Origin of the sequence: Methyloceanibacter stevinii (genome assembly GCF_001723355.1) — a bacterium.
GTDB lineage: Bacteria > Pseudomonadota > Alphaproteobacteria > Rhizobiales > Methyloligellaceae > Methyloceanibacter > Methyloceanibacter stevinii.
Map to the genome: position 1 here is coordinate 401,338 of NZ_LPWE01000013.1, position 113,144 is coordinate 514,481.

Below are 113,144 nucleotides of genomic sequence, written 5' to 3' on the forward strand. Positions count from 1 at the left end.
CTTTTACGCGCTATCGCCTAGCGGCTGCTTGAGCGCGTCTTTGTTTGCGCTACCGGCCTAGCGGCCTACTTGAGCGCGGGAATGACAACCGAGAAGGCAAGCCAAAGCGCCTCGCTGCGTGGAAACACACCGAGCCCGCAAAAGTCTCGCTACGTCTCAAACTCAAACCCGCGAAGCGGGACTTGCGGGGCGCTGGTCGGCCGCCGTCCGTTTTTGTTTGTTGGGCAGCCTTCCGGCGCCCCGCATGGCACATCGAAATCGCTTCACGAGAAGCGAAGCAACCCCTGTGCGCCGCGGCGATATTGCAGCCCCCATCTCCGCTTATCTCCTGCCGTTCGGTATGAACCCTTCGAAGGAGGGCAAGCCCGCATGGTGGGGCCTTGGATGACTACGCCCAAGGCGGGAGGTAAGGGACCCCTGAGGCCGTTCCGTTACGCATGATGCGGGCGTCCGGGCCTTCTCTCATCCAGCCCATCTTTACCGCACCTTCCTCAGGCGCCGCGTCCCCCGCCCCGAGAGCAGACGGTCTGCAGCTCGCGTCCTCACGAACGAGGGATGGCACTATCGTAGCTCAGGTTTTGGGGAGGGGGATAGGGTTGGGGCGCTTCGGTAGTAATCCGACGCGTATGGACCGAGCCAGCAGCCACTAAATCGATGGAAGCCGTTTCGGAGTATGAATTTGACGTAATGCTTGATAGAGCTGCTTTGCGTTTGCCAGCCTTTTTGGCGTTGCTTTAATTGGCTTACGCACGGTGGTTTCTGACCACGGGTCGGCAAAGTTTTTGGTCGCGAGGTAAGCAGCCGTAGCAGCAAGCTCTAGCTCAACGGCGTCTGCATCTACGATCTGCTCCGCGATTTTGGCACGCACTTTAGTAGCGCTGGCCTTTGATTTGCCAGTGCTCGTGAAAACAGAATAGTAGCCATCCCAGGAGCTGGGTTTCTCTTTTTCATCTATCAGGCCGAGTAGACTGGCGTCCTGCATCGCGTCGGTTAGCTCGTCGCTATAAGGGCCGAAGTTATGGTACGTGAAAGAGAATCCTTCACCGACACCTGCAAGCTCGAAAACATAGGCGATCTTCTGCAAGCGGGTTCGCCCGACAATCTTTCCCCCCGCATCTCTAACAATATCGACGGCCTTTTCAGCTTCGGATTTCTGGCTAAGCTTTTGGGGCACTGTCAATCTCTCTAGCTATGACCTTTTTAATAAAGGTACGCGATTCTCTGTCATCTTTGGGCACATAAAGGCGAAACAACTGGAAAGGCTCTATGGCCCGCACGACCTTTGATCGATCGCCGAGGTCGACTAACTCGTCCGAACCAAGCCTTATCCGAATCTGATTGAGTGGCCCTTTTGATTCTTGAAGGGGTTTGTAGGGATCACGCTTGTCCTGGTCGACGAGAATCCTCGGCGTTTCCCCAGCTTGTTTGGAAAGCCATTGCCTCACGCGTTCTCGGATGTTGGCGCACATGCGGTCGACCATCTTCCCATCCTCGTCAGCCCTCTTTCCCTTGTTCTTCGCCTTCTCCCGAAGCGCGTGCTTAATCTCCTCCCGAACATCAATGGCTTTGTAAAAGGCGCGATCGCGCAGTCGACTAGCCAACTCAGAGACCGATCTGTCCTTCGCTTCAGCCATTGAAGCTAGGGCGCCGGAAATCACGACGTCGTCGAGGCGAAGGACGGATTCCAGGTCGTCAGGGTTTCTTGCAAACTGCACTAGGGGATGGCCACCGTAAGGCCCGTAAGTCTGACGGATTCATCCTTGCTCAGCTTAACTACTCGGCACAGAAGTTCTGTAAACAGCTTCTCTGCGCCGCGCGTGGTCTTGTGCAAATAGACTGTGGGGTAGAGTTGGAAGAGACCCAAAACATAGGCTTCCGCCGCGAAGATCGCTTTAGGGCCTAGAACAAATGTCTCAACTGGGCCGAGGTTTTCTTCGTCAACACCAGATGGCACCTCCCCCACCTCGATGTTGGCAAGAAGCAACTCAAAATCTATGGCACCCTGCTGTGTGCCCGTCATTAAGCGGTCGCGCTGCATGTAGTCCAGGCGATCAGCATCAAACTGGCTTGAGACCACAGCGCTGTAAATATTACCCGGGCCCTCTGCCTTAATGATGCGGGCGACGTCGTCAGAGAAACCGCTTCCCAATTCGTTTAGCCTGTCTGCGACCTCGCTATCCATAATAATGGCGTCGCTGACCTCTTCATGGTCCGCCAATCTCAGATCTAGTCGGCGCCCCACTTCCTCAAATGCGTGGCTAAATGGACCATGCCCTAAGTCATGTACCAGCGCCGCTGCAATCGCTTGATGCGCGCGTGTCTCCAAATAACGGCTTTGGCCCAAGTGCTCCTTAATAATCCGCATCAGCTTACGAGCCACGTGAAAGACGCCAAGACTGTGGGCAAACCGCGAGTGCGTGGCACCTGGATAGACAAACTCCGAAAAGCCTAACTGCTTTACGCGGCGCAATCGTTGAAAGGGCCGAGTTTGTATGACGCGCCACATGACATGCTCGAACTCGTTAGCCTGAAACGTGATCAGATTGTGCAGAGGGTCTCGGATTCGCTGTGCTTCAAAAGTCATTGTTCACGATTTGTTCTGTTTGTCAAGACAATCCACTCTGGATTGTTGACCTAGCTGGCACAACCCCAGTCCAACATCGAGCTTAACGCGTCACTCCGCAGCCTCGGCCTTCTTCCGTGGGCTGCGCTTAGCGGGTGACTTCGATGCCTTGCCGCTAGTGGCCTTCGCAGGTGCCTTCGACGCGCCAGAGCCTGAGCCGCCGGAAGCTCCCCGTCGCCCCAACAGCTCCTTCAGATACTGCCCCGTATAGCTGTCCTTGACGGCCGCCACTTCTTCGGGCGTGCCGGTGGCGACCACGTGTCCGCCGCCGTCGCCGCCTTCGGGGCCGAGGTCGATGATGTGGTCCGCCGTCTTGATCACTTCGAGATTGTGCTCGATGACGATCACGGTGTTGCCTTGGTCGACCAGCTCGTGCAGCACTTCGAGCAGCTTCGCCACGTCGTGGAAGTGCAGCCCCGTCGTGGGCTCGTCGAGAATATACAGTGTACGGCCCGTCGCGCGCTTGGACAGCTCCTTGGAGAGCTTGATGCGCTGGGCCTCGCCGCCCGACAGCGTCGTCGCCTGCTGGCCCACATGGATATAGCCGAGGCCGACCCGGGCGAGGGTGAGGAGCTTGTCGCGCACGGACGGCACCGCCTTGAACAGCTCGGCCGCCTCGTCCACGGTCATGTCCAGCACGTCGGCGATGGACTTGCCCTTGAACTTGATCTCCAGCGTCTCGCGGTCGTAGCGCTTGCCCTTGCACACATCGCAGGTGACGTAGATATCGGGCAGGAAGTGCATCTCGATCTTGATGACGCCGTCGCCCTGGCAGGCTTCGCAGCGCCCGCCTTTCACGTTGAAGGAGAAGCGCCCCGGCTTGTAGCCGCGCGTCTTCGCCTCGGGCAGCTCGGCGAACCATTCGCGGATGGGCGTGAAGGCGCCCGTATAGGTGGCGGGGTTGGAGCGCGGCGTGCGGCCGATCGGGCTCTGGTCGATGTCGATGACCTTGTCGAGATGTTCGAGGCCGACGATCTCGTCGTACTCGCCGGGGAGCTCGCGCGCATTGTTCAGCTTGCGGGCGACCGCGCGGTAGAGCGTCTCGATGAGGAAGGTGGACTTGCCGCCGCCCGAGACGCCCGTCACGCAGGTGAAGAGGCCGAGCGGCATGTCGACGTCGATGTCCTTGAGATTGTTCTCGCGCGCGCTTGATTTGAGGCTGCGGCCGCGTTTGGGCTTGCGGCGGTTCTTCGGCAGTTCGATCTGCTTCAGCCCCACGAGGTACTGGCCCGTGAGACTGTCCGGGGACTGCATGATCTGTTTGGGCGTGCCTTCGGCCACGACCTTGCCGCCAGCGCGCGCGCCGGGGCCCATGTCGACCACGTGGTCCGATTCCAGGATCGCGTCTTCGTCGTGCTCCACCACGATCACCGAGTTGCCGAGATCGCGCAGGTGCTTCAGCGTGTCGAGCAGGCGGGCATTGTCGCGCTGGTGCAGGCCAATAGAAGGCTCGTCCAGCACGTAGAGCACGCCGGTGAGGCCGGAACCGATCTGGGAGGCGAGACGGATGCGCTGGCTCTCGCCGCCGGAGAGGGTGCCGGAGGCGCGGGCGAGCGTCAGGTACTCCAGACCGACATCGTCGAGGAACTTCAGCCGCTCGCGGATCTCTTTGAGGATGCGCTCGGCGATCTCGTTCTGCTTGTCCGTGAGCTCGCCGGGGAGGTTATCGAACCACTCCTTGGCGTCCCGGATCGACATGTCGGTGACTTCGCCGATGTGGTGCCCGGCGATCTTCACCGCGAGCGCCTGCGGCTTGAGGCGGTAGCCGAGACAGGCTTCGCAGGGCTGGTCGGACTGATAGCGCTCCAGCTCCTCGCGCACCCAGTTGGATTCGGTCTCGCGCCAGCGCCGCTCGATATTGGTGATGACCCCTTCGAACGGCTTCTCGGTCTGGTAGCGCCGCACGCCGTCGTCATAGACGAACGTGACCTCGTCGATAGAGCCGTAGAGCACGATCTCGCGGAAGTCCTCGGGCAGGTCCTTCCACGGCTTCGTCATGGGCTGCTTGTAGTGCTTGGCCACGGCCTCCAGCGTCTGCTGATAGTAGGGCGAGGTGGCCGACGTGCGCGTCCAGGGCGCGATGGCGCCGCGGTTCAGCGACAGCGCATCGTTCGGCACCACCAGCTCCGGCTCGAAGAACAGCTCCGTGCCGAGCCCGTCGCATTCGGGGCAGGCGCCGTAGGGGTTGTTGAACGAGAACAGCCGCGGCTCGATCTCCTCGATGGTGAAGCCCGAGACGGGGCAGGCGAACTTGGCCGAGAAGATGATGCGCTTGTCCTCGCCGGGCCCGCGCTCGTCGGCGAACTCGGCGATGGCGATGCCGTCGGAGAGCGACAACGCGGTCTCCAGCGAGTCCGCCAGCCGCGCGGACATGTCGGACCGCACCACGACCCGGTCCACCACCACGTCGATATCGTGCTTCAGCTTCTTGTCGAGCTTCGGCGCTTCGGAGATCTCGTGGAACTGATTGTCGATCTTGACCCGCTGGAAGCCTTTCTTCTGCAGCTCCGCCAGCTCCTTGCGGTATTCGCCCTTGCGGCCGCGCGCGATCGGCGCCAGCAGATACAGCCGCGTGCCTTCCGGAAGGTCTAGGACCCGGTCCACCATCTGGCTCACGGTCTGGCTTTCGATGGGCAGGCCCGTCGCCGGCGAATAGGGGGATGCGACCCGCGCCCAGAGCAGGCGCATATAGTCGTAGATCTCCGTCACCGTGCCCACGGTCGAGCGCGGGTTCTTGGAGGTGGTCTTCTGCTCGATGGAGATGGCGGGAGACAGGCCCTCGATATGGTCCACGTCCGGCTTCTGCATCATGTCCAGGAACTGGCGTGCGTAGGCCGAAAGGCTCTCCACATAGCGCCGCTGCCCCTCGGCATAGATCGTGTCGAAGGCCAGCGAGGACTTGCCGGAGCCGGAAAGGCCCGTAATCACCACTAGTTTTTCGCGCGGCAGGTCGAGAGACACGTTCTTGAGATTGTGTTCCCGGGCGCCGCGAATGGAGATGGATTTTGCCGTCATACTGCGAGGTAATGTCGGGGGATGCGGCCCCTCGCGCAAGGCATAAGAGGCCGCAGGCGGCCGTTGTTGGGGCCATTTTTCATCAGGACAGCAGTGCCAGCTTCTTGAGGCGCGAGCGGATCGCGCCCGGCTTGCGCCCCAGGATCTCGGCGATCGCGGTCGGGCTTTCCCCCACATGGTGCAGGCGGCGCAGTTCCTGCTCTTCCGCCTCGGTCCAGGGGGCATAGGCCTTGCCGTGGGTTTGGCGCAGCGCGGCGACGTCGTAGCTCTTCCCGGCCGCATCGGCGGCGGCGGCTCCGCTCGCTTCCATGAAGGCCTGCTGCCGCAGGTCGAGTTCCTTCGGGCCAAGCCGCTTCAGGGCCTCGAGCGCGTCTTCCGAAGCGCTGCGGAACTCGGCATCCTTCTCGATAGCCTGTGGGTGAACCTGCAGCGCGCGCTCGTTAAGCCCCAGCAGTTGCAGGCCTTTGAGACTGCGCAGACGGGAGAGGGCCACATAGCCCTGGCCGAACTCGAAGGCCTTCGAGAGATCGATCACGGCGGCATCCAGCGACATGCCCTGGCTCTTGTGCACGGTGATCGCCCATGCCAGCCGCAACGGATGCTGGGTGATGCTCGCGCGTTCCGAGCCACCTTCCTCGATCTTCCAGGTCACGGGCTCGGCGACGATGCGTTTGCCGCTCTTGGTGCGCACGACCGGCGCGCCGGTTTCGGCATCGAAGTCTTCTACCAGCCCCAGCGTGCCGTTGACGTAGCGTCCGGCCGGATCGTTCTTGGTGAACATCACCACGGCCCCGAGTTTCAGGGCCAGCATCTCCGGCGACAGGCAGCCCCGCTTGAGGGCGTCGATGGCGAATTGAGCGCCTTTGCCGGTCATGGGGAAGATGTGCGGCTCGCCGTCCAGCTTGGCGAGCTGCTGCCGGTTGATGTCGTCGACGGCGGCATTGTGGGTGAAGAGCCGCGTGCGGGTAGGGGGCAGCGTATCGTGCGCCACGACGCGCGCGGCCAGACGCTCGCGGTGAACCTCGGTGCAGGCGTTGGCGCGGATGGCATCGAGAAGATCGAGGAAGGGCCGGTCCTCCTGGCGATGCTGTTCCGACAGATAGCAGACGGTGGGATCGAGATCGCGCCAGGCGGCGGAGCCATGGGCGAAACTTGCGTCCGAGTCCTCGTCGTCACCGCCGAATTGCAGCATGCCGTCGTCGGACTGCCGGCGCACGACGGGCGGCAACTGAAAGAAGTCTCCGACAAGCACCACTTGGAGGCCGCCGAACGGCGCGTTCGTCGCCCGCACATGGCGGCAGACCGTGTCCGCCAAGGTCAAGGTCCGGGCGGGCAGCATCGACACTTCGTCGATAACGAGGACCTTGGTCTTCTCGATGCGTCCCGCAAGGCGACGGTTACCGGCGATCGTGTCCAGGTCGCGCCGGGTGAGGGCGCTTTTGACGCCGACGCCGCTCCAGGCATGGATGGTGACCCCATGGCCGTGCGTGGCGGCGATTCCCGTCGAGGCCGTGTAGGCATACGGGATGCCCGCCTCGGCCAGGTCCTCCAGGTAGCGGTTCACCGTGTGGGTTTTGCCGCTGCCGGGCCGACCCGTCAGGAAGACGCTGGCGCCAGTCTTGAGCAGCTCCAGTGCCTCGTCTTGCGTCATGACTGTCTCCTATCGCGCGCACTCTCCGAACCGGAGACGGCGGAGAATGGGCTATACGCAATCAAACGACATCACGATCCGATTCGCGAGCGCTGACAAAATCCATGACCATAACCCGCACCCAATATCTCCTTGCCGCCGGTCTGATCGTGGCGACGGCACTCGCGCTTTACGTCATGGGCCATCCATGGATCTGCAAATGCGGGACGGTGAAGCTGTGGCACTTTCAGGTGGTGAGCTCGGAGAACTCCCAGCACATCATCGACTGGTACACGCCCTCGCATGTCATCCACGGCTTCCTGTTTTACCTGCTGTTCTGGCTGATCGCGCCGCGCGCCTCTGTCGGCACGCGGCTGCTGCTCGCCATCGGCGTGGAAGCGGCCTGGGAGATCATCGAGAACACGGACTATGTGATCGACCGCTATCGCGAGGCCACGGTCGCGCTCGACTATTACGGCGACAGCGTTCTCAACTCGGTGAGCGACATCCTGTTCATGGTCTTAGGCTTCGTGCTCGCGAGCAGGCTGCCGGTGTGGCTTACCGTGACGATCGGCATCGCCTTCGAGCTCTTCACCGGGATCATGATCCGCGACGGTCTCGCCCTCAACGTGCTGATGCTGTTGTGGCCCAGCGAAACCGTGCTGCAGTGGCAGAACAGCCGCTAGAGCGGAACCCGGATCCCGAACACCATGATCAGGATGAGCCAGACATAGGCGATCACGGTCGGGTAGAACGTCACGCCAAAGCCGAAGGCCCGCAAGTACGGGTTCTTGTGGTAGCCGACCCAGAACAGGATTCGGCCCAACACGAACAGCCCCGTCAGGATCGGAAGCGTGCGCGCCTCCTCGATGGGGCAGTACATCGCAAGGCCCGCATTGGCGATGAAGTAGGCGGTGAACTGCTCGAACGTGTTCAGGATGAACTTGGTGTTGATCTCGACCGGGGAGTTCGGCTTCGGCGTTGAGCCGACGAACATGGAGGGGTCGAGCCGCTGCGCGGCAACAATACAAATGCCCAGGACGCCGGGAAGGATCGCCACCACCGCATCCTTGATGACGAGAGCCAGACGGTCGGCAATACCCCACGCCTCGGGAGTCCAATCCCAAAACGTCTTGCCGGCGGCGAAGACCGCCGCTGAAAACAGCCAGTTACCAACCAGCGTGGCGATGAAGGGCCACTGCATGGCGGTGAAGCCGAAATATTTGACCCGTGGGTCGCGCCGCTTGCCCTTACGGCGCGTGGATGTCTGTCCCTGGCGGACCTGCCGCTGCATCGTTCTTGCTTTTCCTGGATCTGGGGCAGTCGTCCTCGGAGGATGGAGCGTGCTGCCGAAATATTCTCTGTCGTTTTGTTAGCCATAGGGCGCACGCCAAGGAATAACAAGAGGGCAACATGGTAGACGGACGAGAACAAAACGGGTACATTCTGGCTGCGTTGCCATCATCCCCCAGGTTGTGGACAGGGGGGACAGGCTGGCGATGCGTTCTGGCACGCGGGTGTCCTTGCGCCTATCGTGCCGGATTGGCCGTCGTGGGCTCGAAGCTCGCGCGGACCTTGATTATTTCAGCGGCTCGTATGCGGGGAGGTCGGAAGCATGGCCGGATCGGTCAACAAAGTTATTCTCATCGGAAACCTCGGTGCCGACCCCGAAGTGCGCCATACCCAGGACGGGCGCCCGATCGTCAACCTGCGTCTGGCGACCACCGACAGCTGGCGGGACAAGAATTCGGGCGAGCGCCGCGAGAAAACCGAATGGCATCGGGTGGTGATTTTCTCCGAAGGGCTTGCGCGGGTGGCCGAGCAGTATCTGCGCAAAGGCTCGAAGGTCTATGTCGAGGGCGCGCTACAGACCCGCAAATGGGAAGATCAGTCAGGCCAGGAGCGCTACACCACCGAGGTCGTGCTGCAGGGCTTCAATTCGACGCTGACCATGCTCGACGGACGCCAGCAGGGCGGGGGCATGAGCGAGAGCGGCGGCGGCGGTGATTTCGGCCGCACCAAACCTCTCAGCGGCGGCGGGTCGTTCAACAAGGAACTGGACGACGAGATCCCATTCTAGGACGCCTTAGGACCGCACCCCAGGCGCTTCTTCCAAATTCAACGACTCCAGTTGCCGTGGCGCGGGTCGCCGCGTGACGTAAGCCACGACGGCGCCGCGATCACGATCATCCGGTCTATTCGGCGGAGGACGACTCTACGCCGGATACGTACTTGGAGCTGAACGTCTTTTCGCCGAGACGATCCAGCAGGCTCAGCTGCAGCTCGAGCCAACTCTTGTGGCCTTCCTCGTCTAGGAGGATTTTCTCGAACAGCGTGCGCGTTCCGACATCGGCCTGCTCGGACGCCTGCATCGCGGCATGGGTGTAGAAAGCGATCGCTTCCTCTTCGTCGGCGAGGTCGGCCTTGAACATGGCCTCGAGCGAGGACGCCTTGACCGGCTTCTTGTAGAACTCGAGCTCCGGTTCGCCGTTCAGGAACATGATGCGGTTCATGTATTCGTTGGAATGGCCCAGCTCTTCCGTCATCTCCTCACGCATCTGCGCGGCCAGCTTGTCGAGCCCCCAGTCATCCAGCGTATGGGCGTGAAGCTGGTACTGGTGCATGGCCGACAGCTCCATCGACAGCGCCTTCTGAAGGTTCTTCATCGTCGTCTCGTTGCTCATAGTCTCGTCTTCCTTCTGGTGAGGGTCTCGATCGAGGCGCCATAGTCTCAGGCGCCAGTTTCTGGAAGGTCAATTTCCGAAGGATCAAGACCGGATGAGAATCATGCCTTGGTTGGTGCCAAGCAAACCACATCCTTCAAATGGGACCTTGATCCAGGTCTTCAATGCGACAGGCGGGCGCGCTTTCTTGCCCGGAAAAGGGGTGCGGAAAGCCACCCGGCAAGGAGGCAATTCAGACCTCCATGGTCCAATTTGAGCCTTTATGAACGGTTGCCGGCGCGGCCCAGAATCGCCCTTCCGAAGCGCCGAAACCGCCCACTCTGTTTGCCGCACCGAGGGCTTTGGCAAGTATCTGTATTTTAAGGCTAAAATCCTGCCTATAAGAGACCGTTCGCGGTTGCAGAATCGTAGCGAAATCAGCTATAGAAACAGCTTCTCGAATGCATCCTAAGAACCCCGCGCCGCTCAAGCGTCGGCGCGCTTGGGAGTGTGTTCTTCGACCGATTTTAGAAGGCATTTCCGTCCTTGGCTGACGAAGAAGACGAAGGCGTCGAGGAACCGTCCTCCTCCGATATCCGACCGGTTTCGCTCATCGATGAGATGAAGCGCTCCTATCTCGATTACGCCATGAGCGTGATCGTGTCGCGTGCGCTGCCCGATGCGCGTGACGGCCTGAAGCCCGTGCACCGGCGCATCCTGTATTCGATGCGCGAGAACAACTACACCCCGGACCGGCCGTACAACAAATGCGCGCGCGTGACCGGCGACACGATGGGTAAGTACCATCCGCACGGCAACCAGGCGATCTACGACGCGCTGGTGCGGCTCGCGCAGGACTTCTCCATGCGGCTGCCGCTGCTCGACGGGCAGGGGAACTTCGGCTCCGTCGACGGCGATCCGCCCGCGGCCGAGCGTTACACCGAGGTGCGGCTCGCCAAGCCCGCCATGGCGTTGCTCGACGACCTCGAGAACGACACGGTCGACTTTCAGGCCAACTACGACGGGCGCGAGCAGGAGCCGGTCGTCCTGCCGGCCAAGTTCCCGAATCTGCTCGTCAACGGCGCCGGCGGCATCGCCGTCGGCATGGCGACGAATATTCCGCCGCACAATCTCACCGAGGTTTGCGACGCCTGTATCGCCTATTTGGACAACCCGGCCATCGAGATCGACGAACTCATCGAAATCGTTCCGGGTCCGGACTTTCCGACCGGCGGCCTTATTCTCGGGCGCCAGGGTATACGCTCGGCTTATCACAAGGGCCGCGGCTCTGTGATCATGCGCGGTCGCGTGCATGTGGAAGAGGTTCGCAAGGACCGCGAAGCGCTGATCGTCACCGAGATTCCTTATCAGGTGAACAAGGCGTCGATGGTCGAGAAGATCGCTGAGCTCGTCCGCGACAAGAAGATCGAAGGCATTTCCGACATTCGCGACGAGAGCGACCGTCAGGGGATGCGGGTGGTCATCGAGCTGAAGCGCGAGGCCATGGCCGATGTGGTGCGCAATCAGCTCTACCGGTTCTCGCCGCTGCAGAGCACGTTCGGCTGCAACATGGTGGCGCTGAATGGCGGCCGTCCCGAGGTCCTCAATCTCAAGGACTTGATCCTGGCTTTCACCGACTTCCGCGAGGAGGTCGTCGGCCGGCGCATCAAGCATCAGCTCAAGAAGGCGCGCGAACGCGCCCATGTGCTCGTCGGGCTCGCGATTGCCGTTGCGAATATCGACGAGGTTATCGCGCTGATCCGCAAGGCGCCCGATCCGGCCACGGCGCGCGCGCAGTTGATGGAACGGGATTGGCCGGCCAAGGACGTCGCGCCGCTCGTGGAGCTGATCGCCGATCCCCGCCACAAGGTTTCCGAGCAAGGCACCTACAAGCTTTCCGAAGAGCAGGCGAAGGCCATTCTCGATCTCCGGCTGCAGCGCCTGACCGCGCTCGGTCGCGACGAGATCGGCGATGAACTGAAGGGACTTGGCGCCCAGATCGCCGACTATCTGGAGATCCTGCGGTCGCGGTCCCGGATCGTCGACATCGTCAAGGGCGAACTGAACGCGCTCAAGGAGCAGTTCGGCACGCCGCGGCGGACCGAGATCACCGAGATGATGGGCGAGGTCGAGGACGAGGACCTCATTCAGCGCGAGGACATGGTCGTGACCGTGTCCCACAAGGGCTACATCAAGCGCGTGCCGCTCACCGCGTATCGCTCGCAGCGCCGGGGCGGGAAGGGACGTGCCGGCATGGCGACGCGCGACGAGGATTTCGTCAGCCGTCTGTTTGTTGCCAACACGCACACGCCTGTCCTGTTCTTCTCTTCGCGCGGCATGGTCTACAAGATGAAGGTCTGGCGGTTGCCGCAAGCGGCGCCTCAGGCGCGCGGCAAGGCCCTCATCAATCTGCTGCCGCTCGGCAAGGACGAGATCATCACCACGATCCTGCCGCTCCCCGAGGACGAGGCGTCCTGGGAGAAGCTCGACGTAATGTTCGCCACCAACGATGGCGGGGTTCGCCGCAACAAGCTCTCCGACTTCATCGAGGTCCGCCAGAACGGCAAGATCGCCATGAAGCTGGAGGAGGGCGACCACATTGTCGGCGTCGAGGTCTGCAACGAACGGCAGGACGTGCTGCTGACGTCAGCCGACGGCCAAGCCATTCGCTTCCCCGTGACCGACGTTCGCGTGTTCAAGGGCCGGCAATCGTCCGGTGTCCGGGGCATCAATCTCGGCAAGGGCGACGAAGTCATCTCCATGGCTATACTGACCCATGTGGACGCGGATGCGGCCGAGCGTGCCGCCTATGTCCGCCAGGCCAACATGGTCCGCCGCGGCGGCGAGCAGGAGCCCGACATGGAACAAGAGGCCGAAGGCGCCGAAACCGTGGCGATCAGTCCCGAGCGCTACGCCGAACTCAGCGCCCATGAGCAGATGGTGCTGACGATCTCGGAGAACGGCTACGGCAAGCGCTCCAGCGCCTACGAGTTCCGGGTGTCGGGCAGGGGCGGAAAGGGCATCATCGGCATGATCGTGAACGAGCGGAACGGCAAGCTCGTTGCGTCGTTCCCGGCCGATGACAGCGACCAGCTCATGCTCGTGACCGATCGGGGCCAGTTGATCCGCGTGCCCGTGGACGGCATTTCAGTCGTCGGCCGGTCGACCCAAGGGGTCATCATCTTCGATACGGCCGCGGACGAGCGTGTCGTTTCCGTCGAGCACATTCCCGACGAAGCCGGTAATGGCGACGAAAGCGGGGATGACGATGCAGATGTGCCACTCGATCCCGACGGCGGAGAGACGAGCTAAGGATTCGGCCCTGACCGGTTAGGCCTTCGGGCTGGACCGGTTAAGGCCTCGGCCCGCTCATATTCGGTCGCCGCGCGGACATCAGCGACTCCGATGCCGGTGACAGGGCGGCTAGAGCCGTCAAATCCTTGACGAATACGGTATGACGATCCGGCTGGGACAACAGGCCTTCGTTGCGCAGCCGCGACATGATCCGTGACAGCGTATCGGCGTTGAGCCCCAGATACTCGGCCACCTCGCCGCGGCTCAGCGGCAACTCGAAGACGACACGCCCCTCGGAAGCCGGAACCCCGATTTGGGTCGCGAGTTCGATCAGGAACGTGACCAGCCGCTGCGTGCTGTCGAGTTGGCCCACCGCCGCGAGATGAATGGCCTGGCGTGCCGATTGACGGGCCACGGCCATGTCGAAATAGGCGCGCGCGCCGGCATTCGTGTCCAGTAGCCTGGAGAAGGCGTCATAACGGTATCGCAGCACCTCCCCGGCAGTCAGTGAGACCAGATTGGCTCCGGGTCCCGGCGGAGCGAAGGCCGAGCGGAACACGTCACCGGGATAGAGCAGGGTGACCCCCTGACGGAGATTGTCAGCAAGGGTTAGCCGGAAGAGCAAAGTCGCCATACGGACGACGAAAACGGTTTCTTCGCCGCCGAGCGTCAGCGGGAGCGCTTGTCCGGGCCTCGTATGGACGAGGGTGCCGTGCTCGGCAAGCTCGGCCGGCAGCGTCGCTTGCCAGTCCGCGCTGGGCCCGGCGTCTACCGGCGAGAGAGGGGCGGCCATTATCAAACTGTCTGTTGTCACGTGAATACCCTGCGCGGCAGTGCGTACACCGCCGGTTGTCGATCCACTCATGACAAGAACACGCGAATCGGACCTTGACGCCGATCAAGCCCCCGGGGCCTGCGGCACTAGGCCCTGAGCACCGCTCGCAGGCAACGTCTTGACTAGGATCAAGAAAAACTGTGTCGCCGTTGCAACAGATGTGTCCGGAGCCGACAATCGCTGACCTTAATCAGGCAACAGGGCTGATCCATCCTGGCGTGTCCCCGGGAACCGTCACATGAAAAGAGGGAACAAACGCGATGGGGCCGCGAGCGGTCACCGCAATGACTGGGGGACGTTATGAAAAATATCCTGAGCACGCTGGCGGCAGGCCTCGCCCTTGCCGTGTTACTCGCCGCGGCGCCGAAACCGGCTCTGGCTGGCGACAACCATGGTGACCTGATGATCCGTGGCGTGGTGACCGGCGTATTGCCGGATACAGATGCCACTGTGAAATTGAACGGCTCGCGCATTCCGGGTGCTGGCGCTGACGTGAGCGACGAGGTCATCCCGGCGATGACCATCTCCTACTTCTTCACCGACAACATCGCCGTCGAGCTGTTCTGCTGCTTCGCGAAGCACAGCATCGACGCGACGGGCAGCATCGCCGCCCTGGGTGAGATCGGCGATACCTGGATCTTCCCGCCGGCCCTCACGGCGCAGTACCACTTCAATCCCGACGGCACCTTCAAGCCGTATGTCGGCGTTGGCATGCAGTACATCGCCTTCTTCGACGAGGACAGCAAGCTGGGCCCGGGCACGAGCTCGGCAATCGACGATGGCCTCGGTTTCACCCTTCAGGCCGGTCTGGACGTTGCCGTCGGCAATGGCTGGTACCTCAATGCCGACGTGAAGAAGACCTGGCTCAACACCAACGCACGTTGGGGCGGCACGGGCGTCACGGCCGATGTCGACCTCGATCCGCTGATCGTCTCGGCCGGCTTCGGCTATCGCTTCAATCTCAGCGATTTGCTGGGCGGCCACGACACCACGGCGCCTACGGCGACCTGAAATAGTCGCACTACCCAGCGACTGACGAGTTTTGGGGCCCGGTGGAAACACCGGGCCTTTTTTGCGTCCGCTCCCCGGATCGCGCTGCGGCCTTGCCGACACGCCCCCGGCACGGCTAGAAGGGGCCGCATGGGGTCACGGCGACCCCCAGCCCCAACGAAAGCTGCGCACAGACAAGAGGAGCGCCAACGTCATGCGCGTCGGTTTCTATCCTGGGAGTTTCGATCCCGTCACCCTGGGGCATGTGGATATCGTGCGCCGCGCGGCGCACCTCATCGACCGCTTGGTGATCGCCATTGGCGGGCATCACAGCAAGGGGCCTTTTTTCACGGCCGACGAACGCGTAACGCTCGCCCGGGAGTCCCTTGCGCCAGTGGCACGCGAACTTGGCATCGAGCTCGAAGTCATGGTCTATGACGGGCTGACAGTCGAGGCGGCCAGAAGCGTCGGCGCCACGGTCGTGTTTCGCGGTCTGCGCGACGCGGGCGACTTCGACTACGAAATGCAGATGGCGGGGATGAATGCGGCCCTTGCGCCGGACATCGAAACCGTCTTCCTTGCCGCATCGCCGGGGACACGCCATATCGCGGCCAGTCTTGTCCGTCAGATTGCCGCAATGGGTGGCGATGTCTCACCTTTCGTTCCGGAGCCGGTCAATTTGGCGCTAGGGCGCAAACTTGCACCTTAATCTTCAGAGACCTACAAACGAGGAAACCCCATGACCATCAGGACCGTCGTCCTCTTCGCGGCAACCCTGCTGTTTTCAGCTACAATGGCCCAGGCCCCGTCATCGGCGGCAAGTCTCGGAAATCCGGCATCGCTAAAAGAGCGCGCGCCGAACAGCTACAAGGCGAAGTTCGTGACCTCCAAGGGCACCTTCGTCATTCAGGTGACCCGCGACTGGGCACCACACGGCGCGATCGGTTCTACAACTTGGTGAAAGCCGGCTTCTACAACGATGCGCGCTTCTTCCGCGTGATCGACGGCTTCATGGTCCAGTTCGGCATTAGCGGAAACCCCGACGTTTCCGCCGCCTGGAGCAACGCGAACATCCCCGACGATCCGGTCCGGGAATCCAACGCGCGCGGCACGGTGACGTTTGCTACGGCAGGCCCGAACACGCGCACCACCCAGGTCTTCATCAATTTCAACAACAACGCCGGGCTCAACGGTCAGGGCTTCGCGCCGTTCGGGAAAATAATCTCCGGCATGGATGTGGTCGATTCCCTCTACAAGGGTTACGGCGAGGGCGCCCCACGCGGCAACGGTCCGAACCAGGCGCTGATCAAGGCGCAAGGGAACGCCTATCTCGTCACGCAGTTTCCCAAGCTCGACTACATCCAGAAGGCGACCATCGAGTAGACGGTCCGGCACCCCCCGAAGCGAAACGACAAACATGAAGGAGCCCGACACGTGGCCAATCCCGAAGACACACTCATCATCGAGACGAGCAAAGGCAATGTCGTGGTCGAAATGCGTCCCGACCTTGCGCCCAATCACGTCGCCCGCATCAAGGAACTCGCCCGGCAGGGATTCTACGATGGCGTTCCGTTTCACCGGGTGATCGAAGGCTTCATGGCTCAGACCGGCGATCCGACCGGAACCGGTGCAGGCGGTTCGGGTCAGAAGCTCGCCGCCGAGTTCAACGCCGAACCCCATACCCGCGGCGCCGTGTCGATGGCGCGGGCCCAGTCGCCGGATTCGGCGGACAGCCAGTTCTTCATCTGCTTCGACGACGCCACCTTCCTCGACCGCAAATATACGGTCTGGGGCCGCGTGATCGAAGGCATGGAGAACGTCGATCAGATCAACCGGGGCGAGCCGCCGGCAAGCCCGGACAAGATCGTGTCGGCCAAGATCGCCGCCGACGCGCCGGATGACCGGCGGGCACAACGGCAAGTCCAAGGAATCCGCGGCAATGTCCGGTACTGCAATGTTGCTGACGCTGGTGGCCCTGGCGACCGGCGCCATGATCGCGATGCAAGCTCCGATCAACGCGGAGCTTGCCGCGCGCTTGGGCATCCGCTCTCGGCTGCGCTCTGGTCGTTTTGCGTCGGCACCGTGGCGCTCGCCGTGGTCGTGTTGCTCTTCGCACGTGGAAGCACCGATCTTGGCGCGCTGCGGTCCATGCCGCTGTATATGTTGATCGGCGGCGGGCTCCTTGGCGCCGTGTATGTGCTGGTCAATTTGGTCGTGGCGCCGAAGATCGGCATTGCCGCGCTCATGGCCCTGTCGATTGCCGGCCAATTGGCGGCGGCGCTACTGCTCGACCGGTTCGGTCTTTTCGATCTTGCTCAACGGGAACTCAGCGTTGGGCGCGTGTCGGGGGTGGTGCTGGTGCTGGTCGGCGCGCTCATGGTTCGAATGCTCTAGCCCCGACGGGGAGTCCTTGCGAACAGACCTTTTCGATTTTGAACTACCCGATGGGCTGATCGCGCTGCGCCCGGTGCATCCGCGCGACGCTGCGCGACTGCTCGTCGTGCACCCGGGCGACCCCGACATCCTGGCCGACAAGGTCATGGCCGATCTGCCCCTCTTGCTCGAGCCGGGCGACGCGCTCGTCTTCAACGACACCCGTGTGATTCCGGCGGCGCTTCAGGGCGTGCGGACGCGCGGCTATGCGACCGCCCAGATTTCCGCCAACCTCATCGAGAAGCTGGACGATCACCGCTGGAACGCGCTGGCGAAACCGGGCAAGCGGCTCGAGCCCGGCGACCGCATTCAGTTCGGTAAGGATAGCAATGCCTGCGCCGACGGCAGCCTGATCGCCACGGTCGAGGCCAAAGGGCAGGAAGGCATGGTGACGTTGGCGTTCGACCTGAGCGGCCCAGCGCTCCACGATGCGATCGAGGCGCAGGGCGCCATGCCGCTGCCGCCTTATATCGCCGCGCGGCGGGCGCCGGACGACCAGGATCGCACGGACTACCAAACCACGTTCGCACGCGAGGAGGGGGCGGTGGCCGCGCCCACGGCCGGATTGCACTTCACCCGCAAACTGCTCCAAACGCTCGACGAGCTCGGCATCGTCATCTATTTCGTGACGTTGCATGTGGGGCCCGGCACGTTTCTGCCGGTCCGTGCCGAGGATACGGACGACCACCGCATGCATGCGGAGTATGGCGAGGTGTCGACCGAAACGGCGTTCGCGTTGAATGCGGTCAAATCGCGCGGCAACAAGGTGGTCGCCGTCGGAACGACGAGCTTGCGGCTGCTCGAAAGTGCCTCCGACGAGTTCGCTACGCTGAAGCCGTTCCACGGCGAGACGGACATCTTCATCACGCCCGGCTATCGCCTGCGCTTCGTCGACCGTCTCTTGACCAACTTCCATCTGCCTAAATCGACGCTGTTCATGCTCGTCAGCGCCTTCAGCGGACTCGAGACGATGAAACTGGCTTATGGCCACGCGATCTCCGAGGGCTATCGCTTCTACTCCTACGGCGATGCGTGCCTGCTGACTCCGAAAGACCCGGTGTGACGGTCCCCTTTTCGTTTGCGCTGAAGGCGAAGGACGCGGGCGCCCGCACCGGCGTCATTGAGACTCAGCGCGGTGAGATCCGCACCCCCGCCTTCATGCCGGTCGGAACGCAGGCGACGGTCAAAGCCATGTTCATCGAGGACGTGGCCGCCGCGGGCGCGGACATCATTCTCGGCAACACCTACCACTTGATGCTGCGCCCCGGCGCGGAACGCATCGCCAAGCTCGGCGGGCTCCACAGCTTCATGCATTGGGACAAGCCAATCCTCACCGACAGCGGCGGCTATCAGGTCATGTCCCTCGCAAAGCTCCGCAAGATCACCGAGGAGGGCGTTACCTTCAATTCGCACCTGGATGGAGCGCCCGTCTTCCTCACGCCGGAGCGCGCTGTCGAAGTGCAGTGCCTGCTCGGCGCCGATATCCAGATGGCGCTCGACGAATGCACGCCGTTTCCTTGCAGCCGCGAGGAGGCACGCGTGTCGCTCGACCTGTCTATGCGCTGGGCCGAGCGCTCGAAGGCAGCTTTCGAGACGATGAGCGCGCCGGGCCAGGCCCTGTTCGGAATCGTCCAGGGCAGCATCTTTCCAGACATGCGGGAGGACTCGGCCAGGACGCTCGTCGAGATCGGGTTTCCCGGCTATGCGGTCGGCGGCCTTGCGGTGGGCGAAGGTCAGCAGGCCATGTTCGACACGCTGGACGCGACGACACCGTATCTGCCCGAGGACAAGCCGCGCTATCTCATGGGCGTCGGCACGCCGCTCGACATTCTCGGCGCGGTCGCGCGGGGAATAGACATGTTCGACTGCGTGATGCCGACCCGCTCGGGGCGTCATGGCCAGGCTTTCACCTGGGGCGGGCGTCTCAATCTGCGGAACGCGCAGTACGCTGAGGATCTGACCCCGCTCGATGCGGACAGTGCCTGTCCGGCCGCGCAGTACAGCCGCGCCTATCTCCACCATCTCGTGAAGGCAGGCGAGATGCTGGGCGCCATGCTGATGAGCTACGCCAACATCCAGTTCTACCAAGAGCTCATGGCTGGCGCGCGCGCCGCCATCGCGAACGGCACGTTCGCCGACTTCGCCGACGACATCCGCCGCCGTTACGCGAAGGCGGAAGGGACGGACTAGCCGCTATTGCGGCGGCTCGAACTCGGCGCCGGCGGAACGCGCCGCGCCGCGTTTGCGCTCACGGTCCTCGGCGATGCGCTCCCGCGCCAGGAGGTAGAGCCCGGCAAGGATGACGATGGCCGCGCCGGCAATGGTCCACCATGTCGGGACGTGGTCGAAAATGACGAAGCCGAAGGCGGACATCCAAATGAGGCCGAGATAGATATACGGCGCCAGCACGTTCGCGGGTGCAAGCCGGTGCGCCAGGATGATGATCCAATGGCCGAGGCCGCCCCAGAATCCGAGCGAGGCAAACAGCAGCCAAACCCACCACTGGTCCGGCCACTGCCAATACAGGAGGCCCGGCGGCGTCATGATCAGCACGCCCACGAGCGGCGTGTAGGTCTGGGTGACCGCCGGCGGGTCGTAGGCCGCGAGGTAACGGGTTGCGATATTGAACAGCGCATAGCCGAACGTCGCGCCGAGCGTGAACAGCATGGCCCAATGCACGTCGCCGATGCCCGGGTGCATCACCACCAGCACGCCAATAAATCCGGCGAAGATGGCGGAGGCGCGGTGCCACCCGACCCACTCGCCGAGCAAGGGCCCGGACAATGCGGCGACGAGGAGCGGCATCAGGAAGAAAATCGCGATGTTCTGATCGAGCTGGAGATATTTCAGCGCGATGAAGTTCAGCGCCGTCGTCACGATCATCAGACAGGATCGGACGACTTGACGCGGGCTTCGCCGATCGCAACGAGGCCGCAGCGCGAACGGCCAAAGGAACACGGCGCTGAACACGACGTGCCAGACAAAACGCATCCAAACCACCTGCGCGACCGGGAGCTTATGCGTGTCGGTCAGATATTTGGCGGTCGTGTCGAGCGCCGCGATGCACAGCGTGGCGAGCACCATGAGCCCGATCGCCTTGACCACTTGGTTCTGATAGGGATTTGAGACGAGGCGAGGCGCCATGATGTTCCGTGTTTCCGCGCCTTCACCGTTGGCGCCGTGTTTCGATACGCTGTCCTGTTTCGGCGAGCTGTCTCGTCGACGACTTCTCTTGCACCATTCCTTGCCAAAGAGCTATCTGCCGATAAAACAAGTGGCCCGGACCAGATGGAGGAACCCCGTGGCGGACATACGCGCGATCATTGCGATTGGACAGAGAGGTCAGCTCGGCCTGAACGGCGCGTTGCCCTGGGAAGGCAACAAGGACCGGGAGTATGTCGCCGATGTGGCCCGCTTCTTCGATGTGACGCGCGGTCACGTGGTCATCGCCGGTCCCACGACCATCTCCGCCTTCCCGGAATACGCCTATGAGGACCGCACCATTGTTGAGATTCGCTCCATCCACCATCCGGAGGAGGTGTTCGGGTGGTTTCCGGACCGCGTGGTCTATGTGGGTGGCGGCCCCCCGGTTTGGGACGTCTATGCGCCTTACATCCGTCATTGGGACATCAATAGGCTCTCCTATGATGGAGAGGCCGACAGATGGTTCGATCCGGCCTGGCTGGTCGCGACGCCGGACGACGCCTAGGCGCGCCCCGCGATAGACGGCCTGCCCAAAATTGCCGCCTTTCGCCGCTACTGCGCAGGTGAGGGTTTTTGCAGGTTCAGGCTTCGTCCTAGAATGAGCAAAGACAGGTAGGGGCCGCCCGATGTGGGCCGGCAGGTCTGAGAGCAACAGAACGGGCCGGTCATTGTGTTCGCGAGGGAGACGACTATCGCTGCCACGGAACCAGAGTTTACCGCCGAACAGATCGGTTGGCGGTTCACGCTCGGCGCAGTCATTCTCGTCGGCGCCTATGTCGCGTGGCCGATCATCCCATTGGTCATGGCCACGGACCTTGACCCGGGCGTCAGGGCCGGGATCTCCGGTGTTCTCGGCGCAACGCCCTTTGTGTCGAAATTCGTCGCCATCGCCATCATGGGCCGCCCGGCCTACTACTTCCTGAAGCGCAAGGTCTATAAACGCCTTCGCCGCCGCTTCGCAGGCGCGCCGGCGAAATAGAGCGCACACGGAAAGCTCAGCCTACGTCGCGCGTCGCAACGTGCGCCTCGAAAACAAGATCAAATTGGCATCACCGTTGGTTGAACGGCTGTGTGCTTTCACTGTCGCCAAGTTGAGTTTTCAGTGAACGGTGATCGGTGCTCTGGTTCCCGTGCGAGGCACTCCTGCCTTGCACGAAAACTAGGAGAGACCCCCATGAAGAAGACACTGATCATTGCGACTGCGCTTGCGGCCTTCGCCACCCCCGCTCTGGCGATGGGCCCGTTCTATGTCATGTTCGACAACACGACGAAGAAGTGCGTCATGAGCCGCACGGCCCCGACCGACACCGCGAAATTCGCGATGATGGGCGAGTACAAGACCGAGGCCGACGCCAAGATGGCCATGCATGGCATGACGAAGTGTAAGTAAGTGTCATGCATACGGTTGCCGCTCACGCGCGGCACCGGAATAAGCTTTGGCTGCACAGCCGCTCTCGATTGTCGGGGGCGGCTGTGTTGCTTTGCGGAGCAGGTGAGGGCGCTCACTCCAAGGAGGTGCCCAAACGCCAAAAAACCCGGCTGGGCGGACCCAGCCGGGTTTTGGCAATTGCCGGAGAGATAGGCGAACGCGCTATCTCATCGTCAATGTCGTTTAGCCAAGCTTCAAGGGCTCGACAACAACGGCCTTCTCGTGATGGCCGAAGCAGCCGCCGAGGCCGATCGTGGCAGAGATAATGATGGCAGTAGCAATAAGCAGACGCATTGGTTGGTCCCCCGTTTCTGTCTGTCGATTCTGAGGATGACTATATCGGCGTTTGCCCGGAAATGCTGTGATGTTTTGGCCACGGTATGGCGCAAAGTGATACAGGGCGGCGGGCGCGACTCCGGCGATTTTGGCCATTTTCGCCCTGAATCCGGGCGTTTCACGACATACGCCGACCGGCAAGAGGACTGCCGTGCCCCGGCAAGAGTACCGTGCGTGTGAGGCGCGTCCATGCACGCAGGCCTAGTAGAGGGGCAGCTCATGAGCCTGCGACTCTTCTGAACCGCGTCCGCCATAGGCTGCGCCTCTCGACTAGAGCCGGAACGGCCAGAGCATGAGCCCAAGCAGCCAGAGAATGATCTCGAAAGCCTTGATGATCGCGACGACTACGTCCGAGGCGAACCACCAAATCACGATGATCGCGGTTCCCACGACGAGCGCGGACATGAGCCAGACCCCGATGTGCCTCTGCAGCGTATCGATCAAGGATTTGCCGTCGGCCATGGCAACGATGCTCTGTGAGGAAAAGGCGTACAGGGAAGCAGGCAGCAAGACAGCCGACCCCCGCGCCGGCATCCTAGTGTACCAGAAGAGCCCTAGCGTCACTTCGTGACGTTGGCACGGCAGCCTCGTCATCCTCGCAGTGTTGCCCGCAGTCTTGCCCCGGTCGAGGCTGATGACGCTGGGACGCTAATTGAGAGGCTTGCCGCTGTTGAGCGGGCCCCCATATCCTGACTGGGGCTCAGGAGAGGTGACACATGTTCGCAAGTTATATCCTCGTTGCGCTGGTCTGGGCAGTGGTTGTCGCTGCCGTCCAACCACCGCTCATCGTCGGCGCGCTGCTCGTCGCAATACCGGTGATCGTAATCGGCTGCCTGCTGGGCGGACCGTCGAAGGCAAAGGGCGCTTCTTAGCCTCGTTGTCGCGTGACAAGTGATTCCTCCGAGGCGTGTCGCCTGCCCGGTCACGGGGCGCTGTGCCCCCTGGAGACGCGGCTAGTAGTCGCCCATCCCGCACTTCAAGAGGCGGCGGAGCGCGGCGTGGCCGTCCTTGCATTGAAGGACGTACCATTCCCAGACGACCTTCATTGCCTCGAGGTGAGGGAGCATGTCGTCGGGGATCACCAGATCGGCGACGCGCTTGCCGTCCACGACAGCAACCAAGCGTGCCTCGGTTCCGTTCTGCTCCCACTTGAACGTCCTGCGTTCGACCAGGCCGTCCGTTGGTGCGTCGTCCTTGAGGATTCCCATACGGCAACGGTTTCGTTGAGTTGCAAGAAGACTCAAGAATAACGCCTAGGTTGTGGTGCGTCACCTCCGGTTGCGAGGTGGACCATCGCCCGGCGCCCTGTCGCGGCCTTGCCGCCGAATACCGGCAAATCCATCCGCCGATCCCATCGCGTCGGCAGACGCGACAGGAGACGATTCTCGCTATTTGAGGTGGGGGATTGGATGCGGAGGGAAATTCGACCGCCTGGGCCATTGGAAGTTTTGGTGAGCGCGCAGGGACTCGAACCCTGGACCCTCTGATTAAAAGTCAGATGCTCTACCGGCTGAGCTACGCGCTCTCACCAAGCCGTCCATATGGAGCGGGAGGTAGGGCGAGGTCAACACGCTAGGCCACCGTTTGCCCGATTCTTTCGCCGCAGGGGCCCGGCTGCTGCTGCCGGGGTCGCGACCAAGAACGCGAAATTAGCCTGTTCAGCGGCCCTCACCATTCAGTATGGTCCCGTCCGGCCCAGCCGGGCCCAATCACCAGAACGTAGGGTGCGGGGGGAAAGTTATGAGCACAGAGGTGAAGCGTGGCTCTCCGTGGCGATATTGGCCGCGGCTGCTGCTGATCATTCCGTTCGCTCTCGTGGCCTGGGTTCCCCTCTACAACCGGATCGAACCCACGCTGCTGGGGATCCCGTTTTTCTATTGGTACCAGCTCGCCGCCATCATCGTGGGCGCCCTGGTGGTGATGGCCGTCTATTACCTCGATCGGCGCGAGACGTTCGCGGCGGAGCGGGCCGATCAGAAGACGAAATCCGGTGAGGACGCGGGACGGGGAGGGCGCCCGTGAATTTCGACCTCACCGCGACGATCGTATTTGTCGTCCTGTTCGTGTTCGTCACTTGGGTCGGCTTCATCGCCGCGCGTTGGCGCAAAGCGGATCTCGATCAGCTCCATGAGTGGGGGCTCGGCGGGCGCCGCTTCGGCACGATCGTGACGTGGTTCCTCTTAGGGGGCGACCTCTACACGGCGTACACCTTCATCGCGGTGCCCGCGCTTGTATTCGGCGTCGGCGCGATGGGCTTCTTCGCCGTGCCCTATACGATCATGATCTATCCGATCCTGTTCCTTGTGTTCCCGCGTCTTTGGGTCATCGCCAGGAGGGAAGGGCATGTGACGGCGGCGGACTATATCCGCTTCCGCTTCAACTCGCGCTTGCTGGCGCTGGCGGTCGCACGGGGCTCGTCGCGACTATGCCCTATATCGCGCTGCAGCTCGTCGGCATGGAAGTGGTCGGCGCGCTCGGCTTCGACACACGGCTTTGCCGGGCACATCCCGCTCATTATCGCCTTCATCATCCTGGCCGCCTTTACCTATACGAGCGGCTTGCGCGCGCCAGCGCTGATCGCCGTGGTGAAGGACATGCTCATCTTCGTCACGATCTTTGCGGCGATCGTGATCATCCCGGCTAAGCTCGGCGGCTACGGCGCGATCTTCGACGCCGTCCCGCAAGCCAAGCTGACCCTGACGCCGCCGACCGGTAACTCGCTCGGCAATTTCAGCGCCTACGTGACGCTGGCGCTCGGGTCGGCTCTGGCGCTGTTCCTCTATCCGCATTCGATGACGGGGATCTTGAGCGCCTCGAGCGGCCGGGTCATTCGGCGCAATGCCGCTGCGCTGTCGGCCTATTCCTTCATTCTGGGCTTGATCGCACTGCTCGGATACATGGCGATCGCGGCCGGGGTCGATAAGAACCCGCTACATGCGGCCGGCTTCGAACGCTACGGCGCAAACTTCGCCGTGCCGGCGCTCTTTCTCGACATGTTCCCGAGCTGGTTCGTGGGCGTCGCCTTCGCCGCCGTGGCCATCGGTGCACTCGTGCCGGCGGCGATTATGTCCATCGCTTGCGCCAACCTGTTCACGCGCAATCTCTATAAGGAGTATTGGCGGCCGAACTGCAGCGACGCGGAGGAGGCGCGTGTCGCCAAGATCGTGTCGCTCGTTGTGAAGGTGGGCGCGGTCGTCTTTATCCTGGCGATCCCCCACAGCTATGCGATCCAGTTGCAGCTCCTCGGCGGCATCTGGATCATTCAGCTTCTGCCGCCGATCCTGCTCGGGCTGTTTACGCGGGGCTTCAACGCGCACGCGCTGCTGCTCGGCTGGGCAGCCGGAACCGCAGTCGGGACGTATATGGCCGCCAGCCGCGGCTTCGTGTCGTCAATCTATCCGTTCGAGGTGCTGGGACTCACGGTCCCCGGCTATGCGGCGCTCTATTCGGTCATCGTGAACCTTCTCGTGGCCGTGGTGTTAAGTCCCGTGCTGGATCGCCTTTGGCCGCAGGCCGAACCGCTCGACCGGAACCCGATTCGCCGATAGGCTTCGTCCAGCTGTCTTCCCGCCACCGGGCGGGAAGTGAGCCTGCGATAGGGAGGGATCGTCATGGCACAACACAATCCGCAGAGCCGCGGCTACTTGCTTATCGTCCTGGCGGCGATTGTGGTCTGCTTCGTGATTGCGCAACTCATACTCGGCGGCGGCGAGAGCGACACCCATACCGCGACGGAAGCCTCGGGAGGCCACCAGATGGAGGCGGCCGACCCAGGGCACACGGACACGATGTCCGAGGAAGAGGTGCCGCCCCGAATGGAGATGGGCGGCGCGGAGATGGATGACGGCGTATCGCCACCGGATGAAATGCAGGAGGACAGCACCCTCGACGCGCGGCCGGAGGCAATCCGTAGCGCGGCGCAAAGCCTTTGCGCGAAGCCAGGGATCGAGGCGGGATTTTCGGTGTGAAGCCCGGTTCTCGGGGCCAAAAAAAGGAAGAGCCCCGGCGCGGGGAGTGCCGAGGCTCGTACGCATTACACAGAACGCACTACCTGCCCAGACCGAACTCTACTGGGCAGGGGGAGCATGGCGAGTTCCTATGGCAGTTCTATGACGATTCGTTGTCAGTTAGTTTAATAACCACAGCCATTTGCGCCTGAGTTCTCAACCCGTTTGATGACGCTCAATTAGGGCCGGAAAGGCTGTCGGATGGCCTCTCGCGGGCGTCTGCGTGCGGCCACGCGCGAGGTGGCTTGTGCCATCCGGTGACGCATGCAAAATGCGCGTTGCGCATCTAAAAAGCTTCGCGAGGACAGTGATATGCGGTGGCGCGGCCAACGGCAGAGCGAGAACGTTGAAGACCGGCGCGGAAGTGGCGGTGGGATCTTCCGGTTCCCATTTCCAGGCCGCGGCGGGATGCGCGTGCCGTCCAGCGGCGGCGGCGGTGGAAAAGGCGGCGGCATCGGCCTCCTCGGCATTCTGATTATCCTCGGTCTCGTGCTGTTCTTCGGCTTTGATCCCGGCTCCCTCATGCAAGGGTCCGGACCGACCGGCGGAAGCGGATCGGGATTCCCCGATATTCGTTTGCCGCAGCAACCCCGGACCACCAACCTTCCGGCGCCCGGCACGCAGGGCCAAATCACGAGGCCCCAGTCCTCGAGCGAAGACGATCTCAAGAGCTTCGTCTCGGTCGTTCTCGCGACCACCGAGGACGTTTGGAACAATGTCTTCAACCAGCTCGGCGGGAGATATAGAGAACCCCGGCTGGTCTTGTTCGACGGCTCCGTACGCTCTGCCTGCGGCACGGGCATGTCGGCAATGGGACCCTTCTACTGCCCGGCCGATGAGAAGGTATACATCGATCTCGAATTCTACCGTGAACTGAAGAATCGGTTCCGTGCGCCCGGCGACTTTGCTCAGGCATATGTGATCGCCCATGAGGTTGGGCATCACGTTCAGAAGGTGTTGGGGATCGCCGACAAGGTCGAGGCGGCGAAGCGGCGAATGGGCCGCAGGGGCGGCAATGCGCTGCAGGTCCGCATGGAGCTGCAAGCCGATTGCTTCGCCGGCGTTTGGGCCCACCAAATGCAGTCAGACAAGGGTCTTATCGAGCCGGGCGATATCGACGAGGCCCTACAAGCGGCCAGCGCCATCGGCGATGATCGCATCCAGCGCCAGACCCAAGGTTACGTCGTTCCGGATTCGTTCACACATGGCTCCTCGGAACAACGAGTGCGATGGTTTCGCCGCGGATTCCAGAGCGGACAGCTTCAAGCCTGCGATACGTTCAATACTGATCAACTATAGCACGAGGTCTGACGAGACATATCGTGCTTAGTGTGGTGCGTTGCCCCGCGAGTCAGCGTAGGCTGTATTTGCGGAATGGGGTCAATGAGGTGCGGTCTCTTGACTGTCCCAATAATCAATAAGCGGGGGGCCAGTTGGGTATATCCCGGTGGTTTGTGGCCGCAGCGTTCTTCGCTGTCTCGGCCCATGTCTGTAGCGTTGCAGGCGCGTCGGACGATGAGGTTGTTCTTGGCACCACGGTGCCGCTGACAGGGGCCCACAGGCGCGGCGGCGCCGATACCAAAAATGGATACGAACTTGCCATCCGCCAGGTGAACGGCCGGGGCGGGGTCGTGGTGAACGGAAAGCGCTATCGCCTCAAGGCGCGCTACTACGACGACAAGTCCGATCCGTTGCAGGCGCAGGAACTGATCGACCGGCTGATTCACACAGACGGCGTGAAGTTCATCCTGGGCCCGTACCATGCCGGGCAGAATCGTGCCGTACTGACGACGATTGAGCGCAATCGTGTCCCCATGGTCGACGCGCATTCGGTCGCGAGGGGGCAGGGAACCCGCAGCAGAAGCCGCGGTTATTCTTTCGCCGTCGCCGCGACGCCGGACCAGTACTTCACACCGGCCCTCGAATTCGCTGCGGCTTTTGCCGCCAAGTTCGGTAAAGCCGCGAACGATCTGCGGATCGCCATGGCGACCGAGGACGATTCGTTCTCACGCGAAGTACGCGTCGGCATCCTGTCCGATGTTCGGCGACTCGGGATTGCATGCGTCATCGACGACCAATTGCCCGAGAACTTCGAGAGCATGCCCGCGACGCTGGATAAGGTGAAGAAGCTCAAGCCGGACATCTTCTTGGTATCGGGGCACGACGAGACAGCCATGACGGCGGTCAGCGAAATCGAGAAAGCAGGCGCAAGCGTGCCGATGGTTGCGGTGACCCATTGCCAAACCGCGCGGCTCGCACAGCAGGGCGATCGCTCCTCGAACTTCGTTTTTTGCCCGGTGCAATGGGATCGTGCGGCGAAGCACGAGGGTGCGCTGTTCGGGACGAGCGAGGAATTCGCACGCGTGTACGAGAAGGCCTACGACCATGAGCCGACGTCAGTTGCGGCGCAGGCCGCGGCTGCGGTCTATGTCTTTGCCGATGCATTCAACCGTGCACAGAGCTTCGAACCCGAGGAGGTGCGTGACGCCATCTCGGCCACGGACCTCGATACGTTTTTCGGACACATCAAGTTCGACTCGCAGGGCACGAACAGTGAAAAGTCTTTGATGCTGACCCAAATCATCGATGGTGATTATGTGCTCATCGCACCGCATGCCTGGGCGGAGCAAGAGCCGGTACTTACGAAACCGGCGGTCACCGAACAGGCGCCATAAGCGCCTGGCCGCGAAATCTCGCAGGACCTAGTAGAACCCTAGAGGGCGTCTCCGGCGTAGACGGTCGCCGCGCAGGGCCGGTCCGCCCGCTTGAACAGCGAGCAGGCACCCTCGGCATCCTGGGCATTGGCGAACGGCCCGGCGATCAGACGCCAGCCATTGTCCGGACCGCGAACGCGCCGGGGCTGCAGCCCCGCGACCAGCGCCGCATGCTTCGTGAGATATTCGCGCCATAGCGGGCGTAGCTCGTCGCGTTTGGCCACGCTGCCGATTTCGATGCCGTAGCGCGTGGAGCCGTCATTGGCGGCCGGCGGTAAGGCGACCGGATCCAAGGCCGCGACATCAGTGCGCTCCTCGACGACCTGAGTTTGCGCCGGTGCAGCAGGTGGGGCTGCGGCCGCGACAGGAGGCGCCGGGGGCGGTGGCGCGGGTTCAGCAGGTTTCGGGGGCGCAGGAGCCGCGGCGACGGCAGGCTTCGGAGGCTCGGGCGTGGCCATGGCAGGCTTTGGTGGCTCCGGCGGCGCGGCTGCAGCAACTGGCGGTGGCGGAGCCGGTTTCGGCGTCTCAGCGCCTTTGGCGCCGGAGCGGGCTTCGGCGCGGCCTGTGCCGCAGGTGCCGGCGGCGCGGCTGTAACGGCTGATGCTTTCGGGAGCGGCTCCAGCTTAGGCATCGCGCGGGGCGGCGACGTGGAGACGGAATTGGAGGGCGGCAGTTTCGCCGCTGGTCCAATGAAGCTTTCGATTGGCCGCAGTCGCTTGTCCAAGGTCGCCAAATGCTGTGAAAGCGTTTGCAGATTGGCGTCGATGACGCCCAATTGTTCCGCTGACAGACCTGCTTGGGCGGCCGGCGCGGAGGCGGCGGGCGCAGAGGACGCAGGCGCGGCCATCTGGGGCGTCCGGCTGACAGCCGGTGCGGCGCCGGTGAAAAGCGTGAACAGGTAATATGCGGAGAGGCCGCCAAGGGCGATCCATAGTACGGAGACTACGGTCCGGACCGTACCGGACGTGCCAACACGCCGTCGTGCCATGGGAAATCTCCTCTCGCCGCGTCCGCGGCGCTTGCCGCCGGACGCATCCCCTCAAATCGTTGAGCCGAAGCTGCAAATCGGAGATTACCCGCTTCATTCCACGGGTCAATTTTTCCCGTACCGTAACCCTCTCATGACAAGAATTGGAGTTCAGTGCGGTGGCCCTGAGCGCTGCTATGGACTAGATAGGGCGCGGTTTCTGAAAAACTCAGGGGGTTGCCGGTCCGGGCTCCCGAAAGCGCATAGGATTTACGAAGTCAGATGACACAGGCTCTCGCCGTCGTCCTTGCTGCGGGCAAGGGCACCCGCATGAAGTCGGATCTGCCCAAGGTCCTCCATCGCCTGGCCGGCGCGCCCATGCTCGCGCATGTGCTCGGAGCCGCTGCCTCGGCTGGCGTCAAGCGCGCGGCTCTCGTGATCGGCCCGGGCATGGAGGCCGTGGGTGAGGCGGGATTGTCCGTTGTGCCCGAGGCGCAAGTGTTCGTGCAGGCTGACCAGATGGGCACCGCCGATGCGGTGAAGTCGGCCGCGCCGGCCTATGAGGGCGCGGACGGTCCGGTGCTGGTTCTTTACGGCGACACGCCGCTCCTGCGGCCCGAAACGCTGAAGGCTGTCCTGGGCGAACTGGAAGCGGGCGCCGATCTCGTCGTCATCGGTTTCGAGGCGGCCGATCCTACCGGCTATGGCCGTCTGCTCTTCGACGACAAAAGCCGGCTTGCGGGGATCCGCGAGGAGAAGGATGCCACCGCCGCCGAGCGTGCGCTGACGCTCTGCAACTCGGGCATCATGGCCTTCCGGTCGGGCAAGACGCTGTCGGGCCTGATCGCGCGCATCGGCAACGACAACGCCAAGGGCGAGTACTATCTCACCGACGCGGTCGGGCTGGCGTATCAAGACGGACTGCAGACGCGTGTGGTCCTGTCGAACGGCGAGGAGGTTCTCGGCGTCAACTCGCGGTCGGAACTGGCGGTTGCCGAAGCGCTGATCCAGCGGCGGCTGCGCGCCGCGGCCATGGAGCAGGGCGCGACCCTGATTGCTCCGGAGACCGTCTTCTTCAGCTACGACACCGTCATCGGCCGCGATGTGCTGATCGAGCCCAATGTGATCTTCGGACTGGGGGTCGCGATCGAAGACGGCGCAACCATCAAAGGTTTCTGTCACTTCGAACAGGCGCGGATCGGCGCGAACGTGACCATCGGACCGTACGCGCGGTTAAGGCCGGGTGCCGATCTGGCGCCAGGGGCCCATGTGGGCAATTTCGTCGAGATCAAGAATGCGCACATCGCCGAAGGCGCGAAGGTCAATCACCTCACCTATATCGGCGATGCCACCGTGGGGGCGAAGGCGAATATCGGCGCCGGAACCATTACCTGTAACTATGACGGCTTCGCTAAGCACAAGACGGAGATCGGTGCCGGCGCCTTCATCGGATCGAACAGCTCGCTCGTGGCGCCGGTCAAGATCGGCGACGGCGCCTATGTCGGATCCGGCAGCGTGATCTCGAAGGACGTTCCCGACGACGCGTTGGCGGTCACGCGGGCAAAGCAGGAAGAACGCGCCGGCTGGGCTGCGAAGGTTCGGGAGCGGCGGAGCCGGGACAAGTCCAAATAGGGCAGGTCCGATACACTGCACTGCGCAACACGCAATAAAGCGATACAGCTCGTGAGTTGCGATGATGCCGGTGCCTAGCTAGCAACACTTAAGACCCGAAAAACACATGACGTATGGCAAGACGATAAGGGAGTAGAGGACGATGTGCGGAATTGTTGGCGTCCTCGGTAAAGGGCCCGTCGCCGAGCTGCTGGTCGATGCGCTGAAGCGCCTCGAATACCGCGGCTACGATTCGACGGGCGTTGCGACCGTGGGCGCGCGCGACATCGAACGGCGGCGCGCCGAAGGCAAGCTGCGCAACCTCGAGGCGCTCCTGTCGGTGGAGCCGCTGGCGGGCAATGCCGGCATCGGCCATACCCGTTGGGCCACGCACGGGAAACCGAGCGAGTCCAACGCCCATCCGCATATGACCGACGATGTAGCGGTGGTCCACAACGGCATCATCGAGAATTTCCGCGAACTGAAAGCCGAACTCCAGGGCGAAGGCGCCGCCTTTACGTCCGATACGGACACGGAAGTGATCGCGCATCTCATCACGCGTGAGCTGCGCGATGGGAAGGACCCCATCGCTGCCGTCCATAAGGTGCTGTCCCACCTTCAAGGCGCGTTCGCGCTCGCGATGATCTTCAAAGGCTACGACGACCTCATGGTCGCCGCCCGGCAGGGGAGCCCGCTCGCCATCGGCTATGGCGACGGCGAGATGTACGTCGGCTCCGATGCGATCGCGCTGGCGCCGTTCACCGACAACATCGCCTATCTGGAGGACGGCGACTGGGCCGTTATCACGCGTGAAGGCGTGACCATTCACGGGCGCGACGGAGCCGTGGTCGACCGCAGCGTCGTGAAATCCAGCGGCGCCGGGCTCGTGGTGGACAAGGGCAATTTCCGCCACTTCATGGCCAAGGAGATTCACGAACAGCCGGAAGTCGTCGGCCATACCCTGGCGCACTATCTGGACCTTGCGTCCAATCAGGTCGCGCTGCCGGACCTTCCGTTCGACTTCGCCAATATCAACCGGCTGTCCCTATCGGCGTGCGGCACGGCGTTCTATGCGTGCCTCGTCGCGAAGTACTGGTTCGAACGTTGGGCGAAGCTGCCGGTCGATGTGGATATCGCCTCGGAGTTCCGTTACCGCGAGATCGCGATGGATCCAGGCGGCGCGGCGCTGTTCGTGTCCCAGTCGGGCGAGACGGCCGACACCTTGGCCTCGCTCCGCTATTGCCGGGAGCAGAACCAGCATGTCCTGTCCGTGGTCAACGTGCGCGAGTCCTCGATTGCGCGCGAATCGGACGGCGTGTTGCCGACACTCGGCGGCCCCGAGATCGGCGTGGCCTCGACGAAGGCGTTCACCTGTCAGCTCACCGTGCTGGCGTGTTTGGCGATCGCCGCGGGCAAGGCGCGGGGCACGATCGGTCCCGAGCTCGAGGCCGAACTCGTGGAAGCCCTGGTGGAGGTTCCCCGGCACATGGCGGAAATTCTTCGCGATGAGTCACCCTACGAGGAACTGGCCCACAGCCTGTCGAAGGCGCGGGACGTACTCTATCTCGGCCGGGGCACGAGCTATCCGATCGCGCTCGAGGGTGCGCTCAAGCTCAAAGAAATTTCCTATATCCACGCCGAAGGTTACGCCGCCGGAGAGCTCAAGCACGGCCCCATCGCCCTGATCGACGAGAGCGTGCCGGTCATCGTGATAGCCCCGCGGGACGAGCTTTTCGACAAGACCGTCTCCAACATGCAGGAAGTTGCGGCCCGGGAGGGCAAGATCGTCCTCGTCAGCGACGCCGACCCCGCCAGCGTCGGCTGCGCGGTACAGACCACCTTGGCGGTCCCGACCGTTCACCCTTTCGTTTCGCCTTTGGTCTATGCTGTTCCGGTTCAGTTGATCGCTTATTACACGGCGGTCTTCATGGGAACCGATGTGGATCAGCCTCGAAATCTCGCAAAGTCAGTTACGGTCGAGTAGACTCTAGCCTCGGATTTGCCTGATTTCTTTGATTGAGCAAGGGCATGGCGGATATTCAGGACACCGTCCGGCCGCGGAATTTGTGCAGCGTCGGACACCTCTTGCGACTTATCTCCGGAAGGCTTGCCCCTGGGTTGGGGGTGGCGCTCGGGGTGACATGCGCTGTGGCCGTGCTGCCGGCACCCGCCTTCTCCCAGGACATCGGCTTAAGGCGCGGCGAGGCCTCGTTGACCGCAGGTCAATTCACCGACGCGGCACGGCAGCTTTCGGCGACGGTCAACGATCCGGACGCCACCATCAATCAAGTGTCCAGAGCCCTCTATCTGCGCGGCATCGCCTACCGGCGGGCCGGCTATCCGGGGCAGGCCGCAGCCGATCTCGGGGCGGCTCTGTGGCTCGGACTGCCGTCCTCCGACAAGGCGCGCGCGTACGTGAACAAAGGCCTTGCCTACCAGGCGGCCGGGATGGAGAGCCAGGGCGCGTCCGCGATGGCGCAGGCCCGGCGTTACTCCAGTGCCAGCACCGTGCAGAAGCTCATCTCCCAGGACGGCGGCGTCGGTCCCGTGGCGAGTGGGGGGGTTGCAAGCTTCATCCCCAGCGTTCCCAGCGTGCCTAGCCCAGGCGAGGTGTGGGAAAAGGTGGTCCCGAGTTTCGGCGCGCCGAAGACGGCGGCCCAGCCCGAAGGCGAAGCGGCCCCGGCTGAGAACACCAGCGTTTGGGACAAGATCGTCCCGAGCTTCGGGTCCCCCAATGCAGCAACACAGAGCGCAACGGCGCCGGCAGGCGAGGGCGCTTCGGCCGCCGCTCCCCAGGCGGCCCCGACCTCGGGCTGGGATGCCTCGGTGAGCGAAGGATCGGGCGGGAATGCCGTCTCGCGTTGGTGGGGCTCGGTGGCGGGCGGCGGTGCGCCTGCCGCGCAGACAGCGCCGGCCCCGGCGGCCCCAAGTGCGCCTGCCGCGAACACGACGACGGCCAAGCGGTCTTCAACGGCATCGTCCGCAGCGGCACAGCCTCAGGCGGCCCCGACCGCGGGCTGGGATGCCTCGGTGAGCGAAGGCGAGGGCGGAAGCGGGGTAAAGAAATGGTGGAATTCGGTCACAGGCAGCGGTCAATAGACGCGAAAGGCGCGCATTCTCTTCGATCCATAGACAGGTTATGACTTTCGTCCCACTAAGCGCCTTCAGTTCCCTCTTTTTGGATTTTTCCCGAAACCACACCCCACGATGACCAATCCCGACGACAAGAATACGGACCAAAACCCGAGCACCACGATCCCGATTTTCCGGGGCTCGACGACGAGGACGATCACAGCCTATTCGGCGCGCTCGAGCCGACCTCGTCGCATTTCCTAGCGCGGCTCCGCGGCTACTTCCTCACAGGCCTCATCATCGTCGGGCCCGTGGCGATCACCATCTATGTGGTGTGGTGGTTCATCAACCTGGTCGACGGCTGGGTGAAGCCGCTCATTCCGAACTCCTACCTGCCGGACAACTTCCTGCCCTTCAACGTGCCGGGTGTCGGCCTAGTCTTCGGCATCGTCGGGCTAATGCTCATCGGTGCGCTGGCCGCGAACCTGTTCGGCCGGACCATCGTGAGCTACGGCGTCATCCTGCTCGACCGCATGCCGGTGGTACGCGGCGTGTACCGTCTCTTGAAGCAGATCTTCACCACGGTCTTTTCGAAGCAGGGGACGTCGTTCAAGCGCGTGGGGCTCATCGAGTTTCCACGGAAGGGCCTCTATGTGATCGTTTTCGTCTCCGGCGATCCGCCGGGTGAGATCAAGGACAAGCTCGACAACGACGAGCTCATGACCGTGTTCATGCCGAACGCGCCGAACCCCACGACGGGCTTCGTGATGTTCATGCCTGCGAAAGACGTGATCCTGCTCGACATGGCCATCGACGACGGCGCCAAGCTCGTCATCTCCGCCGGCCTTGTGGCGCCGAAGCAGAGCAAGCTGAAGCAGCTTGCCGAGCAGGCGAAGAAGAAGCAGGCGACGCCGACGGTCGTTCCGCCGAAAGAAGAAGAGCCCGCCGCGTAGGGCGAGCTCTTCACAGACGATCGTCGGGCGCTTATTCCGCGTCCACCTTCGTGACGGGCGGCGGGGACCACTTGCCGGTCAGCGCAGCAGACTTGGGCGCGTAAAGACGCATGGTCAGGTTGAACGGACCCTTGGGCGCCGGCAGCCAGTTCGCTTCCTTGTCTTTCCCGGGGCTCTCGTTCTGGAAATAAAGGTCGAGCGAGCCGTCGTCGTTGTACTGGAACGGCATCCAGTTCGAGACCGCAAACCGGTTTAGCGGATTGGCCACCTGAAAACCCTGCGGATCGTAAAGCGTGATGGACCAGAACGCGTCCACCGGCGGAATCTCGTCCTTTTCGAAGTGGATTGTGTAGTTGTTCGAGCCGTCGAGAGGTTTGCCGTCCTTGTCGCCGATATTCAGCGGGTAGATCGCGTCCTCGGGCACATTCGCGCCGAGACCCTGTTGCGTGAGGATAGCGCGTTTCAGATAGTAGTTGCCGTAGACGCCGACCGTATCGGTGTTCATCGACCAATAGTTGACGACTTCGGCCAGCCTCGGCAGCTTCCACGCCATCAGCTCTTGCGCCGCCTTCGGCGCTTGCTGCACTGCCGACTTGATGGCCGGATTGGCGTTCTCGAAGTCGAAGCTCTTACCGGCCTCGAAACCAATCCGTTTCATCCGCGCGATGATCGGCTGGTCGGTGAAGTGCGGCGGTTGCAGCTTCATAAGCTCGGCCGCGTAGGTGAAGAACTTGTCACCCGGCATCGTGTCCACCTGCTCCTTGGGCGGCGTCTTCATGTCGATATCGGGATCGATCTTCGTCGGCTCAGGCTTCCAGTCGGCGTTGTCCTTCTGAGACAGGGGCCGCAGCGTGATGGCGTCTTGGATCTTGTTGACAGCCGCGTAGTCGTCCGGACCGTCCGTCTTGATGCGGCCGATGATCCACACATAGGGCGTCGACGCCTTTATTTGTGTGAGGCCCCCGGGAACCGTGCCGGTCCAGCCGGGCGGCGTGACGAGGAAGGTCTGCGCCTTTGTTCCTGTCGTGCGCCAGCCGGGCGACGCAAAGACGTCGGTCCACATGTCCAACATCGGCAGGAGGTAGTAGCGCCCGTCCGTACTCGGCATCGAAACAACCATCGGCTCCTTGGTCAGGTCGAGCCAGGCAGCTGAATACAGGGTATCGAAGTTCGGCCGCACCACCGTCTTCATCGCTGCCGTGGGGTAAGTCGGTACGTTGACGAACATGTTTTCGGGGCCCGCGAACTCGCCGACCTTGTCCACATTCGTGGATTGCCGGCGAGTCAGGTCCATCGTCACCAGCGGGTATAGATAAAGATAGGCCTCGGTCGCGATAGCGTTTGCTTCGTCCTGCGTGATCGCCTTTGCCGGCGTCGCGGCCAAAGGCGCGACGCACGCAAAGAGAAGCAGGCCCATCAGTCGAAGAATTTTTCGCATCGGGAGTCTTCCTTGGAAATGTAGAGTCGTCCGTTTCCGTGCCGAGTCCGGCCGGCACAGGCCTGCTGGCTATTTGCTAACGCGCGTCACGGCCGGCGGTTTCCAGGCCCCTTTGCCAGCCGGAAGGATGGAAGGGGCCTCGGTCTTCGGCCAGTAAAGCCGCATCACGAGATAGATCGGCCCATCGGGGGCAGGGAGCCAGTTGGATTCCTTGTCGGCGCCCGGAGACGTGTTCTGGATATACAGCGTCAACGAGCCGTCCTCGTTCTTCTTCAACTCAGGCAGCATCGGCGAGTTGATGAGGTAGCGGTTGATCGGGTTCTTGATCAGGAGCTGTGTCTTGCCGTCATACATGGTCACGGACCAGAACGCATTGACCGGCGGCAGTTCTCCCTTGGGGAAGGTGAGGGTGTAGTTGGCCTCGCTGCCGTCCAGCGGTTTGCCGTCCTGGTCAACGCGCGTCAGCGGATAGGTCGCCTCGACCGAGTCGTTTCCATAGATGCCGCCTTGGGCACCCGCCGCGCGTTTCAGCCAATCGCCGTCGTAGAAGCTTGGTCGCCGAACCAGGACCCGATCTTCCAGCCGTTGATGTCCTTCGCGCCGGCTGCCAGTTCTTCGGAAACTTTCTTGGCGCCTTGCTTCATGCCGAGGCCGATCTCGATCCGGTGGCCGAGCGGCAGGTCGCTGAACTTGAATGTCTTGCCCGGACCGACGCCGATCTTGGCGAGCTTCGCGCGGATGTCCTTCTCGTTCTCCGCGGGCGGCGCGAACTGGAGCGCGAAATCGAGATACTCGAAGAAATTGCTCTTCGCGAGATCCTTGTCGATCTTCGGAAAGTCGACCTCGGGCGCAGGCGGCGGTGCGGCGGTTCCAAGAAAGGCGTGCAGCGGTTCAGCCTTGTAACCGGCCTGAACCTTCTTGACACCGTCGATATCGGCGGCGTCGAACAGCTGCGTGCGGAAGATGGCGAGCGAAAAGTCCGTCGAGGACCGGAACACCTTGTCGATGCCCTTCGGCGCTTCACCTTCCCACTTGGGGCCGACGACCATGTAGCTGCCGGGCTGGTCGCCCGTGGCGCGGCTCCCGATGTAACCGTAATTGTAGGTGTTACCGTCGACGAGCTGGACGGAGTAGTAGCGCTTCTTCTCGACGGCCGGCACGGACAGGACCATGGGCTCGGCCCTCAGATCCATCCAAACCATGGAGTAAGGCGTGTCGCTGTTCGGTGTGACGACCGCGGTGTCTTTGTACGTATAGACCTGCGAGTCGTTCTTGATCTGATTGAACGGCGCCTTGAACTGGCTGGAATCCTTGTCGACCGCGTACTCGTACATCACCGAATAATTCATCACGATGGGAAGGCCGTAGATGAAGCCTTCCTCGGCGATATTCTTGGCGTCGAGAATGCTGGGCCAATCCTCCGCTTTCGCGGGCGCTGCGGATAAGATCAGCGCGGCCCCAAACCCGATGGCGGCAAGCCTGCTCAGTGATGCTTTCTGGAACATGTAGAGAAGTCCTTACGGCCGTGCGATACGCAGGTCGGCCGGCTTCGAGGTTTCGGTGAGGTTCCCCGGGCAGCGTGCCCGGGGATTTTCTACTGTCTCAGGCTGGAATACGGTCAGGCTATTGCACAGGGATCGAGCATTTGCCGAACTGGCTGAAGCTCTTGCCAAGCTCCGAGACCGATCCAGAATAGGCGCCGGTCTGCTTGTCCACGACGGCAGTCCAGGTTTGCAGAGCCCGGCGGCCGTGGAGAATGAGCACCTTCTCGTCCTCATAAACATCGCCTGAATTCAGCAGGCCCTCTCCGCCAAACAGTCCGGAAAAGAGTTTCTTCTCTTTGACGTGGAGGCTGACGGAAGCCGGAAGGTTATGAGATCCCGCCGGGAGCTTCTTGCACGCGCCAGAGGGCGTGCACTCGAACACCTCGGTCAGACTACAGGCGAGTGGCTCCGCGTGCGCGGGGGCCGTGACGACACAAAGGACGGCGAAAACCGGCGCGGCAAAAAACGCGCCGCGGGCAAAGTTGGAAACGAGCATTTAATGGTCTCCTTGACGAGTTAACACCTCTTGAGCGCAGTCGAACGACGACGGCTCAAGAGGTGTTATGACCTAATATTGGACGCACAAGAACCACTCCAGGTTCCAGTGGCCTTGGTCTGAGCTAATCGAGCCCAGACCCTTAAGCGAAGTCGGTCAATAAAGGTCGCGGCCGGCGTCTTCCGACGTTCCGATCGCGTCCGTTTCCTCATCGGTCGGCGTCGTGGTCTCTTTGAAGGTTTCCTTCAACTTGTCCATGAAGGTCTCCTCTTTGGGAGCCTCTTCCGCCGAGCCGGCGGCCGTGGCGCTGTCGCCGGCGGCCTCGTCCTGAGCGTGAACCGGCGCCGGAGCCAGTCCGAAACCGACCAGCAGAAGTCCGGCGCAAAGCCCTGCAAGCAACTTTGTCATCTGAGTGTATCCTCGAGAATTTGATCTCAATGCTGTGGCCTTACGGCTAGAGGCCGTGTGCCTTGGCGTCAGCTTCTTCCGACGGGGTCAACTCGCCGGCCTGCTCAAGCGCCTTGATGCAGTCAGGAGACAGCTCATGGCCGTGCTGGCGCATGCAGAGCGTCAGCAGCTCCGAGCCGATGCCGTCTTCGTTGCAGTACTTCCGATAGTCGACGTCGCAGTACTTTTCCTCCGCCGGCGTAGGCTCGGCAGCGAATGCCGGCATGGCAAAAGCGCCGGTCAGGATGGCTGCAATGGCTAGAATTTTCGTCATGTTTTCCTCACTAGAATACAATGGCAATGTTAGCTTCTACATCCGCGCAACAAGGGGCGCTAGTAAAAGGGGCGCTAGTAAAGAGCGGCGCGCCGGAACGAACGCCGCGCAACGCCCGCATAGGACAGCGGCGTCAAAGGCCGGCCGATAATGTCGATGAACACGGCTACCTCGGTGCCTTCGGCCGGCATCTCGCCTTCGATGATTTTGACCGTGTAGGTCAGGGTGTCGTTGTCGAGGACCGGATCCTTGAGCTCCACTACGGTCTGCTTGAGTGTCTTGCCGTCGATAATGGAGATGTCCGCGTTCGGCGGGTCGGACTTGAAGCTGTCTTTGCCCTCGCTCCAAAACGGGATGAACTTCGTCGTCTTCATATTGCCGGCGATGCGCTCCGGACGGTCCGTGAAGAACAACGTCACGGGGCTGACATTCTCCAGTTTCAGCGTGCTGGTGTCCGGGTCGAACGCCATGCTCTTGGCGGTCTGGACGAACAGGAAGTCGGCCATCTTCGTCTCTTCTGCGGCATTGGCAACGAAGACGCCAAGGACGAGAAGGGTCAGGGCCAGCGCGACGCCCACAGCACTGCGAGCTCGTATCGTCATTTCGGGGGTTCCCTCTAGGATTGTAAGCGCGTGACCCTATGCAGAGGCTCGGGTATAAGTCTTGCCATCTGGTGCCAAAAGGAACGGTCTCGAATGCTGCAGGAGAGTTTTGCGCACAACCCGCGGACGCTGCTGCATATCGCGCCATATCTGCTGAGCCGCTCGGTTTCACCGGTCGAGATTTTCAAGCGAGTCGGTGTTTCCCCGTCCTCGCTGTTGAACGCCGAAGGCTGGGTGCCGCGCGATCTTTGCTTCGCCCTCGGCGCTGAACTCTATGCCGTCACCGGCGACCGTTTCCCCGGCGCCGATATCGGACGCAGGTTCAGACTGACCGATCTCGGCACCTGGGGCGTCGCGGTCAGCGGCGCCCGCACGGTCCGCGAAGCGTGCCAGACCGCCGCGAAGGGCATTGGTCTCGTCCACCAAGGAACCGATCTACGCTTTGATGTTGATGGGGGGCAGGGCGTTCTCAGCTTGTCGTTCGCCGGCCGCTCCGCGGCCGAGCCGCAACAGCATGTCCTCGGCGCCCTTGCCGTTCTGCGCGGTATCGCGCTGCTTGCAGGCGTGCCCGAAGCGGTCGGTGCGCAGTTCGTTCAGCCATACGAACGGGCAGGCGACCGGCTTGAGGAAACGTTCGGCTCTTCGCTGGCGTTCGGCTGCGATCGCGATGGGATCGTCATAGACCGCTCGATCCTGGACTTCCCGCTGCCTCCCTTCGATCGGGCGACCCGCACCGTCGATCCGCTGGAGACAGCCGAGCGTCTGGGCGTGTTCGTCAAGGAGCTTCTGCCTTACGGCGCGGTGACGATCGATCATGTGGCCGGCCTGTTACATCTGAGCCGGCGCACGTTGCAGCGGCGGCTTCGAGACTTCGGCTTCTCGTTCGAGGAGCTTGTCGACGACGTGCGGCGCGTCGAAGCCATCCGCCGGGTCGTCATTGGCGATGAGTCCGCGCTCGAGATCGCGTTCATGCTCGGCTATTCGGACCAGGCGCATTTCAGCCGCGCCTTCCGCCGGTGGACGGGTCTCTCGCCGCGCGACTATGCGCGGCGTGTGTAGGCCTTGCGCCGCTAGCCCGCCCGCATGAGCTTCACTGCATCGTCCCGTTCGAACAGGTAGAGCAAGAGCCGTAAGCGCTCGCCGCGCTCGCCTTCCAAATGCGGCATGCGTGAAAGGCAGAGCCTGGCCTCGTCACGGGCGGCTGCGAGCAGGTCCTGATGCTCGGGGAGCTGCGCGATGCGGAAGGCAGGTAAACCACTCTGCCGCGTACCCAGCACTTCGCCCCCGCCGCGCAGGCGCAAATCCTCCTCCGCGATCACGAAGCCGTCTTCCGTGTCGCGCATGACGTTGAGCCGCTCGCGGGCGACCTCGCCAAGTGGCGCCTTGTACAGCAGCACGCAGGAGGACTGGGCGGCTCCACGGCCGACACGCCCGCGCAATTGGTGGAGCTGCGCCAGGCCGAAACGTTCCGCATGTTCGATGATCATGATCGACGCATTGGGAACGTCGACGCCAACCTCGATTACGGTGGTGGAAACGAGCACGGACAGCTCACCGGCCGCGAAACGCGCCATGACCGCGTCTTTCTCTTTGCCCTTCAGCTTGCCGTGGACCAAGCCGACCTTGTCGCCGAAGCGGTTCTGCAGATGCGCAAAGCGTTCCTCTGCCGCGGCGAGGTCGAGCATTTCGGATTCGCCAACGAGCGGGCAGACCCAGTAGACCTGCGCGCCGGTTTCGACGGCGCGTTCGATCCCGTCCACGACCTCGTCGAGCCGCTCCAGAGGCACCGTCCGCGTCAGCACCGGTTTGCGCCCCGGCGGCTTCTCGTCAAGCCGGGATACGTCCAGATCGCCGTAGCTGGTCAGCAGCAGAGTCCGTGGAATGGGGGTCGCCGTCATGACGAGAAGTTCGGCGCCCGCACCGACACCCTTCGCCTGAAGCGCCAGCCGTTGGTGCACACCGAAGCGATGCTGCTCGTCGATGACCGCAAGGCCGAGATCCTTGAACGCGATTGCCTCCTGAAACAGCGCGTGGGTGCCGAGCAGGATATCGATTTCACCGGCCTTCAACGCGTCGAGGATCGCGAGCCGTTCCTTGCCTCGCTCGCGGCCCGTGAGCAGCCGCACGCGAAGGCCGGCGGGTGCGGCGAACCGGGAGATGGTCTCGAAGTGCTGGCGCGCCAGGAGTTCGGTCGGGGCCATCAAGGCAGCCTGATGACCGGCCTCGACCGCTGTCGCCATGGCCAGAAGCGCGACGATCGTCTTGCCGCTGCCCACGTCGCCTTGCAGGAGGCGCAGCATGTGCAGCGGGTCGGCCATGTCCGCGTCTATCTCCGCAAGCGCGCGCGTCTGCGCGCCCGTCAGAGCGAAGGGCAGGGCATCGAGGATCGCTTTGCGAAGCCGTCCCGGCGCCGTGATCGTCCGCCCTGCACGGCGCTTCATCGATTGGCGGAGAATGGCAAGCGCGAGCTGGTTGGCGAGAAGCTCGTCATAGGCGAGCCGCTCCCGCACCGGGTTGCTCGGCAGGAAGTCTTGGTCGGTCGTTGGGGCGTGAAGCGCCTTGATGCTCTTAGCGAACGAGTCCCAATCGTTCTTCTTCAGAAATGCGTCGTCGATCCACTCGGGCAGATCGGGCAGCGCCTGCAGCGCGCCGTGGACGGCTTTGCGCAGGCTCGTATTGGAGAGGCCGGCCGTCAGAGGGTAGACCGGTTCGAGCTCCGGCACGCCGGCCGCCTTCCACAGGGGCCACATGGTCCGGGTGGGGCATTTGCAGGCGGCCGTCGTAGGATTCGAGCGGCCCGATATGATCCTGGTCTCGCCCACGGGAAGCAGGCGTTCCAGATAGCGCTGATCGGCCTTGAAATAGACGAGGTCGAGCGCGCTGGTTTCGTCCTCAACGAGGATGCGATAGGGCGCCCGGCGTCCCTTCCGCCCGCCGCCGGGACGATGCTCGGCCACACGGACGGTCAGGGTCACGATCTGCCCCAGCGGGCTCTCGGCGATCGAGGGCGTGTGCGCCCGGTCGATGAGCCCGACCGGAAAATGCCACAGAAGGTCGATCAGGCGGGCATGGCTGCCAACGGCCGTTTCGCCCGTACCCTTGGGCCCGACACCTTTGGGCGCTAAAAGTTTGTCTAGGAGCCCTTCGATTCGCGGGCCGACACCTTTCAGCGTGCGTACGGGTGTGAAGAGCGGATTGAGCCGGGCGGGGCGCATGGGCCTAGTCTATCAGGCGATTCGGGACGGACCTGGTATCCCAAAGCGCGGCCTTTGTATCGCAGGGCTCGGGCTCTGTGCGGCGCGGCGCGGCCTTGACATCGAAAGGGCCGCTCTGTCTAACGCAGCAACGAGGATTGGAAGCTTGGATCATGACGAGTGATCTTGGAATGCGGCGTCGCCGGGCCGTCTGGCGGGCTTCTCACAGAGGCACGAAGGAAATGGACTATCTGCTTGGCCGCTTCGCCGAGCAAGCCGTCGACAGCATGAATTCCGACGAGATCGCCGTCCTGGAGCGCCTGATCGAGATGCAAGACCCGGAAATCGAGTTGTCCGTCTATGAAGGATACTCGCTGGGCGACAAGGATCTGGACACGCTGATCGTCCTGATCCGCCAGTTCCACAATTTTCCGGGAACCCGGCAATAGCCGCGCCCGCCGAGCAAGCCGTAGCGTCATGAGTTCTCAAGTTCCTCTGCCATCCCTGCCTGTGGACCGCCTTCTGGCGGGTCAGCGCGCCATCGCGAGCGGCGTGCCCGAAGGGCTGGACGCCTTGCTGCTCGGGGAGCTTGCGCGCCATGCGGGTACGCCCATCCTGCATGTGGCACGGGACGGACAGCGCGCGGCGACGCTCGAAGAGGCCATTCGCTTTTTCGCGCCCGATGTCCGCGTCCTGAACTTCCCCGCCTGGGACAGCGTTCCCTACGACAGGGTCGGGCCCAATGCGGAGATCGTTGCCGACCGGATCGAGGCCCTGTCGGCCCTCGCTGCCCGGGAGGAGGGAGACGCATCCCCGCTCGTGTTGCTGACCTCCGTGAATGCGGTTCTTCAGCGGGTCCCGCCGCGCGCTTTTATCGAGCTTCCAGCCTGAACCTTCGCGCCGGCAATGTCCTGAATATGGGCAAGCTCGTGGAGCGCCTCGAGTCCGCGGGCTACGTGCGAACCGGCACCGTAACCGATGCGGGCCAGTACGCGGTGCGGGGCGGCATCCTAGATCTATTTCCGCCCGGCGGGCAGCCGGTCCGTCTCGATTTCTTCGGAGACACGCTGGAATCCATCCGCGCCTCAATCCGGAAACCCAGCGCACGGAATCGCGCATCGAGGCGATCGATTTCCTGCCCATGAGCGAAGTGGCGCTGACGCCCGAAGTGCGCAGCGGGTTCCGCCAGCGCTACGTGGAACTGTTCGGGACCGTGAAGGGCGACGATCCGCTCTACGAGGCTATCTCGGCGGGGCAGCAGCATCAGGGCATGGAGCATTGGCTGCCGCTGTTCCATGAGCGGCTCGATACGCTGTTCGATTATCTGCCGGGCGCCGTCGTTACACTCGATCCGTTGTCGGACGATGCGCGCGAGAGCCGGCTGGAACAGGTGGTAGACCATCATGATGCCCGCGCGGAGGCGCTGGAGCGCAAGGCATTCGGCGCGCCGCCTTATCATCCGGTCCCCGCCGACAGCATGTTCCTGACGGAGGCCGAGTGGCAGGGGTTCTTGGGCGCCGCGCCGCATGTGATCGCTTTCGATACGTTCGAGCGCCCGGAAGCGGACGGCGCAGCCATCGTATCCTTCGGCGGCAGGCAGGGGCGGTCGTTTGCGCCGGAGCGCCAAACGGAAGGCGCCAATGTCTTCGATGCGGTCGTGGCTCACACAAAGAAGCTGATCGCCGCGAAGAAGGTCGTCGTCGTTGCCTGCTGGAGTACGGGTGCGCGGGAGAGGCTTGCGGCGCTGCTCGCGGAACACGGGCTGGACGGCACGGTTCGCGTGGAGACATTCCCGGAAGCTGTTGCCGCGCCGCATGACCTGGTTACCGTCGCCGTGCTGCCGCTCGAAACCGGGTTCGAGTCGCCCGCCTTGCCGTCATCGGCGAGCAGGACATTCTGGGCGACCGGCTGGTGCGGAAACAGCGCAAGCCCAAGGCGTCCGATGCGCTGACGGAAGCATCCAGCCTCACGGTCGGCGATCTCGTCGTTCACGCGGACCACGGCATCGGGCGCTTCGTCGGTCTCAGCACCATCGAGGCGGCGGGTGAGCCGCACGATTGTCTGGAGCTTCACTACCAGGGCAACGACAAGCTCTATCTTCCCGTCGAGAATATCGAGCTTCTGACGCGCTACGGCTCAGACGAGACCAATGTTGTCCTCGATAAGCTCGGCGGCGTTGCCTGGCAATCGCGCAAGGCGAAGCTGAAGCAGCGTATCCGCGATATGGCCGAGAAGCTCATCAAGGTGGCCGCCATGCGCGAGTTGCGCACCGCGCCGTCTCTCGCGCCGCCCGACGGCACCTATGAAGAGTTTGCCGCGCGCTTCCCGTATGAGGAGACCGAAGACCAGATGACCAGCATCAACGCGGTGCTGGACGATCTGGCGAGCGGACGCCCCATGGACCGTCTCGTCTGCGGCGACGTTGGCTTCGGCAAGACTGAAGTGGCCCTTCGCGCCAGCCTCGTGGCGGTGCTCGCGGGCAAGCAAGTGGCCGTCGTCGTGCCCACCACACTCCTGGCGCGGCAGCACTACAACACCTTCGTCGAGCGGTTCCGGGGATTTCCCGTGCGCGTCGCGCAGGCCTCCCGTCTTGTCTCCGGCAAAGAGCTGAGCGCGACCAAGGAGGGGCTGAAGAAGGGCGATATCGACATCGTCATCGGCACCCACGCGCTGCTCGGAAAGTCGATCGACTTTGCCGATCTCGGCCTCCTCATCATCGACGAGGAGCAGCATTTCGGCGTGAAGCACAAGGAACGCCTGAAAGAGCTGCGCGAGGACGTACATGTGTTGACGCTGAGCGCCACGCCGATCCCGCGCACGCTGCAACTCGCCATGTCCGGCGTGCGGGAGATGTCGCTGATCGCGACCCCGCCCGTGGACCGGCTTGCAGTGCGCACCTACGTGTCGCCGTTCGATCCCATGACACTGCGCGAGGCTTTGTTGCGCGAGCGCTTCCGGGGCGGCCAGACCTTCTTCGTCGTGCCGCGCATTTCCGATCTCGACGAAGCCGGAGCCTTTCTCCAGGAGCACGCCCCGGAGCTGCGGGTCGCGCGGGCCCACGGCCAAATGAGCTCGACCGAACTCGACGACGTGATGAACGCCTTCTACGACCGGCAATACGATGTGCTGCTGTCCACGACCATCGTGGAGAGCGGACTCGACATCCCGTCGGCCAACACGCTGATCGTATATCGCGCGGACCGGTTCGGTCTCGCCCAGCTCTATCAGCTGCGCGGTCGCGTCGGCCGCTCCAAGATCCGCGCCTATGCCTATTTCACGATCCCCGCCGATGCGCGCATCACCCCGGGGGCGCAGAAGCGCCTCAAGGTGCTGCAGTCGCTCGACACGCTGGGCGCCGGCTTCATTCTTGCGAGCCACGATCTCGACTTGCGCGGGGCTGGCAACCTTCTCGGCGAGGAACAGTCCGGCCACATCCGCGAAGTCGGTTTCGAGCTTTACCAGTCCATGCTCGAGGAAGCCGTTGCCGCGTTGCGGGAGGGCGAGGGCGGCACGATCGAGGATCAGTGGAGCCCACGCATCAATCTCGGCACATCGGTCCTCATCCCCGACGCGTATGTTCCCGACCTACAGGTTCGTCTCGGCCTCTACCGGCGTCTGTCGGGTGTCGAGACCCAAGAGGCCATCGAGGCCTTCGCGGCGGAGTTGATCGACCGTTTCGGTCCGTTGCCGGACGAAGTGCGCCATCTCCTGGATGTGGTCGAGATCAAGGGGCTCTGCCGTCAGGCCAATGTCGAGCAGATCGATGCGGGACCCAAGGGGCTCGTTGTGGCGTTCCGGAATAACGAGTTCGCCAATCCCGAAGGGCTCATGCGCATGATCAGCAAGTATGCGCGCAAGACCAAGGTGCAGCCCGATCAGAAGCTGGTCTTCTACGGCAATTGGCCGAGTGCGGAAGATCGCCTGATCGGCGCGCGGGACTTCCTCAAAGAGCTTGCCAAGATCGCCGGCGCGGCCAAGGCGGCAGCTTAGCTGAATCGCAATGTCCAATGAAAAAGAGCTGCTGAAATTGGATGACTACCGGCGGGTGTTCTGCGGGCTCTTGTCACGACAGGTGAGACTGATCGACGTCGCTATTCATTCAATCTTGAAGCGCGACGAGTTCGAAGGTGATCAGCAAGTGGAGGTTCAAACCATACTACTCATGCTGCAGGGCATGGGAGTGTCGGCCCACTCAATCCTAAATCTGAGTCAGACGATCAATATGGGCGTAAGAGACTGCTACGGAATTGCCCGCACAGTAGTCGAAACTGGAATCAATATTGCCTACATCGTTGCTGGCGGAAGCGACACAGTCCAGAAAGCACGGCGTCACGCAGAGCAGAAGACATTCAGGGATCTGAACCGTACGGCGGTGATCGGGCCCTTTATGTTCAAAGCGGCACGACTAGGTCCTCTCCCGGATGCAAGTGCCATTCCGGGCCTCAAAGAGGCTCTGGACGAATTCACCAACAAAAAAGGTCGTGAGATTCGCAGCTGGACTAACGACAACATAGACGATCGTTTGCACCAGATTGAAGAGCGTTTCCCAGGGGGCACCCTGCTTTTCGCGGGAGCACTAGCTCAGGTTTATCGATATTCATCAGAAATCCTTCACGGCACGTATTTCGGTTCGATCTATTTCTGGACGGGAGGAAGCAAGCGGCCCTCCAATCGTGCCGAAACAGAGTGGGTCCTATTCTCTACGCATCTAGTGTCTGTTATCTCTGCCTGCCTCTTTGCAATCAGGGCAGTGATTGAGATCCTGGAGCGGCACTATGGAATGGTGGAAACAAAAGAAGAAAATGCTCGGATACTTGAGCTTCTGGTGGAAACCGTCGAAGAGCATCTAGTTCACCTATCTCCGGAGGATTTCTTCGGGCCAGCCTAGATCTGCTTCAGGATTTGGTCGCGCAGAATGCGGCCCCCGGCGTCGCGCGGGATCGTGCGAACGATCAGCAGCTTGTCGGGCAGTTTGTAGGACGCGACGCTCCGTTCGTTCAGAAAGTCCCGAAGCGCTGCCAGGGAGACCGGCATGGACGGATCGGGGACGACCGCGGCGAAGATCCGATCTCCCATGACAGGGTCGGGCAGAACGAAACAGGCCGCATCGAGAAACCGCGGGAACGCTTGATAGAGCCCGTCCAGTTCCGAGGCCGCAATCGTGAACCCCCCATGGTAGACGAGGTCGGGATCGCGAATGACGGCAAGGCGGCCGTTTCGCATTTCGCCACGCAAGCCTGTTGCAATGAAGTTTCGAGCATCGCGGGCGCCAGTATCGCGCGTCGCATCCTCGGCTGCGCGCACTTTCGGGATCAGCGGACCACGGACGGCGATATCCTTCGTATCAGGTTCCGGTCCGGCAACGAGCGCCGTCTCCAGAAACGCGGTGACCTCTCCGTGGTCGGCGATCTGGAACACGCCCGACGGCAGTGTTCCTCTTCCTAGCCTCTTGCTGTCGCCCTCGATCAGGCAAGCCAGGTCGCCCAATGGATAGAGTTCGAAGCCGCCGCGATCCGCCGGCGCTTCCACAGCCAGCCGATCGCCGAGGTTCGGTGCGGCGCAGACCCGGCCGACATGCCGAAGTGCGCATTGCGGATCGGTCACGATGCCGTCTTCGAGAAGCCGGTCCAGAACCGTGCCGGGCAGGGCGGTCACGGTCGCGCCTGTGGTCAAAATCTGCTGGACGAACACGGCGTGGTCGAACGGGTCGTGCAGCGCCAGGGCTGTCCCGCCAATCAGCCATGGCGCAAGCCCCAAGGTGATGCCGATGGGCCCCGTGAGCGGATAGGGATTGAGGATCACGTCGTGGCGGTCGAGCGACAAGGCCATCACGGTCATGGCCCCTTGCAGCAGCAGGTCCTTCTGCTCCCGGACGAGGGGGACGACAGGCTCGCCGGCGCGGGCCGTGAAGGTGATCAGGCCGGGCCAGGGTTCGCGCGCGGCACGAAGCCCGGGGCGGGGCCATCCAGGATTGCATCGTCGAGGGACGCGACGCCGTCGGGAAGGTCGGGGCCGAAGCCCATGACAAAGCGGATCGACAGGCGCGTGGCGGCGACATCGCGTAGGAGGTTGGCGGGGCGTTCTCCGGCGCAACTCGACATGCCGATGAGCGCTGCGGGCTCGAGCAAGTCACAGACCTTTGCAAGTTCGGTCGCGCGCCACAGCATCGGAACGGCGGCGACGGTGAGGCCGGCGCGCCAGGCCGCCAGCAAGGTGAGCGGAGATTCGACGAGGTTCGGCAGCTGAACGGCGACGCAGTCGCCAGGCTCAAGTCCCACATGCGCGAAATACGCGGCCAGCGCCTCGACGGCGATGTCGGCCTCGCCGAAGGACAGACGCCGGGGAGCGGACGGCGCCAGAATGCGGCGGTTCGGCGGATCGAGCAGTGCCAGAGCCTCGGGTGTTTGCTCCGCGTGGCGGCGCAACAGGCCGGCCGGCGTGATGCGGGCACTGTCTTGCGGTCGGTCGGGCTGTGGCGCTGCTAGGGTCGTCATCGTCTCAGAGTTGGTGGCGGCTCAAGATCGTTATCGACTCACGGTCATTCATCGGGCTTTACGGCTTCCGGGTTTCGCGGCGTGGATCCCGGTCTTGGTCGTACCACCACGTATCGATTTGATAGCCATAGAGTGGCGTTTCGTCCGGCCGTTGCAGCTTAGTCCAGCGGGCGACCCATTGATCCGGTAGATAGAACAATGGCACCACATAGTCACCGGACAAGAGAACCCGGTCCAAGGCCCTTACCGCCGACACGAAGTCCTCGCGTGTCTTGGCTTCGAGCATAGCGGCGATCATTGCATCCACCGCCTCGTTCTCGACCCCGGCCAAATTGAACGAGCCTTCCGTCTTGGCCGCCTTGCTGCCCCAACGGAACGACTGTTCGTTGCCGGGCGACAGCGAGGCCCCCCAATAGTTCGGGATCATATCGAATTCGAAGGTCTGCTTGCGGCGCTCATACTGCGCCGAGTCGACCTGGCGGATGCGAACATCGATACCGATTCTTTTGAGCGCATCCGCATAGGTGAGGAGCAGGCGTTCTTGTGAGCGGGTGCGCGCCAGGATCTCGAAGGTGAACGGCTCGCCCGTCTCGGCGTTCACGAGCGTACCGTTCCGCAACACGTAGCCCGCCTCGCTCAACAGCTTCAGCGCGGCAATGCGGCCTTCTCGGTTCTGGCCGGCCCCTTCGCTCGCCGTGAACGAAAACGTCCCGTCCATGATCTCCGGCTTCACGGCATCGGGGAAGGGAGCCAGGAGCGCGCGCTCGGTCTCGTCCGCCGGGCGCCCGTGCGACGACAGCTCCGAACGGGCGAAATAGCTTTGCGAGTAGGCGAAGAGGTCGTGATAGAGCGTCCGGTCGATCCAGGTGTAGTCGAACATACGGATCAACGCCTGCCGCACGCGCGGATCGGAGAAGATCGGGCGGCGCGTGTTGAAGACGAGGGCCGACATGCCTGCCGGCGTCTCGATCGGCAGGGCTTCGGTTACGACCTTGCCCTGCCGCAAGGCGGGGAAGTCATACCCTTGCGCCCAAAGGTTGGGCGAGAGTTCGTCCCGAAGGTCGACGAGCCCGGACTTGAATGCCTCGAACATCGAACTGGCGTCCCGGAAATAATCGACGCGGATCTCATCGAAATTGTAGCGGCCGCGATTGACCGGCAGGTCGCGCCCCCAATAGTCGGGATCGCGCTTGAAGGTGAGGCTCTTGCCCGGATCGACGGCCTCCACGACGTAGGGGCCGCTGCCGAGCGGCGGCTCGAGCGTGGTCTGCTCGAAGCTCTCTGGCGTCAGGGCATGGCTCGGGAGTATGGGCATCAGCCCCATGATCAGCGGCATTTCCCGGTCCCCGGAGTCGTCGAAAGTGAAGCGGACGGAGCGCTCGCCCGTCTTTTCGACCTTCGCGACTTTCTTGTAGTAGGAGCGGTGGTTGGGACGCCCGTGGTCGCGGAGGAGCGCATGGGAGAAGATGACGTCATCCACGGTGATCGGGGTGCCGTCCGAGAACTTGGCCGCAGGGTTAAGCGTGAACTCGACCCAAGACCGGTCCGGTGGCGTTTCGATGGTTTCGGCGATCAGGCCGTAAAGCGTGAAGGGCTCGTCATAGGCCCGGGCGGTCAGGGTCTCGTAGACGTACTCGCGCACGCCGTCGCCCGAAACACCCTTCACAATGAACGGATTGAGGTTGTCATAACTGCCTTGTTTGCCGAAACGGGCCCGGCCGCCCTTGGGCGCGTTGGGGTTGGCGTAGGAAAAGTTTGAGAAATCGGCACGCTCGAGCGGCTCGCCATGCATGGCGATTCCGCCTTTGGGGTCCGCCAGGGCTCCTGCAGGGCAGAGCAGGAGTCCCGCGGACAGGAGCAAAATAGGGGCTTTCAACGATGACCTTGGATGGCTATAGATGCCAGCGCGTTACGCTATCGAGCTAAAGGTAACATTCCTAACTAACAAATCTTACGTCGTACCGAATCCTTCCCCAAACTAGATCACCGGAAGGCTGAGACTACGGCAAGCCCGAGACAGCGGTTATAAAGCCACGCCCGCGCCGCATTTCGGGTATTGACCCTAGTTAGGGAGAATGGGCACCGGTAGGGCCGGCGGATCATTGCCAGTCCAAATATAGAGAGAGGAAAGGTCGTTTAATGATCTGGTCCAAGGATCGCTGGAATAGTATTGGCCGCACTGCGCGCGTCATGTGCTGGGCGCAAGTCTTCTGGTGCTCGGCATCACTTCCGCCAGCGTGCTCGCGATGGCCCAGCAACCCAATTCCTCCGCCGCACCGAAGCGCGCCCCGGCTGGCGGTGCAGCAGCGCCGGCGGCGGCCGGGCAACCCTCTTGGGTCAAGCTGTGCGTGAAGAACGAGCAAACCGGCAACAAACAGATCTGTCTGATCCAGCACGAGACCTTCGATCCCAACATGGGCATCGTGATGGTCTACGCGGCCATCCGTACCGTGGAAGGCGATCCCGCGAAGCAGTTCATCGTCCGCATGCCGACCGTGTATTCGTTGGTGATGCCGACTGGCGCACAGGTTGTCGTCGACAAAGAGCAGCCGACCCCGATGCCGTTCTCGGTCTGCTTCCCGGCGAGCTGCCAAGCAGACATGGAACTCACGGACGATCTCCTGGCCAAGATGCGGGCAGGGCAGCAGATGGTCGTCGCGGCGATGAACGTGCAGAAGAAGACCATGGCTTTCCCGGTGCCGCTGACCGGCTTTTCCTCGGCGTTCGATGGCCCGCCCACGGACACCGCAGCCTACGAGCAGCAGCGCCGCCAGACGATCGAGATGTATCGGAAGCGTCAGCAGGAACTCGCCGCCAAGGCCCGCCAGGGCCAAGCCGGTGGCGCCCAGCAGCCTGGTGCAGCTCCGCAGCCCGGCGCAGCGCCGCAGCAATAAGATCAGCGGGCGCTCGAGCCCGCGCAACAGAATTTGTTGGGCCGCGTAGGATCACCTGCGCGGCCTTTTCTGTGGCAGTTGAGCACCTTAGGCGCTTCGAGCGTCTAATGACGTGAGGAGATGGGCCAACGGAAAACCGCCGTGGACCGGCTCAATGCTCCTGGACGAAGCGGAAGCGGAACACGCCGTCCCTCAGGTCCTCGAAGAATTCCGGGATCTGCGGGTGCCGCAATGGCTCGTCGGATTCGTCCGGCAGCAGGTTCTGCTCCGAGACATAGGCCACGTATTCGGTGTCGGCGTTCTCGGCGAGCAGATGGTAGTAGGGCTGGTCCTTTGCCGGCCGAACATCCTGCGGAATGGACGCATACCACTCTTCCGTATTGGAGAAGGTCGGGTCCACGTCGAACACGACTCCGCGGAAGGGATAGACCCGATGGCGGACCACTTGACCGATCTGGAATCGTGCGTTTCGAACCGTGGACATCATCCTACAGATAAGATCGCGGGCACGGCACAGTGTCAACGCGGGACCACAAGACCTTAGGACCAGCGGCGATTTGACCACATGAACTGTTCCGGGTTCTCGCGAATCCACACTTCGAAGTAGCGCTGGATCGCGGCCGTGATGGCGCGAATGTCCTCGGCCTGATTCTTGGTGCGGGGGATCCTGAGTTCGTTGACATTGACGTCGAAAACCGAGCGGTTCCCGATCCGGATGCAACGGCCGATCCAGATGCGGGCGCCCACGCGGCGCGCGATCATGGCGGCAATCGGCATGCTCTTGGCGAGATGGCCGAAGAACGGGACTTCGATGCCGTTGCGGTCGTACAGATCCGAGATGAACCCGAGCCGGCCGCCCTGGCGGACATAGTCCATGATCAGCCTGGCCGTCTTCTGGGTTTCGTCGTCGCCGGCGGTCCGGCCGCGGCCGAAAAGTCCGCCCGGATAAAGGGCTTGGCGCTGCTCGCGCAGATAACGGTCGACATACGGGTTCTTCACGGACCGATAGACGCCGGCCGGCCGGACGCCGGCGAGGGTCACGGGCCACATGCCGATTTCCCAGTTGCCCATGTGCATGGTCACGATCAGGGCCGGGCCCATCTTGTCCTTGTAGCGCCCGATCCAGTGCCCGTTGGTGACGTGGAGCCGGCTGGGGTCCTTGATGATGCGGTCGATGTTCATCGTTTCCACCATCACCCGGCCGAGATTGTCCCAGGCGGCAACGGCGATGCGCTCGCGCTCTTCGGGCGACTTCTCGGGAAAGGCGCGCTCCAGATTGGCCAAGGCACGCTTGTGGCGGCGGTTGCGCTTGCCCAGGACCCGCCAGAATAAGGCGGAGATATCGCAGGCGGTATCGAGCGGCACGAGGCGGACGAGGCCGATCAAGAAACGGAGGCCCGCGTACTCAAGCCGATATTTGAGGTCGGTTGTGAAGGAGGTGTCGAGTGAGTTGGCCAAGTGTCAGCCTTCAGTCTTTCGATTGATGCGAGAAGCGCCGGGATGGTTTCGGGGCGGCGTCGAGAAGCGCAACGTCTTGAAGACTCTGCGAACCGACGTCAAGCAGGCAGACTGTCGACGGGGCGCATGAGACGGGGCAGATCGGCGGGCGGTGCCAGTCCGGCCTGCATCACCATCCGCTTCAGGGGGGCGAAGGCGTTGAGCCCGGTCAGAACCGCGCTGCGCGCCAGTTGCACGGGCAGGAGTTTGGTCAGCAGGGAGCGCCCCAAGAGATCGACCCCGACAGTACGCGACAACACATCGAGCTGGCGGCCTTGGCGTATTGGGTGAGGACCGGGCCCCGCCAGGATCGCGGTCATGGCGCAAGGCATCGGCGACACAATCTGCCAGGGCCGCCGCATCCCGAGGCCGAGATTGAGCCCCTGAGCGCCGATCGGCGCCATGATATGAGCAGCTTCTCCCACGAGCGCGGTACGGTTCGCCGCCATTTGCTTGGCGGTGAGCCCCGCGACGGGAAAGCTGGCGCGCGGCCCGACGTCCGAGATGACGCCGAGTGTCTCGTCGAAGCGTTCTTGCAGGCGGCCTGCGAAGCTTGCCTCATCGAGAGCCATCAACTCTTCGGCTTCCTTCCTGCTGGTCACCCAAACGAGGCTCGACGTGTGTTGATCGGGTGTCGGCACGCTCGTCACCGAGCCGCCCTCCCTATGGAGCTCGGTCGCGACCCCCCGATGGGGCAGGCTGTGGCGAAAGCCGGAGGCGATGGCCGCCTGCTCATAGCGCACGTCCCGCGTCTCGATCTGCGCCGCCTCACGGCAGATCGAACGGCGTCCGTCGGCCCCCGCGATGAGACGGCACGAGAGCTGCTCTCCGGACTGGAACGTCAGCGTGGCCCCATCGGGGCCGAGGTCTATCGTTTCGACGGGCTCGGGCGCGAGACGGGGCAGGACAGCGCGCGCGCGCTCGTAGAGGACCGTGTTCAAGGCGGCGTTCGCAATGTTGAAGCCGAAGCTGTCGAGGCCCAGTTCCCGGGCTTCGAAGGCGATATCGGGCGAACGAAGCAAGCTCCGGGAGGCATCGACGATCCGGATGGCCGTGAGCGGCGCGGCATCCGGCGCCAATCGCTCCCACACGCCGAGACGTCTCAGGAAGTCGACCGAACTCGTCAGCAAGGCCGCCGTGCGGGTCTCGGGTCTGGCCGGGGCAGTCGCCGGGGGCGGCGGGCCGGCAAGGGCCACTGTCGCGCCCACGTGGTGGAGCGCTAGGGCGGTCGCGATGCCTGCGGGGCCGGCTCCGACCACGACTACATCGAACATCGGCGTATCCGGCGTCTGCGCACTCATCGTCAATCCTTCCTGTTTCCTGATAACGCAGCGGGGGCCGGAACGCACGGATCAACATCACAGTGTCGCCGATGCCAGAGCACCTCTGGCGCCCTCCCGGAGGGAGGTCACGGCGCCGGAATCGCGAAGTTGCGATTCCACATCCTGAAGAGCCACCTAAGTCCTTGTCCACGGACAAGATTTTCCCGATCTGGCATCGGCGGGCCCATTTCCCCGGCGCCGAAGGGCTATTGCACCGCAACAGGGCAGAAAGATCACTGACATCGTGGACTTGACGAGGCCTGCGACCGGCCGCCGCGGCACATCGCCCGGAACATAAAAACACAATCTAAAACAGCGTGTTAAGGCGCTCCCGTTCAGAGGGTCGGAAGCTGCTATTCTGTGGCCCGAGAGACCCCCGTGGCCAATGTGCAACAGCCCTGAGTGAAATCCTGGATGTCGCCGGAGTGTCACACACCCGTCATGGCTCGGGAAATAGAACGTTAACCGAGGTTCGCAGGACGCGGGCTTGCTGAATTGCTGGGTTCAAGAGGGACGAAGACACCTCAGCCTAGTGACGAGGCCAGATCGAAAATTTAACTCTATCAGAGTGGAGAGGGGTCATGATCGGGGGACTTAAGAAAGTCGGTCTTACGTTGTTTGCGAGCGCCAGCGCGTTTGCAATTCTTGCTTCGGCAGCGCCGGTTGCCAAAGCGCAGTACATCACCCGGGCGGAGTTCGAGGAATACAAGAAGTCTCAGCCCGTCGTGAAGTGGAAGGGCGCACCGCAGATTTCCAGCGCGGACGGCAAGTTCAGCTTCAAGGTTCGCGGCCGTTTGCAGGTCGATTACAACTCCATCGACCAGGATGAGCCAATCACCGGTGATCCGGACATCAACGATTGGGAAGCGCGCCGCGCGCGTCTCGGCGTTGAAGGCAAGATCTGGTACGACTGGAAGTACAAGTTCGAAATCGACTTCGCCGGTAACGAGGTCGACATCAAGGATGCCTACATCGCCTACGCTGGCTTCAGCGACTGGAACAACCTCCAGATCCTGTTCGGTCAGTTCAAGATCGCCAACTCGCTCGAAGGTATGACCAGCTCGCGCTACATCACCTTCATGGAGCGGGCCTTCTTCATCGAGGCCTTCGAGGCTGAGCCTCGCGCTCTCGGTGTTGGCCTCCATGCCGGTAGCGACGACGACTTCGGTTGGTCGTTCCAGACGAGCTACAACGGTCCGAACATCGGCGACGACGGTGTTTGGGACGACGGCCCGTCGATCTGGGCTGTCCGCGGTACGGTTGCGCCCGTCAATACCGACGATGCGATCGTCCACTTGGGCGCCAGCTACCGGAGCCGCAACAACGGCACCGAGGAAGGCGTTTCGGCTCTCTACAACTACGAAGCCCGTCCGGGTCTCCATCTCGCGGACAAGTTCGTCGAGACTGAGCCGCTCGGCGAATCCGACCAGTACTGGGGTCTTGAAGGTGCCGCCGTGTATCGTCGCTTCTCGGTACAGGGTGAATATGCCGAGCTGTCGACCGACGTGCCGCAGTACTACAAGAGCATGTCGCCCCGCAGCATCAACCCCGACTACAACGGTTGGTACGTCTTCGGCAGCATGTTCCTGACCGACGATATGCGGAACTACGAAGCCGACAAGGGCGAGTTCGGCCGCGTCAAGCCCAACAACCCGTTCGACATCAAGAACGGTGGCTGGGGCGCCTGGGAAATCGCAGGCCGCTGGCAGCAGGTTGACGTGGGTGCCGATGCTTCGGCTCTCCTCGCTGCCGGTCATGACTGCGACAAGTGCGGTGACGAAGAAGGCTGGACCATCGCTCTGAACTGGTACCCGACCGCTTATACGCGGCTGATGTTCAACGTCATCGGCACCGACATCGGTGGCGAGTTCGACGAGAACGACGGTGCCGATATCAGCGGCTTCGGACTGCGCGGTCAGATCGACTGGTAGGTCGAGACCACCTGAACGCGAAGATATCCCCTTTCGCCAAACTGCCGCCGCCCCTGTCCCGGGCGGCGGCCTTTTACTCGGGGAAAGGCTGATAGAGCCAGGCCCGCCGGTTTGACCGGCGGGCCTTTTTCGTTCGGCCGTGTTCAAGGCAGTCCCAAGGCCCGGCGCCCGAAACGGGCGATAGACCGACTACGGTAATCTGAGTTATTCAGGAGACCGGGGTGCAACGGACTCGACGCAAGCCAGACCTTCATGACGCTTGTCGAATTTCTCACTGATCCGCATGTCTGGGCGAGCTTCTTGGCCTTGAGTGCGATGGAGATCGTGCTCGGCATCGACAATGTCGTGTTCATCTCGGTGATGGTGCAGCGGCTCCCGCCGGAGCAACAGCTCACCGCACGCCGTATCGGCTGATGCTGGCGCTGGTGTTCCGCGTCATCATGCTCGGCTTCCTCACCTGGTTCATTCACATGACCACGCCGATCTTCACGTTGGGGGAGTACGACTTTTCATGGCGTGATCTCATCCTTCTCGCAGGCGGGTTGTTCCTCCTGGTGAAGGGTACCCGCGAGATACATGAAGGGATCGAGGGGAGCGGCGACGAGAACGGATCGGGACCCATCGCGGCCTCGATGACCGCGGCGGTCGTGCAGATCGCCGTGATCGATCTCGTCTTCTCGGTGGATTCGATCATCACGGCCGTGGGCATGGCGGACCATATCGAGGTGATGGTCGCGGCCGTGGTCGTGGCCATCGCCGTCATGTATGTCGCCTCGGGACCGGTGGCCGCTTTCATCGAGCGCCATCCGACGACCAAGATGCTGGCCTTGTCCTTCCTGCTGCTCATCGGCGCCGCACTCGTGGCCGATGCCTTCCACTTCCACATTCCGCGCGGCTACATCTACTTCGCGATGGCGTTTTCCGCAGGCGTCGAGTTCATCAACGTGCTGGCGAGCAAGAAGCGGCGGACGATCGGGGGCGAGAACGACTCGCCGAAGCCGCCGCCGGAGGCCTGACGCGTGGCGTCGTTTGAGGCGCGGCGTTGCCGCAAAGCCACGCCGTTGCGGTGGCGGGCGAGGGCGATCGGCAGTACAATCGGCCTCAGCCCGGTGGGTATTGTGGACAAGCAGAGCGCTGCTAGGAAACTGTTACATCCGCCCGGTACGCCATTCGGACACGCATATTGGTTGCACTGCGCATTTTTTAGTCGCACCGCACAAAATATCGCGTTGAGCCGATTGCCTTTCCCGTAGTACGCAGAGTCGCGAAATGACAATTCCGGAGCACATAGAGATTCTGCGTCGCGGCCCCCGCGTTTGGAACGCGTGGCGTGCCGAGAACCCGTCGATCGTGCCCGACCTCGAGGGCATCGCCTTGAGCATCGGCGACCGCCAGTTGGGCCCGATGAACGGCGGCCCGATCAATCTGTCGAGGGCGCTACTGGCCGACGCGACACTCTATTTCGCCACCCTGACCGGGGCGGATCTGCGCGGCACGGACCTGACGAATGCGGACCTGCGCGGGGCGCGGCTCGAGGGCGTCGACCTGACCGGCGCGGACTTGGCAGGGGCGAATCTCGATGGGGCGAATTTGTCCGGCGCCGTTCTCAAAGCCGCCAATCTCAGCGGGGCCAGCCTTGCCGACGTCCGCGATTTGACGACTGATCAGATCGGCGAGGCCGAGGGAAACCTCGGCACAGTTCTTCCCCAGGAACTGCAGCGTCCGGCACTGTGGAGCGTCGGCCAAGGCATCCTCCACATCGAGACGGCGCGCGACGCGGTGGAGGAGGAGGCGTACGAGGCCCCCGCTGCCGAGGCGCCTGCCGAGCCGGCGCGCATGTCGTTCCGCGCGGTAGCGGAACCGGAAGAGGCGTACCAGCCGGAAGAGACCCCTGAACCGGAACCGGCCGCTTACGTCGAGCCCGAACCGGAGCCGGAGTCAGAGCCCGTTCAAGCGTCGCCCGTCGAGACGCCGGTGTTCTCACCGGCGCCTGCGCTGCCCAAGGTGGAAGTCTCTCGGCCCCAGCCTGCGCCGGAGCGTTTCGAGCCGCAACGAGTTGTGATGCGGTCGAACGGCCACGACACGCAGCGTGATGAGCAGGGTGACAACGAGAACAAGCACGTCTCATGGCTCGTGGGTGGTCCTCGCCGCGCCGGCAGACCTGCGCGCAACTGGCGCGATCGCGCCTAGCGACGCCCGCCGCGTGGCACCTTTCCATTTCATCTCATTGGTTTTCGCGGCGCTCGTCCCGCTCTGGTTTGCGTCAATGCCCGCGCACGCCGAAGAGCCCGTTGTTGAGGCAGAGCCTGCCTTCGCGCGCGCCTGTCCGGCTACGCATATCCCTTCGACGTCCAGACTCTGGCGCTGAAGAACCAGCGCCAAGACCTTGAAATGGCGTACATGTACCTGCCGGCGAAAGGGGATGCGCCGACCGTGGTCTTGCTCCACGGCAAGAACTTCAACGGGGCCTACTGGGGCCGGACGGCCGAGTTTCTCGCGGCCCGCGGCTACGGCGTGCTGATGCCCGATCAGATCGGCTTCGGGAAATCCTCCAAGCCGACAGCCTATCAATTCAGCTTCAATCAGCTTGCCGCGAACACCGCTGCTCTGATGGACGATCTCGGAATTGAGAAGGCCGTCATTGTCGGCCATTCCATGGGCGGCATGCTCGCCGCGCGTTTCGCACTCGCTTATCCCGAGCGGACGGAACGCCTCGTGCTCGTCAATCCGATCGGGCTCGAGGACTATCTCGACTACACGACCTATCCGGACATCGTCGCCGCTTTCGAGCGCGAGAAGGGCCTGACCGGTGCCGATATCGTCGCGTACCAGCGCAAGAACTATTACGACGGCGCCTGGAGCGATGCGTACGACGCGCTGACGATACCGTTGCGCGGTTGGATCAACGGGCCCGATTCCGAGCAGCTCGCCTATGTCTCGGCGCTGACTTACGACATGATCCTCACCCAGCCCGTAATCGATGATGTCGAACTGCTTGCGGTTCCGACCACGCTGATCATCGGCACACGGGACCGCACGGGCCCGAACAGGGCCAACAAGCGGCCGGGCGCACGCGTGAACTGGGCCGCTACGACCGGCTCGGCAAGGAAGCCGCGTCACGCATCCCGAACGCTCAACTGATCGAACTCGACGGGCTCGGTCACCTCCCGCAGATCGAGGACTTCGATCGTTTCAAGGATGCGCTGCTGCAAGCGCTCGGTACGGATCAGTAGCGCATTCCGGCCCGGAGAAGGGGTTTCCCGCTCCAGTTGTCGTCCCTCCGCTGCAGAACCTCTGCGTCGTCGATTTGTCATGAGCCGGTGCCACGTTTAGATTTTGTCTAAAGGGGCAACGATGATGACAAAGTCGGCAGCAAAGAACTTGTTCGCCTTCTTTGAAGGCGATCCTGAGCAGGCTGATCGCGCCGTATTTGGCCGTGAGTCGTATCCCGACCGGCGCGGGTTCCTAGGCGGCGCGGGACTTGCGGCCATGGGTGCCATGCTTGGCGCCGCGATCCCCTTCCACCGAAACATGCCAGCCGGGTTTGTTCCGGCAGCCTTGGCAGACACCGATGTTCTGCAAGGCAAGGATGGTCTCGTCCTGTTGAACGACCGGCCCATCAATGCCGAGACCCCGCCCCATCTTCTGGACTCGCCCATCACCTCCAACGAACATTTCTTCGTGCGGAACAATGGGAACGTGCCGCCCGACACCAGCGCCAATGGTTGGGAACTCACGATTGACGGTCTGGTGGACACTCCCCTGAAGCTCACGATCGCGGACCTCAAGGAGCAATTCGAGGTGGTGAAGCTCGCGCTCGTGATCGAGTGCGGGGGCAACGGCCGGTTCTTCTTCAGCCCGCCGGCCGGCGGGAACCAATGGACGTACGGGGCGGTGGGGTGCGCTTACTTCACGGGCGTGCGGCTGCGCGACGTGCTGAAGAAAGCCGGCGTGAAGGAGGGCGTCATCTACACGGCCCATGAAGGGGCCGATCCGCATCTTTCAGGGGATCCGGCAAGGCTGCCGATCTCCCGCGGGCTGACAATCGAAAAGGCGATGGCGGACGATGTTCTCATCGCCTTCGAGATGAACGATACGGAAATTCCGGTACTGAACGGGCGTCCCTTGCGTCTGGTCGTGTCCGGCTGGCCGGGCTCGTGTTCGCAGAAATGGCTCACCCGCATCTGGCTACGCGACGTGGTGCACGACGGGCCGAAGATGGGGGGCACGTCCTACCGCGTGCCGCGCTATCCCGTGGCGCCCGGTCAAGATGTGCCCGAGGAGGATTTCGACATCATCATGCGGATGCCCGTCAAATCGCTCATCACGAATCCCGCCACCAAGTCCGATGTCTCGGGTAAAGCCGTCGACGTGCGCGGCCATGCCTGGTCCGGCGATCGCACCATCGAAAAGGTGGACGTGTCGATCGACTTTGGCGCGAGTTGGATGCCGACGGATCTCGCCCCGCCGGTCAATTTCGGCGCCTGGCAGAATTGGAAGAAGACCGTCACCTTCCCGCAAGCGGGTTATTACGAGATCTGGTCGCGCGCCACTGATAGCGCGGGCGCCACGCAGCCCTACGCCGTGGGATGGAATCCGAAAGGCTACCTCAACAATTCAATGCACCGCGTGGCCGTCAATGTCGCTTAGCCCGATGGCGCCATCCCGAGCTCTGGCTGCGCTCGTCTGCTGGGGCGTTCTGTTCGTAGGGCTGGGGAGTGGCGGCTCGAAGGCCCAGACCTTGGATGACCGTCTTGCCAAGGCGAACCCAGCGAAGGGGAAAGAGATCTTCGTGCGTTGCGGGACTTGCCACACGGTCGAAGAGGGCGGCCCTACGAAGATTGGGCCCAATCTGTGGAGCGTCATCAACCGGCCTGTGGCGAGCGTAGACGGTTTCGCCTACAGCGAGCCTTGAAGGATTTCGGCGGCAACTGGGAACTGGAACGGCTCGACAGCTTTCTTGCCGATCCCGCCGGCACGATTTCCGGGACCCGCATGATGGTTCCCGGCGTTACGGACGCCGCCGACCGCGCCGACCTGATCGCCTATCTCAACCAGAACAGCGCCAACCCGCTGCCGATCGGCGTGGACCCGGAACTTGCCGAGGCGGAAACCGCGGCCTCGGACGCCGACAAGAAGCGGGACTTCGGATTGATGGTCGATGCGCCCGGTGTCGAAACGACCTACGCGGTGTGTACGGCGTGTCATTCGGAGATGATCATCGTGCAGCAGGGCAAGTCACGCGCGCACTGGGACAAGGCCATCACGTGATGATTGAAAAACAGGGCATGCCGACCCCATCCGATGAGGATCGCACGGTGATCCTCGATTACCTGGCGGCCAACTACAACGTGGACAGGCCGAACTTTCCGCAGCGGTAGCAGCAGGGGTTGCCGTTACCCCGCCAGATCGAACGCGGGCGCGTAGTGGATCTCGCCGCTCGGCGCGCCTCCAGCGAAAACGATCCGCTGAATGTAGCGCGTCGGCAGATCGCCATAGCGCAGCGCGCCGTCGCTCATGAAACCGAACCGGCCATAGAAGCGGGGATCGCCAAGCACCACACAGCCGGCGGCGCCGTTCGTGTGCAGATCGGCAAGGCCGTGGCTGACCAGCGCCGAGCCGGCGCCTTGACCCTGATAAACCGGATCAACCGCGAGCGGCCCAAGGCCGAACCAATCTCCATGCGCGCATCGATGGCGACCGGCGAAAAAGGCGATATGGCCGACGACGGTGCCGGCAATTTCGGCGACCAGGGAGAGTGTCATGTCTCCGCTGGCCCGTAACGCGCGCACGATCGCCGCCTCGGTATGATTGGCGTGGGAACTGGACGCAAAGGCGCCATCCACGACGTGATCGATCGCGCTTCGTCCGAAGGGACTTCGGGGCGAATCTTCATGACGGATGTAGAATAAGGGCAGAGGCCCCGGAGTCCGAGGTTTCGCGCTGCCCTATCGCTTCTTGGACTGCTCGTCTTCCTCGGCGATCCGTCGAATCCGCTCCTCTTCGACGAGGCGCTCCAGATCCTTTTCGACGGCTTTGGACGATTCGCTCAAGGAGGAGGCCCGTTTGCGTCGTGCGCTTTCCCGGGCGAGAAAGGCCTCTAGCTTCAAGTCTCTGTTTTTCTTGTCATTTTCCATAAGTCGTCCTTGGGCCGTCAGGCGCTCGAAAACACGCCCGGCGGATTGTCGTCGAGAAAGATGACAGTTGGATGCAAGTCGCCTTCGCTTGAGGGTTTGCGTTGATCCGTGTTCGGAGCCTGTGCGTATCAGGGTGGGGGCAGATCAACACCGGAGCAAGCCATGTTGAGATCGGTTTGTCTTGTTGGCGCGGTGCTCGGCGCCGCCATGTTCGGAATGGCGGCCAGCGCCTCGGCGCAGTCGCTCGAGCGCGCCATGGCCACCTATTATCGAGGGGACTACCCGGAGGCCATGCAGGCCATGACGCCGTTTGCGGAAGACGGCGACAGGCATGCGCAATATCTGATCGGGTACATGCACGAACGGGGGCAGGGCGTTCCGCAGGACTATGCGGAAGCCGCGAAATGGTACGCGCAGGCCGCCGAGCTCGGTCACCCGTTCGCGCAGAACAATCTCGGGGTCCTCTACAAGCACGGACGCGGCGTGCCGAAGGATGTCGTCGCCGCCTACGCCTGGTTCGGGCTGGCCGCCGACGGCTATCAGGCTGCCGAGTTCGGGCATCGCGAGCGTGCACTGACGAACCAGCATGACGTCGCCGCCCAGATGTCCGGAGAACAACTCACCGAGGCGAAGCAGCGCATCCAGGACCATCGCGCCAACGACCCCGGACTTCCCGAATATCGCCCGCCGAATGTCCGCTGAGACGGTGCGGCCCCCGCGCCGCAGCCGGGCCATAGTTCGTACTTAGGTCTCGGCCGCCTTTGAATAGGTGGCCCGAGGTCCTTGGATATGACTGTGAACAATGAGCCGTCCTGCATTTCTTCGTCGGGAAGATCGGCGCGGGCAAGTCGACGCTTGCGGCGGCGCTGGGCCGGGAGCCCAAAACGGTAGTCGTGAGCGAAGACGATTGGCTCTCCGTCCTGTATGGCGAGGAGATCGCCTCCATCGAGGATTACCTCAAATACTCATACCGGTTACGTGCTGTCCTGGCCCCACATCTGATCGCGCTGCTGCGCGCCGGCCTCGACGTCGTGGCGGACTTCCAGGCCAACACGATCGAGGCGCGCCTGTGGATGCGGGAGATTTTCAAGACGCGGGCTGCGCCCATCGTCTGCATTTTCTCGATGTTCCGGACGACGTATGCCGCGCGCGTCTGCGCCGGCGCAACGCCGAAGGGGCGCACCCGTTCGCCGCAAGCGACGAACAGTTCGACAGGATCACGCGCCACTTCGTAGCGCCGTCCAAGGACGAGCAGTTCGAGGTGATCGTGCACCGGCAGAGGGAAGGCAATACGCAGTAGGCGACTCGCAGTCGCCTACTGCAGCTGTCGATCGGGACGCTGCGGCTTAGACCGGCTCGGTCGCCTTCACGTCCTTCTCGTAGGTCTCGTAAACGATGACGGGAATGCCGAGGTCGCCCAGATGGCTCGCGATCAGCGGCTCCACCTCTTCCCAGGTCAGACCGCCGACGCCCGTCGCGAGCTTGGGCAGGGCCACGGAGGAGATGTTCTCCTTCTCGAGAATGGCGCACAGCTCTTTCAGAGCGTGATTGACGTTGTGCGCGGTCGCCTTGCCTGGATGAGCCTTTTCGTCGGGCGCGGGCTCCTGCGTCATCAGGTTGATGACGACTCGCTCGGGGCCGGCCCAGAGCCAGGCATGTCCGGGCTTCGGGTTCTCCTGGTGGCAGTAGTGGCGAAAATCCTTGGCCATGGCCGGATGCCGCTCGCGGAGTGCCAAGGCCAGGCCCTGGTTGAAATGATCGTGGGGGGCGACGCCGTGGGCAATGGCCTGGGCATCGCTCAAAAGGATGTCGCCGCGAACTTTCGTGATCAATTTGGTACCTCGTGACATGGGGAGATCGGGCGAACCGCCCGAGAGCGTTAAAGTAGGAGTTGCGGCTCGGCCGAACTTTGCGCCTGATCAATGAGGCCTGGCGGGGCAACAGTCAATCGGGTGGCGGACGCGCGCCAGACCTTCAGATGCGGTTTACCCATCACCGATTCGTAACTTGAATCCGCCCAGAGCCGTCCAATAATCGCGTGTGTTCCTGGCTCCCGTCAGGAACCACACATTGGGAGGAGTATGATGAAAACTCTAGTGATCCTATCTGGCGTCGCTGTGTTGATGTCGACCGGCTACGCAACGGCGGCAACCATGTCCTCCGGACGCCCCTCGGCGGTCCTGAGCCGCGACGACTGCAAGGCGGTCTGGAAGGCTGCGGTGCCGTCCGGCCGGTACCTCGACAGGGCCGATGCAGCCCCTGGATCGTCAATTTCAAGCTCGCGGACGGTCCCGATCAAGACGGTCAGATATCGAAACGCGAGTTCAAGAAGGCCTGCTCGAAGGGCCTTGTCAAAGGCACCGTGCTACGGGACGCCAACTAGCGCGCGATTCCGTCGAACGTCGTTAGCCTAGAACATCGGCGGGCCAGGGAGTGGCGTTCCCCGGCCCGTTGCATTGCCGAGGTAGGCGCCCCGATGTCGGCAGAGACTTGTGCTGAGCGCCCGCCTCGCGACGACGACCTCAAGACAGATGGTGAGCCGGGTGCATGGCGGAGGGGGTGGGATTCGAACCCACGAGACGGTCGCCCGCCTGCCGGTTCAAGACGGTGCCTTCAACCACTCGGCCACCCCTCCGGAAAGTCCGCCCGCTGCATCTTGCGCTCGAGACCGAAGCACGGTCTCCTTGCGAGTCGGAGGCACACATTCCTTCATGACGTCATGAACCGCAAGTCCAGCGAAACCGGCGAAGCCGCGCCAGCCGACAACGGCAGCTCGAGCACGCCGGAGCCTGCCCCCGAGCGCCACGGCGAGCACAAATACCGCCGGACCAGAGCATTCGGGCGGATCGTCAAGGATGTCGGGATCAGCACCGGCCGCGATCACTTGTCCGTGGTCTCGGCGGGGTGTGCGTATTACGCGCTGTTCGCGATCTTTCCGGCGCTGACAGCCTCGATCTCACTCTACGGGCTAACGGCCAATCCCGAGAATGTGGAGCGGCAGTTCGACATCTTCCAGACTGTGCTGCCGCCCGAGGCCTATGCGATCGTGCTCGATCAGATCAAACGCATCGCCGAGACGTCCGGTCAGACACTGGGATGGGGTTTCGCGGCGGGACTTTTCGTCGCGCTCTGGAGTGCGAACCACGCCACGCAAGCAATGTTCTCGGCACTGAACATCGCCTATGGCCAGCCGGAACGGCGCGGCATCGTGCACTTCTATCTCGCGGCCGTCGGCTACACGTTCATCGCCATTGTCGGCGTCACGGCCATGCTCTTCGCCATCATCTCCGTACCGCTGCTGTTCGAGAACTCGGGGCACCCGCACGCATTCCAGACGGCCGTCACCTATTTGCGTTGGCCGGTCTTCTTCCTGCTGACGTTGTTCTTACTGGCGCTGGTCTACCGCTTCGGCCCCGAGCATGAAGACCCGCAGTGGCACTGGGTGACGCCGGGTTCCATCTTCGCGACGGCGGTCTGGCTGCTCGCGTCGTTGGGCTTCTCGTATTACGTCTCGAACTTCGCCAACTACGGCAAGATGTATGGATCGCTCGGCGCCGTGATCATCCTGCTTTTCTGGCTCTATATCTCGTTTTACATCGTCCTGATCGGGGCGGAGATCAACGCGGCCGTCGAGCGGGAAGCAGGCGCGCGGCCCGCGAGCGCCAATTCAGGTTCGGACAGAAAAAGTGTTTCGAAGCATGGTGCCTGATCGGGTTTAGACGAAACAGTCCACAGAATTTCTTTGCGGGATCTCTATCGTTCCTCCGGGGACAATCGGCGGTCGATCGCTTATGCTTGGCCCACCGGACGTCGCGCAAATGCGCTTAATTGGGGGAGGTCAGACTAAGAGCCATGGATCCTGTACTTCTGAATCCGTTGATTGCACTAGTCGCGGGTGTTCTCATTTTGCTGATGCCCAGAATTCTCAACTATGTCGTTGCGATCTACCTGATCGCGATTGGCATCATCGGTCTTGCACAGCACCTGCAATAGTTTAGCTGCAGTAACGACAGATTGAAGAGGCGAAAAGCATCCTTATTGCTAGGGTGCTTTTCCACTCTTTGAGACTCGGACAGACGAACTGCGCTCTGGAACCGGCTGTCGGCATCGCCTATATTTTTCGTTCAACCGAATCTGAGGCCGAGTAGGGTACCGGCCAGGATCGGCTGGACGTTACTCAGGACGTTACACAGTCTGTTCGAGGGCGACGGGCGCTCAGCGCGCCAAGCTGCGCGCGAGTACGTGAGTATCTGACGAGAGCTCGTTGTGATGATGAGGATATGAAGCGAGTGATGGGTCGAGCGAGTCGAGTTTGCCCGAGGCACGGGCGCGGTGCGCGTAGACACGCCGCGGTCCTATCCATGACTGTCGTGCTGGGCGCGTTGCTCGGGCTCCTCGTGGTTTCGTCGGCAGATACATTCGCAGCGGCCGACGCAGACAGCCGCGACGAGGCCGCGCACAAGGCCACGCCGAAGGCGGATGGCAAGGCGGCAAACAAGAATGCCGCCGACACTTCCGCCGAGGAGAGCTGGTTCGCCAATCTGAACCAATCCAAGATCACGCTCCGCGGCAGCGCGCCGTCCGAAGAGGACCGGCAGACATCGCTCGGCATGGTCAAGGCACATTTCCCGAACCTCACAATCGAGGACAAGGTTGCGGTCGCGCAGACCGATCAGCCGCGCGAGCAGTGGCTTGCGGCGGTCAGCTTCGGTCTGCAGCAACTCTCGCTCATGTCGAGGGGCAAGGTACAGGTCGACGGGGGCGCACTGACCGTGAGTGGCGAAGCCGCCGATGCCCAACAGTACGGAAAGCTCAAAAAGGCTTTGTCCGGGACATTGCCTGCCGGCCTGACCGTCAAGGCAAATGCCGTGCGTCCGCCGATCGCCGATCCGTTCGTCTTTCAGGCGGACCTGGGTCCCAATGCTTTGAGTCTGGCGGGGAGCGTACCGAGCGAGGGCGCGCGCAAGGACGTGCGCGATCTCTCGCGGCAGCTGTTCGAGCGGCCCGGTCTGGACGATCGACTGGAAGTGGCCTCCGGCGCGCCGAAGAACTGGGACAAGGCGGTTGCTGCCGCCTTGCGGGCCCTCTCGCGGCTCGAGACCGGGAAGGTCGCCCTGACCGGCGTGGCGGTGAGTATCGAGGGCATCGCACCCGATCACGGTACGGCCGTGGCGGTGTCGTCTCAGCTCCGGCGTGATCTGCCTGACCGCTTCTCGACATCCGAAAGCATCAAGTGGAAGGAAGCCGCCTCGCACCTGAATCTGGGGTTGGATCCGAGGACGGCACAGGACGTCGCGGCCACGATCATTCCACGGATCAAAGTGCCGTCGAGAGGGCAGCCGCTGGCGGAGCGGCTCGCTGCCACCGCTGATACCGCTCAGCGAGGGACGCTGACAGGGGGGCTCAAGCGCCCCTAATCGTTCACAGCGAAAAACGACGCGATGGCCTCGATCTGATCGCGCTCGGCCAGCGTCGGCGCATGTCCCTGTTCGGGAATTGTCATGGAGCGCAAGTTCGGGTGGCGCTCGACCATCTCGTTCAGCGTATCGGCGCTGAGAATATCCGAATACTCACCGCGAATGACAAAGGTGGGCATTTTGCTCAGGGCAATGAATTCCGGCCAAAGGGGCGGGAAGGGACGGCTGAGATCGGTCGTGCTCATCGCCTTGGCAAGCTTGCGGTCGTAAGACAGAACGAGCCGCCCTTTGCGCTCTTCGAAAACGCTGCGGGCCATCTGGTCCCACTGGGCGTCGGTGTTGCCCGGGAACCCGCGCTCATTGATATCCCGCATGATCTGCATGGCGTCCGCCCAGGTCTTGGGCGTGGGCATGCGCCGGACATAGTTCATGATCCGCGCAAGGCCTCTCGTCTCGATGACCGGGCCGATGTCGTTGAGGACGACGGGCCCCATGACGGTCGGCCGCGCGGCTGCCATCAGCATGGTGACGATTCCGCCCCGGGATGTCCCGACGATTCCGACCTGGTGCAGGCCCTGAATGGTCAGGAAGTCGAGGACGTCGTCCAACTCCACGTTGGGCATGTAGTTGCGCCAGTTCGGATCGAACTCCGACTGACCGCGCCCGCGATAGTCGAGACAATAGACATTCCGGGGCGTTTCGGGATGAGTGGACAGATAAGTCGCCAGGGCATGGAAGTCGCGGGAATTGCGCGTCAGCCCTGCGAGGCAGATGACACTGCGATAGCTCTCGTCCGGAGCCGGGTAGTGGCGCGCGTACAGCCTCAAGTCGTCCGACGAGGCATAGTAGATGTCGTGCCAAGGTTGGTCTGAAGATCAAGCATAGTCCATCGCCAATTTGGGAAGCACCCTCAGTGTAACCCGTACAATGCGTACCGGAAGGCATCGCACCCTTTCGGTACCTTGATGGCGGATCAATGCTTAAGAAGTCAACTGCGCAAACGGCTTGGCGGTCCCTTAAGGGGTTTTTGCCGTGGTTGAGACGGGCTGGACCGAAGCGGTCTCGGAGGGAGGCACGCGTCTACCTCTGTTGAGATCCTGGACCAGGTGAAGGGCGTTTTCAGGACCGGCCAGACGGGAGCGATAGAGCTGCAGCGTCTCCATGATCTTGATCACGTAGCGCCGCGTCTCCGTGAACGGGATGCGCTCGATCCAGTCGACCGGGTCCACATCGGGATCCCGGGGGTCGCCGTAGATCCCAACCCACTCCTTCACGCGCCGGGACCGGCGTTGTAGGCCGCGAGGGCCATGAAGTACGAACCGTCGTAATTCGTGATCAGGTCGTTGAGGAACGCTTCGCCGAGCTGCGTATTGTAAGCCGGGTTGGTGAGCTTGGACTTGGAGTAGGTGACATTGTAGCGGCGCGCGACGCCGCGTGCCGTGGCCGGCATGAGCTGCATCAGCCGCTGGCGCCGACCGGACTTTGCGCAGCGGCGTTGAACTCGCTCTCCTGCCGGGACAAGGCATGGACCAAAGCCGGGTCCACCCGCTCGTCGAGCAGGCTCTTGTACGTGGGCATGACTCCGACGGGAAGGGCATAGTCGCCCATGGGAAGATCGCGGTTGAAGGCGATCTTGGACAGGCGCAGGGCCATTTGCTTATGGCCGACAGACTTCGCGTATTCGGCCAGCAGGACGACTTCGGGTGCGGTCTCGAGCGTACGGGACAGTGACAGCAGGAATTGCGGCGTCACCCAGCTCACACCGACGGCCCGGGCCACGCCGAGGGCGCGGACCGCATTGTTCGACATGAACTTGTCGATGTCTTGCGGGGTCGGCACCGGCGTCGCCGTCACATCGAGCCGGGCAGGGCGCGGGTCGAGCGCCTGACGGCCGAGCTGGCCGTAGAAATATTGCGGGTACTTAGCGGCAACGTGGAAGTGAACGGCGGCAGACCCGCGATCACCCAACACGAGGGCCGTGCGCCCGAGCCAATACTCGGAGCGGGAGATGTCCCGTGAATCCGTCGCGGCGCGGCGCATGGAGATGAAATGCCGTAGGGCTGTTTGCGGCTCGTCCAAATACCGAAGCGCCACCCAGCCCGCCAGGAACTCGGCCTCCACAAACTGGTCGGGAAGCTTATGCTGCAGGGCCGCCAGGCCGTGCTTGGCGGCGATCTCGTAAGCGGTGCGGGGCTGCCCGTCGTTCAGCGCGGCCCGGACGTTGACCCGGCGCTCGATCCACCACTCCTTCATGTCGAGAAGGAGATCCGGTTCCAGCGGAACATCCAGCAAGAGCTTCCAGGCGGTGAGCCGCTGCTCCTTGTCCATCGTACGGCGGAGCCACTGGATATTGTTGAAGCGCAGCCCGAGATCGGATTTGAGCGCATCGGCCGGTAGCGCCTTGAGCAGTTTACCGGCGTTGTCGTTGCGCTTGACCACGGCGACGCGCGCCTGGACCTTCTTCTGCTCTGCTTCCGACAGGTTCTTCGCAACACGCAAGGCGGCGCTGCACATCTTCGACTTGTCCGGGTAGAGCAGGACGTCGATGCGGGCGCGGTGGTCCTCGGCGTCGAGCATGCTCCCGAACTCGCTGAGGATCTTCTTCTCGGTGTCCTCGCTGAGATCGTCCTCACGCCAAGCCGCATCCACGGCCACTTCGGCGCGCTCTTTGTCGCCTTCCTTCAGATACACGCCGGCCAGAGCCGCGCGGCCCGCGCCGGTCTCAGGCTCGGAGTCCTTGAAGAACGCCTTGATGCGTTCTGGGGAGGCATCGGCAAGGAACAGAGACGCTTCGGCCTTCTCGCGAAGCGTTTCGAGGCGTGGCCACATCGGATGGGACTTGCGATAAGCCTCGACCGCCTCGGCCTTGAGATAGGTGCTCTTCGTGTGGGCGAAGCGGTACCAGAGCGCAAAGTCGCGCGCGGCCGGGTCTTCTATCTTTGCCAGCGTATCGTCGATCGTTCCCTTGTGGCGCATCACGAAGCGGACGCGGCTCTCGTCTGCGCTGCTGAGCTCGTAGTCGAGCAGCGGCTCGAGGATCGAGACATAGTCGAGCGCGGGTTCCGGTTCCGGTGGAAACATCTTGTCGCGGCGTGGATGAATGTCGGGCTCGGGCACGGTGTCCGGCATGAACGACGCGGGCGCCGCGGCCATCTTGTCGGCGTCGTCGCTCTTGTCGTCGGCTTTTTCCGCAGTGTCCGCCTTGTCCTCCGCAGGCTCGTCTGGAGACTCGCTTGCCGTCTCGGCGGGTTCCGCGCCGTCCGCGGCAGGCTCGTCGGCTTCCTGAGACTCCGGCTGTTCCGCAACGCGCTCGGGATTGGCGGACGGTTGCGGCATCGCGGCGATCGTTGTGGTCCCGCCGGTGTCGGGGAGGGCCTTTGTCGCCGTGGTCTGCTTCTGAACTGTGGTGCCGGGCGTCGCTGGAACCGGTTGTGCCGCAGACGACTTCGTAAGCGGCGCGCCCGCCGTGGCTTCGATCGGACCTCTGAGCTTCGGCTCAGGCGCCGCAGCTGCCTCCGGCATCTGTTCTTGAGTGGCCGCCGTGTTGGCGGCGGCATCTGCCGATTCCGTGCCGCTTGGAACCGTTTCCGGCCGATCGGGGTTACGCTCCGGCAGCGCAACGGCTTCCGGTTTGGCGACAGCGCACGTTGGAACGGCCCAAGCAAAGGCCATGATCAGCGCAATATTGTACGCGTTTGTGCGTTTCATGATCGGCGATTGTTACCGGCTACGACCCGCGCCCAGCGCTTAAACGTCCCCCACTACCCAGGAGCCGCGACGGGTAAAGTCCGCGCAGTTTAACGAAAGTCTACACTGTCTCAAAGATTTCGGCGGAAAGATGACTGAGCTGCGCCAGGAAAGGTAAGCTTCCTTGCCAAGAAGGCGTGTTAGCACCCGACCTCACGGCACTTATTTCGTGCGGCGCGCCGTATGCTCCCAAGCGCTGGATCGTGCGCTGCCGGTCACGCGATATCCGCAATGGGCCGCTTGCCCGGCCACCCCCGAAATCCTATTGTCCCGGCCCACCGAGCGATAACAGACGAAATGATCGCCTCCGCGCCTCCGATCGCGCCAAGGAGTTTGAGTTGTGACTAAGCCGATGTTTCAGGGTTCGATTACGGCCCTCATCACGCCCTTCAAGGACGGTTCCGTGGACGAGGCCGCCTTCCGCAAACTTGTGGAATGGCAGATCGACCAGGGCACGCACGGGCTCGTGCCGTGCGGAACGACCGGTGAGTCGCCGACCCTCGATCATGACGAACATCGCCGCGTCATCGAGCTGTGCATCGAAGCCGCCGCGGGCAGGGTGCCCGTGATTGCCGGAACCGGCTCCAACTCGACGGCCGAAGCGGTTGAGCTGACGCGCCATGCCAAGGATGCCGGCGCCGACGGCGCTCTCGTCGTCACGCCGTATTACAACAAGCCGACTCAAGAGGGCCTCTATCTGCACTACGAGGCCGTCAACGCGGCCGCCGATATCCCGATCGTCATCTACAACATCCCGGGCCGCAGCATCGTCGACATGTCGGTGGAGACCATGGCGCGGCTGTTCAAGCTGAAGAACATCGTGGGCGTGAAGGACGCCACCGCCAATCTCGCGCGCGTCAGCCAGCAGCGGGCGGCAATGGGCCACGAGTTCATCCAGCTCTCCGGCGAAGACGCCACCGCGCTCGGCTTTATGGCCCATGGCGGGGTCGGCTGCATCTCGGTGACCTCCAATATCGCACCGGCGCTCTGCTCGGAATTTCAGCTCGCCTGCCTTGCTGGAAATTTCAAGCGGGCACTGGAGTTGCAGGACCGGCTTATGCCAATACATGAAGCCTTGTTCGTGGAGTCGAACCCCGGTCCGGTGAAGTATGCCGCCGAAAGACTGGGGGTGTGCGGAAGCTCGACCCGCCTGCCGCTCGCACCCATCACCGATGCGACGCGCAAGACTGTCGATGCGGCCATCGAGGCCGCCGGCTTGAAGCCCGTCTAGGATCTTGGAAGGGCCCGAATCATGGCGCCGAAACGCGAGAGCGGAAAGCTCATCGCCGAGAACCGGCGGGCCCGCTACAATTACGAGATTGAAGACACGATCGAGGCCGGCATCGTCCTGACCGGGTCCGAGGTGAAATCCTTGCGGACCGGCAAAGCCAACATTGCCGAGTCCTACGCCTCCAACGAGAACGGTGAGATCTACCTGATCAACTCCCGTATCGATGAGTACAAGGGCGCGGCCCGTTTCGGGCACGAGCGACGCGGCCATCGCAAGCTTCTCCTGCATAAGAAGGAGATGGCGCGGCTGCTCGAGGCTATTCAGCGTCAGGGCATGACGCTCGTACCCTTGCGGCTCTATTTCAACGCGCGGGGCATCGCCAAGCTCTTGCTGGGCCTCGGGCGCGGCAAGAAGGTCCACGACAAGCGCGAGACCGAGAAGAAGCGAGACTGGAACCGGCAGAAGAGCCGGCTGATGCGCGAGAAGGGCTAAACGCCGGAGGTTAGGTCGTGGAGGAACGAGGACCAATGCAACTGACGCCGGGCCTGCCGCTTCCTGCCGTGACGCTGCCGGCGACGGATGGATCCCACATTACCCTCGCGACGCTACCCGGACGCAACATCGTCGCCGTCTATCCCTGGACCGGCTGCCCCGGCGTCCCAAATCCGCCGGGCTGGGACGATATCCCCGGAGCCCACGGGTCGACGCCGGAGCTGGAAGGCTTCCGGGAGGTGTTCGACCTCGTCTCTCATGCCGGCGCGCGCCTCTTCGCGGTCAGCGGACAGACGACGGCGTTCCAGCGCGAAATGGCGCTGCGGCTCGAACTGCCGTTTCCGATTCTGAGCGATGCGGAGGGGGCGTTACGGCGCGCGCTGCACTTACCCACTTTCGAAGCCGGCCCGGAGAGCTATCTGAAACGACTCACCTTCGTGGTCCGGGACGGGCAGATCGAGCACGTCTTCTTCCCGGTCGAGGATCCGGAAGCGCACGCGGCCGAAGTGGTCGATTGGCTGAAAGATCAGGCTTGAGGGAAGAGACTTCGTGACGCGTCGGGAGTTTCTGAGAACTCAGTCTCCCAGGGCGTCGTCCTCGGCGTCCTCGACCGAGTAGCCCAAGGCGCTGAGACCCTCTTCGAGATAGTCCGAGAGCAGCGGCATGCCCAAGAGGTACTCGGCGGTGCGCTTGTTGTGCTCGGAGCGGGCGGTCTCGATCGCGTCCTCGAGTTCGTCTGCCGCGAACGAGCCGCGGCCGATCCAGGCCAACGCGACCAGGCTGACTTGCTCGTCGATATTCAGCTCCCGAATGAAGCCCCGCAATTCGACGACGGTGGAATCGTCCTTGAAATCTTCGAGGATGGATTCGGCGTCGCGGTCGGTCGTGTCGCCGTCGTCCCAGGCACCGACTTTCGCGTCGTATTCGCGCGCCTTCACGATGACGAATCCGACCTTCGTCGGTGATATTTCCAAGCCTGCCATTGGATCTGCGCCGAAGAACGGCTCCCTGTCTTTGGACGTCGCGCCTACACCGAAACCATGCCTGAGTTAGCCCATCCCAGCAACTCAGTCACGCACACTCGCCGCCGCATCCGCGACAACACGTTCGAACATCTCCGGAGTCAGCCGGCCCGTATTGGTGTTAAGGCGGGAGCAGTGGAACGTGTCGAACAGAAGCAGGCCGCCGGGCAGCTTGTGCCGGGCCCCGTGGGCGAACGGATAATCCCGTTTTTTGACCGCGTAGCTCGACAAGATGCTGTCATGGGCCACCCGGCCGATGGCCAACAGCGCGCGCAAGTTCGGCAGCGCCGCCTTGCGCCCATCGAGAAACTGGCGGCAGCACTTGATCTCGCCGCCGGTCGGCTTGTTTTGCGGTGGTACGCAGCGCACGGCGTTGGTGATCATGCAGTCGACGAGGCTGAGCGCTTCCGGTCTCAGGACGTCGTGCTCGCCCTGGGCGAGGCCCGTTTTCAGGAGCGTGGGATAGAGAAGGTCGCCGGCAAAGTCGCCCCAGAAGGGCCGGCCCGTGCGGTTCGCGCCTCTCAAGCCCGGCGCAAGCCCCACGATCAGCAACCGGGCCGTCTCCGGGCCGAAGGACGGGACCGCGCCGTTGTACCAATCGGGATGGGCCACGGCGTTATCGTGGCGGAAGGCGACCAGGCGCTCGCACAAGACACAATCCGTCTTTGGCTCGGCAATAATGTTGGTGGCCACCATGCTGGACGAAGCACCTTGAAGACACAGGAGACCCCATGGGTAGCCTTCAGGCCGCGAGAGAGCAACGTGTGAGGGAGCAGGGCGAAGCCCGGCAGTAGAAGTCAGGGCAAGGTGCGTGCACCCGGCTCAGGTCTCGACGAGATCGGACGGGTCGTAGGCTTCCGTGGATTCCGACTCGTTGTCCGGCCGGCGCCGCTGCGAGCGATCGTTTGATGTGCGGCCAATGTCGTGCTGCAGGTCGACAAGGTCGATGAATTGATCCGCCTGACGGCGCAACTCATCCGCGACCATGGGTGGATTGGTCGAGAGCGACGAGATCACACTGACGCGCTTGCCCTTGTGCTGAAGCGATTCGACGAGCGAGCGAAAGTCGCCGTCGCCCGAGAAGATCACCAGGTGGTCCAGATGCTCGGCGAGCTCCATGGCATCGACGGCAAGCTCGATGTCCATATTGCCTTTGACCTTGCGCCGCCCCGTGGCGTCGACGAACTCCTTGGTCGGTTTCGTGACCATGGTGTAGCCGTTGTAGTCGAGCCAATCGATCAGCGGACGTATCGAGGAATACTCCTGATCTTCGGCCAGGGCCGTGTAGTACAGCGCGCGCACAAGCTGTCCTTTGGAGCGGAACAGCGCCAGCAGCCGCTTGTAATCGATATCGAACGAAAGGGTCTTTGAAGCGGCGTACAGATTCGCGCCGTCGATAAACAAAGCAATCCGTTCCGTTGGATAGAAGTGCATCACCGGTCCTAACGATCAAATTTCGTGTTGGTGCGGGAAAACAAACGCGTACAACGAGTTACTTTCGGTTAGGCGCAGGGGCTCCGCAATTGGTCGCAATGTCTCAGATACTGGTAGGAATGGGGGCAAACTATCCCGGCCCGTGGGGTCCGCCGTCCGAGACGATCAATCGGGCGCTGCGCGCACTCGACGAGAAGGGGGTTTCGCTCCTGAAGGTCTCGAACTTCTACGAGACGGCGGCCGTGGGCCGCGCGGGCCAGCCGCCCTATGTGAACGCGGTCGCGCTGATCGAGACGGCGATGCCCCCGGAGGCCTTGCTCCGCCGCCTGAAGCAGATCGAGCGCGCCGCCGGCCGCAGAGGCGGAAGCCCTTGGGGTCCTCGGAGCCTCGATCTGGATATTCTGGACTTCAAGGGTCGCGTCCGGAACTGGCAGGGGGCCGCGCCGCGATTCGCCCGGGCGGGGCCGCGCCCCTTGGTTTTGCCCCATCCTTGGATTGAAAAGAGGCCGTTCGTCCTGCGGCCGCTCCTGGATGTGGCGCCGAATTGGCGCCATCCGGTGACTAAGAAGTCGGCTCAGGAACTGTGGCGCCGTGTCGCGCAAGGCTGGGAAGGGCAGGTTCTGAGGACCTTGGCTCCCGAGACACGACTTGCCACGGGCGCCTGATTTGCATACATAAGGTCTAAATTCCGCCCATTCTAAAAGGACTTTCAGATGGCTCGCGTCACCGTCGAGGACTGCGTCGACAAGATTGAAAACCGTTTCGAGCTCGTACTTCTGGCCAGCCACCGCGCCCGGACGATCTCGGCCGGTGCTCAGCTGACCGTGCCGCGCGACAACGACAAGAACCCTGTCGTTGCCCTGCGTGAGATCGCCGAGAAGAAGTTCACCCCGGACGACCTCAAGGAAGATTTTATCCACTCCATGCAGAAATACGTGGAAGTGGACGAGCCCGAGGCCGAAGCCGTTCCCGCTCTCACGCAGGACGCGCGGATGCCGGTTCTCGGTCAGGACGATCAGTCCACCGACACGCAGATCGACCGGATGACCGAAGAGGAGCTTCTGCGCCGCATGGCGACCCAGGCGCTCGGATGGTTCCAATGCGGGCCCGCGCGCGCGCTAACGGACGGACAAGAGACCGGCGAGAACGCGAACCGCAACCCTCGCCGGCCTTTCACTTCACACGCGACATTAGATTTACGGCAACCCTGGTTCTCCTAGGGCCTTGTGCTGCCATGGTCTGGCGCGCCATTCTGGCGGGCTGAGATGACCCGCCAATACGAACTCGTCGAACGCATCCTGAGCTATCAGCCCTCGGCCAACGAGGCCTTGCTGAATCGCGCCTATGTCTATGCGATGAAGGCGCATGGCAATCAGAAGCGCGCGTCGGGAGCCCCGTATTTCTCGCACCCGCTCGAAGTGGCGGCGATTTTGGCCGACATGCGCCTGGACGATGCGACCATCGCCACGGCGCTGCTCCATGACACGATCGAGGATACCGAGGCGACGCGCAGCGAGATCGATGCGCTGTTCGGTGCGGAAATCGGCACGCTCGTCGACGGGCTAACCAAGATCAAGAAGCTCGACCTCGTCACCAAAAAGGCCGAGCAGGCGGAGAACTTCCGCAAACTTCTCCTCGCCATCTCCAGCGACATCCGGGTCCTCCTCGTTAAGCTCGCCGACCGTCTGCACAACATGCGGACGCTTGAGCACATGAAGCCGGCCAAGCGCCGGACCATCGCCGAAGAGACGATGGATATTTACGCGCCGCTTGCGGGCCGCATGGGCATGCAATGGCTGCGCGAAGAGCTCGAGGATCTGTCGTTCCGTTGGCTCAACCCCGAGGCCTACGCCACCGTGTCGGAGCGGCTGCGGGTCTTGCGCCAGGACAATCAGGGGCTCATCGACGAAATTCACGGCGCGTTGACGTCGAAGCTCAAGGCCGCGCGGGTGAAGGCCATCGTCGCCGGGCGGGAGAAGAAGCCCTACGCCATCTGGAGCAAGATGGAGCGGAAGCAGATCTCCCTTGAACAACTGTCGGATATCTATGCGTTTCGCATCGTCGTTCCGAAGATGCCGGACTGCTACCGGGCGCTCGCCGTGGTTCATACGAGCTGGCATACCGTGCCGGGACGCTTCAAGGATTACATCTCCAATCCCAAGCAGAACGACTATCAGTCCATCCACACGACGATCGTCGGCCCCAAGCATCAGCGTGTGGAGTTGCAGATCCGCACCGAGGAGATGCACTCGATCGCCGAGTATGGCGTCGCCGCCCACGCGCTCTACAAAGAGGGGGGCAGCGGCAAGCGGGTTCCGGCACAAGACTCAAGCGCATACAGATGGTTGACCCATCTGGTTGGGATTTTGCTCGAAGGCGACAATCCGGAAGAGTTCCTGGAGCACACGAAACTCGAGCTCTTCCACGACCAGGTCTTCTGCTTCACGCCCAAGGGGCGGCTGATCGCACTGCCGCGCGGCGCCAATTGCATCGATTTCGCCTACGCGGTCCACACGCAGGTGGGTAACACCGCCGTGGGCGCAAAGATCAACGGACGTCCCATGCCCCTCGCCACGACGCTGCGGAATGGCGACGAGGTCGAAATCGTCTGCTCGGACGCCCAGTCGCCGCCCGTGGCCTGGGAGCGCTTGGCGGTCACCGGCAAGGCGCGCTCGGCCATCCGGCGGGCGTCGCGCGATGCCGTGCGGCTCCAATACGACAAGCTCGGCCGGGAGATCCTCGATCGCGCCTTCCGCCGCCACGGTCAGTCATTCAGCGAGGATGCCATCGCCAAGGCGCTGCCGCGCTTGTCACAAAAGACGGCCGAAGATGTCGTGACCGCCGTGGGCCGTGGCGAGCTGACGTCGACCGATGTGTTTCGCGCGGCTTTTCCGGAGGAAATCGCCGGCCCCATGCCCAAGCGCCGCCGGCAGGTGAAACGCAGCGACGAAGGCTGGTTCGGCCTCGGCAAGGTCATGGGACTGAAATTCCGCTGGCCTGGCTCGGGGAGCAAGGGCCGCGTCGAAGGTCCTGCGGGCCCGGAAGGCATCCCCATTCGCGGTCTGAAGAGCGGACTTCCGGTGCATTTCGCCGAAGGCGGCGCCATACCGGGCGACCGGATCGTCGGGATTCTCTCGCCGGGACACGGGATCACGATTTATCCGATCCACGCGGCCGCGCTGAAGGCGTTCGACGACGAGCCGGAACGGTGGATCGACGTCACCTGGGACATCGACGAGGACAATCCGCAGCGTTTTCCGGCGAAGATTGCGGTGACGGCCATGAACGAGCCAGGCAGTCTCGCCCAGATTGCGACGGTGATCGGCGAGGTCGACGGCAACATCCAGAATATCAAGATGACCAACCAGGTTGCCGACTACACGGAGATGCTGATCGACCTGGACGTGTGGGACCTGCAGCATCTCAACGAGATTTTGACCGGTTTGCGCGCGCGCGACGTTGTCAGCAGCGCCACCCGGTCCGAAGACTAACGGCCTGCAAGATACTGGCACAAAGCGAAAAATAACCCCAAATATGTTAGGGCACGCGCCCGTAAGCGCGAATGCGGGAATTCGCCTGCAACGAGGTAGAGATGCTGTTCAAGCGCCGCGAGGCGGAAAGTTGGCTGAACCGGGTACGGGTGTCGCTGTGGCCGCGCCGCAGTTGGGGCCGCTCAACGCGCTACGTGGTGCACCGGGTGCGCCGCTTGAGCGCGACGCGCACGGCCGTCGCCTTGGGCTTCGCCGCGGGCGTCTTTATCTCGGCCACGCCGTTTATCGGTTTTCACATGATCCTGTCGGCCACGCTCGCGTGGATCGTCGGCGGCAGTATCGTCGCCGCGCTTCTCGGCACCTTCATCGGCAATCCGCTGACCTATCCGCTGTTCTGGGTCAGCAGCTACGAAGTGGGCTCGCTCATGTTGGGTCGGGGCGAGAACAAGGTCGAACTCGATCTTTCCGCCGGCATCTTTCAGACCGAGCAGATCTGGACGCTTCTGAAACCGATGACCCTCGGCTCGATTCCCATCGGCATTGTGCTTGGCCTCCTAAGCTATGCCTTGGTGAGGCCGGCCGTGAACGCCTACCAGCATCGGCGCCGCGATCTTCGCTCCGCAAACGAAGTCGTGTGAACGCGCCGGAAGGAGAGGTGAGGTGCAGAAGGTGACACGCGTCCCGAAGATCCGGCTGGGGATCAATATCGACCATGTGGCGACGTTGCGAAACGCGCGCGGCGGCACGCTGCCGGACCCAATTCGGGCGGCGCAACTTGCCGCGGATGCGGGTGCCGACAACATCACCGCTCATCTGCGTGAAGACCGCCGGCACATCCGCGACGACGATATTGCCCGGTTGCTCGCCGAGGTCGACTGCCCGCTCAACATGGAGATGGCCGCGACCGACGAGATGACCGGCATCGCGCTCGAGGCGAAACCGCCCTGGACCTGTCTGGTGCCCGAGCGGCGCGAGGAGCGGACGACCGAAGGCGGTCTCGACGTGGTCGCGCAGCACAATGCGCTGGCGCCCGTTGTTGCGGCGTTGGCAGAGGCGGGCATCGAGGTATCGCTCTTCATCGGGGCGGAGCGCCCCCAGATCGAGGCGGCCGCGCGGCTGGCCGTGCCCGCGATCGAGATCCACACCGGAGGCTGGTGTGACGCGATTGCCGACGGCCGCGAGGACGATGCCGAGAAGGAATGGCAGGCCATTGTCGACGGGGCCGCATACGCACATGGCCTGGGCCTCGAAGTTCATGCCGGCCACGGGCTCAACTATGCGACCGCCGAGAAGATCTCGACGATTCCCGAAATCGTCGAGCTCAATATCGGCCACTTCCTGGTCGGCGAATCGGTCTTTGTCGGCCTCGGCGAATCCGTCCGGCGGATACGCGCGGCGATGGACCGGGGACGGGAAGCGCTGCGTCTCGGTGAGGGGGGCCGCATTGCATCATGATCATCGGCCTGGGCAACGACATCATCGATATCAGGCGCATCGAGAAGACCATCGAGCGCTACGGCGAACGTTTTCTCACGCGCGTCTTCACCGAGACCGAACGGGTGAAATCCGACCGGCGCAAGCTTAGAGCCGCCTCCTATGCCAAGCGCTTCGCGGCCAAGGAGGCCTGCGCCAAGGCGCTCGGGACCGGCTTCAGCCGCGGCGTCTTCTGGCATGACCTTGGCGTGGTCAATTTGCCGTCGGGGCGTCCCACCATGGCGCTCACGGGCGGTGCCGCGCGCATCCTGGACGAACTGCTCCCGGACGGCCACGAAGCCCAGATCGATCTGACCATCACCGACGACTTCCCCACGGCCCAGGCGATTGTGATCATCTCCGCAATCCGCCGGTCGCCATAAAATTGCGCCAGTATCCGCGTCCTTGGTTTGCTCAGGACCTGGGGAGGGGCTATAGGGGCTCCAACAACACTTGCTGAGAGGGTCGGCCTGCTGCGCGGGCCTTGTACCCTGAGGAGAGCGCCGTATGAGCGTGGACGCGGAAAAGACGGCATCGAAGGGCGGTAACTGGGAGACGGTTCGCGTCGTCATTCACGCACTGATCCTGGCGCTGATCGTGCGCGTGTTCCTGTTTCAGCCGTTCAATATCCCGTCGGGTTCGATGATTCCGACCCTGCTCATCGGCGATTACCTGTTCGTCTCGAAATACAGCTACGGCTACAGCCGCTATTCCTTTCCGTTCGGTCTGAACCTGTTCTCGGGACGCGTCTGGGCGGCGGAGCCCAAGCGCGGCGATGTGGTGGTATTCAAGCTGCCCCGCGACAACGAGACCGACTACATCAAGCGTGTCATCGGCTTGCCCGGCGACGAGATCCAGATGATCCACGGCGTGCTCAACATCAACGGCAAGGCCGTGGACAAGGTGAAGGTCGACGATTTCGTCACGGAAGCCGTGGGCGGGCGCGACCGTCATTTCACCCGCTACATGGAAACCCTCCCCAATGGGGTCACCTATCCGGTGCTGGACCTCGTCAATGAGGGCGCCGGCGACAACACCGACGTCTACAAGGTGCCCGAAGGGCATTTCTTCATGATGGGCGACAATCGCGACAACTCCACGGACAGCCGCTTCTTGTCCGAGGTCGGTTTCGTGCCCTTCGAGAACCTCGTCGGCAAAGCGCAGGTCATCTTCTTCTCCATCGATGAGGACTCCAGCTTCTGGCAGGTCTGGCGGTGGCCGACAGATGTCCGGTGGGACCGCATCTTCAAGACGGTGAACTAGGCTCGTGGCCAAGCGGCGCATCTCGGATGTCGGTGTCCTAGCCGAGCGCATCGGACACAGTTTCAACAAGCCCGCGCTGCTGACCTTGGCGCTGACTCATGCAAGTGCGCGCCCCGGCTCCAAGCCCAACGAAGACAACGAGCGTCTCGAGTTTCTCGGCGACCGCGTGCTGGGCCTGTCGATCGCGCAGTTGCTGTCGGAACGCTATCCGGAAGCCAGCGAAGGCGAATTGGCGCGATGGTTCAACCATCTCGTCCGGACGGAGACCTGCGCCGAAGCAGGCCAAAGCTGGCAGTTGGGCGATTTCATCTTGATGAGCGGCGGCGAAGCGGGTTCCGGCGGACGGCGCAAGAAGACGATCCTCGCCAATGCGTGCGAGGCGGTTCTGGGTGCGGTGTTCTCCGACGCGGGCTATGACGCGGCGCGCGAGCTTGTCTGGCGCACCTGGGCGCCGTATCTCGCCGAACTGAAGGAGGCCGCGCCGGACGCAAAGTCGGTCCTGCAGGAATGGGCGCAAGGGCGTCAGCTGCCGCTTCCGAACTATATCGAGGTCTCGCGCGAAGGCCCCGACCATGCGCCGCTCTTCACGGCGGAGGTCCACGTGGAGGGGGTGGCGCCCGAACGCGGCGAAGGCTTGAACAAGCGCGCGGCGGAGCAAGCCGCGGCGCTGGCGATGCTCCTGCGGGAAGGTGTCTGGCAGGCTTCCGCCAATGACTGACACCACAGACACCCCAACGCGCTGCGGCTTCGTCGCCCTGATCGGCGCGCCCAATAGCGGCAAGTCCACACTGACCAACGCGCTTGTCGGCGCGAAGGTGTCGATCGTCACCCACAAGGCGCAGACGACGCGCGGCCCCGTACGCGGCATCGTGCTCGCAGGCGATGCGCAAGTCATTCTGGTGGATACGCCCGGTATCTTTCAGCCCAAGCGCCGGCTCGATCGCGCTATGGCGCAAGCGGCCTGGGAACGGGCAGGGGATGCGGACATCGTTGCCCTCGTGGTGGATGCGGCGCGCGGACTGGACGAGAAGCTGGAACCCATTGTCGAGCAGCTCCCTGAGCTGAACCGTCCCGTGATCGCGGTGCTCAACAAGATCGATCTCGTGAAGAAGCCGGACCTCTTGAAGCTGACATCCGAGCTTCTGGGTCTCAAGGCGTTTGCGGAGATCTTCATGGTGTCGGCGCTGACGGGCGATGGCGTCGACGACCTTCGGGCCTACCTGGCGGGCGCCGTTCCCGAAGGACCGTGGCTGTTCCCGGAAGACCAGCTTTCCGATGCCTCGCTCCGGCAGACCGCCGCCGAGATTACGCGCGAGAAGCTGTTCCTGCGCCTCCACGAAGAACTGCCTTATGCGCTGACGGTCGAAACGACGGACTGGAAGGTGCTCAAGGATGAGAGCGTGCGCATCGAGCAGACCATCTTCGTCGAGCGCGAAAGCCAGCGCCGCATCGTACTCGGCGCCAAGGGACAGATGATCAAGGAAATCGGCCAGGCCTCGCGCGAGGACATTGCCGAGATCGCCGGCGTGCCCGTGCATCTGTTCCTGTTCGTGAAGGTACGCGAGCGCTGGGGCGAAGATCCCGAGCGCTTCCGCGAGATGGGTCTCGACTATCCCAAGAAATAGTCCGCCTGGCGCCGTCACGCCGGACTAGGCAAAGCCGCGAAAGTTAGGCCAAGCTGCCGCTATGGACTGGAGCGACGAAGGCATCTTCCTGAGCGGCAAGCCACTTGGCGAGGCCAACCTCATCGCCGAGGTGTTGACGCTCGAGCATGGCCGCCATCTCGGCCTGGTGCGCGGAGGGCGCTCCCGCCGCATTCGCCCGACGCTCCAACCCGGCAACCTCGTCCGCGTCACTTGGCGCGCGCGTCTTGCCGAGCATCTCGGCGGTTATAATGTCGAACTGATGGAGGCCCACGGGGCACGCGCGCTCGACGACCCGCGCGCGCTTGCGGCGATCGGCATGCTCGGTGAGTTCGTGAAGCTCCTGCCCGAACGGGACCCGCACCCGGAGCTCTACGCCACGACGCTGCATGTGCTGCGGTCCTTCGCCGAGCCCGATATCTGGCCGGCGCTGCTCGTGTACTGGGAGATGCAGCTGCTCCAGGAGATCGGTTTCGGTCTCGACCTCACGTCCTGTGCCGCGACGGGGAGCACGGAGGAGCTTATCTACGTGTCGCCGAAATCGGGGCGGGCGGTCAGCCGCGAGGCCGGCACTCCCTACGCGGACAAGATGCTGCCGCTGCCGCAATTTCTGATCGACAGTTCCGCCTCGCTCGCCCCCACCGACGTCGTCGCGGGCTTCGGGCTCACCGGCTTCTTTCTGGAGAGGGACGCGCTCGCGCCGCACGGCCTCAAATTCCCCGATGCGCGCAACCGCCTGCTCGATCTCCTACGGCGGGAGCCTCACGCCGCTTGAGGCGACTCCCACTGCTATTGAGGGACAGATGACGCTGTTTCCTGAAGGTCCAAGAGCACGCAGAGAATACAAGGTGCGTGGTGAACGTCCCTTTGACTTCTACAACTCGTGCGGCCGTGCAGGTTACGACGAGTTTCGGGCATTGGTGAACGCGTGGCTCTCCGCGTTGCCTGCGCCAGATCAGCAGGAACTCATCGCGAGGATGCGGCGTGGAAGCGACCGAGAGTTCGACAGTGGAATTGTGGAGCTTGTTGTCCACACATTACTCGTGCGGTTGGGATTTGAGGTCGAGGTCCATCCGCAACTCTCCCATACGAGCCGCCGACCCGATTTCCTTGCAAAACTAGCCGACACCGATCAGCACATTTTCGTTGAAGTAACAACGATGAACCCGCCCGAAAGGACAACTGCGGAAAGAAACAGGGAGGACATGCTGTTCGAAACAATAAACCGGGCAAGACTCCCTGCTGGCTGCTACCTGGGATACGAACTCATCGAAGGATCTCCCCGAAGTCCGGCATTGCGCAGAGTCGCTTCCACTGTGGAGCAGTGGGCACAAAGGAACAACCAACTTGCAAGAAAAGCCATCGTCTCCGAAGTCTTCGACTTCGATGGTTGGACTGTAGAACTCCAGTTGATTGCTGGAGAAAGCAAAAAGGTGGCTTCTAGAGCGATCGGATTGATGGGTACTGAAGCCAGGTGGATCGCTCCACACCTGGACCTTCGCTCCGCTCTTGAACGTAAGGCGCGCCGGTACGGTGAATTGAATGCGCCATATCTCATCGTTGCAGCCGAAGCCAGGGAGGACATGTGGAACACAGGAAGTTCCTCGGAGACGATGCTTGACGCGTTGCTCGGAGATAGGGTCTTTCGCGTGGTCAAGGGACGTAGACCGACGCCTGGACGTGCAAGGAATGGGTTCTGGTTCGCCCGGGGTGCACCATGCAATCAAAACGTCAGCGGGGTGCTCACAATTCCGACGAGCCAACTATGGGCTTTGCGCAGCACTCATCATCAAGCGCTTTTGGCGATCAACCCATGGGCACAACATCTACTGCCAGATGAGTTTCGCAGGTTGCGCAACATCGGAAGAACCGACGATGGCTGGAGTGTGCAGGAAAACAATCTGTTGGCCGACCTGCTTGACGTGCCCGAGCCGTGGCCTCCCGAAGAGCAATAATTGCCGGGAGCCTCACGCCGCTTGAGGCGACTCACGCGATGGGTTAGCCAAACGATATGGGAAAACGCGCGACGCCCCCCGAGCAGGGGCCTATTGAGCCGATCAATCTGAAAGAGGCGCTGGAAGAGCGCTATCTCGCCTACGCGCTGTCCACGATTACCCACCGGGCGCTCCCGGACGTGCGCGACGGGCTGAAGCCGGTCCACCGGCGGCTGCTCTACGCCATGCAGCAATTGCGCCTGCAGCCGCAGGGCGAGTTCCGCAAATGCGCGAAGATCGTCGGCGACACGATGGGCAACTTCCATCCCCACGGCAATCAGGCGATCTACGACGCGCTGGCGCGGCTGGCGCAGGATTTCGCCGTGCGTTATCCGCTGATCGACGGGCAGGGGAACTTCGGCAATATAGACGGGGATAACCCCGCCGCCGACCGCTACACCGAAGCGCGGCTGACGGACATTGCCGCCCGGCTTCTGGAAGGCATCGACGAGGACACGGTCGACTTCCGCCCGAACTACGACGGGCGCGAAATGGAGCCATCCGTGCTGCCGGCGAACTTCCCGAACCTGCTCGCCAACGGTGCGTCCGGCATCGCCGTCGGCATGGCGACGAATATCCCGCCCCACAATGTGGGCGAGCTGTGCGACGCCGCGCTCCATCTCATCAAGTTCCCGAATGCCACGGCCGACAAGCTTGTCTCGTTTGTGCCGGGGCCGGATTTGCCCACGGGCGGCATCATTGTCGAGCCGCGCGAGCAGATCCTCGAAGCGTACAAGACGGGGCGGGGATCTTTCCGCTTGCGCGCACGCTGGGAGAAGGAAGACGCGGGCCGCGGCACCTACCAGGTCGTCGTCACAGAGATTCCCTACCAGGTTCCGAAGGCCCGGCTCGTGGCGCGCATTGCCGAACTGCTTCAGGCCAAGAAGTTGCCGCTTCTGGCCGATGTACGCGACGAGTCGGCCGAGGACGTGCGGCTGGTGCTGGAGCCGAAGAGCCGCAGCGTCGATCCCTCACTTCTGATGGAGTCGCTGTTCAAGCTGACCGAGCTCGAGACCCGCGTCTCGCTCAACATGAACGTGCTGAGCGAGGGCAAGATCCCGAACGTGCTCGGTCTGCGCCAGGTTCTGCTGGAATGGCTCGATCACCGGCAGGAAGTATTGGTCCGGCGCTCCAACTTCCGGCTGTCGAAGATCGACCACCGGCTGGAGGTGCTTGAAGGCTACCTGATCGTCTATCTGAACCTCGATCGGGTCATCCAGATCGTGCGCGAAGAGGACGAGCCAAAACCCGTCCTGATGAAGGAGTTCAAGCTCACCGACGTTCAGGCCGAGGCCATCCTCAATATGCGGCTCCGCGCCTTGCGGAGACTGGAGGAGATGGAGATCCGGCGCGAACACGACGATCTCACCAAGGAGCGGAAAGAGCTGAAGGCGCTCCTCAAATCCGAAGACCAGCAGTGGAAGCGGATCGGCGACGAGATCAAGGAGATCAAAGACGCCTTCGGGCCGAAGACCGGGCTCGGACGCCGTCGCACCACCTTCGACGAAGCGCCCGAAGACGTCGCCGACGTTCTTGCCGAAGCGATGATCGAGAAGGAGCCTGTCACCGTCGTCTTGTCGGATAAAGGATGGATACGGACGATTAAGGGGCACAATACCGACACCTCGAAACTGTCGTTCAAGGATGGCGACAGGTTGCGGCAGCTCCTGCACGCCCAGACGACGGACACGCTGTTGCTGTTCGCCACAAACGGCCGCTTCTATTCGCTCAGCGCCGACAAGCTGCCGGGCGGGCGCGGACACGGCGAGCCCTTCCGGCTGATGATCGACATCGAGGACGCAGGCGACTGCGTCGAGCTGATCGTGCACGAGGCGGGCCGGAAGCTGATGGTCGCCTCCACGGCCGGATACGGTTTCGTGGTTGCCGAGGACGATGTGATCGCCATGACCCGCAAGGGCAAGCAGGTGCTGAATGTGAAGGGGGACGACGAGGCCGCCGTCTTGGCGCCGGTCTCGGGCGACAGCGTTGCCGTCATCGGTGACAACAGAAAGCTGCTGCTGTTTCCCCTTTCGGAACTGCCTGAGATGCCGCGGGGCAAGGGCGTGCGATTGCAGCGCTATCGCGACGGCGGGCTGGCGGACGCCAAGACCTTCTCGAAGAAGGAAGGGCTCGTCTATATCGACGCGGCGGGCCGGAGCTTCACCCTGTCGTCGGCGGATTTGCGCGATTGGTGGGGTGCTCGCGCCGCAGCGGGCCGGCTGCCGCCGCGCGGTTTCCCCAAGTCGGGCAAGTTCGGCGAAAAGTTCTAGCGCTTTAGGGCGTCCGTGGCCGAGCCCCGCACCCATCCCCTGGACGTCAGCCGTTCCTGAGGCTGGAAGCGCTCCTTGTAGCGCATCTTCCGGGATCCCTCGATCCAGTAACCGAGATAGACATACGGGTAGCCGACCGTGCGGGCGTACTCCACATGCTCGAGGATCATGTACGTGCCGAGGCTGCGCTGGGCGAAAGCCGGATCGAAGAAGCTGTAGACCATCGAGATCCCGTCGCTCAGCCGGTCGCAGAGCGCGGCCGCGATCAGCGGGGCTTCGCCGGTGATCGGGTCCGGCTTCTGCCGGTACTCGGTGATGAAGGTCTCCACCACGCTGTCCTCGACCATGAGCGAGAAGTCGAGGACGCTCATTTCGGCCATGCCGCCGTCCCCGTGCCGTGCCTCGATATAGTCGCGGAAGAGGGCGTATTGCTCTGAGCTGGGCGTCGCAGCCTGGCGCGTCACAACGAGATCGGCGTTGGCGCGCGCGATCCGCTTGAGCGACCGCTTCGGCTCGAATTCGTTCACCAGCAGGCGCACGGGAACGCAGGCCGAGCAGGAGTCGCAATAGGGCATGTAGGCGATGTTCTGGCTGCGCCGGAAACCGCCCTTGAGCAGATTGTCGATGAGAAAGCCGGGCTTGTCGCGCGTCAGGTGCGTGAAGAGTTTCCGCTCCATCCGGCCCGCCAGGTACGGGCAGGGCTGGGGGGCGGTGATGTAGAACTCCGGAAAATTGTTCTTGTGTTCTGTCACGGGTACCAGACCGGAAGCGAATCCACGTCAATCCTCCGACAGCTTATGCGAGGATCGGCGGCGGGCGCAATCGGCGCCGCGCCCGCTCCGCACAGGGTTTGGATAACCCGCGGAGGGTCTCAGACGACCCCGGCCGGTTGATCACCACGACCCCGGCCAGGATGTCGTGCAGGCAGCGCTTCCAGGAATCGAAGAAGCACCACAGCAGGATCGGGAAGAACAGCGTCAGCGAGAACCAGAACAGGAGCGCGTGGAACGCGGCGATCAGCGGTGTCACCTTGCCGCCATACCACATGGGCACCGCGAGCCCCATCATGCGCTGACCCGGCGTGGACGACTTCGGGCCGCCGATCGTGAAGGCGTTGTAGGCAAGGCCCACGAACGGAAAGATGAGCCCGAACAGGAGCCAGCCCAGCCCTAATGTCAGAACGCCGAGCACGGCCACGACCACGAATGCGATAACCGTGAGGATGGCGATCATGACGGCGTCGATGAGGAACGCGACACAACGCTTACGGATGACGGCGCTGAAGAGCTGCGGTTCCGTCACCGGGTTGTAGACATTCATTTGCGCGGGGAAGGTCGCGGTGCTGGGTGTCATAGGGTCCGGCATTGGGTCTCCAAATTGATGCATAGCTAGTGCTCATATGGGAATTGCGCCCCATTTCCGCAACGTAAGCCCCTGTCCGCGGGGGCCTCGGTTGCCGTCCGTCAGGTGACGTCCTAGGCTCCACGCAACACAGATTCGTCTCTGATGCCCGAAGATTGGAGGGAGGCACGCATGCGGAGAACGGTTTTTGCAGTCGCGGTTGCGGGTCTTCTCGCAAGCGCCGGTCAAGGCCTGGCATGCGAAGGCGGCGACGTCATTTTCGAAGACACGTTCCAGGATAACGGAGGCGGCTGGTCGCAGAAGAAGACGGTCGCGATCGGTGACGGCGCGCTGACATTCACGCTGCCGGCCGACGACATGCAGTCCAATCTCAACGTCATGTTTTCCGTCGAGGACGCCGATGTCTGCGTCGAAGCCGTTTGGCCGCACGGCGTCGGAAACGGCGAGAACAACGGCCGCATCCTCGGGGCAGGGCTGTTGTTCTGGGGCGAGAACAACCGGACCTATTATCAGTTCGGCATTCTCAGCAATGGCCGCTATTGGATCGCGCGCAAGCAAGACGGCGCATGGGTCGGCACGATCGCGGCGAATATCGACAGTCCCGCTATCAAGACGGCGCCCGGCGCGGCCAACACCTTGCGCGTCGATGCCAAAGGCAGCCAGCTCGCCTTCTTCATCAACGGCACGAAGGTGCGCGAGCTCAGGGGCCAGGCCCCCAAGGGGAGTTGGCGCTTCGGCGTATCAGGCGACAATTTCGACAAGTCGAACGAAGCGACCGTGCTCTTCACGAACATGAAGGTCACGGACTAAGGACTCGTTCCGCCGTCAGTATTGGCTCTTCAGCAGCCGCGCGACCTCGGGCGCGAAGTAGCTGAACACGCCGTCTGCACCGGCCCGCTTGAACGCGAGCAGTGTCTCCAGCACAACCCGCTCCCGGTCCAGCCAGCCCCGCTCGGCCGCCGCGACGAGAGCGGCATATTCTCCGGAGGTCTGATAGGCGAAGGTCGGCAGGCCGAACGCTTCCTTCACGCGCCAAACGATATCGAGATAGGGCAGGCCGGGCTTGACCATGACCATGTCCGCGCCTTCCGACACATCGAACGCAACCTCGCGCAGCGCCTCGGCGCCATTGGCGGGATCCATCTGATAGGTCTTCTTGTCCCCGCGCAGTTGTGCGCCGGAACCGACCGCATCCCGGAATGGACCGTAGAACGCCGAGGCGTATTTCGCCGCATAGCTCATGATTTGCGTGTCGGCGAAACCGTTGGCCTCGAGGGCGGCGCGGATGGCGCCGACGCGACCGTCCATCATATCGGACGGTGCGAGCACATCGCAGCCGGCTTCGGCTTGAACCAGCGCTTGAGTGACGAGCGCCTCCACGGAGCGGTCGTTGTCGATCCGGCCTTCGTCGTCCAGAAGGCCGTCATGGCCGTGGCTCGTATAGGGATCGAGCGCGACGTCGCAAACGATGCCAATCTCCGGCACGGCCTGCTTGATGGCGCGCACCGCACGGCAAACCAGATTCCCCGGATTGAAAGCCTGGCTGCCCGCTTCGTCCCGCAAGGAGGGGTCCGTATTGGGGAACAGCGCGATCGCCGGCAGTCCGATCTCGGCGGCATCCTCGGCCGCCCGGACGGCCAGATCGATCGACAGACGGGCGACGCCCGGCATCGCATCGACTTCCTCCCGAGACCTGTCGCCGTCGATCACGAAGATCGGCCAGATCAGATCGTCGGCGGTCAGCTGCATTTCCCGGACGAGACGCCGGGACCAGTCCGCGCGCCGGTTGCGCCGCAGGCGGGACGCTGGATAGCCCGGACCCAATTCCTTGGGCGCATCCACCGTGCCGCGCTTTGCGCGTTCGGTACGGAGCGAAACCGTCTTGTCGTCAGGTCGTGGTGCCACGCGATACAAATCCCTCGATTGACGGGCTCGGCCCGAAGAGGCGTTGAAGGGGCGCGAGACTATCACCCAATAGCGGTGTCCCGCCAGGGCCCGCAGCGAACATGGTTTTCTCCGCTTTCGTGTCTAAGTCCAGCGCCTACTGGCAAATTCTCACATAGCGCCGCTTGCGCATATCGAGATGGAAGTGATCGCGGTGCGCGGCGTTCGCTTCGGGACCGAGAACCGTCCAGAAGACCTTGCACGCATCCCCATGGATCGTCCGTAAGAAGCTCTTCGCCTCATCGCGGCTGAGATTGCCTCCGGGACTGGCCCCTCGGGCTCCTCGTCTTCGAGATCGGGCAATTCAGCAGGCGCGGCGAACACCGGCTTGAAGAACGGGTGCGTCGCCATTTCCCCGAACTCGTCCGCCTCCTTGGTGAACTCCTTGTACTCGATATCCTCGTTCAGGACGCTGATGCCAGGCGTGCGGCTTCGCGGCGGCAAGGTGGAGTGATCGCGCAGCGGGTTCGGCCAAGGGGCTTGCGCCAGCTGCGGGCGGGTGGGCCGATAGCCGTAGGGCCAATTCCCGAGCACGGGGATCGTCTGACCCGACGCCATCACGAACGCCTTGATGTCCAGGGCGTTCGCCTTCGCATGTTCGCTGAGCTTGGTGTCGGGCCGCCCATACTGGTTCCGGCACATGTACGACGCCGCGTTCTTGATCTTCACGACGCTGCTTCCCAGCGCTTCGGCGGTCGGCTGTACGGAAGTCGCGAACCAATTGTGGAGCGTCGCGGCAACGGTGCAGTTGACGGTCGCCGGGGGCGACACGGCGATCTTCGGATGGTCGCCGATCGATTTCAGTTTGATTGGCGCCAACGACCCGCAAGCGCCTCTGCGGATCGGATCCAGATGCTCATACTCCAAGTCGAGCCCGTCCAGCAGCTTGACGCATTGATCGAGCGCCGCTGCGACCTTGGGATCCACCGCGGCGTCCGGATCCTCACCGGTGCGCACCGGATTGCGAGGAGGTTGCGGCGCCGGTTCGCCTGCAGTCTCCGACGCTGAAGCCTCTGCGGAGTCCTCGGGTGCTTCGGCAGTTTCCTCGGGGGCTTCAGCTGTTTCTTCTGCGCTTTCGACCTCCTCGGCATCTTCTGTCGGGGGCGCTTGCGTCGCCGCGGTGTCGGTTTCCGCCGGAGCAGCGGGAACCTCTGCTGGAGCGGTGGGAACGTCTGCTGCCTCGACCGGAGTCTCTTCGGGCGCGGCCTCGGCTTCAGCCGAAGGGACGGGGGGGGCCGGCTTCCGTAAGGGCAGACCCGGTTGCACCGGAGCGGACCGCTGTGGCGCGGCGCGGCGTTTGGGGCGGAGGTCCGGAACCGACAGGCCAAGGGTCTGGAAGGGGTTGAGGGGCCGTGCGATGACCGGCTCCGCGATCGCGACGGCAACGTATAGGCCCGCCAGGAGCGGCGCCCACAGGATCGTTCCCCGGCGACGCGCACGCCGCCACCCCCGGTCCCTCCGTCCCGTCATAGCGGTCCTCGTCCGAAGTTGCCGCATGCGGATGGCTTGTGGTTTGCGTCTTGGAATGCTAGCTGCGCCGGACGAGCCAACCCCGCATCTTTTGCAGTCATTCTTGAGGGCTTACGCGTTTGTCCGAACCGCTTGGGATCACTTTCGAGGAACACGACCGCGCCGGCGTCGTGACGCTCGACCGGCCCGCAAGGCTTAACGCGCTGACGCGCGAAATGTTCGAGGCCTTGAGCGCCAACTACCGGCGCTGGGAGCCCGCTGCGCAGATTTACGGCGTGGTGATGGAGTCGACCCACCCCAAAGTCTTCTGCAGCGGCGGCGATCTGAAAGTCCTGAACCAACTCAACCATGACGGTGCCGTAGACGAGATACGCGAATTCTACCGTTCTGCTTATACCCATGTCTGGGTCCTTGAGAAATTCATCCGGCCCAACGTCCCGCTGATCAACGGTCTCGCCTTTGGCGGCGGCATCGGAATTTCCCTGTTGGGGACACATTGCATCGCCGGCGAGGGCTACCGGTTCGCGATGCCGCAAGTCGGGATCGGATTTCTGCCCGACATCGGAGGAACCTACTTCCTCCCACGCCTCGACGGCTGGGTCGGTACGTATCTGGCTCTTACGGGAGCTGAGATCGGCCCTGCGGATGCACATCGTCTACGCCTCGTAACTCACTATATTCCATCGCCTTATTTCGATGTGATCAAGACCTCGCTGGCCGACAACCATCCCATCGACCGCCTTCTCGACGGGCTGCACCAAGATCCCGGCGAAGGCGAGCTCGTGCGGCTGACCCCCGCCCTCAATCGCATCTTCTCGGCCTCCACGGTTGAAGAAATCCTGGAGCGGCTCGATGCGGAGCCGGAAGGGCCCTATGAGACCTGGGCCAAGGAGACGGCCGCCACGCTGCGCCAGAAGTCGCCCACCTCGCTCAAGATCGCACTTCAGCAGATGCTGCGCGGCAAGGCGTTGAGCCTGGCGGAAGCCCTCCAGCTCGAGTTCCGTCTTGCATCCCACCTTGTCACGACGCCGGACTTCAAGGAGGGCATCGACGCTAAGATCGCCGGCAAAGGGCGAGCCCCCAAATGGACGCCGGAGACGGTGGCCGACGTTGACGACTCCCGCATTGCAAGCCTGTTCGAAACACCAGTGGATGGTGAACTCGAACTTAACGAGCCAAAGCAGATTTTCCAATAATTGTTGGAATCAAACGAGGTCGCGCAAACATCAACAAGAATTAAGCTTAGAATTTTATCGACTCTTAAGCGTTCCAATTAAGCGCATCTTAGTCGGGAGGCTTTTATACTCATCGCCAAGTTGGGGATAAACAACAACTAAATGGGGTTGGCGATGAATGTAGCTCTGAAAATTGGAGCCGATGAAAGTGCTGTTGAGGAAAATGACCTCAAGTCTTCTTACATTGGCTCGTTGAAATTGATCGAGCAACTGCACCGGTTGCTTTTGGATGTCATCAAGGATGAGTTCGAGCGTCTTGGCCGCACGGACGTCAATAGTATCCAGGCACTGCTACTTTACAATATCGGCGATGACGAAGTCACGGCCGGAGAATTGACGGGCCGCGGCTACTATCTCGGCTCGAATGTATCCTACAATCTCAAGAAGCTTGTTCAGGCCGGCTTCGTGAATCATCAGCGTTCGACCACTGATCGACGTTCGGTACGTGTGAGTCTGACTGAAAAAGGCCGTGAAGTATCCGACGTGGTCAACCGCTTGTTTGAGCGTCAACTCGGCTCGCTGGAGCAGGTCGGCGGCGTGGCACAAGACGATCTCGAGAGCCTGAACAAGTCGATGTTCCGCCTGCAGCGTTTTTGGTCCGACCAGATCCGCTATCAGCTCTAGAAAATTCGCCCTGGAAAAGAGTGTGGCTGGCCCGGGAGCCTGACGGCTCCCGGCGGGCCTGTTTGGCCTTGCCATATGCCTTCGCGGCGCAGCACTCAAATTCGCCTGATTTTTCCGTCATCTTACCCAAATGACACGTGGGCCGTGCTTCGGCGCGGCAGTGAGGGACAATCGAGTCCAAGGGGCTGCAGATAGATCCGGCGGACCGGAGCAGGGCTCACCTTGCGCTGGTTAATGGTTTGTAAGGTTTCAGCCGGATTCAATGGCGCCCGAAACGGGTAGAGCTACGGCAGCATTCAGCTATACTAAAGCGAATGGAGTTGCCGCAGCTGACGGGAGCGGCGCATGCCCAAATTGAATGTGGTTTTAAGTACGGGTCACGCCTGACGATCGGTGGACTCGCGGTGACGCTGCTGTGCGTCAGCGCGCAGCCTCTGAGCGCCGGTCCATTCAACATGTTCAAGTCCCGGGACACCCAGACCGAAGCGGCGACGCAAGGGAGCGCTGGCGGAAGCGGTGGTCTCTTCGGCGGCCTGTTCAATGGCGGCTCGCGCAACACGCAGCCGCAAGGGGAGGTGACGAGCTCCGAATTGCCGACGGGCGATCCGGAAGTCGCCATGATCCTCAATCCCGGCCTCGGCACGCCGACCCTCGCTAAAGGAAACATCGCAGCGACCAGGACGGCCATACAGCAGTACCAGGCGATTGTTGCCCAGGGCGGGTGGCCGATGGTTCAACCGGTCGCGATGAAACCCGGACGGCGCGGCACCAATATCCAGACGCTGCAGCGCCGGCTTCAGATCGGTGGCGACCTGATGACCACGTTCGAACCGGGCCGCTATGACAACGCGACCGTCGCGGCCGTGAAGCGCTTTCAATACCGCCACGGTCTACCGGCCACGGGCGTCGTGGACTCGAAGGCCACAGTTGCGGCGCTGAACGTTCCGGCGAGCACGCGCCTGGCGCAGCTGGAGGCGAGCCTGAAGCGCCTCCAACGCCGAGCCGGCAAGACGACGAACCGCTATATTCAGGTGAACGTTCCCGCGGCGCAGGTGGAAGCGGTGCGCGGCGGACGTGTGGAACTGCGGAACACGGCGGTCGTCGGCAAGGTCGAGCACCAGACACCTACGCTGGCGAGCAAGGTCTCGCAGGTGAAGTTCAATCCCTACTGGAACGTGCCGACGAGCATCGTCAAAGCCGACCTGATCCCGAAGGGACGGCAGTTCGCCAGCCGCGGACAAGACATGCTTGCCGCCTATCACATGGAAGCCCTGGATCGGAACGGCCAGATCGTAGATTCCCGCACGATCGACTGGTACGGCAACGAGGTCTACACCTACCGCTATCGCCAGAGGCCGTGGGAAGAGAACTCGCTGGGCTACATCAAGATCGATTTCCCGAACAAGGACGCGGTCTACATTCACGACACGCCGCTGAAGAGCCTGTTCGGCAAGGCCGTGCGCTTTGAGAGTCACGGCTGCGTCCGGACGCACAACGTCGATCGTCTGGCAGCTTGGGTTCTCGACAACAACCCGTCCTGGAACCTGTCGCGCATCCAATCGCTGCGGCATACGGCAGTTCAGGAGAACGTTCCTGCCACGCAAACGATCGGTGTCTACTTCACCTATATCAGCGCGTGGGGCACACCGGACGGCTTGGTGCATTTCCGCCCGGACGTCTACAATCTCGACACGCGCGGAACCTACGCCTCGAACTACTAGGCGCCTCATGGCAGCGCTCGAAGCGCTTGCGAGAACGCTCAATGTGGGCCGTTCCGGTTGGAAGCCGGAGCGGCCTTTCTTGTGTCCGCTTTGCGCTATCTGGCGCGCCTCCCGGCCCCTGTGGGCCGTGCCCGGGAAGGGCACTCCAATGAGGTTGAGAACAATCCTGCTTGACGAAAAGATTAGTAGTTACTAAATTAGTAAGACCTAATGAAAGGCCAATAGAGCACCATGACAGGCGCCCCGAAGGATTTCGCCAAATTCGAAGCCAATGCCGCCCTTGTGGCGAGCATCTTGCGCGCACTCGCAAACGAGCGCCGCTTGATGATCCTGTGCAAGCTGGCTGAATGGGGCGAGGCCAGCGTCAGCACTTTGTCGGAGGCGGCGGGCCTGTCCCAATCGGCAACGTCTCAGCATCTCGCCAAGATGCGGGATGAAGCGCTCGTCGATTTTCGCCGGGACGGTCAAACGGTTTGGTACCGCATCGCCGAGCCGCGCACCGAGCTTCTGCTCGGATATCTCCAGAAGCTCTATTGCCCCAACGACTAACCCCAATTTTGGATCAGGAGCAGTACGATGAGCCTTCCCACCATTAGCCCCCAGGACGCCAAGCGTTTGATCGACCAAGGCGGCACATTGGTCGACATCCGCAATGCCGACGAGCGCGCCCGCGAACTCATTCCAGGCTCGAAGCACGACGCTCTTTCGAACCTCAACCAACTTTCGGACACGTCGGCGCCCATCATCTATCATTGCCGCTCGGGCGCCCGCACAGCGCAGAATGCGGCACGCCTCCGGGCGGCGGCGCCGTGTGAGGCGTACATCCTCGAAGGAGGACTGGAGGCCTGGCGCAAGGCCGGACTGCCGGTGCAAGTCGACAAGAGCCAGCCCCTTCCGATGCAGCGCCAAGTGATGATTGGCGCGGGCAGCTTGGTTCTCTCATTTGTCCTTCTCGGACTGTTCGTTTCGCCTGTGTTCTTCGCCTTCGCCGGCTTTGTTGGGGCAGGCCTCGTCTTTGCCGGAATCACCGGGATCTGCGGCATGGCCAAAGTGCTTGCGCTCATGCCTTGGAACCGCAGTGCGGTCGGCGCCTGACGTTCACGCCGCTTGGCTTGGCGCCCGTATCCCTCTTGTTAGGATCGGGAGCGCTGCCGGCCATCTTCATCGCCGTCATCGTTTTGATCCCGCGGCCGCATCATCGTGGCCGCGGCGCTCGCGCTTCTAGGCACGGGCTGAACAAGGGCCCGAATTTCACTTGCCAATCGGTGGGGGACGCCGTTTTTTCCTTTGCTCACAAATTATTCCGGGCAGCCCCGTTCTACGAATTGGGTGTTGCTAGCGTCGCCGTGCGACATGTGGTAGAGCCAGCCAAATCAGCCTGAACCCGCCACCTGAGCTCGTTTCAGCAGCGGTATTGCGCAGGCCCAAAACAAGTTTGAGCTCGAGGAGCAGTTTGAGATGACGGCCAGTGATTTTTTCAGCAAGCATGCAAAGGATTCCGACCCGGCGGTTTGGGGCGCGATCGAGCGCGAGGGGCAGCGCCAGCAAGACGAGATTGAGCTGATCGCGTCGGAGAACATTGTCTCGCAGGCCGTGCTGGACGCCGTCGGAACGCTCCTCACCAACAAATACGCCGAAGGCTATCCGGGACGCCGTTACTACGGCGGCTGCCAATTCGTGGACGAGGTCGAAACGCTGGCCATCGACCGCGCAAAGCAGCTCTTCGATTGCGAATTTGCCAACGTCCAGCCCCATTCGGGCTCCCAGGCGAACCAGTCCGTCATGCTCGCCCTGATCAAGCCGGGCGACACGATCATGGGTATGAGCCTGGCCGCCGGCGGTCACTTGACCCACGGCGCGCCGCCGAACGAGTCTGGCAAGTGGTTCAACGCCGTGCAATACGGCGTGACCAAAGACACCAACCTCATCGACTATGACGAGGTCGAGAGCCTCGCCAAGGAACACCAGCCGAAGCTGATCATCGCCGGCGGGTCCGCCTATCCGCGGCAGATCGACTTCAAGCGTTTCCGCGAGATCGCCGATGCGGTCGGCGCCTACCTGCATGTCGATATGGCTCACTTTGCCGGCCTCGTCGCGGCGGGACTGCACCCGAGCCCGGTGCCTTATGCGGACATCTGCACCACCACGACGCATAAGACCCTGCGCGGTCCGCGGTCCGGTCTTGTGGTCTCGAACAATCCCGACATCGGCAAGAAGATCAATTCGGCCGTGTTCCCGGGTCTGCAAGGCGGCCCGCTGATGCACGTGATCGCCGGCAAGGCCGTCGCCTTCGGCGAGGCGCTGCAGCCGTCCTTCAAGGGCTACATCCAGCAGGTCATGGACAATTGCCGGGCCCTGGGCGAGACCCTGGTCGACGGCGGTCTGGCGCTGGTTTCGGGCGGTACGGACACGCACCTCATCCTCGTGGACATGCGTCCCAAGGGACTGACGGGCAAGGCCGCCGAGGAAGCCCTCGGCCGGGCCTTTATCACCTGCAACAAGAACGGCGTGCCGTTCGATCCTGAGAAGCCCATGGTAACGTCGGGCATTCGCCTCGGTTCGCCAGCGGGCACCACGCGCGGCTTCGGTGTTGCCGAGTTCCAGCAGATCGGTGGCATGATCCTCGAAGTGCTCGACGGTCTCGTCGCCAATGGCGAGGAAGGCAACAGCGCCGTCGAGGAGAAGGTGAAGAAGCAGGCCATCGAGCTCTGCGGCCGTTTCCCGATCTACAAGGTTTAGGTTCGGTTCGGTTGGTGTTGACGAAGAGGAGGGCGATCGCCCATGCGGTGCCCTTATTGCGGCAGCCCCAACACCCAGGTTAAGGACTCGCGCCCAAGCGAGGACCACACGACAATAAGGCGCCGCCGCGTCTGTGCAGACTGCGGCGGCCGCTTTACCACTTTCGAACGCGTGCAACTCCGTGAACTGACGGTCATCAAACGGAGCGGACGCCGTATCCCCTTTGATCGCGACAAGCTGATGCGCTCCGTCCAGATTGCGCTGCGCAAGCGGCCGGTCGACCCCGAACGGACGGAACGGATGGTCAGCGGCATCGTCCGCAGGCTCGAGAACATGGGCGAGAGCGACATCCATTCGGAGACCATCGGTCATCTGGTGATGGAGGCGCTGAAGGGGCTCGACGACGTCGCCTATGTCCGCTTCGCTTCGGTCTATAAGAACTTCCGCGAAGCCAAGGATTTCGAAGCGCTGCTCGGGGAACTCGCCGGAACCGAAGGGGAAGACGGCGAGGACGATGCAGGCAGCTCGAACGCTCTCGACGACTGACCAAGGCGCGCTTTCATGACCTCGCGCGACGCGCACTACATGTCCCAGGCTGTCCGGATCGCAAGACGCGGGCTGGGACTGGCTTGGCCGAACCCGGCCGTTGGCGCTGTCGTCGTCGCGCCGTCTGGCGAGATCGTCGGGCGCGGGTGGACGGCGCCGGGCGGACGTCCCCACGCCGAAGCGATCGCACTGGATCGGGCGGGGCACCGCGCGGAAGGCAGCACGCTCTACGTCACGCTTGAGCCCTGCAATCACGAAGGCGGGCGCGGCGCCCCATGTTCCAGCGTTATCATTTCAGCGCAGGTGGCGCGCGTCGTGATCGGCATCCGCGATCCCGATCCGCGCACGGCGGGATGCGGCATCGAACGGCTCAACGCCGCGGGCATCGACGTCACCGAAGGCGTTTTGGCGGCCGAGGCCGCCTCCGTGACCCTTGGGCATCTGATGCGGGTCACAGAAGGCCCGGCCGTGACGCTGAAACTGGCTGTTGGATCCGACGGACGCATTCCCCGCGGCGATGGCGAGCCCGTCTGGACCACCGGGCCGCTGGCCCGCGCGCATGGCCATCTCCTGCGCGCCATGAACGACGCCATTCTGGTGGGGCGGGGCACCGTCGAGGCGGACAATCCGTCCCTGACTTGCCGGCTGCCGGGCATGTCATGCCGTTCGCCGGTGCGCGTGGTGATGGACCGGCTGTTGCGAACGCCCCAACCGCAACGTTGTTCGACGATGTGGGTGCCTGTTTGGCTGCTGTGCGCTGCGAGCGAACCTCAGCCCAATGCGGACCTGCTGCACGACCATGGAGCGGAGATCGTACCCGTGCCGGTCAACGATCTCGGCATGATCGATCCTCAGGATGCGTTGGAAACACTGGCCCACCGCGGGATCACGCGCGTCCTGATCGAAGGCGGGCCGTCTATCGCGGAAGCATTTGTGGCCGCCGACCTTGTCGACGAGGCGGTGATCTATCAAAGTCCCAATCCCGTCGGGGACGGCGGACTGATGCCGTTTGGCGGCGAAGGCCTTGATCGCCTTGCTGAAAGCGGGCATTTCACGTTCATAGCCACGCGCAATTTCGGTCCCGACCGAATGACGCGCTGGCGCAGGATAAGATCATGTTCACTGGAATTGTCAGCGGCTTAGGCACGCTTGTCGGCCGCAAGGGCGGCACCTTCAAGATCAAGACACCCTACAAGAGCAAGAGCCTCGAACTGGGCGCCTCCATTGCCTTTGACGGCTGCTGCCTGACGCTCACCGAGATCGAAAAGGTCAAAGGCGAGGGGACGACCGTAACGGTCGACGTCTCGAACGAGACCCTCAGCCATACGACCATGGGTACTTGGGAGACGGGGCGCCGCATGAACCTGGAGCGCGCCTTGGCCCTTGGCGAGGAGCTGGGGGGGCATATCGTCACGGGACATGTGGACGGCCTCGCGAAGGTCGTCTCGCGTTTCCCCGATGGCGACAGCGTTCGGTTTCTCCTGGAGGTCCCCGGAGAGTTTGCCAAATACGTTGCATCCAAAGGCTCGATAGCCCTGAACGGGGTGTCGCTGACGGTCAATGAAGTCGAAGGCACGCGTTTCGATGTCAATATTATCCCCTTCACGCTCGAGCATACGAGTTGGGGAGACCGGCAGCCCGGCGATCTGGTAAACCTTGAAGTCGATTTGCTCGCACGCTACGTGGCTCGGCTGGCGCAAGCGGAAGGAATACATTCGTGACGGCTTTGACTGCGGCGAAAACCACTGAACTCAAACGGCTTCTGTCGCCCATCGAGGAAGTGATCGAGGACGCCCGCAACGGCAAGATGTTCATTCTTGTCGATGCGGAGGACCGCGAGAACGAGGGCGATCTCGTTATCCCGGCACAGATGGCCACGCCCGACGCCATCAACTTCATGGCGAAGTACGGACGCGGCCTTATCTGCCTGTCTGTTGCTGCCGAGCGCGCCAGGCAGTTGCACCTCGAACTCATGTCTCAATCGAACCGTTCCCGCCATTCGACGGCGTTCACGGTTTCGATCGAGGCCCGTGAAGGCGTCTCGACGGGCATCTCCGCCCATGACCGCGCTCACACGATTTCCGTCGCAATCGATCCGACCAAGGATCATCGCGACATCGTCACACCCGGACATGTGTTTCCGCTCCTCGCGAAAGAGGGCGGTGTTCTCGTGCGCGCCGGCCATACGGAAGCGGCAGTCGACATTTCGCGGCTCGCGGGTCTCTACCCGGCGGGCGTGATCTGCGAGATCATGAACGACGACGGCACCATGGCGCGCCTGCCGGATCTCGTGACCTTCGCCGAGCACCACGATCTGAAGATCGCGACCATTGCGGATCTGATCGCTTATCGCCTGCGTTACGATCACCTCGTCGAGGCCGTCGCGGACACGACGATCGACGGGCCGCATGGCGAGCCGTTCCAAGCCAAGGTCTACGCCACGACGGTCGACCCGGTCGAGCATGTGGCCCTGGTCAAAGGCGACATCAGCGAGGGCGGCCCGGTTCTCGTTCGCGTGCACGCGGTCAACACGCTTGAAGACATGCTCACGCCCGGTTGTGACAATTGCGTCCGCAAGGCCATGGACATCATCGAGCGGGAAGGGCGGGGCGTTGTCGTCTTGATCCGGGAGTCCCGGCCCGACGCGATCTCGGCAAGTCTTGCCAAGGGCGCCAACGGCGACGGTCAGCCGCGGCTGATGGACTACGGAATCGGTGCGCAGATCCTTTTGGACCTTGGCGTGCGTGAAATGGTTCTGCTATCGAACTCGCCCGCACGAAAGATCGTCGGCCTTGAAGGCTATGGATTGACGGTCGTTGGTCATCGCGGCCTGGAGTAAGAGTTATGAGCCGCAAAGGCCCCAATTCCGTTCTCATCATCTCGGCGCGCTTCTATGAAGACATCGCGGACGAGCTCGCGCGCGGCGCCACCGAGGAGCTTCGCGGCAACGACGTGGAGTTCGAGGAGATCTCTGTGCCGGGCGCACTCGAGATTCCGCTGGCGCTCAGTCTCGCGCTCGCCAACGGTTTCGTCGGCCGCGCCGGGCGGCATCGGGCCTGCATCGCCCTCGGATGCGTCATTCGCGGCCAGACCAGCCATTTCGATATCGTCGCGCGCGAGTCTGCCGGTGGCTTGAGCCAGCTTGCCCTGCAGCATGGCGTCCCTATCGGCTCGGGGATCATCACCTGCGAGAACATGGAGCAGGCTTGGGAGCGCGCCAGCGTCGACGGTCGGAACAAGGGCGGCGATGCGGCCCGCGCCTGTTTGACCCTGATGCGCCTTGAAGAGCAGTTTTCCTCAGCGAGCCGGCGCTAGTGACCAAGGCTTCGAAGGCTATGGCACAAAAGAAGAAGACCACGGACCGCGCCAGCTCCAGAAGCGCCGCGCGCCTGGCCGCTGTCCAGGCCCTGTACCAGATGGACATGACCGGCATCGACCTCAACGATGTGGTTGCGGAGTTCCAGATGCACCGGCTGGGCCAGGTCGTGGAGGGGGACCACTATCACGAGGCCGAGGCCGAATTCTTCCACGATCTCGTCGATGGCGTGGTTCGGGAACAACGCCAATTGGATCCCATGCTCGATCAGCAGCTGGCCGAGGGTTGGCGGCTGAACCGGGTGGATTCCATTCTGAGGGCCTTGCTCCGCTCCGCCGCATTCGAGCTCTATATTCGCAACGACGTTCCGGGCCGGGTGGTGATCAACGAGTATGTCGACATCGCTCATGCCTTTTTCGACGGCGAGGAGCCCAAAGTGGTCAATGGGGTCTTGGATCGGCTGGCACGGAAGGTAAGGTCGGAGGAATTCGCCCGCGCCGCCTTGGGTGAGGGCTGATCTCAGGAACGGGAGCTGGCACCATGGCACTTGCGGGAGAGTTCGACATCATCGCCCGCATCTTTGCGCCACTTGCCAAGGAGTCCGGGGCGCTCGGCCTCAAGGACGACGCCGCCGTCCTGACCGTCACCGACGATCATCAGCTCGTGGTGACCTGTGACACGCTCGTCAGCGGCATTCACTTCCTGAGCGACGATCCGCCGGCGTCCATCGGCTACAAGGCCCTGGCAGTGAATCTGTCGGACCTGACGGCCAAAGGCGCGCACGGTTATGCCTATACGCTCTCTCTCGCGCTCCCGCGCGACACGCAGATGGATTGGCTCGAAGCTTTCGCTGTCGGGCTCGCCGAGGTGCAGGATCTGACGGGCATCTCTCTGATCGGCGGCGATACCACCGCCACGACCGGCCCTCTCACCATCACCATCACGGCGCTCGGCCTCGTGCAGCACGAGGCGGCGATCACGCGCCTTGGGGCGAAGCCCGGCGACCGCCTCTATGTGGGCGGCACGATCGGGGACTCCTGCTTGGGATTGAGACTTCTGAAAGACCCCTCGCTGGCGAAGATCTGGGGGCTTTCAGAAGAGGACGTCATCTATCTCACGGAATGCTACCGCCGTCCGCCGGTCGGCACGGTCGAGGCGCTCCTGGTCCGGAATTTCGCCAAGGCTCAAATCGACGTCTCCGACGGGCTGGCCGCCGATATCGAGAAGCTCTGTGCCGTCTCCCATGTCGGGGCCGAAATCGAGGCCGGCCGCGTGCCGTTCTCGGCGGCGGCACGCAAAGCACTCGAGGCCGCGCCGGATCTACTGCCGGACCTGCTGTCGGCTGGAGACGACTACGTGCCGGTAATCGCCGTTTCGGAAAGCTCGGCAGACCTCTTCGAATCAGAAGTTGAAGAGCAGGGCGTAGACTTCGCGCAATTAGGCACGGTCACGGCCGCGGACGGGATTCGTGTATTGGATGAGCGCGGCAACGAACTGACCCTGAAAAACAAGGGCTTTAGCCACTTCTAGCCTCGAAAACAGGTTTCTCCGTCCTTCGTACTAGGGGCGCGTGCGTCTGTTGCTTCTATGCCTCAACTTTGGCATTTTCCGCGGCGGCCTAAGTCCACACACGGGGGAAACAAGCGGCGGACACTTGCCATGTCGTTCAAGCAGCCGCGATTTATTCAAAGTCCAACAAATTCAATAATCAGGGACGGTCTTCTATGACATGGGTTCTCTATCTCATCATGGCTTGCGGCGCGCTTTCGATCGCGTACGGGGTTCTGACCAGGAAAGCGATCCTGGCCGCCGATGCAGGCACACCCAAGATGCAGGAAATTGCCGCCGCCATCCAAGAAGGGGCGCAGGCATATCTTTCCCGCCAGTATCAGGCCATCGGCCTGGTCGGGGTTGTGATCTTCATCATCCTCTTCTTCCTGCTCGGCATCTTGCCGGCCATCGGGTTCGCGATCGGCGCCATTCTCTCCGGCATGGCGGGCTATATCGGCATGAACGTCTCGGTCCGGGCGAATGTCCGGACTGCGCAGGCCGCCACCAAGAGCCTCGCGGACGGCCTTAGCCTCGCGTTTAAGTCGGGTGCCATCACCGGTCTTCTGGTGGCTGGTTTGGCGCTTCTGGGCGTCACGATCTACTTCTGGGTGCTGACAACGATCCTCGGTCACGACGCATCGTCCCGCCAAGTGATCGATGCGCTTGTGGCGCTTGGCTTCGGCGCCTCGTTGATCTCCATCTTCGCCCGCTTGGGCGGCGGCATCTTCACTAAGGGTGCGGATGTGGGCGGCGATCTCGTCGGTAAGGTCGAAGCGGGCATCCCCGAAGACGATCCGCGCAACCCGGCAACGATCGCCGACAACGTGGGCGACAATGTCGGCGACTGCGCAGGCATGGCCGCCGACCTGTTCGAGACCTATGTGGTCACGGTCGTGGCCACCATGGTGCTGGCATCGATCTACTTCACCGGCGCCCTGACCGAGCCGATGATGCTGTATCCGCTCGCCATCGGCGCGACCTGCGTGATCACGTCGATCATCGGCACGTACTTCGTCCGCCTGGGAGCCAGCAAGTCCATCATGGGGGCGCTCTACAAGGGCGTCATCGTGACGGGCATCCTGTCCCTGATCGCGCTGTGGCCGGTCACCGCTTTGATGATCGGCATGGATACGACCATGTCGTTCGGCGACGTCAGCTTTACCGGCATGTCGCTTTATCTGTGCGGCGTGGCTGGGCTCATCGTGACGGCCCTGATCGTGGTCATCACCGAGTACTACACCTCGACCAAGTTCCGGCCCGTGCACGAAATCGCGAAAGCGTCCGTCACCGGGCACGGGACGAACGTCATCCAGGGCCTCGCCGTGTCGCTCGAATCGACAGCGCTGCCCGCGCTCGTGATCATGGCAGGCATCATCGTCACCTTTAACTTGGCCGGCCTGTTCGGCATCGCCATCGCAGTCACCACGATGCTGGCCTTGGCGGGCATGGTGGTCGCGCTCGATGCCTTCGGTCCCGTGACCGACAATGCCGGTGGCATTGCCGAGATGGCGGGGTTGCCGGAAAACGTGCGTGAAACCACGGATGCTCTGGATGCCGTCGGCAACACGACCAAGGCCGTCACCAAGGGCTATGCCATCGGTTCGGCGGGTCTCGGCGCGCTGGTGCTGTTTGCAGCGTATACGGAAGACCTCAAATACTTCGCGGCCAATGCGGCGACGTATCCGTATTTCGAAGGGGTCGATCCCGCCTTCACGCTGTCGAACCCGTACGTGGTCGTCGGGCTCTTCCTGGGCGGTCTGCTGCCGTATCTGTTCGGCGGTATAGCCATGACGGCTGTGGGCCGCGCCGGCTCCGCCATCGTCGAAGAGGTGCGCCGCCAGTTTAAGGAGAAGCCGGGCATCATGAAGGGCGAGGATCGCCCCGACTATGGCCGTGCCGTGGACCTGCTGACCAAGGCGGCGATCAAGGAGATGATCGTTCCCTCGCTCCTGCCGGTCCTGTCCCCGGTGATCTTCTTCTTCCTGATCGACTGGATTGCCGGCAAGAGCGCTGCCTTCTCGGCGCTCGGCGCCATGCTGCTCGGCGTGATCGTCACGGGTCTGTTCGTCGCCATCTCCATGACGGCGGGCGGCGGTGCCTGGGACAACGCCAAGAAGTACATCGAAGACGGCAACCACGGCGGCAAGGGCTCGGAGGCCCATAAGGCCGCGGTGACCGGCGATACGGTCGGCGATCCCTACAAGGATACCGCCGGTCCCGCCGTGAACCCGATGATCAAGATCACGAACATCGTGGCGTTGCTGCTTCTGGCTGTGCTCGCACACCAATAGGAGCGGGCGGCCGTTGAGCCGCTGACGTAGAAAACCGGCCCCGTTCCTCGTCAGGAGCGGGGCTTTTCTTTGTAGGGTTAGAGGCCCGGGATGCCGGATTGGCCGGCGCCGGTCTGATCCTTGAACAGCTGGCGGTTGGCCAGGTTGCCGAACATCTGCTCGACGAAGCTCAGATCCTTACCGCGGGCAGGGGTCTCACCCTTGTAGTAATTGACGACTTGACCGTCCTTGATGCCGTAGCGGGCCACGTCGGTTACGCGTTCCGAGCCGTTGAAGTAGACGGCCACGACCTGCCGGTCGATCTCCCTGGGCTTCATGAAAGCGACGGTCTTCATGGTCGATGAGATATAGTAGTAGGCATCGCCGCCGATGGCGCTCGTGGTGTCGGGCGACCCGAGCACGGTCTTCACATCGGCCTTGGACATGCCCGGACGTACCTGATCGAGATCGACATCGATAAACACGTGCCCGTGGCGGTCTACCTGGCCGGCGCAGCCGAGCATGGGGGCCGCACCGAGAAACAGCGCCGCGAGCACGGGCCAGGTTGCCCTTGTCGGTGCTGGCTTGACGTTTCGCAAAATAGTGCGTTCCCCTCGATCAGGATCCCCAATAGGCCTGAAGTGGCCGAGAATCTCTGGTAGAAGCTAGACGAAATGCCTTGGTCTCTAAAGCCTTTCGCCAACCTGCTGCCTTCGGCCAAATCTTGGGCCAAAATCTTGGGCAGAGGCGCTCTTCATGCAGACGATCTTTATGATGCGATTATGGCGCAGGCGCGACTTCCAATTTATTACCAAACACTTGGCATTCCCGATACGCTTGAAGGACGGTTCTCGATCCTGACGCTCCATCTCTTTGCAGTCTTCCGCCGGCTGAAAGGCGGAGGCGCCGAGGCAACGGCCACGGCTCAAGCCCTGGCGGACCGGTTTGTGGCCGATATGGACACGGTTCTGCGCGAGATCGGCGTCGGGGACCTTGCGGTCCCCAAGAAAGTCCGCAAGCTCGTGGCGGGCGGCGCAAATCTCATCGACGGCTATGACCGGGCCGTTGCAGCCGGCGGACAGGCGCTGGAAACGGCTATTGCCGATGGCCTGCCGCTCGACGAGGCGGAGGCAAGGGCGGCGAGCGCGAAGCTCATACCCTATGTGAACGCGTTGCTAGAAGACCTGAAGGCGCAGCCGATCGAGGAAATTTGCGCCGGCCGGATAGGGTTCCCCGAAATTCCCGGCGAACGAGGCTCCTGACCATGACTCAATCTCTGAACGAAGACCAGCAACCCCCGCCGCTGACTCGCAAAGTCAAGCTCGCGACAGTGGAGCCGGGCGCCGACAAGACGATCGAGATCGGAGAGGACGAGCGCAAGGCCATCATGGACCTGCTCGAGCTGTTGGATCTCGAAGGGCTTAGGTTCGACTACCGTGTGCGGCAGGGTGCCGGCAAACGGGTGCACGTGACAGGCCGTCTGCGGGCGGATGTGGTCCAGACATGCGTCGTGAGCCTCGACCCGGTCCCGGCCAGGATCGACGTGCCGGTGCAGGCCGAATTCTGGCCGCAGGATAAGATCGTGGCGCTTCAGGAGCGCGCAGATGATCCCGCTCAGGCCGGAGAGACCGTTTGGCCCGAGCCCATTGAAGGCGACGCGATCGACCTGGGCCCGCTCGTCTACGAAACCCTCGCGACGGCGCTCGATCCGTACCCGAAAAAGACGGGTGCGGAGTTCGCGTGGTCGGACCCCAAACCGTTGGGGGAAACGCCAAAAAACAACCCCTTTGCGGTCCTCAAGGACCTCAAGAAATCCTGAGTTCCACGTGCAAGCAGAAAATCAGGTTGTCACTGACCGGCATTTACGTCTATTCGGGTTCGGTTTCCGGGGGTGCCACGGCGTATGCGCCTGGCCTTAATCTTCCAGATCGGTAGTGGAGAATGGCTGCTCCAGTCACCATAGCGCTCGACGCCATGGGCGGGGACCACGGCCCTAGCGTGGTCATACCGGCGGCGGCTCTCGCCCTCGTCAGGCATCCGAACATGCGCTTCATCCTCGTCGGCGATCAGGCTCAGATCGAGGCTGAGCTGCAGGGCCATGCCGAGCTCGCGGCCAAGTCCGAGGTCATCCACTCGGACGTCGCCATTGCGATGGATGCCAAGCCCAGCCAGGCGCTTCGCCGCGGGCGTTGGAAATCCAGCATGTGGCTCGCGATCCAGGCCGTTCGGGACGGACAGGCCCATGCCGTCGTCTCGGCCGGCAATACCGGCGCCATGGCCATGTCCAAGTTCTGCCTGAAGACGGTCAAGGGCATCGACCGGCCCGCCATCGCCGCCATATGGCCCACCGTGGATGCCGAATGCATCGTGCTCGACGTGGGCGCCAATGTCGGCGCGGACACGCGGCAACTGGTCGAATTCGGGCTCATGGGGGCCGCCATGGCCCGGGCGCTTCTCGGCATGGAGAAGCCTTCCATCGGCCTCCTGAATATCGGCGTCGAAGAGGTCAAAGGGGTCGAGCAGATCCGCGAAGCCGCGGCCGTCCTCAAGTCGGCACCGCTGCCCATCCGCTACCACGGATTTATCGAAGGCAACGACATCGGCCATGGCGCCGTGGACGTGGTCGTGACCGACGGCTTCACCGGGAACATCGCCTTGAAGACCGCCGAGGGAACGGCTAAGCAGATCGCTCAATACCTCAGAGCGGCCATGGGACAATCGTTCCTGTCCCGGCTTGGGGCGCTGCTGGCGCAAGGCGCATTCCGGGCCTTGAAAGAAAAAATGGACCCCCGTCAACTCAATGGCGGTATCTTCCTCGGCCTGAACGGAATTGTCGTGAAGAGCCACGGCGGGACCGATGAGACGGGTTTCGCGAGCGCGGTCGACCTCGCTTACGAAATGGCGTTCAGTGGCGTCGTCGAACGCCTTGGCGCCGACGTCGCGCATTTCCATGAAAAGCTCGAGCTGGACGGCGCGGCTTAAGCGGGCGGAGTAGGTTAGTTGTCGAATTTGCGGTCAGTGGTGAAGGGGGTCGGCGGCTATCTGCCGGACCGTATTGTCACCAATGAAGACCTGACCGCGACCGTCGACACCACCGATGAGTGGATCGTGGCCCGGACCGGCATCCGCGAGCGCCGCATCGTCGCCGACGGGCAACTCACATCCCACATGGCGATCGAGGCCGCGAAGAGGGCGCTCGATCACGCCAAGGTCGATGCCGAGGATATCGACCTGATCGTGCTTGCCACCTCCACGCCGGATCAGACATTCCCGGCCACGGCGGTCACAATCCAAGCCGAACTCGGTATCACGGAAGGCGCCGCCTTCGACGTGCAGGCAGTCTGCTCGGGCTTCGTTTTCGCTCTCGCCACAGCCGACAATTACCTGAAGAGCGGCCAATTCAAGCGCGCGCTGGTGGTCGGCGCCGAAGCCTTTTCGCGGATCCTCGATTGGGAGGACCGCTCCACATGCGTCCTGTTCGGCGATGGAGCGGGCGCCCTCGTGATCGAGGCGCAGAAGCCGAATGGCACGCCTCTCGAAAGAGGGGTGCTGGCGACGACCCTGCGGTCGGACGGCCGGTATCGCGACAAGCTCTACGTGGATGGCGGACCGTCCTCAACCGGAACGGTAGGTCATCTCCGCATGGACGGACCGGAGGTTTTCCGGCACGCCGTTACCAAGATTAGCGACGTAATACTGGAAACTTTGCAAAAAGCGGATCTGACCCCGGCCGACATCGACTGGTTCGTCCCGCACCAAGCAAACAAACGCATCTTGGACGGGGCGGCCCGAAGACTTGGTCTGGAGCGTGAACGGCTTGTCATGACCGTCGACAAGCACGCGAATACATCGGCGGCGTCGATTCCTCTTGCGCTCATGACAGCCTGCTCGGACGGCCGCATCAAGGAAGGTGACCTCGTTCTCTTGGAGGCGATGGGCGGCGGCTTCACATGGGGCGCGCTACTGATCCGCTGGTAAGTGCTGCGAAAGCCACACCTGTCGAGATTATGACGCAAAATCAGGAATTTGATACGACGGGCAATTGACCCATGCTTGCCCGCTCGGCTAGCATCCCTGCTCGTCCCGCGACTTTGGGGGAGCAGTACGACGATGGGCGGGAAGACACTGACACGGGCTGACCTTGCGGAAGCCGTGTTCAAAAAAGTTGGCCTACCGCGAAATGAGTCGGCGGAAATCGTGGAGCTGGTGCTCCGCGAGATCGTGTCGAGCTTGGAGAACGGGGACCAAGTCAAATTGTCGTCCTTCGGGTCATTCGGAATCCGTGAAAAAGGCGAGCGGATCGGCCGGAACCCGAAGACGGGCCAGGAAGTGCCCATTACGCCGCGGCGCGTGCTAGTCTTCCGGGCCAGCAACATCATGAAGCAGCGGATCAACGAGTCGTTGTCCGGGGGCAACTCCCAGGACTAGGGGGTTCCCGAGACGAGCGCCATCGATCCGCCGGGAGGAGTGCTTTGGACAAGGCACCCGAGGCCTTTCGCACGATCAGCGAAGTCGCGGATGAATTGGACGTCCCCAAACACGTCTTGCGGTTCTGGGAAGCCAAGTTCAGCCAACTCAAGCCCATGAAGCGGGGCGCGGCCGCCGCTACTATCGTCCGGAGGACGTGGCGCTTCTCAAGGGCATTAGGCTCCTGCTCTACAGCGACGGTTACACCATTCGCGGCGTTCAGAAGATCCTGCGCGAGCAGGGACCACGCTACGTGATGGAGTATCAGGGACTTAGCGAAGCGGGCGGTACCGACGACGAAACCATGGCGCCGGATATTCCCGACGTGGCCGCCGAGGTGGTCCGCAGTTCGATCTCGCAAGGCTTTGGCTCGGAC

Annotated in this window: 111 protein-coding genes, 2 tRNA genes and 7 pseudogenes; 77 read left to right on the forward strand and 43 right to left on the reverse strand. The window is 62.7% G+C overall.

The features are described from left to right. Positions 1–646: 646 nt before the first annotated feature. From AUC70_RS14020 to AUC70_RS14040, 5 genes are all read right to left on the reverse strand, one after another. Complete coding sequence (locus tag AUC70_RS14020; RefSeq protein ID WP_069445400.1) at positions 647–1,174, reverse strand: hypothetical protein; 528 nt, start codon at positions 1,172–1,174, stop codon at positions 647–649. Further along, positions 1,158–1,634 carry a hypothetical protein gene (locus tag AUC70_RS14025; RefSeq protein WP_141702143.1) on the reverse strand — a complete coding sequence of 159 codons (477 nt, stop codon included), beginning with the start codon at positions 1,632–1,634 and terminating at the stop codon, positions 1,158–1,160. The genes AUC70_RS14020 and AUC70_RS14025 overlap by 17 nt, the downstream gene beginning before the upstream one ends. Positions 1,635–1,714: 80 nt before the next feature. Beyond that, positions 1,715–2,584, reverse strand: coding sequence for an HD domain-containing protein (locus AUC70_RS14030; protein WP_069445402.1), 870 nt, complete (start codon positions 2,582–2,584; stop codon positions 1,715–1,717). A gap of 90 nt (positions 2,585–2,674) precedes the next feature. Next, positions 2,675–5,638 (reverse strand): excinuclease ABC subunit UvrA, encoded by a 2,964-nt coding sequence (gene uvrA / locus AUC70_RS14035; RefSeq protein ID WP_083241599.1) that lies wholly within the window; start codon positions 5,636–5,638, stop codon positions 2,675–2,677. A gap of 82 nt (positions 5,639–5,720) precedes the next feature. Next, on the reverse strand, positions 5,721–7,289 hold the full coding sequence (locus AUC70_RS14040; RefSeq protein ID WP_069445403.1) for an AAA family ATPase: 1,569 nt from the start codon (positions 7,287–7,289) through the stop codon (positions 5,721–5,723). Between the two features lie 104 nt (positions 7,290–7,393). On the opposite strand from AUC70_RS14040, the gene AUC70_RS14045 reads away from it, so the two are divergent. Then, the gene (locus AUC70_RS14045; RefSeq protein WP_069445404.1) at positions 7,394–7,954 is read left to right on the forward strand and encodes a DUF2585 domain-containing protein; all 561 of its coding nucleotides are present in this window, start codon (positions 7,394–7,396) and stop codon (positions 7,952–7,954) included. Here the strand turns inward: AUC70_RS14045 and AUC70_RS14050 are convergent. Further along, positions 7,951–8,562, reverse strand: a complete 612-nt coding sequence (locus AUC70_RS14050) for an MAPEG family protein (protein WP_052464300.1) — start codon at positions 8,560–8,562, stop codon at positions 7,951–7,953. The two genes, AUC70_RS14045 and AUC70_RS14050, sit on opposite strands and share 4 nt — an antisense overlap. 321 nt (positions 8,563–8,883) lie before the next feature. Between AUC70_RS14050 and AUC70_RS14055 the strand changes: the two genes are divergently transcribed. After that, complete coding sequence (locus tag AUC70_RS14055; RefSeq protein ID WP_069445405.1) at positions 8,884–9,348, forward strand: single-stranded DNA-binding protein; 465 nt, start codon at positions 8,884–8,886, stop codon at positions 9,346–9,348. A gap of 115 nt (positions 9,349–9,463) precedes the next feature. Here the strand turns inward: AUC70_RS14055 and AUC70_RS14060 are convergent, their stop codons facing one another. Beyond that, positions 9,464–9,952 (reverse strand): bacterioferritin, encoded by a 489-nt coding sequence (locus AUC70_RS14060; RefSeq protein ID WP_069445406.1) that lies wholly within the window; start codon positions 9,950–9,952, stop codon positions 9,464–9,466. 525 nt (positions 9,953–10,477) lie between these two features. Between AUC70_RS14060 and gyrA the strand changes: the two genes are divergently transcribed. Beyond that, the gene (gene gyrA, locus AUC70_RS14065) at positions 10,478–13,243 is read left to right on the forward strand and encodes a DNA gyrase subunit A (RefSeq protein ID WP_069445407.1); all 2,766 of its coding nucleotides are present in this window, start codon (positions 10,478–10,480) and stop codon (positions 13,241–13,243) included. Positions 13,244–13,283: 40 nt separating this feature from the next. On the opposite strand, the gene AUC70_RS14070 is transcribed toward gyrA, so the two are convergent. After that, the gene (locus tag AUC70_RS14070; protein WP_069445408.1) at positions 13,284–14,018 is read right to left on the reverse strand and encodes a Crp/Fnr family transcriptional regulator; all 735 of its coding nucleotides are present in this window, start codon (positions 14,016–14,018) and stop codon (positions 13,284–13,286) included. A gap of 342 nt (positions 14,019–14,360) precedes the next feature. Here AUC70_RS14070 and AUC70_RS14075 point away from each other — a divergent pair, with 342 nt between their 5' ends. The 8 genes and pseudogenes from AUC70_RS14075 to tgt all read left to right on the forward strand — a co-directional run bounded on the left by AUC70_RS14075 (position 14,361) and on the right by tgt (position 19,673). Beyond that, positions 14,361–15,071 (forward strand): OmpW/AlkL family protein, encoded by a 711-nt coding sequence (locus AUC70_RS14075; protein WP_069445409.1) that lies wholly within the window; start codon positions 14,361–14,363, stop codon positions 15,069–15,071. A gap of 193 nt (positions 15,072–15,264) precedes the next feature. Next, entirely contained in the window at positions 15,265–15,759 is a 495-nt protein-coding gene (gene coaD / locus AUC70_RS14080; RefSeq protein WP_069445410.1) for a pantetheine-phosphate adenylyltransferase, read from the forward strand. Between the two features lie 30 nt (positions 15,760–15,789). Beyond that, the gene (locus tag AUC70_RS17615; RefSeq protein WP_206599395.1) at positions 15,790–16,011 is read left to right on the forward strand and encodes a hypothetical protein; all 222 of its coding nucleotides are present in this window, start codon (positions 15,790–15,792) and stop codon (positions 16,009–16,011) included. Then, the gene (locus AUC70_RS14085) at positions 16,008–16,433 is read left to right on the forward strand and encodes a peptidylprolyl isomerase (RefSeq protein WP_244505652.1); all 426 of its coding nucleotides are present in this window, start codon (positions 16,008–16,010) and stop codon (positions 16,431–16,433) included. Before AUC70_RS17615 ends, AUC70_RS14085 begins: the two co-directional genes overlap by 4 nt. Before the next feature lie 51 nt (positions 16,434–16,484). Beyond that, positions 16,485–16,943, forward strand: a pseudogene (locus AUC70_RS18190) (peptidylprolyl isomerase); the annotation flags it as partial. Then, positions 16,917–17,444 carry a DMT family transporter gene (locus AUC70_RS18450; RefSeq protein ID WP_280138262.1) on the forward strand — a complete coding sequence of 176 codons (528 nt, stop codon included), beginning with the start codon at positions 16,917–16,919 and terminating at the stop codon, positions 17,442–17,444. The pseudogene AUC70_RS18190 and the gene AUC70_RS18450, both read left to right, overlap by 27 nt. A 16-nt stretch (positions 17,445–17,460) precedes the next feature. Beyond that, on the forward strand, positions 17,461–18,546 hold the full coding sequence (queA, locus tag AUC70_RS14095; RefSeq protein ID WP_069445411.1) for a tRNA preQ1(34) S-adenosylmethionine ribosyltransferase-isomerase QueA: 1,086 nt from the start codon (positions 17,461–17,463) through the stop codon (positions 18,544–18,546). Then, positions 18,543–19,673: a tRNA guanosine(34) transglycosylase Tgt gene (tgt, locus tag AUC70_RS14100; RefSeq protein WP_083241601.1), complete on the forward strand. Its 1,131-nt coding sequence runs from the start codon at positions 18,543–18,545 to the stop codon at positions 19,671–19,673. Before queA ends, tgt begins: the two co-directional genes overlap by 4 nt. Before the next feature lie 3 nt (positions 19,674–19,676). Here tgt and AUC70_RS14105 read toward each other — a convergent pair whose 3' ends face one another. Next, complete coding sequence (locus AUC70_RS14105) at positions 19,677–20,627, reverse strand: DMT family transporter (RefSeq protein ID WP_069445413.1); 951 nt, start codon at positions 20,625–20,627, stop codon at positions 19,677–19,679. Positions 20,628–20,784: 157 nt separating this feature from the next. Between AUC70_RS14105 and AUC70_RS14110 the strand changes: the two genes are divergently transcribed. The 3 genes from AUC70_RS14110 to AUC70_RS14120 all read left to right on the forward strand — a co-directional run bounded on the left by AUC70_RS14110 (position 20,785) and on the right by AUC70_RS14120 (position 22,077). Further along, complete coding sequence (locus AUC70_RS14110; RefSeq protein WP_069445414.1) at positions 20,785–21,192, forward strand: dihydrofolate reductase family protein; 408 nt, start codon at positions 20,785–20,787, stop codon at positions 21,190–21,192. Positions 21,193–21,357: 165 nt separating this feature from the next. Then, entirely contained in the window at positions 21,358–21,666 is a 309-nt protein-coding gene (locus AUC70_RS14115; RefSeq protein ID WP_069445415.1) for a hypothetical protein, read from the forward strand. Positions 21,667–21,861: 195 nt separating this feature from the next. Next, a complete protein-coding gene (locus AUC70_RS14120) occupies positions 21,862–22,077 on the forward strand; it encodes a hypothetical protein (protein WP_069445416.1) in 216 nt (71 codons plus the stop codon). A gap of 645 nt (positions 22,078–22,722) precedes the next feature. On the opposite strand, the gene AUC70_RS14125 is transcribed toward AUC70_RS14120, so the two are convergent. Further along, positions 22,723–22,962: a hypothetical protein gene (locus tag AUC70_RS14125; protein ID WP_141702144.1), complete on the reverse strand. Its 240-nt coding sequence runs from the start codon at positions 22,960–22,962 to the stop codon at positions 22,723–22,725. A 206-nt stretch (positions 22,963–23,168) separates the two neighbouring features. On the opposite strand from AUC70_RS14125, the gene AUC70_RS17245 reads away from it, so the two are divergent. Next, positions 23,169–23,324, forward strand: a complete 156-nt coding sequence (locus AUC70_RS17245; RefSeq protein ID WP_158007463.1) for a hypothetical protein — start codon at positions 23,169–23,171, stop codon at positions 23,322–23,324. 81 nt (positions 23,325–23,405) lie between these two features. On the opposite strand, the gene AUC70_RS14130 is transcribed toward AUC70_RS17245, so the two are convergent. Continuing rightward, complete coding sequence (locus AUC70_RS14130) at positions 23,406–23,660, reverse strand: hypothetical protein (protein ID WP_069445418.1); 255 nt, start codon at positions 23,658–23,660, stop codon at positions 23,406–23,408. Positions 23,661–23,901: 241 nt separating this feature from the next. After that, positions 23,902–23,977 (reverse strand) — tRNA-Lys (locus tag AUC70_RS14135). Between the two features lie 215 nt (positions 23,978–24,192). Here AUC70_RS14135 and AUC70_RS14140 point away from each other — a divergent pair. From AUC70_RS14140 to AUC70_RS14160, 5 genes are all read left to right on the forward strand, one after another. Continuing rightward, the gene (locus AUC70_RS14140) at positions 24,193–24,474 is read left to right on the forward strand and encodes a DUF3311 domain-containing protein (protein WP_069445419.1); all 282 of its coding nucleotides are present in this window, start codon (positions 24,193–24,195) and stop codon (positions 24,472–24,474) included. After that, a complete protein-coding gene (gene mctP, locus AUC70_RS14145; RefSeq protein WP_069445420.1) occupies positions 24,471–26,000 on the forward strand; it encodes a monocarboxylate uptake permease MctP in 1,530 nt (509 codons plus the stop codon). Before AUC70_RS14140 ends, mctP begins: the two co-directional genes overlap by 4 nt. Positions 26,001–26,063: 63 nt before the next feature. Continuing rightward, complete coding sequence (locus AUC70_RS14150) at positions 26,064–26,420, forward strand: hypothetical protein (protein WP_069445421.1); 357 nt, start codon at positions 26,064–26,066, stop codon at positions 26,418–26,420. A 351-nt stretch (positions 26,421–26,771) separates the two neighbouring features. Continuing rightward, positions 26,772–27,758, forward strand: coding sequence for a KPN_02809 family neutral zinc metallopeptidase (ypfJ, locus tag AUC70_RS14155; protein WP_069445422.1), 987 nt, complete (start codon positions 26,772–26,774; stop codon positions 27,756–27,758). 134 nt (positions 27,759–27,892) lie between these two features. Beyond that, positions 27,893–29,134 (forward strand): amino acid ABC transporter substrate-binding protein, encoded by a 1,242-nt coding sequence (locus AUC70_RS14160; RefSeq protein WP_083241602.1) that lies wholly within the window; start codon positions 27,893–27,895, stop codon positions 29,132–29,134. Positions 29,135–29,172: 38 nt separating this feature from the next. On the opposite strand, the gene AUC70_RS17405 is transcribed toward AUC70_RS14160, so the two are convergent. Beyond that, entirely contained in the window at positions 29,173–29,631 is a 459-nt protein-coding gene (locus AUC70_RS17405; protein WP_193427324.1) for an SPOR domain-containing protein, read from the reverse strand. Between the two features lie 791 nt (positions 29,632–30,422). Here AUC70_RS17405 and glmU point away from each other — a divergent pair. The 4 genes from glmU (at position 30,423) to AUC70_RS14190 (ending at position 35,776) form a co-directional block, all read left to right on the forward strand. After that, entirely contained in the window at positions 30,423–31,772 is a 1,350-nt protein-coding gene (gene glmU / locus AUC70_RS14175) for a bifunctional UDP-N-acetylglucosamine diphosphorylase/glucosamine-1-phosphate N-acetyltransferase GlmU (RefSeq protein WP_069445425.1), read from the forward strand. A 142-nt stretch (positions 31,773–31,914) separates the two neighbouring features. Next, complete coding sequence (gene glmS / locus AUC70_RS14180) at positions 31,915–33,735, forward strand: glutamine--fructose-6-phosphate transaminase (isomerizing) (RefSeq protein WP_069445426.1); 1,821 nt, start codon at positions 31,915–31,917, stop codon at positions 33,733–33,735. A 152-nt stretch (positions 33,736–33,887) separates the two neighbouring features. Further along, positions 33,888–34,850 carry a tetratricopeptide repeat protein gene (locus tag AUC70_RS14185; RefSeq protein WP_206599397.1) on the forward strand — a complete coding sequence of 321 codons (963 nt, stop codon included), beginning with the start codon at positions 33,888–33,890 and terminating at the stop codon, positions 34,848–34,850. A 284-nt stretch (positions 34,851–35,134) separates the two neighbouring features. Continuing rightward, a complete protein-coding gene (locus AUC70_RS14190; protein WP_083241603.1) occupies positions 35,135–35,776 on the forward strand; it encodes a DUF502 domain-containing protein in 642 nt (213 codons plus the stop codon). A 31-nt stretch (positions 35,777–35,807) separates the two neighbouring features. Here AUC70_RS14190 and AUC70_RS14195 read toward each other — a convergent pair whose 3' ends face one another. The 6 genes and pseudogenes from AUC70_RS14195 to AUC70_RS14220 form a co-directional block, all read right to left on the reverse strand. Next, on the reverse strand, positions 35,808–37,214 hold the full coding sequence (locus tag AUC70_RS14195) for a DUF1254 domain-containing protein (protein WP_069445428.1): 1,407 nt from the start codon (positions 37,212–37,214) through the stop codon (positions 35,808–35,810). Between the two features lie 69 nt (positions 37,215–37,283). Next, positions 37,284–38,719 (reverse strand): annotated as a pseudogene (locus AUC70_RS14200) (DUF1254 domain-containing protein). A 118-nt stretch (positions 38,720–38,837) separates the two neighbouring features. Continuing rightward, on the reverse strand, positions 38,838–39,254 hold the full coding sequence (locus AUC70_RS14205) for a hypothetical protein (protein WP_069445429.1): 417 nt from the start codon (positions 39,252–39,254) through the stop codon (positions 38,838–38,840). A gap of 156 nt (positions 39,255–39,410) precedes the next feature. Then, positions 39,411–39,662: a hypothetical protein gene (locus AUC70_RS14210; protein WP_069445430.1), complete on the reverse strand. Its 252-nt coding sequence runs from the start codon at positions 39,660–39,662 to the stop codon at positions 39,411–39,413. A 46-nt stretch (positions 39,663–39,708) separates the two neighbouring features. Next, positions 39,709–39,975 (reverse strand): hypothetical protein, encoded by a 267-nt coding sequence (locus AUC70_RS14215; protein WP_069445431.1) that lies wholly within the window; start codon positions 39,973–39,975, stop codon positions 39,709–39,711. A 74-nt stretch (positions 39,976–40,049) separates the two neighbouring features. Then, positions 40,050–40,577 carry a hypothetical protein gene (locus AUC70_RS14220; RefSeq protein ID WP_069445432.1) on the reverse strand — a complete coding sequence of 176 codons (528 nt, stop codon included), beginning with the start codon at positions 40,575–40,577 and terminating at the stop codon, positions 40,050–40,052. Between the two features lie 93 nt (positions 40,578–40,670). On the opposite strand from AUC70_RS14220, the gene AUC70_RS14225 reads away from it, so the two are divergent. Next, positions 40,671–41,636 (forward strand): helix-turn-helix domain-containing protein, encoded by a 966-nt coding sequence (locus tag AUC70_RS14225; protein WP_069445433.1) that lies wholly within the window; start codon positions 40,671–40,673, stop codon positions 41,634–41,636. A gap of 11 nt (positions 41,637–41,647) precedes the next feature. Here AUC70_RS14225 and recG read toward each other — a convergent pair whose 3' ends face one another. Further along, entirely contained in the window at positions 41,648–43,792 is a 2,145-nt protein-coding gene (recG, locus tag AUC70_RS14230) for an ATP-dependent DNA helicase RecG (protein WP_244505641.1), read from the reverse strand. A 170-nt stretch (positions 43,793–43,962) separates the two neighbouring features. On the opposite strand from recG, the gene AUC70_RS14235 reads away from it, so the two are divergent. From AUC70_RS14235 to AUC70_RS14245, 3 genes and pseudogenes are all read left to right on the forward strand, one after another. Then, entirely contained in the window at positions 43,963–44,220 is a 258-nt protein-coding gene (locus AUC70_RS14235; RefSeq protein WP_280138263.1) for an FAD assembly factor SdhE, read from the forward strand. Between the two features lie 28 nt (positions 44,221–44,248). Next, positions 44,249–47,761: pseudogene (mfd, locus tag AUC70_RS14240) on the forward strand (transcription-repair coupling factor). A 10-nt stretch (positions 47,762–47,771) separates the two neighbouring features. After that, a complete protein-coding gene (locus AUC70_RS14245; protein WP_069445434.1) occupies positions 47,772–48,659 on the forward strand; it encodes a hypothetical protein in 888 nt (295 codons plus the stop codon). Here AUC70_RS14245 and AUC70_RS14250 read toward each other — a convergent pair. The 3 genes from AUC70_RS14250 to AUC70_RS14260 all read right to left on the reverse strand — a co-directional run bounded on the left by AUC70_RS14250 (position 48,656) and on the right by AUC70_RS14260 (position 52,057). Next, positions 48,656–49,609 (reverse strand): class I adenylate-forming enzyme family protein, encoded by a 954-nt coding sequence (locus AUC70_RS14250; RefSeq protein ID WP_069445435.1) that lies wholly within the window; start codon positions 49,607–49,609, stop codon positions 48,656–48,658. The two genes, AUC70_RS14245 and AUC70_RS14250, sit on opposite strands and share 4 nt — an antisense overlap. Positions 49,610–49,686: 77 nt before the next feature. Then, positions 49,687–50,265, reverse strand: a complete 579-nt coding sequence (locus tag AUC70_RS14255; protein ID WP_069445436.1) for an AMP-binding protein — start codon at positions 50,263–50,265, stop codon at positions 49,687–49,689. Between the two features lie 58 nt (positions 50,266–50,323). Continuing rightward, a complete protein-coding gene (locus tag AUC70_RS14260) occupies positions 50,324–52,057 on the reverse strand; it encodes an extracellular solute-binding protein (protein WP_083241626.1) in 1,734 nt (577 codons plus the stop codon). A gap of 400 nt (positions 52,058–52,457) precedes the next feature. On the opposite strand from AUC70_RS14260, the gene AUC70_RS14265 reads away from it, so the two are divergent. Beyond that, complete coding sequence (locus tag AUC70_RS14265) at positions 52,458–53,159, forward strand: invasion associated locus B family protein (protein ID WP_069445438.1); 702 nt, start codon at positions 52,458–52,460, stop codon at positions 53,157–53,159. A gap of 151 nt (positions 53,160–53,310) precedes the next feature. Here the strand turns inward: AUC70_RS14265 and hspQ are convergent, their stop codons facing one another. From hspQ to AUC70_RS14280, 3 genes are all read right to left on the reverse strand, one after another. Beyond that, positions 53,311–53,643, reverse strand: coding sequence for a heat shock protein HspQ (hspQ, locus tag AUC70_RS14270; RefSeq protein WP_069445528.1), 333 nt, complete (start codon positions 53,641–53,643; stop codon positions 53,311–53,313). Positions 53,644–53,699: 56 nt separating this feature from the next. After that, a complete protein-coding gene (locus AUC70_RS14275) occupies positions 53,700–54,617 on the reverse strand; it encodes a lysophospholipid acyltransferase family protein (protein ID WP_069445439.1) in 918 nt (305 codons plus the stop codon). Positions 54,618–54,715: 98 nt separating this feature from the next. Next, positions 54,716–55,957 carry an FAD-dependent monooxygenase gene (locus tag AUC70_RS14280; RefSeq protein ID WP_083241605.1) on the reverse strand — a complete coding sequence of 414 codons (1,242 nt, stop codon included), beginning with the start codon at positions 55,955–55,957 and terminating at the stop codon, positions 54,716–54,718. Between the two features lie 602 nt (positions 55,958–56,559). Between AUC70_RS14280 and AUC70_RS14285 the strand changes: the two genes are divergently transcribed. The 4 genes and pseudogenes from AUC70_RS14285 (at position 56,560) to AUC70_RS14300 (ending at position 61,050) form a co-directional block, all read left to right on the forward strand. After that, on the forward strand, positions 56,560–57,909 hold the full coding sequence (locus tag AUC70_RS14285) for an OprO/OprP family phosphate-selective porin (protein ID WP_069445440.1): 1,350 nt from the start codon (positions 56,560–56,562) through the stop codon (positions 57,907–57,909). A gap of 252 nt (positions 57,910–58,161) precedes the next feature. Then, positions 58,162–58,925 (forward strand): annotated as a pseudogene (locus tag AUC70_RS14290) (TerC family protein). Between the two features lie 253 nt (positions 58,926–59,178). Further along, positions 59,179–60,099 (forward strand): pentapeptide repeat-containing protein, encoded by a 921-nt coding sequence (locus AUC70_RS18455; RefSeq protein WP_069445441.1) that lies wholly within the window; start codon positions 59,179–59,181, stop codon positions 60,097–60,099. 201 nt (positions 60,100–60,300) lie between these two features. Further along, positions 60,301–61,050, forward strand: coding sequence for an alpha/beta fold hydrolase (locus AUC70_RS14300; RefSeq protein WP_206599399.1), 750 nt, complete (start codon positions 60,301–60,303; stop codon positions 61,048–61,050). Here AUC70_RS14300 and AUC70_RS17620 read toward each other — a convergent pair. Then, positions 61,026–61,223, reverse strand: coding sequence for a hypothetical protein (locus AUC70_RS17620; protein ID WP_206599400.1), 198 nt, complete (start codon positions 61,221–61,223; stop codon positions 61,026–61,028). The genes AUC70_RS14300 and AUC70_RS17620 overlap by 25 nt on opposite strands. Before the next feature lie 40 nt (positions 61,224–61,263). Between AUC70_RS17620 and AUC70_RS14305 the strand changes: the two genes are divergently transcribed. The 3 genes from AUC70_RS14305 to AUC70_RS14315 are packed head-to-tail and all read left to right on the forward strand — an operon-like array spanning position 61,264 to position 63,180. Continuing rightward, positions 61,264–62,559 carry a sulfite oxidase gene (locus AUC70_RS14305; protein ID WP_206599401.1) on the forward strand — a complete coding sequence of 432 codons (1,296 nt, stop codon included), beginning with the start codon at positions 61,264–61,266 and terminating at the stop codon, positions 62,557–62,559. Beyond that, positions 62,549–62,824 carry a c-type cytochrome gene (locus AUC70_RS17625; protein ID WP_141702146.1) on the forward strand — a complete coding sequence of 92 codons (276 nt, stop codon included), beginning with the start codon at positions 62,549–62,551 and terminating at the stop codon, positions 62,822–62,824. The genes AUC70_RS14305 and AUC70_RS17625 overlap by 11 nt, the downstream gene beginning before the upstream one ends. Next, positions 62,821–63,180 carry a c-type cytochrome gene (locus AUC70_RS14315; RefSeq protein WP_069445445.1) on the forward strand — a complete coding sequence of 120 codons (360 nt, stop codon included), beginning with the start codon at positions 62,821–62,823 and terminating at the stop codon, positions 63,178–63,180. The genes AUC70_RS17625 and AUC70_RS14315 overlap by 4 nt, the downstream gene beginning before the upstream one ends. A gap of 125 nt (positions 63,181–63,305) precedes the next feature. Here the strand turns inward: AUC70_RS14315 and AUC70_RS14320 are convergent, their stop codons facing one another. After that, positions 63,306–63,755 (reverse strand): GNAT family N-acetyltransferase, encoded by a 450-nt coding sequence (locus AUC70_RS14320; RefSeq protein ID WP_083241606.1) that lies wholly within the window; start codon positions 63,753–63,755, stop codon positions 63,306–63,308. Positions 63,756–64,208: 453 nt separating this feature from the next. On the opposite strand from AUC70_RS14320, the gene AUC70_RS14330 reads away from it, so the two are divergent. Both AUC70_RS14330 and AUC70_RS14335 read left to right on the forward strand, forming a co-directional pair. Further along, positions 64,209–64,748, forward strand: a complete 540-nt coding sequence (locus tag AUC70_RS14330; RefSeq protein ID WP_069445447.1) for a tetratricopeptide repeat protein — start codon at positions 64,209–64,211, stop codon at positions 64,746–64,748. 164 nt (positions 64,749–64,912) lie between these two features. Continuing rightward, positions 64,913–65,346, forward strand: a pseudogene (locus AUC70_RS14335) (P-loop nucleotide/nucleoside kinase family protein). Positions 65,347–65,392: 46 nt separating this feature from the next. On the opposite strand, the gene AUC70_RS14340 reads toward AUC70_RS14335, so the two are convergent. Beyond that, positions 65,393–65,878 (reverse strand): macro domain-containing protein, encoded by a 486-nt coding sequence (locus AUC70_RS14340; RefSeq protein ID WP_083241607.1) that lies wholly within the window; start codon positions 65,876–65,878, stop codon positions 65,393–65,395. A gap of 716 nt (positions 65,879–66,594) precedes the next feature. Further along, positions 66,595–66,681 (reverse strand) — tRNA-OTHER (locus tag AUC70_RS14345). An 84-nt stretch (positions 66,682–66,765) separates the two neighbouring features. On the opposite strand from AUC70_RS14345, the gene AUC70_RS14350 reads away from it, so the two are divergent. The 3 genes from AUC70_RS14350 to AUC70_RS14355 all read left to right on the forward strand — a co-directional run bounded on the left by AUC70_RS14350 (position 66,766) and on the right by AUC70_RS14355 (position 69,463). Further along, complete coding sequence (locus AUC70_RS14350) at positions 66,766–67,755, forward strand: YihY/virulence factor BrkB family protein (protein WP_069445449.1); 990 nt, start codon at positions 66,766–66,768, stop codon at positions 67,753–67,755. Between the two features lie 143 nt (positions 67,756–67,898). After that, the gene (locus AUC70_RS16490; protein ID WP_083241608.1) at positions 67,899–68,039 is read left to right on the forward strand and encodes a DUF3096 domain-containing protein; all 141 of its coding nucleotides are present in this window, start codon (positions 67,899–67,901) and stop codon (positions 68,037–68,039) included. Positions 68,040–68,407: 368 nt separating this feature from the next. Then, positions 68,408–69,463: a hypothetical protein gene (locus AUC70_RS14355; RefSeq protein ID WP_141702148.1), complete on the forward strand. Its 1,056-nt coding sequence runs from the start codon at positions 68,408–68,410 to the stop codon at positions 69,461–69,463. Here the strand turns inward: AUC70_RS14355 and AUC70_RS14360 are convergent. The 4 genes from AUC70_RS14360 to AUC70_RS14375 form a co-directional block, all read right to left on the reverse strand. Then, positions 69,460–70,290, reverse strand: a complete 831-nt coding sequence (locus AUC70_RS14360; RefSeq protein ID WP_244505643.1) for an alpha/beta fold hydrolase — start codon at positions 70,288–70,290, stop codon at positions 69,460–69,462. The genes AUC70_RS14355 and AUC70_RS14360 overlap by 4 nt on opposite strands. A 189-nt stretch (positions 70,291–70,479) precedes the next feature. After that, on the reverse strand, positions 70,480–70,737 hold the full coding sequence (locus tag AUC70_RS14365) for a lysozyme family protein (RefSeq protein WP_069445452.1): 258 nt from the start codon (positions 70,735–70,737) through the stop codon (positions 70,480–70,482). Beyond that, positions 70,734–70,922: a transglycosylase SLT domain-containing protein gene (locus tag AUC70_RS14370; RefSeq protein WP_069445453.1), complete on the reverse strand. Its 189-nt coding sequence runs from the start codon at positions 70,920–70,922 to the stop codon at positions 70,734–70,736. The genes AUC70_RS14365 and AUC70_RS14370 overlap by 4 nt, the downstream gene beginning before the upstream one ends. Beyond that, complete coding sequence (locus AUC70_RS14375) at positions 70,922–73,171, reverse strand: lytic transglycosylase domain-containing protein (protein WP_069445454.1); 2,250 nt, start codon at positions 73,169–73,171, stop codon at positions 70,922–70,924. Before AUC70_RS14375 ends, AUC70_RS14370 begins: the two co-directional genes overlap by 1 nt. Before the next feature lie 391 nt (positions 73,172–73,562). Here AUC70_RS14375 and dapA point away from each other — a divergent pair, with 391 nt between their 5' ends. Genes dapA through AUC70_RS14390 form a run of 3 tightly spaced genes read left to right on the forward strand, consistent with a single transcriptional unit; the run spans position 73,563 to position 75,469 of the window. Continuing rightward, positions 73,563–74,441, forward strand: coding sequence for a 4-hydroxy-tetrahydrodipicolinate synthase (gene dapA / locus AUC70_RS14380; protein ID WP_069445455.1), 879 nt, complete (start codon positions 73,563–73,565; stop codon positions 74,439–74,441). Positions 74,442–74,462: 21 nt separating this feature from the next. After that, complete coding sequence (smpB, locus tag AUC70_RS14385) at positions 74,463–74,933, forward strand: SsrA-binding protein SmpB (RefSeq protein WP_069445456.1); 471 nt, start codon at positions 74,463–74,465, stop codon at positions 74,931–74,933. Between the two features lie 35 nt (positions 74,934–74,968). Beyond that, positions 74,969–75,469: a peroxiredoxin gene (locus AUC70_RS14390; protein WP_083241609.1), complete on the forward strand. Its 501-nt coding sequence runs from the start codon at positions 74,969–74,971 to the stop codon at positions 75,467–75,469. Between the two features lie 39 nt (positions 75,470–75,508). Here AUC70_RS14390 and AUC70_RS14395 read toward each other — a convergent pair whose 3' ends face one another. The 3 genes from AUC70_RS14395 to AUC70_RS14405 form a co-directional block, all read right to left on the reverse strand. Continuing rightward, a complete protein-coding gene (locus AUC70_RS14395) occupies positions 75,509–75,916 on the reverse strand; it encodes a DUF3775 domain-containing protein (protein ID WP_069445458.1) in 408 nt (135 codons plus the stop codon). Positions 75,917–76,000: 84 nt separating this feature from the next. Further along, positions 76,001–76,606, reverse strand: a complete 606-nt coding sequence (locus AUC70_RS14400) for a uracil-DNA glycosylase (RefSeq protein ID WP_342022531.1) — start codon at positions 76,604–76,606, stop codon at positions 76,001–76,003. Between the two features lie 171 nt (positions 76,607–76,777). Further along, positions 76,778–77,389 (reverse strand): LabA-like NYN domain-containing protein, encoded by a 612-nt coding sequence (locus AUC70_RS14405; protein WP_069445460.1) that lies wholly within the window; start codon positions 77,387–77,389, stop codon positions 76,778–76,780. Positions 77,390–77,508: 119 nt separating this feature from the next. On the opposite strand from AUC70_RS14405, the gene folK reads away from it, so the two are divergent. From folK to parC, 12 genes are all read left to right on the forward strand, one after another. Next, positions 77,509–78,054: a 2-amino-4-hydroxy-6-hydroxymethyldihydropteridine diphosphokinase gene (folK, locus tag AUC70_RS14410; RefSeq protein WP_069445461.1), complete on the forward strand. Its 546-nt coding sequence runs from the start codon at positions 77,509–77,511 to the stop codon at positions 78,052–78,054. A gap of 48 nt (positions 78,055–78,102) precedes the next feature. After that, positions 78,103–78,609, forward strand: a complete 507-nt coding sequence (gene rpoZ / locus AUC70_RS14415; protein ID WP_141702149.1) for a DNA-directed RNA polymerase subunit omega — start codon at positions 78,103–78,105, stop codon at positions 78,607–78,609. Positions 78,610–78,654: 45 nt separating this feature from the next. Further along, positions 78,655–80,880, forward strand: coding sequence for a RelA/SpoT family protein (locus AUC70_RS14420; protein ID WP_069445462.1), 2,226 nt, complete (start codon positions 78,655–78,657; stop codon positions 80,878–80,880). Positions 80,881–80,981: 101 nt separating this feature from the next. After that, entirely contained in the window at positions 80,982–81,518 is a 537-nt protein-coding gene (locus AUC70_RS14425) for a DUF2062 domain-containing protein (protein WP_069445530.1), read from the forward strand. 22 nt (positions 81,519–81,540) lie between these two features. Continuing rightward, positions 81,541–82,335 (forward strand): pyridoxine 5'-phosphate synthase, encoded by a 795-nt coding sequence (locus tag AUC70_RS14430; RefSeq protein ID WP_425283607.1) that lies wholly within the window; start codon positions 81,541–81,543, stop codon positions 82,333–82,335. Beyond that, positions 82,332–82,736, forward strand: coding sequence for a holo-ACP synthase (acpS, locus tag AUC70_RS14435; RefSeq protein WP_069445463.1), 405 nt, complete (start codon positions 82,332–82,334; stop codon positions 82,734–82,736). Before AUC70_RS14430 ends, acpS begins: the two co-directional genes overlap by 4 nt. 124 nt (positions 82,737–82,860) lie before the next feature. Continuing rightward, complete coding sequence (gene lepB, locus AUC70_RS14440; protein WP_069445464.1) at positions 82,861–83,616, forward strand: signal peptidase I; 756 nt, start codon at positions 82,861–82,863, stop codon at positions 83,614–83,616. Between the two features lie 4 nt (positions 83,617–83,620). After that, positions 83,621–84,334 (forward strand): ribonuclease III, encoded by a 714-nt coding sequence (gene rnc, locus AUC70_RS14445; RefSeq protein WP_069445465.1) that lies wholly within the window; start codon positions 83,621–83,623, stop codon positions 84,332–84,334. After that, on the forward strand, positions 84,327–85,241 hold the full coding sequence (gene era / locus AUC70_RS14450) for a GTPase Era (RefSeq protein WP_069445466.1): 915 nt from the start codon (positions 84,327–84,329) through the stop codon (positions 85,239–85,241). Before rnc ends, era begins: the two co-directional genes overlap by 8 nt. A gap of 61 nt (positions 85,242–85,302) precedes the next feature. Continuing rightward, positions 85,303–86,034 (forward strand): DNA repair protein RecO, encoded by a 732-nt coding sequence (recO, locus tag AUC70_RS14455; RefSeq protein ID WP_069445467.1) that lies wholly within the window; start codon positions 85,303–85,305, stop codon positions 86,032–86,034. Between the two features lie 28 nt (positions 86,035–86,062). After that, the gene (locus tag AUC70_RS14460; RefSeq protein ID WP_141702150.1) at positions 86,063–87,214 is read left to right on the forward strand and encodes a hypothetical protein; all 1,152 of its coding nucleotides are present in this window, start codon (positions 86,063–86,065) and stop codon (positions 87,212–87,214) included. A gap of 56 nt (positions 87,215–87,270) precedes the next feature. Beyond that, positions 87,271–89,523: a DNA topoisomerase IV subunit A gene (parC, locus tag AUC70_RS14465; protein WP_069445469.1), complete on the forward strand. Its 2,253-nt coding sequence runs from the start codon at positions 87,271–87,273 to the stop codon at positions 89,521–89,523. Here parC and AUC70_RS14470 read toward each other — a convergent pair. Continuing rightward, positions 89,520–90,275, reverse strand: coding sequence for an arginyltransferase (locus AUC70_RS14470; protein WP_069445470.1), 756 nt, complete (start codon positions 90,273–90,275; stop codon positions 89,520–89,522). The two genes, parC and AUC70_RS14470, sit on opposite strands and share 4 nt — an antisense overlap. Positions 90,276–90,318: 43 nt before the next feature. Then, positions 90,319–90,888, reverse strand: a complete 570-nt coding sequence (locus AUC70_RS14475; RefSeq protein ID WP_083241612.1) for an RDD family protein — start codon at positions 90,886–90,888, stop codon at positions 90,319–90,321. Positions 90,889–91,056: 168 nt separating this feature from the next. Here AUC70_RS14475 and AUC70_RS14480 point away from each other — a divergent pair, with 168 nt between their 5' ends. After that, positions 91,057–91,695, forward strand: coding sequence for a 3-keto-alpha-glucoside-1,2-lyase-like domain-containing protein (locus tag AUC70_RS14480; RefSeq protein WP_069445471.1), 639 nt, complete (start codon positions 91,057–91,059; stop codon positions 91,693–91,695). 15 nt (positions 91,696–91,710) lie between these two features. Here the strand turns inward: AUC70_RS14480 and hemB are convergent, their stop codons facing one another. The 3 genes and pseudogenes from hemB to AUC70_RS18210 all read right to left on the reverse strand — a co-directional run. Further along, on the reverse strand, positions 91,711–92,727 hold the full coding sequence (hemB, locus tag AUC70_RS14485) for a porphobilinogen synthase (protein ID WP_069445532.1): 1,017 nt from the start codon (positions 92,725–92,727) through the stop codon (positions 91,711–91,713). 199 nt (positions 92,728–92,926) lie between these two features. Then, the gene (locus tag AUC70_RS18665; RefSeq protein ID WP_158007467.1) at positions 92,927–93,133 is read right to left on the reverse strand and encodes an extensin family protein; all 207 of its coding nucleotides are present in this window, start codon (positions 93,131–93,133) and stop codon (positions 92,927–92,929) included. Positions 93,134–93,351: 218 nt separating this feature from the next. Next, positions 93,352–94,326, reverse strand: a pseudogene (locus AUC70_RS18210) (extensin family protein); the annotation flags it as partial. A gap of 92 nt (positions 94,327–94,418) precedes the next feature. Between AUC70_RS18210 and AUC70_RS14495 the strand changes: the two are divergent. The 14 genes from AUC70_RS14495 to AUC70_RS14560 all read left to right on the forward strand — a co-directional run bounded on the left by AUC70_RS14495 (position 94,419) and on the right by AUC70_RS14560 (position 108,322). Beyond that, positions 94,419–95,495, forward strand: a complete 1,077-nt coding sequence (locus AUC70_RS14495) for an enoyl-CoA hydratase/isomerase family protein (protein ID WP_069445473.1) — start codon at positions 94,419–94,421, stop codon at positions 95,493–95,495. 153 nt (positions 95,496–95,648) lie between these two features. Beyond that, the gene (gene ldtR / locus AUC70_RS14500; RefSeq protein WP_069445474.1) at positions 95,649–96,158 is read left to right on the forward strand and encodes a transcriptional regulator LdtR; all 510 of its coding nucleotides are present in this window, start codon (positions 95,649–95,651) and stop codon (positions 96,156–96,158) included. Positions 96,159–96,472: 314 nt separating this feature from the next. After that, positions 96,473–97,879 (forward strand): L,D-transpeptidase family protein, encoded by a 1,407-nt coding sequence (locus AUC70_RS14505; protein ID WP_083241614.1) that lies wholly within the window; start codon positions 96,473–96,475, stop codon positions 97,877–97,879. Positions 97,880–98,110: 231 nt separating this feature from the next. Beyond that, positions 98,111–98,428 (forward strand): ArsR/SmtB family transcription factor, encoded by a 318-nt coding sequence (locus AUC70_RS14510; RefSeq protein ID WP_069445475.1) that lies wholly within the window; start codon positions 98,111–98,113, stop codon positions 98,426–98,428. A gap of 27 nt (positions 98,429–98,455) precedes the next feature. Then, complete coding sequence (locus AUC70_RS14515; protein WP_069445476.1) at positions 98,456–98,974, forward strand: rhodanese family protein; 519 nt, start codon at positions 98,456–98,458, stop codon at positions 98,972–98,974. A 363-nt stretch (positions 98,975–99,337) separates the two neighbouring features. Then, on the forward strand, positions 99,338–100,618 hold the full coding sequence (gene glyA / locus AUC70_RS14520; protein WP_069445477.1) for a serine hydroxymethyltransferase: 1,281 nt from the start codon (positions 99,338–99,340) through the stop codon (positions 100,616–100,618). A 42-nt stretch (positions 100,619–100,660) separates the two neighbouring features. Next, entirely contained in the window at positions 100,661–101,164 is a 504-nt protein-coding gene (nrdR, locus tag AUC70_RS14525) for a transcriptional regulator NrdR (RefSeq protein WP_069445478.1), read from the forward strand. 15 nt (positions 101,165–101,179) lie between these two features. Continuing rightward, on the forward strand, positions 101,180–102,307 hold the full coding sequence (gene ribD / locus AUC70_RS14530; RefSeq protein WP_069445479.1) for a bifunctional diaminohydroxyphosphoribosylaminopyrimidine deaminase/5-amino-6-(5-phosphoribosylamino)uracil reductase RibD: 1,128 nt from the start codon (positions 101,180–101,182) through the stop codon (positions 102,305–102,307). Next, complete coding sequence (locus tag AUC70_RS14535; protein ID WP_069445480.1) at positions 102,280–102,885, forward strand: riboflavin synthase; 606 nt, start codon at positions 102,280–102,282, stop codon at positions 102,883–102,885. Before ribD ends, AUC70_RS14535 begins: the two co-directional genes overlap by 28 nt. Next, a complete protein-coding gene (gene ribB, locus AUC70_RS14540) occupies positions 102,882–104,003 on the forward strand; it encodes a 3,4-dihydroxy-2-butanone-4-phosphate synthase (RefSeq protein ID WP_244505644.1) in 1,122 nt (373 codons plus the stop codon). The genes AUC70_RS14535 and ribB overlap by 4 nt, the downstream gene beginning before the upstream one ends. 5 nt (positions 104,004–104,008) lie before the next feature. Then, positions 104,009–104,479, forward strand: coding sequence for a 6,7-dimethyl-8-ribityllumazine synthase (gene ribH, locus AUC70_RS14545; RefSeq protein ID WP_069445482.1), 471 nt, complete (start codon positions 104,009–104,011; stop codon positions 104,477–104,479). Positions 104,480–104,499: 20 nt separating this feature from the next. Beyond that, a complete protein-coding gene (gene nusB, locus AUC70_RS14550; protein ID WP_069445534.1) occupies positions 104,500–104,997 on the forward strand; it encodes a transcription antitermination factor NusB in 498 nt (165 codons plus the stop codon). A 23-nt stretch (positions 104,998–105,020) separates the two neighbouring features. Next, entirely contained in the window at positions 105,021–106,010 is a 990-nt protein-coding gene (gene thiL / locus AUC70_RS14555; protein ID WP_069445483.1) for a thiamine-phosphate kinase, read from the forward strand. Between the two features lie 194 nt (positions 106,011–106,204). After that, a complete protein-coding gene (locus AUC70_RS14560) occupies positions 106,205–108,322 on the forward strand; it encodes a sodium-translocating pyrophosphatase (RefSeq protein ID WP_069445484.1) in 2,118 nt (705 codons plus the stop codon). A 77-nt stretch (positions 108,323–108,399) separates the two neighbouring features. Here the strand turns inward: AUC70_RS14560 and AUC70_RS14565 are convergent, their stop codons facing one another. After that, a complete protein-coding gene (locus AUC70_RS14565) occupies positions 108,400–108,900 on the reverse strand; it encodes an outer membrane protein assembly factor BamE (RefSeq protein ID WP_141702152.1) in 501 nt (166 codons plus the stop codon). 183 nt (positions 108,901–109,083) lie between these two features. Here AUC70_RS14565 and AUC70_RS14570 point away from each other — a divergent pair, with 183 nt between their 5' ends. From AUC70_RS14570 to AUC70_RS18215, 6 genes and pseudogenes are all read left to right on the forward strand, one after another. Next, positions 109,084–109,563 (forward strand): ubiquinol-cytochrome C chaperone family protein, encoded by a 480-nt coding sequence (locus AUC70_RS14570; protein WP_158007466.1) that lies wholly within the window; start codon positions 109,084–109,086, stop codon positions 109,561–109,563. Between the two features lie 2 nt (positions 109,564–109,565). Next, the gene (locus AUC70_RS14575) at positions 109,566–110,120 is read left to right on the forward strand and encodes a YceD family protein (RefSeq protein WP_083241617.1); all 555 of its coding nucleotides are present in this window, start codon (positions 109,566–109,568) and stop codon (positions 110,118–110,120) included. A 122-nt stretch (positions 110,121–110,242) separates the two neighbouring features. After that, entirely contained in the window at positions 110,243–111,283 is a 1,041-nt protein-coding gene (gene plsX, locus AUC70_RS14580; protein WP_069445486.1) for a phosphate acyltransferase PlsX, read from the forward strand. Between the two features lie 18 nt (positions 111,284–111,301). After that, positions 111,302–112,279, forward strand: a complete 978-nt coding sequence (locus AUC70_RS14585) for a beta-ketoacyl-ACP synthase III (protein WP_069445487.1) — start codon at positions 111,302–111,304, stop codon at positions 112,277–112,279. A 132-nt stretch (positions 112,280–112,411) separates the two neighbouring features. Beyond that, a complete protein-coding gene (locus AUC70_RS14590; protein WP_045366968.1) occupies positions 112,412–112,729 on the forward strand; it encodes an integration host factor subunit alpha in 318 nt (105 codons plus the stop codon). A gap of 44 nt (positions 112,730–112,773) precedes the next feature. After that, positions 112,774–113,027: pseudogene (locus AUC70_RS18215) on the forward strand (MerR family transcriptional regulator); the annotation flags it as partial. Between the last annotated feature and the right edge of the window lie 117 nt (positions 113,028–113,144).

Coding starts and splice junctions, on each gene's coding strand:
- AUC70_RS17625 (WP_141702146.1), top strand. CDS start 62,549: ATGTCGCTTAGCCCGATGGCGCCATCCCGAGCTCTGGCTGCGCTCGTC.
- AUC70_RS14570 (WP_158007466.1), top strand. CDS start 109,084: ATGGCGCAGGCGCGACTTCCAATTTATTACCAAACACTTGGCATTCCC.
- AUC70_RS14255 (WP_069445436.1), bottom strand. CDS start 50,265: ATGACGACCCTAGCAGCGCCACAGCCCGACCGACCGCAAGACAGTGCC.
- AUC70_RS14535 (WP_069445480.1), top strand. CDS start 102,280: ATGTTCACTGGAATTGTCAGCGGCTTAGGCACGCTTGTCGGCCGCAAG.
- glmS (WP_069445426.1), top strand. CDS start 31,915: ATGTGCGGAATTGTTGGCGTCCTCGGTAAAGGGCCCGTCGCCGAGCTG.
- AUC70_RS14300 (WP_206599399.1), top strand. CDS start 60,301: ATGGCGTACATGTACCTGCCGGCGAAAGGGGATGCGCCGACCGTGGTC.
- AUC70_RS14060 (WP_069445406.1), bottom strand. CDS start 9,952: ATGAGCAACGAGACGACGATGAAGAACCTTCAGAAGGCGCTGTCGATG.
- nusB (WP_069445534.1), top strand. CDS start 104,500: ATGGCACAAAAGAAGAAGACCACGGACCGCGCCAGCTCCAGAAGCGCC.
- AUC70_RS14120 (WP_069445416.1), top strand. CDS start 21,862: ATGAAGAAGACACTGATCATTGCGACTGCGCTTGCGGCCTTCGCCACC.
- AUC70_RS14150 (WP_069445421.1), top strand. CDS start 26,064: ATGGCACAACACAATCCGCAGAGCCGCGGCTACTTGCTTATCGTCCTG.
- AUC70_RS14560 (WP_069445484.1), top strand. CDS start 106,205: ATGACATGGGTTCTCTATCTCATCATGGCTTGCGGCGCGCTTTCGATC.
- AUC70_RS14205 (WP_069445429.1), bottom strand. CDS start 39,254: ATGCTCGTTTCCAACTTTGCCCGCGGCGCGTTTTTTGCCGCGCCGGTT.
- AUC70_RS14045 (WP_069445404.1), top strand. CDS start 7,394: ATGACCATAACCCGCACCCAATATCTCCTTGCCGCCGGTCTGATCGTG.
- ldtR (WP_069445474.1), top strand. CDS start 95,649: ATGAATGTAGCTCTGAAAATTGGAGCCGATGAAAGTGCTGTTGAGGAA.
- ypfJ (WP_069445422.1), top strand. CDS start 26,772: ATGCGGTGGCGCGGCCAACGGCAGAGCGAGAACGTTGAAGACCGGCGC.
- acpS (WP_069445463.1), top strand. CDS start 82,332: ATGATCATCGGCCTGGGCAACGACATCATCGATATCAGGCGCATCGAG.
- coaD (WP_069445410.1), top strand. CDS start 15,265: ATGCGCGTCGGTTTCTATCCTGGGAGTTTCGATCCCGTCACCCTGGGG.
- AUC70_RS14070 (WP_069445408.1), bottom strand. CDS start 14,018: ATGGCCGCCCCTCTCTCGCCGGTAGACGCCGGGCCCAGCGCGGACTGG.
- glyA (WP_069445477.1), top strand. CDS start 99,338: ATGACGGCCAGTGATTTTTTCAGCAAGCATGCAAAGGATTCCGACCCG.
- AUC70_RS14420 (WP_069445462.1), top strand. CDS start 78,655: ATGACCCGCCAATACGAACTCGTCGAACGCATCCTGAGCTATCAGCCC.
- AUC70_RS14245 (WP_069445434.1), top strand. CDS start 47,772: ATGTCCAATGAAAAAGAGCTGCTGAAATTGGATGACTACCGGCGGGTG.
- AUC70_RS18455 (WP_069445441.1), top strand. CDS start 59,179: ATGACAATTCCGGAGCACATAGAGATTCTGCGTCGCGGCCCCCGCGTT.
- AUC70_RS17405 (WP_193427324.1), bottom strand. CDS start 29,631: ATGGCCACGCCCGAGCCTCCGAAGCCTGCCGTCGCCGCGGCTCCTGCG.
- uvrA (WP_083241599.1), bottom strand. CDS start 5,638: ATGACGGCAAAATCCATCTCCATTCGCGGCGCCCGGGAACACAATCTC.
- AUC70_RS14050 (WP_052464300.1), bottom strand. CDS start 8,562: ATGCAGCGGCAGGTCCGCCAGGGACAGACATCCACGCGCCGTAAGGGC.
- era (WP_069445466.1), top strand. CDS start 84,327: ATGACTGACACCACAGACACCCCAACGCGCTGCGGCTTCGTCGCCCTG.
- AUC70_RS14250 (WP_069445435.1), bottom strand. CDS start 49,609: ATGACCGTGATGGCCTTGTCGCTCGACCGCCACGACGTGATCCTCAAT.
- nrdR (WP_069445478.1), top strand. CDS start 100,661: ATGCGGTGCCCTTATTGCGGCAGCCCCAACACCCAGGTTAAGGACTCG.
- AUC70_RS14305 (WP_206599401.1), top strand. CDS start 61,264: ATGATGACAAAGTCGGCAGCAAAGAACTTGTTCGCCTTCTTTGAAGGC.
- AUC70_RS14280 (WP_083241605.1), bottom strand. CDS start 55,957: ATGAGTGCGCAGACGCCGGATACGCCGATGTTCGATGTAGTCGTGGTC.
- AUC70_RS14285 (WP_069445440.1), top strand. CDS start 56,560: ATGATCGGGGGACTTAAGAAAGTCGGTCTTACGTTGTTTGCGAGCGCC.
- parC (WP_069445469.1), top strand. CDS start 87,271: ATGGGAAAACGCGCGACGCCCCCCGAGCAGGGGCCTATTGAGCCGATC.
- AUC70_RS14210 (WP_069445430.1), bottom strand. CDS start 39,662: ATGACAAAGTTGCTTGCAGGGCTTTGCGCCGGACTTCTGCTGGTCGGT.
- AUC70_RS14425 (WP_069445530.1), top strand. CDS start 80,982: ATGCTGTTCAAGCGCCGCGAGGCGGAAAGTTGGCTGAACCGGGTACGG.
- lepB (WP_069445464.1), top strand. CDS start 82,861: ATGAGCGTGGACGCGGAAAAGACGGCATCGAAGGGCGGTAACTGGGAG.
- AUC70_RS14510 (WP_069445475.1), top strand. CDS start 98,111: ATGACAGGCGCCCCGAAGGATTTCGCCAAATTCGAAGCCAATGCCGCC.
- AUC70_RS14040 (WP_069445403.1), bottom strand. CDS start 7,289: ATGACGCAAGACGAGGCACTGGAGCTGCTCAAGACTGGCGCCAGCGTC.
- AUC70_RS14030 (WP_069445402.1), bottom strand. CDS start 2,584: ATGACTTTTGAAGCACAGCGAATCCGAGACCCTCTGCACAATCTGATC.
- AUC70_RS17620 (WP_206599400.1), bottom strand. CDS start 61,223: ATGACAAATCGACGACGCAGAGGTTCTGCAGCGGAGGGACGACAACTG.
- AUC70_RS17245 (WP_158007463.1), top strand. CDS start 23,169: ATGTTCGCAAGTTATATCCTCGTTGCGCTGGTCTGGGCAGTGGTTGTC.
- AUC70_RS14475 (WP_083241612.1), bottom strand. CDS start 90,888: ATGCCGGACCCTATGACACCCAGCACCGCGACCTTCCCCGCGCAAATG.
- folK (WP_069445461.1), top strand. CDS start 77,509: ATGGGGGCAAACTATCCCGGCCCGTGGGGTCCGCCGTCCGAGACGATC.
- smpB (WP_069445456.1), top strand. CDS start 74,463: ATGGCGCCGAAACGCGAGAGCGGAAAGCTCATCGCCGAGAACCGGCGG.
- AUC70_RS14395 (WP_069445458.1), bottom strand. CDS start 75,916: ATGGCAGGCTTGGAAATATCACCGACGAAGGTCGGATTCGTCATCGTG.
- AUC70_RS14235 (WP_280138263.1), top strand. CDS start 43,963: ATGCGGCGTCGCCGGGCCGTCTGGCGGGCTTCTCACAGAGGCACGAAG.
- hspQ (WP_069445528.1), bottom strand. CDS start 53,643: ATGTCCACGGTTCGAAACGCACGATTCCAGATCGGTCAAGTGGTCCGC.
- AUC70_RS14055 (WP_069445405.1), top strand. CDS start 8,884: ATGGCCGGATCGGTCAACAAAGTTATTCTCATCGGAAACCTCGGTGCC.
- AUC70_RS14355 (WP_141702148.1), top strand. CDS start 68,408: ATGACTGTCGTGCTGGGCGCGTTGCTCGGGCTCCTCGTGGTTTCGTCG.
- AUC70_RS14195 (WP_069445428.1), bottom strand. CDS start 37,214: ATGCGAAAAATTCTTCGACTGATGGGCCTGCTTCTCTTTGCGTGCGTC.
- AUC70_RS14590 (WP_045366968.1), top strand. CDS start 112,412: ATGGGCGGGAAGACACTGACACGGGCTGACCTTGCGGAAGCCGTGTTC.
- dapA (WP_069445455.1), top strand. CDS start 73,563: ATGTTTCAGGGTTCGATTACGGCCCTCATCACGCCCTTCAAGGACGGT.
- AUC70_RS14575 (WP_083241617.1), top strand. CDS start 109,566: ATGACTCAATCTCTGAACGAAGACCAGCAACCCCCGCCGCTGACTCGC.
- AUC70_RS14460 (WP_141702150.1), top strand. CDS start 86,063: ATGACGCTGTTTCCTGAAGGTCCAAGAGCACGCAGAGAATACAAGGTG.
- ribD (WP_069445479.1), top strand. CDS start 101,180: ATGACCTCGCGCGACGCGCACTACATGTCCCAGGCTGTCCGGATCGCA.
- ribH (WP_069445482.1), top strand. CDS start 104,009: ATGAGCCGCAAAGGCCCCAATTCCGTTCTCATCATCTCGGCGCGCTTC.
- AUC70_RS14025 (WP_141702143.1), bottom strand. CDS start 1,634: ATGGCTGAAGCGAAGGACAGATCGGTCTCTGAGTTGGCTAGTCGACTG.
- AUC70_RS14405 (WP_069445460.1), bottom strand. CDS start 77,389: ATGCACTTCTATCCAACGGAACGGATTGCTTTGTTTATCGACGGCGCG.
- AUC70_RS14105 (WP_069445413.1), bottom strand. CDS start 20,627: ATGGCGCCTCGCCTCGTCTCAAATCCCTATCAGAACCAAGTGGTCAAG.
- AUC70_RS14225 (WP_069445433.1), top strand. CDS start 40,671: ATGCTGCAGGAGAGTTTTGCGCACAACCCGCGGACGCTGCTGCATATC.
- glmU (WP_069445425.1), top strand. CDS start 30,423: ATGACACAGGCTCTCGCCGTCGTCCTTGCTGCGGGCAAGGGCACCCGC.
- AUC70_RS14505 (WP_083241614.1), top strand. CDS start 96,473: ATGGAGTTGCCGCAGCTGACGGGAGCGGCGCATGCCCAAATTGAATGT.
- AUC70_RS14130 (WP_069445418.1), bottom strand. CDS start 23,660: ATGGGAATCCTCAAGGACGACGCACCAACGGACGGCCTGGTCGAACGC.
- recO (WP_069445467.1), top strand. CDS start 85,303: ATGGACTGGAGCGACGAAGGCATCTTCCTGAGCGGCAAGCCACTTGGC.
- rpoZ (WP_141702149.1), top strand. CDS start 78,103: ATGGCTCGCGTCACCGTCGAGGACTGCGTCGACAAGATTGAAAACCGT.
- AUC70_RS14075 (WP_069445409.1), top strand. CDS start 14,361: ATGAAAAATATCCTGAGCACGCTGGCGGCAGGCCTCGCCCTTGCCGTG.
- plsX (WP_069445486.1), top strand. CDS start 110,243: ATGGCTGCTCCAGTCACCATAGCGCTCGACGCCATGGGCGGGGACCAC.
- recG (WP_244505641.1), bottom strand. CDS start 43,792: ATGCGCCCCGCCCGGCTCAATCCGCTCTTCACACCCGTACGCACGCTG.
- AUC70_RS14515 (WP_069445476.1), top strand. CDS start 98,456: ATGAGCCTTCCCACCATTAGCCCCCAGGACGCCAAGCGTTTGATCGAC.
- AUC70_RS14215 (WP_069445431.1), bottom strand. CDS start 39,975: ATGACGAAAATTCTAGCCATTGCAGCCATCCTGACCGGCGCTTTTGCC.
- AUC70_RS14350 (WP_069445449.1), top strand. CDS start 66,766: ATGAACCGCAAGTCCAGCGAAACCGGCGAAGCCGCGCCAGCCGACAAC.
- AUC70_RS14220 (WP_069445432.1), bottom strand. CDS start 40,577: ATGACGATACGAGCTCGCAGTGCTGTGGGCGTCGCGCTGGCCCTGACC.
- AUC70_RS17615 (WP_206599395.1), top strand. CDS start 15,790: ATGACCATCAGGACCGTCGTCCTCTTCGCGGCAACCCTGCTGTTTTCA.
- AUC70_RS14390 (WP_083241609.1), top strand. CDS start 74,969: ATGCAACTGACGCCGGGCCTGCCGCTTCCTGCCGTGACGCTGCCGGCG.
- AUC70_RS14370 (WP_069445453.1), bottom strand. CDS start 70,922: ATGCAGCTCATGCCGGCCACGGCACGCGGCGTCGCGCGCCGCTACAAT.
- AUC70_RS14260 (WP_083241626.1), bottom strand. CDS start 52,057: ATGCATGGCGAGCCGCTCGAGCGTGCCGATTTCTCAAACTTTTCCTAC.
- AUC70_RS14330 (WP_069445447.1), top strand. CDS start 64,209: ATGTTGAGATCGGTTTGTCTTGTTGGCGCGGTGCTCGGCGCCGCCATG.
- AUC70_RS14375 (WP_069445454.1), bottom strand. CDS start 73,171: ATGAAACGCACAAACGCGTACAATATTGCGCTGATCATGGCCTTTGCT.
- AUC70_RS14140 (WP_069445419.1), top strand. CDS start 24,193: ATGAGCACAGAGGTGAAGCGTGGCTCTCCGTGGCGATATTGGCCGCGG.
- AUC70_RS16490 (WP_083241608.1), top strand. CDS start 67,899: ATGGATCCTGTACTTCTGAATCCGTTGATTGCACTAGTCGCGGGTGTT.
- thiL (WP_069445483.1), top strand. CDS start 105,021: ATGGCACTTGCGGGAGAGTTCGACATCATCGCCCGCATCTTTGCGCCA.
- AUC70_RS14480 (WP_069445471.1), top strand. CDS start 91,057: ATGCGGAGAACGGTTTTTGCAGTCGCGGTTGCGGGTCTTCTCGCAAGC.